This is a genomic window from Corynebacterium pygosceleis (assembly GCF_016595275.2).
GTDB classification, from domain to species: Bacteria; Actinomycetota; Actinomycetes; order Mycobacteriales; family Mycobacteriaceae; genus Corynebacterium; species Corynebacterium pygosceleis.
Genome location: NZ_JAENIQ020000004.1, coordinates 173,015 through 288,357 on the forward strand (window position 1 = coordinate 173,015; position 115,343 = coordinate 288,357).

Genomic DNA, 115,343 nt, shown 5'->3' on the forward strand with positions numbered 1-115,343 from the left:
CGTTCTCCTCGCCGGGGCCGTGGGCGGCGACGCGGAGCTGCGAACCGTTGTGCTGCTGGGAGGCCTTCGGGTTGTCCGCCAGCTCCTGCAGCGGGAGGCTGCCGTAGGCGATGGTCTGTGAGGATCCTTCGCCGGTGCGCAGGCGCGTGGTCGCGGCGACGGAGTTCTGGCCGTCGTAGATGATCTCGGTGGAGTGCGCGTGGTCGGCGGTGACGACGACGAGCGTGTTGCCGTCCTTCTCCGCGAAATCGAGCGCGGCCTTCACGGTCTCATCGAGACGTTCCACCTCACCGATCATGCCGCAGGCGTCGGCGGCGTGGGAGCGTTTGTCGATGGAGGCCGACTCGACCTGGAGGAGGAACCCCTTGTCGGAGTCCGGGTCATCGAGGAGCTCGATGGCCTTGGTCGTCATGTCGACGAGTTCCGGCTGTCCCTCGGTGTCCTGTTTCTCGCATTCGAGGGGCCGTCCGGACCCACCGTCGGCGGTGGCCTTCGAGGGTGCGTAACGGGTCTTCATGTTGCCGTCGTCGAACAACCCGAGCAGCGGGGAGTCCTGGTCGGCGGCGGTGACGGAGTCGAGTTCCGCTGCCGTGCGGACGACGGTGAAACCGTTGTCGGCGGCGTTGTCCAGCACCGTTTTCCCGGCGGTCCAGGTTGTCGTGGTGGGCAGGAACGGTGATTTGCCCTCCCCCTCGTGGATGACCTCCTGGTTGAACGCCTCCAGTCCACCGCCGAGGGTGACGTCGGGGCGGGCGTCGATGATCTGTTCCGAGATGGAGCCGAGTCCACCGTTGTGCCGGTACTGGGCGGCGAAGGCCTCCCCCTGGCAGGCCTTCGAGTTCTCCTCCTCCTGCGGCCCGTAGCACTTCCGGTTGAAGGCGTGGGCGACGAGCGCCGCCGGGGTGGCGTCCTGGATCTCGGAGGTGCTGACGTTACCGGTGCGCATTCCGGCCTTCTTGGCCTTCTCCAGCAGATTCTCCACCGGTTTCTGTTCCAGGTCGACACCGACGGCACCGTTGTAGGTCTTGATTCCGGTCGTCCAGGACGTCGCGGATGCGGCGGAGTCGGTGACGTAGTTGAAGGAGCCGTCCCGGTCCACGGAATGGTGGGTGTAGGCACCGGTGGAGGTGAAGGCGTCGAGCCCCTCGAAACGGCCGGCGGCGCCCTTGAGGTAGTTGCGGGCGGCGGTGATCTCCTGTTGGCCCATGCCGTCACCGATGATGAGGATGACGTTTCTCGCCTGTGCGTCGGTCCGTTCCTGTCCGACGGTTCCGAACTGGGCGCATTCACCGGGTTTCAGTGCGCGGACCGTCCCGTCCTCGGCGACGGGGTTGCACTTCTCCGGGCCGTTGTACTGTCCACCGGGTCCGGTGACCGGGGCTTTATCAGCGGCGGGGAGGCGTTCCGTGTCCGCCCCGGCGCTGGCGGGGAGCGTGACGGCGAGAGCTGCGGTGAGGAATCCACCCATCACGGCACGTGTCGTGCGTTTCCGGGTGCGGCGTTCATTGGGGGTCATGTGTCAGGCTTTCCGTGTCGGAGATCGCGGAACTGAGGAAAGTTACGGACCTCTCGTCGTTTCAGGACTCCACCAGTCGACCACCCCGGGGTTAACCGACCGTAAAAGTCACGGGATCCAGCTCCCCAACATCACGTGAACAGCAGCAGAAGTGACACCCGGACATCTCCGGTCGGGGCGTTGATGAAAACGATACCCGCCAACGCGGGGTGGTGCCACCCTGCACAGAACGGACACCCCGCCGCGCTGCGGGAGCGAAACCTCCGCCACCACACCTGCACACGCTCACCGCATGAGGACACACCATCCCCCCGACAGAGAGAGGGCCCGCCCGGGTTCCCCCTGGACGGGCCCTCTCTCTGTCGACTCAGCGACCGCGGTTGGCGAGCTCGACCGCGTAGCGGGCGATGGCCAGTTCCTCGTTCGTCGGTATGACGAAGACCTTGACCGGGGAGTCGTCGGTGGAGATCTCGCGGGCGACGCCGCTGCGTTCGGCGTTGCGCTCCGAGTCGATCCGGATGCCGAAGTTCTCGAGGTTCGCCATCGCGTCCGCGCGGACGTTCGCCGCGTTCTCGCCGACACCGGCGGTGAACGTGATCGCGTCGACCCGCCCGAGGGCGATCATGTAGCTGCCGATGTAGCGGCGCAGCTGGTGGATGTAGACGTTGTAGGCGAGGAACGCGTCCTCGTTGTTGTCCTCGATGAGTTCCCCGAGCGCCCGGAAGTCGTTGACCCCGGAGATGCCCTTCACGCCGGAGTCGCGGTTGAGCAGGCGGTCGATCTCGTCGATGGACATGCCCGCCGAGCGGTGCAGGTGGAAGACGATGCCGGGGTCGATGTCACCGGACCGGGTACCCATGACGAGGCCCGCGAGCGGGGTCATGCCCATGGAGGTGTCGATCGCCCGGCCGCCACGGACGGCGGTGGCGGAGGCACCGTTACCCAGGTGCAGGGTGATCTGGTTGACCTCGGCGGCGGGCCTGCCGAGCAGCTCCGGGACGTGCCGGGAGACGTACTCGTGGCTGGTGCCGTGGAAACCGTAGCGGCGGATGCCGTGTTCCGCGGCGACGTCCTTGTTGATCGCGTAGAGCGCGGCGGCGGGCGGCATCGAGTGGTAGAAGCCGGTGTCGAAGACGGCGACGTGCGGGACGTCGGGGAGGATCCGACGGGCGACCTCGATGCCGTCGATGTTCGCGGGGTTGTGCAGTGGTGCGAGCGGAATCAGGTCGCGGATCATGCCGACGATCTCGTCGGTGATGATCTCCGGTGAGGAGAACAGGATGCCGCCGTGGACGACGCGGTGCCCGACGGCGGTGATGTCCACCTCGGCGGGGCCGCAGCCGTGTTCGTTCATCAGCTCGAAGGCCATGTCGAGTCCGACGTTGTGGTCCGGGATCGGCGCGGTGGTGGTGTGGGTCTCTCCCGCGTACTTCAGGGTGACCTTCCCCTGCGGTTCGCCGATCTGCTCGACCAGGCCGGAGGCGAAGGGCTCGTCGGTGGCGTGGCGCTCCGGATCGACCAGCTGAAACTTGATCGACGACGACCCCGAGTTGAGGACGAGTGCGAGGTCGGACATTACTTGGCTCCTGCCTGGATCGCGGTGATGGCGACGGTGTTGACGATGTCACGCACGGTGGCACCACGGGAAAGGTCGTTGACGGGCCTCTTCAGTCCCTGGAGCACGGGTCCGACGGCGAGGGCGTCGGCGGTGCGCTGGACGGCCTTGTAGGCGATGTTCCCGGCCTCGAGGTCGGGGAACACGAGGACGTTGGCCCGGCCCGCGACAGCGGATTCGGGCATCTTCTTCTCCGCGACGCCGGCGTCGATGGCGGCGTCGAACTGGAGCGGCCCGTCGACGGCGACGTCGGGGGCGAGTTCCCGGGCCGCGGCGACGGCCTGCGTCGCGCGGTCCACGTCCTCACCGCTGCCGGAGCTGCCGGTGGAGTAGGACAGGACGGCGACCTTCGGGTCGATGCCGAACTGCGCGGCGGTGCGGGCGGAGACGACGGCGATCTCGCCGAGCTCGGCGGCCGTCGGGTTGGGCATGACGGCACAGTCGCCGAAGGACCACAGCCTGCCCTGCAGCACCATGAGGAAGATGGAGGACACGAAGCTCACGTCCGGCGCGGTCTTGATGATCTGGAGGGAGGGCTTGATGGTGTGGGCCGTGGTGTGTGCGGCGCCGGAGACCATGCCGTCGGCGCGGCCGGTGTGGATCATCATGGTGCCGTAGTAGGAGATGTCGCGCATCGTCTCGCGCGCCTGCTCGAGGGTGACGCCCTTGCTCTTGCGCAGTTCGGCGAATTCTTCGGCGAAGACCTCGGCGTCCGGGTCGGTCAGATGGTTCACCAGGTGTGCGGCGGAGAGGTCGAGTCCGAGGTCCTCGGCGCGACGTCGGACGTCCTCCACGTCGCCGAGGATGGTCAGTTCACAGACGTCCTGTGCCAGCAGCTGGTGGGCGGCGGTGAGGATGCGGTCGTCCTCGCCTTCGGGCAGGACGATGTGGGTGCGCTTCCGGCGGGCCTGCCCGAGCAGCCAGTGCTCGAAGAGCGCGGGGCTCATCACGGGCTCGACGGCGGTCTCCCCCAGTTCGGAGACGGCGGTGTCCAGTGCGGAACCGTCGGTCGGGTCGGAGAGGGTGACGACACCCGCGCCGTGCGCCTCCGCCTCGGCCACGGCGAGGTCGGTCAGGGTGGAGTCCCCGCCGGTGACGATGAGCAGCGGTACGCCGAGTGCCGCCGCACAGCGGGCGTCGAAGGTGACACTGCCGGTGCCGACGAGTAGCGCGGCGCCCGATCCCAGCGGATCCGAACCGATGACGGCGGACACCGTCACCTCGCCGTCGATCAACGGACGGGCCTCGACGCCGAGGCGCTCCGCGAGGGCTGTGGTGTCGATCTCGGTGAGGTCACGGCCGGCGGTGGTGAGGAGCGCCGGGCGGGGGGTGGAGGTCACGTGGAGTCCTTTCTGTGTGTCGCGCGGGCGCATGCGGCCACAGCGTGACGCGTCATGCGGCCAACGCACCTGCACTGTGGCACAGGCTGGCCTCTGTCATTGTCTGTGATTCACCACATAGTTTAGCCACGGAAACCCGCCCGGACACCCGTTACCGTCCACCCGGGCACCACCGGAACAACGCCGCACGGGAAATTCCCCCGGAAACACCCCTGCACACAGCCCCGCAGGGATCACACGTGAGGTTCGGCACCTTCTTCCGTGTCGCCCCCCGCGTCCGGTGACGGAGGGGCGTGTTCCGGGTCCGGGAAGCCTCCGGGGAGGGCATGTGTGACCGGGACCACCACCGATGCCGGCGATGAAGGATATCCTGGCATGAATCCGCACCGACCACGTAGAGTAGTCAGAGCTGTCTATTCATCTGTCCTCGACAAATTCACCAAGGATGTCCACTGATATGTCTCGTCCCCTCCGGGTAGCCGTGATCGGAGCCGGTCCCGCCGGCATCTACGCCTCCGATCTGCTGATGAAGTCCGACACCGATGTCGCCATCGACCTCTACGAGCGCATGCCCGCGCCGTTCGGCCTGATCCGCTACGGAGTCGCCCCCGACCACCCGCGCATCAAGGGGATCGTGATGTCTCTGCACAAGGTGCTGGACAAGCCGGAGCTGCGGTTGCTCGGCAACGTCGACGTCGGCACCGACGTCACCGTCGAGGAGCTGAAGGAGTACTACGACGCGGTGGTCTTCTCCACCGGCGCGACGGGCGACCGGGACCTCGACATCCCCGGTTCCGATCTCCCCGAACACCACGGTGCCGGTGAGTTCGTCGGTTTCTACGACGGCAACCCGGATTTCTCCCGCGAGTGGGACCTGTCCGCGAAGTCCGTCGCCGTCGTCGGTGTCGGCAACGTCGCACTCGACATCGCGCGTGTCCTGGCGAAGACCGGTGACGAGCTCCACGTCACCGAGATCCCGGACAACGTCTACGAGTGCCTGAAGAACAATCAGGCCACCGAGGTCCACGTCTTCGGCCGGCGCGGGCCCGCGCAGGCGAAGTTCACGCCGCTGGAGCTGAAGGAGCTCGATCACTCGGACACCATCGAGGTCGTCGTCGACCCCGAGGACATCGACTACGACGAGGCGTCCATCGAGGCCCGCCGGAACTCGAAGACCACCGACCTCGTCTGCTCCGTCATCGAGCAGTACGCGATCCGTGACCCCAAGGGCGCGCCGCACAAACTGTTCATCCACTTCTTCGAGTCCCCGGTCGAGATCATCGGCGAGGACGGCCACGTCGTCGGGCTGCGGACGGAGCGCACCGAACTCGACGGAACCGGCAACGTCCGGGGAACCGGCACGTTCACCACCTGGGATGTCCAGGCGGTGTACCGCGCCGTCGGTTACCGTTCCGATCCTGTCGCCGACATCCCCTTCGACACCGTCCGCAACGTCATCCCGAACGACGGCGGACACGTCCTCGATCCGGAGACCGGTGCACCGATCGCCGGTTACTACGCCACCGGCTGGATCAAGCGTGGACCCGTGGGGCTGATCGGCAACACGAAGGGTGACGCGAAGGAGACGACCGAGATGCTGCTCGCCGACTGGGCGAACGGCACCCTGACGCCCGCCGCCAACCCGGACGAGGATGCGGTCCTCGGGTTCCTCGACGGCAAGGGCATCGAGTACACCACGTGGGAGGGCTGGCACCGCCTGGACGCCGCCGAGCGGAAGGCCGGCGAGGCCGAGGGCCGTGAACGCAAGAAGATCGTCGAGTGGGAGGAGATGGTCGCCCACGCCAGGGCGGAGCAGGACTGACCTCCCGGCACCACTCCCCCGCCCCCGTGTCCCGAGGCACGGCCGGGCGGGGGTTTCGTGGTTCCGGGACATCCCCGGAGACTGGGCCGGGTCATCCCGCCGACAGTATGCTCGAGGGATGAACACCTACTTCACCGTGTCCAACCTGAACCAGATGAGCGCCCTCGAGGTGCACCGCATCTACAAGCTGCGGGTGGATGTCTTCGTCAACGAGCAGCAGTGCCCCTACGCGGAGATCGACGACACCGACGCACTGCCGGACACGTTCCACATCCGGGCCAACGACCGTACCGGCGCCCTGGCCGGCTACGCCCGCATCTACCCGGACACCGGTGCCGGGTTCCGGGCGAAGTGCGGCGGCGGGGTCGACATCGACGATGACCGCCGGCTCTGGCAGTTCGGCCGGTTCTGCATCGCCCCCGCCGCGCGCGGCACCGGGCTCGGGGCCGCGATCATGAAGGACGCGCTGAAGCTCGCGCACGAGCAGAACCCGGACGCCGATGTGGCGATCACGGCGCAGACCCCGTTGCGGGGTTACTACGAGGGCTACGGTTTCACCGTCTGCGGCGACGAGTTCGACTGGGACGGGATGATGCACCTGCCGATGGTGCGCCCCGCCGGCTGAGCGCACCCGCCCGGTGTCTCCCGGGCGACCGGCTCAGTGCCGGTCGGACGTGGTGTGGACCTCGACGGCCGCGGCCGCTGCGGTGGCCCGCTCGCGGGCGGTGGCGGTGTCCTCGGCGGTGGCCAGGGCGACGCCCATCCGGCGGCGGGTGAACGCCTCCGGCTTGCCGAAGAGCCGGACGTCCGCCTCGGCCACCGCGAGCGCGGCCCCGAGGCCGCTGTAGCTCACGGCCGGGGCGTCGACGCCGCCGTAGATGACGGCGGAGGCGCCGGGTGAGGTGAGGGTGACGTCGATCGGCAGGCCGAGGATCGCGCGGGCGTGGAGATCGAACTCGGAGAACCGCTGGGACGCCATGGTGACCATGCCCGTGTCGTGGGGCCGGGGCGAGACCTCCGAGAAGTAGACGTCGTCGCCGAGGACGAAGAGCTCCACACCGAACACCCCGCGCCCGCCGAGGGCGTTGGTGATGCGCGCGGCGACGGACCGGGCGTTGTCCGCCGCTGCGGGGGTCAGCTGCATGGGCTGCCAGGATTCGACGTAGTCACCGTCCTGCTGGCGGTGGCCGATGGGTTCACAGAACCAGGTCGCGGGTTCCCCGGTGGCGGCGTCGATCGACCGGACGGTGAGCAGCGTGATCTCGTGGTCGAACTCGACGAACCCCTCGACGATGACGCGGTCGCCCGCGACCCGGGCCCCGGCGCGGGCGTGTTCCCAGGCGCGGTCGACCTCGTCGGCGGAACGGACCACGCTTTGTCCCTTCCCGGAGGAACTCATGACCGGCTTGACCACGCACGGGTAGCCCATCTCCCCGACCGCGTCGACGAATTCGTCGTAACGGGAGGCGAACGCGTAGGAGCTGGTGGGCAGGCCGAGTTCCTCGGCCGCCAGGCGGCGGATGCCCTCCCGGTTCATGGTGATCCGGGTCGCGCGGGCGGTGGGGACGACGGTGGCGGCACCGGCTTCCTCGATCTCGGTGAGGGCGTCGGTGGCCAGGGCCTCGATCTCGGGGACGATGAAGTGTGGACGGATCTCGTCGACGAGCGCGCGGACGGCCGCCGCATCGGTCATGTCCAGGGTGTGGTGGGTGTGGGCGACCTGTCCGGCGGGCGCACCGTCGTACCTGTCCGCCGCGTGCACCTCGACCCCGAGACGCTGGAAGGCGATCGTGACCTCCTTGCCCAGTTCACCCGCCCCGAGCAGGAGGACGCGGGTCGCCGACCCGGTCTGCGGTGTGCCGATCATCTCGGGGGTGTACATGTGCTGTGTCCTCACGTCGCTGCGGGTGTTTCTCGTGGTGCAGTATCGCACAGGGGTGAACGTCGTGGGGGCGTCACCGCACCCCGGGCCCGGCGCGCGGGGTACCCTGCGCGCCGGCGGTGCACCGGCGTGCGGCATCACCGGGCCGGAACCGCTACCATCGACCCATGGCCTACCATGCAGACTCGACCGATCTCGAGACCAAGGAAATTCTGACCTGGGAGGGCTTCGGTGCCGCCTCCAGGGAACTCGCCCAGATCGTGGTGGACAGCGACTTCGATCCGGAGATCATCATCGCCGTCGCCCGCGGCGGTCTTCTCCCCGCGGGAGCGCTGAGCTACGCGATGGGGGTGAAGCTCGCCGACACGATGAACGTCGAGTTCTACACCGACGTCCACGAGACCCTCCCCGATCCGGTCCTGCTGGAGCCCCTGCTGGACACCTCCGCGATCGCCGGCAGGAAGCTGCTCGTCGTCGACGATGTCGCCGATTCTGGGCGGACGCTGGCTCTCGTCCTCGAGATCCTGGAGAAGGCCGGCGCGGAGTGTCGTTCCGCCGTGCTGTACGGCAAGTCGCAGTCGGTGATCCGGCCCGATTTCGTGTGGAAGCACACCGACGAGTGGATCGTGTTCCCGTGGTCGGCCGAGCAGCCCGTGGTGCCCTCCACCGAACAGGATTAGGCGACCGGGGAGGGTGGCCCGCGCCGCCCGTCAGCCCACGGGTTGATTCCGGCGGGAGGCCTTGCGGCCCCGCTCCGGGGACACGCACACTGTGTCCATGACCCTTCCCACCGATTCAGCCCATCTCGATCCACTGAACCCGGACCCCACGTCGGTGGCGCTCGCCTGGCGCGGTGTCACCAAACGGTTCGGGGACAACCCGGCCGTCGCGGATCTGTCCCTCGACATCCCCCACGGGAGTTTCTACGGGATCGTCGGCCCCAACGGCGCCGGGAAGACCACGGCGATCACCATCGCCACGGGTCTGCTCCGCCCGGACACGGGCGCGACCTGGGTGTGCGGTGCCGATGTCTGGGGTGGCGGTGCCCTCGACGCGAAGCGGGCCTACGGTCTGCTCGCCGACGGCCTGCCGACGTTCGACCGGCTCAGCGGAGCCGAGTACCTCGAGTATCTCGGTCGGCTGCGGGGGATGGACCCGGCGACCGTCGCCGAGCGCGCCCACGGTCTGCTGGACGCCCTGGACCTGACCGCCGCCGGGGAGAAGCTCATCGTCGACTACTCGGCCGGCATGACGAAGAAGATCCTGCTCGCGGGCGCTCTGCTGCACCGGCCGCGGATCCTGATCCTGGATGAGCCCTTCGAGGCGGTCGACCCGGTCTCCGGCCGGGTGATCCGCTCGATTCTCGACGCCTTCGTGCGCGGCGGCGGCACCGTCGTGATGAGTTCCCACGTCATGGAGCTGGTCGAGGGACTCTGCGACCACGTCGCACTGATCGCCGACGGTCGCGTGGTCGCCTCCGGGACCGTCGATGACGTCCGGGGAACCGGATCGCTGGGGGACGCGTTCATCAATCTGGTCGGCGGCGGCGAACTCGACGAGGGATCCCTCGGTTGGCTCGGATCGGCCACCGGTCCGGAGAGGTCCGGCGCCGGGGATGACGGAGGTGACGACCGGTGACACGTACCCTGATCCAGCTCCACCGCACCCTGCGGAAACGGTCCCTGAAGGCGCAGCCGTCGCAGTGGTTCATGATCATCTTCATCTGGGTCTACGGCGTGATCGGCGCGCTGTCCCTCGGCGGCATGACCCTCAACGAGCAGCTGACCGGGAACCAGTCCGCGCTCTCCCTCTCACTCGGTGTGGGGGTGCTGGCGTACTGGGTTCTCGCGTTCATCTACCCGTCCAGTGAGAACCAGCTGACCCCCGGCTGGTTCGCCCCGCTGCCGGTGGCGGCCCGGGAACTGCTGCCGGGCTTCATTCTGGCGGCGTTCCTCCAGTCCCGCGGTTACCTCGCGGTGCTCAACTCGGTGATCACGTTCGGTTTCGGCACCGTCGGACTGGTTCTCACGGGCCACGCGTGGGTCGTCCCGTTCTGGTTGCTGGCCGTCGTCGCGGCTCTCGCGCTGAGCATCTGCGGCGCCGAGGCGTGGATCGTGTTCGGTGTGCTGTCCGGTGGGCGGTCCCGGCGGGAGAAACTGTCCATGGCCGGTGGCGTGGTGTTCATCCTCGTCATCATCGGGTTCAACATGGTGGTGAACTCGGCTATCGGCGTGGACACCGCGAGGGTCACCCGGATTCTCGGTTACACGCCCTTCGGCGGAGCGGGCGGTGCCGCCGGCAGTCTCGCCGACGGAGCCTGGGCGACCGCGGCCGTTCAGGCCGTCATCGGCGTCGTTCTGCTCCCGGTGCTCTGGGGGGCGTGGCACCGGGCACTGACCAGATCGTTCACCCAGGTGACGGAAACCGGTTCCGGGTCCCGGACCCGGCAGCGGGGTCGGCTGATGCTGCGTGGAGTTCCGGCGACGGTCGGCGGAGCCCTCTACTCCCGCGCGCTCCTGTACTGGGTGCGGGACTCACGGTTGCTCTACAGCCTGATCTCGCTGCCGTTGTTCTCGATGTTCTTCCTGGTTCTCGGCGAGACGAGCGAGGACAGCAGGATGGAGTGGCTCGGTGCGTACATGATGGCCGCGGCGGCGACCCAGTACGTCGCCAACGCCTACGGCTACGACGGACCGGCGAACTGGGTGCACATGGCCGCCGGTGTCCCGGCGCGGACGATGGTGCGGGCCCGGGCTGCGGTGGCCGCGACCGTCTCCGTGCCCACGGTGGTGCTCTACGACACCGCACTCGGGGTGATCAGCGGGTTCTCCCCCCTGTGGCTGCTGACGACGGTGGTGACGGTCGGTGCCGTCCCTGCGGCTCTCGGATTCGGGTCACTGCTCAGCGTGTTCAATCCGTTTCCGACGGCCCGCCCCGGAACGAATCCGATGAAGGACCGGTCCGGGTATTCCGGTGCCGCGTTCATCGCGGCGTTCGGTGGCCTGCTCGGTATCTGGCTGCCGCTGGTGCCGGGGATCATCATGATGGTGTCCGGTCGGGGTGAGGGCGTCGCGTCGCCGTTGTTCCTCGGCGGGATCGCCTGGATCGTGGTCGTCACCGTCGTCGTGTACGTGGTGGGCACCGGGGTCGCGACCCGGAAGTTGGACAGGTCGTGGCCGGAGATCTTCACGAAGGTCCGCAGCTACGCCTGAGACGGGGAGGGCCCCGATCCGTGTCGGATCGGGGCCCCTTTTTCCCTGATGTCGTGTGTGCGGTTAGACGTGTGCCGCGGTCGTGTCACGACCACCGCGTCCGAGGGCCGCGTCCAGGCTGTAGCGGCCTGCACCGGTCACGGCCAGGGCCACGCCGACGGCGGTGAGCATGAGGGTGTACTCGATGCCGCCGTCGGTGTTGAAGAAGCCGTTGGGCAGGTGCACGGAGATCATCGCTCCCGCCATCACGACCGCTGCGGCGATGGCGGCGATGCGGGTCGCGACGCCCAGTATCAGGGCCAGGCCCCCGAGGAGCTCGACGAGAATGGCGATCCACGCCATGATCTCGGGTGCGGGGAGGCTGGACATCGACGCGAATGCGGCGCCGGTCTGTCCGGGGCCCATGAGGAAGAGTTTCTGGAAACCGTGTGCGGTGAGGATGGCGCCGAAGATGAGTCGGATGATCAGCAGGCCGAGGTCGATCGGGGTGCGGGTCATTGGTGCTCCTTGGTTGGGTGTTCCTCCCGAGGGGATCCCGGGATGGTCGATGTAGTCCATTCACATCTTGTTGACACAACAGCAAGGTGGCGGCTTCCATTCCCGCCCCCCTTCCCCGCCCCGCGACCACCGCCTTCCACACCCGCCGAAAAAAGCGTGTGAGCAGCCCCTACGCCGACACACCCCGCCGTGAATAAAACCCCGCACCAGGCAGGTACGGGGTTTTATTCACGGCGACCGGAGAATCAGGACTCCATCACGTCGTTGATCACGATGGTCTGGTCGCGGCCCGGGCCGACACCGACGTAGGAGATGCGGCAGCCGGACAGCTCCTCCAGGCGGTTGAGGTAGTCCTGCGCGCGCTGCGGCAGTTCCTCGAAGGTCCGGCAGCCGGTGATGTCCTCGTCCCACGCGGGCATCGTCTCGTAGATGGGCTCGGCGTGGTGGAAATCGGACTGGCTGGTGGGCATCTCGTCGAAACGCGTGCCGTCGACGTCGTAGGCGACGCAGATCGGGATCTCCCCGATACCCGTGAGCACGTCGAGCTTGGTCACGAACAGGTCGGTGAAGCCGTTGACCCGGCTGGCGTAGCGCGCGACGACGGAGTCGTACCAGCCGCAGCGGCGCTTCCGGCCGGTGTTCACGCCGACCTCACCACCGGTGGTCTGCAGGAACTCGCCCCACTTGTCGAACAGCTCCGTCGGGAACGGGCCCGCGCCGACGCGGGTGGTGTAGGCCTTGATGATGCCCAGGGACGAGGTGATGCGGGTCGGTCCGATACCGGAGCCGACACACGCACCACCGGAGGTCGGATTCGACGACGTCACGAAGGGATAGGTGCCGTGGTCGACGTCGAGCATCGTCGCCTGGCCGCCCTCCATCAGCACGTGCTTCCCCTCGTCCAGGGCACGGTTGAGCTCCAGTTCCGCCTCGATGACCATCGGGCGGAGACGGTCCGCGTAGGACAGGAAGTAGTCGACGATCTGTTCCGGATCGATGGCCTTGCGGTTGTACATCTTGACCAGGATCTGGTTCTTCACGTCCAACGCCGAGGTGACCTTCTGACGCAGGATCGACTCGTCGAAGATGTCCTGCACGCGGATGCCGACGCGGGAGACCTTGTCCGCGTAGGTCGGTCCGATGCCCCGCCCGGTGGTGCCGATCGCGCGCTTGCCCAGGAAACGCTCCTGCACCCGGTCGAGGACCTGGTGGTACGGCGCGACGACATGGGCGTTCGCGGAGATCCGCAGCCGGGAGGCGTTCGCGCCACGGGCCTCGAGACCGTCGATCTCGTCGAACAGCGCCTCCAGGTTGATCACCACACCGTTACCCAGCACGGGCACGGCGTTCTCGCTCAGGACACCGGCGGGAAGGAGCTTCAGCTCGTACTTCTCGCCACCGACGACGACGGTGTGCCCGGCGTTGTTCCCGCCGTTCGGCTTGACCACGTAATCGACCTGGCATCCGAGGATGTCGGTGGCCTTACCTTTACCCTCGTCGCCCCACTGGGCTCCGACTACAACAATTGCGGCCATGGTTTAACACGCCTCTTCCGATAGCTCGACAGCATCGCCGCGGCGAACGCGGCACAGACGTCTGCCCATTCTACCCTCCACGACCGCGCGCGTATCATCTCTGACCATGCGAGTACTCTTCCTGGCCTGTGGCGGCTCCGACGGTCTACCGGTGAACCGGTCCGTACTCGATGACATCCGGGGGCTCAACGAGATCGCGGCCCTCGACGTCCTGGAGCTCCCCGACGTTCCCGGACGCCGGGATCTGGCCCCCCTCGACGACGCCGCGCGCGCCGCACTCCCCGTCGACCCGACCCCGAGCCTGGACGAGATCGCGAAGCGCCCCGACGTCGATCATCTCGGCGCCCCGGAGCGTGCGCCCCAGGAACCGGAGGAGGCGCTGCGCGTGGTCGTCTGCGGGACCGACGCGGCCCTGTCCGCCGTACTGACCAGGTTGATGCGCTCGGACAGGATGTGGGTGGAGGTCGGGTACGTACCGGCGGATCCGGAGTCCCCGGCGGCGGCGAACTTCGGGTTGCCCACCGATCCGGTCGACGCCCTCGCCCTCGCCCTCGGCGGGCGGGTCCACCCGGCCCCGTTGATCCGGGATGATTCGGCGGTCGCGGTCGCGGGCAGCGCGACGGTGTCCTGTGCCGATCCCGCCACCGAGATGACCGGCGAGGTCATCGTCGACGACGACACCCTCCTCAACCACCGGGCGGGTGGGAGAGCACCCCGTACCGGTCTCTACGGTGCCCGTCTCGTCCCGATGCTGGACGCCCCGGGGATCGCCGCCGTCGTCGCCGACAGCCCACTCGAACCGGTCCCCGGCGGGATCATCGACCGCCTGCTCCGCAGGAGCCGGCCGACGGGCACCGTGGATCCGACGACCCTGCGCACGGGCCGGGCACTGCAGGCCGGCGGACCGAACCTGCGGATCACCGTCGACGGTGTCCCGCGCCCCCGCCCCGCGGAACGGGTGACGTTCTACCGGCACCTGCGGGACCTGCAGATCGTCCGGCAGCCCTGATCTGTTCGACCGATACTCAGGGGGACGGGTCCCCCTGCTTTTTCGCGCGGGCGATGACGGCGACGAGCACGACCGCCGTGCCGACCGACAGAACGGCGAATCCACCGGTGAGCCGCCAGCCGTTGACCAGCAGGTTGGTGATGAGGACGAGTACCAGTGCGGCGGTGGCCGCCCACACGGGACGTGACTGGAGGACGTTCCGGTCCATGATCGCTCCACTTGCCTCTCTCCCCGCGTACGGGGAACGGTGGGATATTTCTGACCACGACAATAATCCGGCCGTCCCCGGCCTTCGGGGGTTTCATTCCCGCCGCGGAACGGCGGGCGGCATCACCGACGGTGCCCCCCGGACGGTGAGCGTCCGGGTCCTGCCTGCGGGCCACACAGCCGGGCGGAGCTACAGTTCGGGCTCGACGTGCGGGTGTGAACTGGTCGGGGCCAGTGCCGCCTGGGCGGATTTCCGTGACATGCCGCAGATCTGGAGGAGATCGACGATGATCGACCGGGACTGCCCGAGGATCATCTGCGCGGACAGCACCTTCCGGTCGGCGACCTCCGGTCCCGTCATCGCCGCGAGCACACGGAGACGGCGGACGAGCTGGGGGATCCGCTCGGATGTGCCGACCCGCTCACCACGGTCGAAGAGGTCCCCGAGAGCGGTCATGATGTCGGCGAGTTCCTCGAGGACCGCGATCTGGCGGGCGCTGACGTCGTCCCCGTCCTCGGTGAGGACCAGTGCCCGGCGGGCTAGGACCCGGGTGTTGCGCATGGCGTTGTCCACCGGGTTGAGTATCCGCATCAGTGACTTCACCCGCCGCCGGTTCCGCCAGTGCAGCGGCGACACGGTGGCCGCCTCCTTCCCGCTTTTCGCGGCGGCGATCAGGTTGTTGATGTTCGCCTGGGTGCCGCGCGCCTCCTGCAACGCGGCGTTGATCCCCTTCGTGTTGCCGTCCGTCAGATCGACGGCTACCTCCCTGAGGACGTGTCCGGCGATGGTGAGGATGGTGGCGATCTCCTGGCGTCCCCCGCGCAGCGGGGAGTTCGGGATCAGCGCGATGACGATGATGCCGACTGTTCCGCCGATGAAGGCGTCGAGCATCCTGTCGAGGCCACCGGATGTCCCGGGAGGGAAGATCGTGGCGATGAGCACGACGCCGATCGCCGCCTGCGTGGAGACGAGGGGCGACTTGTCCACGAGCACGGCGACGGACAGTGCGAGGAGGACGATGAACGTCATCTGCCAGGTGCCGGTACCCAACCAGGTCACCAGGAGGTCGCCGATGCCGACACCGAGGGGGACACCGATGTTGAGTTCCACCGCGCGGCGCAGTCTCTCACCGCCGGTGAGGCCGATGACGATGATGGCGGCCATGGGGGCGAAGAACACCGATTCATGGCCGAAGAGGTTGACCGCCACCCACCAGGACAGGCCTGCGGCGATGCCGCCCTGGAGGATGGAGACCCAGCTGAGACGCAGTCGACGGATCCCGGGTCGCAGCAGATCCTTCACCGCTGTCGCCGGATCGGGGACGGAGGATATTCGCCTGGCCATCTGTTAAGGATAGTTTCTTTCACGTCTGCGGTCCCGCCCCGCGTGCGGACCGGGTGGGGTTCACCGGGGGATACACGGCGGGACCCGCCCCACCGGCCTCCGGGGTGGCGTGCGGAAGACCCCACCCGGACGGTCGTGCGGTCAGCCGGGTGGGGCCGGTGCGGGCGGGGCGGTGGTCCGCTCCCGCCCGGGGTGTCACTTGGAGACGGTGGTGCCCACGGAGTGCAGGTCCTGGCAGGTCTCGATGACGCGCTCGGACATGCCCTGCTCGGCCTTCTTCAGGTAGGAGCGGGGGTCGTAGACCTTCTTGTTGCCGACCTCGCCGTCGATCTTCAGCACGCCGTCGTAGTTGCTGAACATGTGGCTGACGATCGGGCGGGTGAACGCGTACTGCGTGTCCGTGTCGACGTTCATCTTGATGACGCCGTACCGCAGCGCCTCCTCGATCTTCTCCTTCTCGGAACCGGAGCCGCCGTGGAAGACGAAGTCGAACGGCATGGCGTTCTCGTCGAGGCCGAGCTTCTTCGCGGCGGTGCGCTGACCCTCCAGCAGCACCTCCGGGCGCAGCTTCACGTTGCCGGGCTTGTACACGCCGTGGACGTTGCCGAAGGTGGCGGCCAGCAGGTAACGGCCGTTCTCGCCGGTGCCGATGGCGTCGACGGTCTTGGCGAAGTCCTCGGGCGAGGTGTAGAGCTGGGCGCCGGCCTTGGCCTCGACACCGTCCTCTTCACCACCGACGACACCGATCTCCAGCTCCAGGATGATGCGGGCCTTGCGGGCCTTCTCCAGGAGTTCCTGGGCGATCTGGAGGTTCTCGTCGATCGGGATGGCGGAACCGTCCCACATGTGGGACTGGAACAGCGGTGCCTCGCCACGGTCGACGCGCTCCTGCGAGATGGCGATCAGCGGACGCACGTAGGTGTCCAGCTTCTCCTTCTGGCAGTGGTCGGTGTGCAGGGCGACGTTGATGCCGTAGTTCTTCGCGGCCTCGTGGGCGTAGGCGGCGAGCGCGACGGCGCCCTTGACCATGTTCTTGACGGCCAGGCCGGAACCGAACTCCGCACCACCGGTGGAGAACTGGATGATGCCGTCGGACTCCGCCTCGGCGAAGCCCTTCAGCGCTGCGTTGATGGTCTCCGAGGAGGTGCAGTTGATGGCCGGGAAGGCGAAGCCTTCCTTCTTGGCCTTGTCAAGCATCTCGGCGTAGACCTCGGGGGTTGCGATGGGCATGTGCTCTCCTTTACGTGATGCGACGTCCTGTGCGTCGATCGCACCGTGGGGCCACGACCGTTGTGTTCACGGTCCGCGACCGCTGGTGCGGTCGTCCTGCCCTCAATTATGCCCCCACCGGCGACTTCTCGCCGCCCCTTGGCGCCCGATTTTGTGAATACATGCCCGATTGTCTGTTTTTTCGCGCCTGGTCCGGACAAATTCGCAGGTGATGAGACCGGGTCCGGTCCGCCACCCGGAACGTGAGATCGACCACTGCCCGATCAGGCGACCGGTCGGGCACGTTGCGCCGTCGCCCGGACGGTCCCGTCAGCCGTTGTACGTGTACCCGGCCGCGGAGACCTTCGCCGCCGCCTCGATGAGCATCCACCCGGACAGCTGCACCGACAGGTCCCGTTCCGGGATCTCGGAGCTGCGGACCGCGCCGGCGATCGAACTGCCGACCACCCCGGCGTTCCGGGGCAGGTTCGCGTCCGTGGTCCAGTCCACGCCGAACACCGGGAGGCCGTCGATCTCCAGGCGGTGCCGCCACACGGATTCCGCCGAGGCGAGGACCAGTCGGGCCGCGATCTTCCGCGTCGCCCTGTTCAACGGGGTGTCCTCCGACAGCCGCACGGCGATCTCCGCCAGGTACCGCGCCAGAATGCCCTTGAACAGTCCCCCGTCACCGCCACCCGTCCTGGCGTCGATCACGCCGGCCGGTGTCGCCATGTCCTTCGCCACGGCGTGCACCAGTTCGCGCAGCCGGGTGATCCACAGCATGAGGTGCTCGGCCTTCTCCGCGTCATCGATGCAGGTGATCGGCTGGCCGGGTTCCAGGCCCGCACGGTCCCGCAGTTTCTCGGAGATCTCGAGGCACGCGCCGAGGGTGACGCCCTGACAGTAGGGGTGGATGTCGCGGACGATCTCCGGGCCGTGCATCCGCAGCCGGACCCCGTCCATCACCAGGCCCTGTTCGTTGATGAGGTTGTCGAAGATCCAGTCGGTGAGCTCGATCGCCCGCTCGAGCCGGTCGGTCCGGGCCATCATGATCGCGGCGGGGCCGTTGGTGGGCACGTTGTAGAACGTCTCGTTGCTGCGCCACGGGAGAACACCGGTGAGATTGTCCGCACCGGCGATGATGTTGTGCTCCAGCGGGGCGACCGCCTTCGGCGTGCGGAACTTCCGGACCTCGTTGACGCGGGCCCCGGCGAGAGCGAGCCAGGCCTTGTCGTCGTAGTAGCGGTTCGCGGTGAGCCCCCGGAGATTGCGGATCCGCATGCCGCGCAGGGTCCGCCTGATCCGCTGCTGCCGGGCGGGTGTCGGGCGGCGGGCGGCGGCGTCGACGAGGCAGTCCAGGTAGTGGGCCTGCCACCAGTAGTGCCACCGGAGGAAGATCTTGTCCCGGGTCGTCGGGGGCCACGCCACGACCGCCAGATTGGTGTGGGGAAGCAGCCAGAGTCGACTCGAGTGCCGCTCGTTGATGGCGGCTTCGGCGAGGTCAGCGCGGTGAGCCCATTTTTCTTGCACGTTATGGTCCATCTCTCATGGTGGCCGAGGTGTTACTTGTCCCACGTCAGGCACCGTCTCTGCAGCACAAATGGTATCACCAGGATTGGTCGAGGTTCGCGTGCTGCGTCACCCACCGGTGCATCGCGATACCCGCGGCGACCCCCGCGTTGATCGACCGCGTCGAACCGAACTGCGCGATCGAACAGGTCATCAGCGCCCCCGCACGCGCGGCCTCCGTGACACCCGGCCCCTCCTGCCCGAACAACAGCAGGCACCGTTCCGGCAGCCGGGCGGTCTCCAGGGGAACGGATCCGGGCGTGTTGTCGACGGCGACGACCGTGATGTCCCGGGCGAGCGCCCACGCCAGCAGCGTGCCAACGTCCGGGTGGTGCAGCAGATGCTGGTACCGGTCGGTGACCATCGCGCCACGCCTGTTCCACCGACGCCGACCGACGATGTGCACGGTGTCCACGGCGAAGGCGTTGGCGGTACGGACGACGGTGCCGATGTTGGCGTCGTTCTCGAAGTTCTCGATCGCGACGTGCAGCGGGTGCCTGCGGGTGTCGATATCCGCGACGATCGCCTCACGCGTCATGTACCGGTAGGCGTCGACGACGTTGCGCCGGTCGCCCTCCGCGAGCAGCGTCGGATCGAAACGGGCGTCCGTCGGGAGCGGCTCACCCGGATGCTCCTCACTCCACGGACCGACACCGACGCGCCCCGCGCCCCATTCCGTCGGGCCGGGCTTTTCTCCGTCGTGTTCTCCCCGGGTGTCGGTCACCTTCTCACTCAAGGCCGAGGTCCGACAGTCCCAGCAGGAACCGGTAGTCGAGTCCGGCGTCGGCGAGAACCCTGTCCGCACCGGTCGCACGGTCGACGACCGTCGCGACACCCACGACCTCCGCACCCGCCTCCCGCAGCGCCTCCACGGCGGTGAGCGGCGAGTTACCGGTGGTGGTGGTGTCCTCGACGACGAGGACCTTCTTCTCGACGATGTCCGGCCCCTCGATCCGGCGCTGCATACCGTGCTTCTTCGTCTCCTTGCGCACGACGAAGGCGTCGATCGCCCGCCCGTCGGCGTGCATGACGGCGGTGGCCACGGGGTCGGCGCCGAGAGTCAGACCACCGACCGAGACATAGTCCCAGTCCGCGGTGAGTTCCCGCAGGAGCCGGCCGATCAGTTCCGACGCCCGGTGGTGCAGCGTCGCCCGCCGGAGATCGACGTAGTAGTCGGCCTCCCGACCGGAGGACAACGTCACCCGGCCGTGCACCACGGCGAGTTCCTTGACCAGTTCAGCGAGTTCTCTACGGGCTTCAGCGGATGAAAGGGTCACAGTGGTTCAGGGCTCCTCGGTTGCAGTCGGGTCATCGGTCTCCGGGGCACTGGCGGCTGCCCCGGTATCGGTGTCGGAATCGGTGAAGATGCTCGGCCCGGTGCGGAATGTCCGTGGGACACGCACCCCACCGGGCCGGGGGTCGACGTCCCCGCCGTCGGCGATCGCATCGATCTCATCACCACCGACGGCACGCGGTTCCACGGTACCGCGCTGCTCGGACCGGAAACGGCTGGGCAGTTCCACAGGCTCGTCGGGACGCTGCACGAGCGGCCGCACGACAGGCTCCGACCCGTCCTCCGCGACGCCGCCGGAACGATCCGTCGACCGGTGCGGTGCGGGCAGGGGGCGTGAGGGGTCCAGACCCTCCACGTCCCGGAGCGGAGTGTCCCCGTCCCGCGGGGGGAGGGTGCACGCGGAATCGGCGAGCAGAGCCAACGGTTCGAGGGCGGCGTCCCAGTCCTCCGGGGAACTCCGCCTGACCAGTTGCGCGATGACCCACCTCGACTCCGTCCAGACGGCGGTGACCGCAGCCGGAAGCGCATCCAACGCGGCGGAGACCCGCTCATCGACGAAACGCCCGGCGACATCGGGCTCCGCGCAGAACACGGCGAAATCCCCCAACCGGAGAACAGAGTCCCGGTCCTCCGCCGAACGCGTCATCTGCACGACGACCGCGCTACCGGTGACCCGCCTGAACGCGAGAACCGTCTCCGGCCCCAGATCAGCGAGATGGAACTCGTGCCCGGACGTCATCCCACTGACGACATCCTTCGCGGTGACACCCGCGCCAGCGGGTCCCCCGTTCCATTCATCACCGAGAAACGCGTCCCCCCTGCTGTAGTCGTGCCCGTGCGCGGACGCCCACCGACGGCGCTGCCGCCGCACCGACCCCGGCAGATGGAACCCACCGTGACCGCCACCCACCGACACCCGGCTCCGCTCCCCCCGTGCCACGACTGGAGTCCCCACGGTGACGGGGTCCACCTCCACGGCATCGGGTTCCCCCATCCGTGCGTCCCTGTCCTCCGGACTCAGGACCTGCACATCACGCAACTGATCCTCGACCTCCACGTCGATCACGTCCACTCCGACGTCAGGGTCCCCATCCTCCCCGGGCCCGTCCGGCTCCCCGGAGGACTCCGCACGATCAGGACCCCGGTCCCCCTCCCACTGCGCGGCGACACCGTCAGACGCGCCACCGACGACCGGCCCAGGCACGGCCCCAGAGGTGGACGGAACTGCGTCACCGGCATCCGTGACATCAACGTCAGCGGAATCCGACCGGCGAGCCAGAGCGTCCCGACGATTCGCGACGAGAACCAGGGCAACAGCACCGGCGCCCGAGGCACCGGCGAACAGGAGAAGAGTTTCGCTTAACATTTGGCTCCGAGTCTAGCGCCCCGTGCACGGGGCAGGTGCACCCCCGACACACACCCCACACAAAGACCTGACCCGCCACACCTCCAACTAGAAGGCGGGCGGGCCAGAACCGGAAGAACCCTACCGGCTACTCATCCCTACGGCGTCGGACCGCGAACACCAGACCAAAACCAGCCAGCGCAAGCACCAGACCAACACCGACAGCAACCAGCACATTGGCACCAGTCACCGGCAACCGCTCAGGAACCCGATCCACAGACGGCACCTCACCATCAGCGACCGAACCATCCTCGCCACCATGACCCTTCACAGGACCATCCGACGGAACATCCGACCCGGGCTCCGGCACACCGGAAACAACCGGATCCTGCCCATCACCAACCGGACCACCACCCGGAACCGGAACCGGAATCGGAATGATCGCCCCACCACCGGTCGAACCGGTGACACCGGAATCATCCTTCTCCACCGTCACCTCAGCAGAATCAGTCGCAGAAACCGTCCGATCCTCCCGACCGGGATCCATATCATCAGGAATCGTCGCGACAACCGTCACCGGCCCACCGTAACGACCCGCATCCGCATCCGACCCGGTCACAACATGAGGCTGCGACCTACACGTCATCGACGCACCCGGAGCAAGCCTGACATCAGGACAATCAATCCCCGAAACGGATTCATCGGTAAGCGTCACACCACTCAACTCAACCCTGCCACCATTGGTCACCGTGTAACCGAAGACGACAGACTCACCAACCCGGTAGACCCTCTCACCATCAACAACATCCTTGGTCACGGCAATCGCCGCATCCCGCTTGAGCTCAACACTCACGGACGCTTCATTGCCCCGGACAACCCTGCCACCGACAACACCCTCCGCCGTCGCGGTGTTCACAAGCACACCACCACCGACGACATCGGAATCATTGACGGTGATCTCCGCCGTACAGACAAGGCTCTCACCGACCTGAAGAGACGAACCCTCCCCGGTCACACCACAATCCAGCTCCGTACCACGACCACGAAGCCAAGGATCACTGACCTTCACCCCGTCAACCGCCGTATTGCCCTCATTCCGAACAGAAACAGTGAAACTCACCGTCTCCCCGGAACCAACAGGACCAACCGGATCAGCAGTTTTAGTGACCACCAGACGCGGATCAGCAGCCGGAACCGACACCTGATCCTCCTCCGAAGTCACACCCGACCCCCTGGTCAAAGTAACCCCGTTGACTGTCGCGGCATTATCAACAGAACCCGCAGCAGCCTGATCCTGAGTCACGGTGTAGACACCGGAGGTGCACTCACGGGTAGCACCCGGCTCAAGCGGCGTGGAATTATCACAGACCACCTCAACCCCGGCCTTCCTGAGCTGCTCATCAACCACCTCGATATCACGCAACGACACCGCACCGGTATTGGTCACCACAAACCTGTAGGTGATCTCATCACCCACCCGGTACACCATCCCCGGCTCATATCCGACGACACTCTTGGCCACAGTCAACCCCGACCGGGAACTCACCGGAGCCGTCGCCGTCGCGGTCAACTCACCAATCTTGAAATCCCCGAACTCACCGGTGACCGTCGCGGTATTGACAACCTCGGTCTCCGCATCAACATCAGCCTGACTCACCACAGTCTCCGCGGTACAGACCACCTGCTCACCAACACCCAACGTCGCACCATCCGGCCCGACGACACCATCGACATCACAGCTCAGCTCACCTTCACCGAACATCGGATCACTCAACCGAACCTTCTCAACCGGAGTGGTCCCGTTATTGCGCACCCGAATCTCCCAGGTGATCATGTCCCCCGCTTCCACAGGACCCGTCGTCGACGCGCTCTTCGTGATCACCAGACCCGGCGAACCCGTAGCAACCTCAACACTGTCAGAGGCCTCCACCGACCGACCGTCACGTGTCTGCGCACGCACAGTAGCCGTATTAACCAGCACACCCCTGTCAGCGATCTCCTCATCGACCATGAAGGGATCCGCGGTGCACTCCAACACCGCACCCGGCGCCACATCAGTCCCGGAACACCGGACATTACGCAGCATCGGATCACTCACCTCAACATCAGTCAACGTGACCGCCCCGGTGTTACGGACATCAAACGAATACGACACCTCAGACCCCGGAGTGTACCGACGCTCAGGTTCGGCAACCTTCTTATCCAGAGCAACACCAGCCCGAACATCAAGCGCCGTCGTCACCTCATCCGACGCCTCAACCCGCAGACCGTGAACCTCACCACTGACAGTGACCTCATTGACCAACTGCCCACCATCAGCCAGATCCAGATCATCCTGACCAACCTGCACCGTGGCCGAACACGAGACAACCTCACCGGCATCAAGGCGAACACCCTCACCGGTCAACTGCCCACGATCACCACACTCGACACCAACCCCCCTGGCCTCAAGCATCGGATCAGACAACCTCACCCCATCCAGCGGAGCAGTACCACTGTTGGTGACCGTAAAGCCGTAGGAAACCTCACCATCAACCCCGACAGGCTCCGACGCATCAGCAGTCTTGACAACAGCAATGCCCGCCTTACGGACATCCACCGACACCTCACCACGCTTCGGCTCGAAAGCCTCCCCGTTCACGGGAGTCGCATGAGCAGTCGCAACATTCGAAACGACACCGACACCATCCTCCCCGACATCACCATCACCAACGGTATACGCCACAGTGCACGTCAGAGAATCACCCGGAGCAACAACACCATCACCGTCATTACACGAAATCTCCCCACCGGCATCACTGACCAACGGATCATCAACCCGCACATCCTTCAACGTGACATCACCAGTATTAGAGACCTTCAACTCATACGAAACAACCTCACCGGGAACATAGAAATCCTTCCCATCAACAACAGACTTCGTGAAATCAAACCCCGCAGACGTCACCAGCTCAACAACAACCGAATCACTCGGCCCCTGAACAACCTCACCGCCATACATCGCCGTAGCAGACGCCGTATTAGTCAACGACGTACCCGCAGCAACATCCGCCTCAGTAACCACATACTCACCGGTACACAGGAACCCCTGATTCGGCGACAAAACACCACCCTCATCAGAAAGAGGACTACCGTGATCCCCTTCCACAGGGCCACCATTCCCATCCAGTGCCTTACAGGACAGATCAAAATCCCCACCGTCCCAGTCATCAACCAGTTTAACGTCCGTCAGATCGGCGGTGCCGTCGTTAACGACAGCGACATAGAAAGAAACGGTCTCCCCCACACTGCGTTCGACACTCTTTTCATAATTGTCGGTGGCCTCATTGTGGATGGCCTTGTGAACAATCAGCGAAGGTTGCGGATCAACCAAACCGAAATCGATTTCACCGATCGTGATTGGATCCCCCTCCGGAATGACCAAATTCTCGACCGTGTTCTTACCCTGATTCGCGGGATCCGGACCGGACTGCGTCAGGTACATACCGTCAGGAACGTCGATCTTCACCGTGTAGGTACCCGGGGAAAGCTCACTGAACGCGTAGTTACCTTCAGCATCGGTCTCCTCAGTGAAGATAACGTCACCCGCACTGTTCACCAACGTCACGGTCGCGTTCCCGTAATCATCTTCATCGTAATCCCGGCGACCGGAAGCGTCTTTATCGAGATAAACATGCCCCTCGATAGTCGAGGTCTCGATCCTGGTTTGCACCGCGTCCGGAGACGGAACCACATCACGGAGCTGCCCCGTTTCGGTGGCTCGGCCTATGGACAGCCGGTTGACAACGACGTCGTCGTGAAGCGCACCCGGAACCGAAGCGGTCATCCTGACGGTGAAAAGATCACCGGGGTCAAAGTCGGCGGTCATCCGTACCGCGGTGACCTCCTCAAGTGAACTCGGGCAGTTCGGGTCACCGGAGGTGAGATCGGCGCACCACTTCGTCGAACCACCGGGAGCGTTCGTGGAATCGCCGGGGTCCCGATTGATCTCTGCGGGAGCGGTCTTTGTGTACTCTATCGCGACCTCGGGAGAATGCTCGACCTGCGACAACGTGACCTTGCCCGCCGTCTTGGTCTTCGGTTGCCCATCACCAGAGGGACTATCTCCGTCGTAGGGGAGAACATCGATCCAACGAACACCGGAAACCGGATTGTCCATGCTGTTGTGCAGACCAATCGTCCAGGACACTGAGTCGTCAACACCGATGACGGTGTCACTGACCTCCTTGGAGGCCGAGAGATTCTTCGTGTAGTTGATTGCCCGTGCATCAGTTACCACCCGCCTCCCGGAGCGGGGCTTACCTTCGACGGTTTCGCCCTGAAGATTCTGATACTGCCAGGTCATCTTGGTGACGGTCTTTACCTCATCAGCTTTCACGAGGTTGGACACACGCCCCCAGAGCACCAACCCACTCAATCTGGCATCCGACAACGGAAGAGTCTCGCCTGCGGGCAGGGACCATTCAACGACGGTCGGCTCATCGTCCGCACATCCTGGTTCACCTGTGTCGGCGCTCCGAATGATGTTGACGTTCCAGCGGGAATCATTCTCGTTGGTGAGACTGTCCGCCCATTTGCTGGTACGCCTCTTGACGGCGGACCCACGGATATCCAGACAAGCATCCAGCTTTGTGTTCACAATAGGAGAGACAGGGTGATCTTCGGGTAGACCGAACTCCTCCAGCTCAGGCACCACCTGATAGCGGAACTGCGAACCAGGAATGGAATTGTAGGTCCAGAAAGAAGTATTGTTGATCCCGGCGATAAACGGGTGCAGATACTTGAAAGAGTCAGAAGACGGTCCCTGGAATTCCTCACCTTCCCCGGGACTCACATATGCGTGATCCTCGAGAGGCGGGGACATGCCTCTGTCGTCGAAGTCGTTTCGTTTCTCCATCGCAGGCGACGGAGTGAACTGAATGTACGTACGGGCACCTGCCACGAAAGAAAGGGGTCGTTTTGCGACGAGTTTGATGGCGTTGATTGCGTCACGCCCACCGGGAACCTCGTCGGGATCGGTATACCAGTTGTCAGTAGAACCGGCCACACCACAACCACGATTTTCCGTCTGTTCAGAAGAATAGTAGGCCGTGAAATTCTCCGTAGAGGGAAGGACATCTTCTTCAATTCCGTCCGAGGGATTCTCGACATCCACTCGGTAATACCATGGGTACCTGTCGAAATCCAGTTTCTGCTCACTCGGATCCCAGGTGTCACATATCTCTACCTTCCGCTTCACGGGAAGAGAGGTAACCCGAATGACCGCAGGCACCTCTTGACCCAGGGTTGACACCCCAGCTCCATAGCCAGTCTGATAAAAGTCAAGGGCCGGAAAGACACCCTTAGAGAACAAATTACCGGACTCGAATTGCCTGACCTCCCTCTTCCCGCAGTTATTGTTCTTGAGGGTACCGTTATACTGACTACCACCGGGTCTCCAACCACCGATCTCAGAGGTGTCGAAGTCACAGGATTCACCACTGCCGATCTCGGTCCGCCCCTCGTTCACGAGGGTACCGTCCTCGGTGGTGAAATCAGGCAAATCTTTTTTCACACGATAGACGATAGATTCACCGAGATGATCGGCGGCCGTATCGGCCGGGTAGAAGACGTAAAAATCCTTATTGAGCGTTTGACTACTTCCGTTAATTCCCAGATTTAGAGGATCGCTATATTCCCTCGTCTCGAGAATGACATCTTCAATCGACACTCCGGTAGGATCTGTCGTCACGAAGCTTCCCTCGGGAGCCTCTACGATCTCCAGCGGAACCGTTTGAGGATCACGATAGGGACGAGGTATATGCAGCGAACCCTTCGACGTGTTACTCGAGTTTTCATCCCGGACACGGGCATGGTTAACGAGAGTGACCTTCTGCTTCAGATAATCCCTCCCCCCGACATGAGCGACACCTACATTCGGAGGATTTCCGGCGTAAGAATCTGTCACCGCCAGGTCGAGATCAGCCACGCCGACAACCTTGTAGCCATCCGCTACGGTCGGTACCACACCGGTGATATCCGGCCTACCATACTCCGTGGAATACTGTTCTTCCAGGTCACCCTCGACAATAAACACACGCGCTTCATCAAGAACATTTTTCTTATTGTCCGAAAGTACGGAAATATCCTGCTTGTAAATCAAATCAAGACCAGGCAACGGTGTGAAGGTGCAGGCGGGTATGTGTTTTCCGCCCACCTTGACAAGCTTCCGTTCAGCATTCGTCCACTGCCCCGGGCGCGCCTTACACAACTCGCCGAACCCCTGGGACAGCACACTGTCGGTCTCCCTGTCCCCCTGGGGTGCCCTAATTTCAGCACCGGGACCACCGTCATTAAACCTTCCGTTAACCCACGGTATTCCGAAGCTCCAGAAATCCAAAGCTACAGTGAACTTCTCTGGGTTGCTCGGTCTGGTTTTCACAGAAAGCTCGACATTGTACTTGACCCAGTCATTGGTGCAGACGATGTCATCTTCCGGAGTGTCATCTCCCCCCTCGAAAGGAACCGTCGCCTCCGAATTCAGCGAGCACCTGTCCGTGGTGTCATGGCCGGTACCGGTGGCTTCACGCTGAAGATTAGCCGCCACACCGTAATCGTCACCCACCGCACGCAGCGCCCTACCCACCCCGGGCAGCAGTCCGGCGCCCCCGTCATCTACGGAAGGTGCGGCAGCATCAGCACCCTCCCCGACAGAAGGTGCGGCAGCATCAGACCCCTCATCAACGGAAGGTGCGGGATCATCAGACCCCTCCGCATCATCAGCGACGTCCACGGCCTGATCATCGACAGGAGACACCTCAACTACCTCAGGCTCCGCCTTCCCGCTAGAGGGGGTATCGGCGATCGCCACACCACTCAGCAACACGGACATCGCGAGAAGAGCGACACAGATCACGGCCGTGACACGCATTCCCACCGGTCCAATCCGCCTCAAGAGCGGACCACTCCCCCCCAGTAAACCTGAATCCAAGATCAGATTTTTCATACTTTACCTACCTTATTCACACCTGTTAGAAGCCGGACGGTGCTGGATTTTACCAGTTCAGCTATTAGCGTTAGCTCAGCTTACCAGATGTGCCCCCAGCAACACTCCCGAGCGCTACCACGCGACGCCGAAGGTCCTCGACAACACCCCGCACCACGCGTCATGCAGACACATCGACGATGAGTGAAGGCCAGGTGAACAAGATGGCCCCAACCATACTCAAACACGGCCGACAAAGTGGCACCGGACAAGAAGCCCCAAAACACGCACGCCACCGTATTTACAACCCTGCCAAAACTATCACTTCTGCTACATAATGGCTGAAGGTTATTTAAGTGCGTGTAAGTTTATTTCCTGCGCAGACCAAGTACCTCGCACCTATCCCCATGAGTCACACGCGGTCATTACGCCCCGGGGCGGAGAAGCGCTTAAAAGACTTTTCTCCGGAAACGCCCCGCACCACCGGAACAACCTGACGACGAGATCACAAAGCATCCGCAGATACCTATCTCACGGACTTTCTGTTCCAGAAAAATACCGCCCAAAGACGCTTGAACACGGAACTGAGACATCCCCGCCCCGACATCATTCCCCATCGGTAGAGATGAGTCATCCTGGTGAGCTCCCCCCGCACAGAGGTTCAACGAACGTAACCGGATGAGCCGCCTCAGAGCTTCCATCCGCAACAACCCGAAAGTCCGGAAGCCTAGCCTGTCCCACCAACAGTTGCCCGGAACTGTCCCTCCCCATCCGAGGAAAGCATCAGCAAGTCCAAGGGGTATTACGGGTATAAGACACAGGCCACCACAATTCGATCCCACGTTTGTGGTTCGGTGCACCCCCGACACACACCCCACACAAAGACCTGACCCGCCACACCTCCAACTAGAAGGCGGGCGGGCCAGAACCGGAAGAACCCTACCGGCTACTCATCCCTACGGCGTCGGACCGCGAACACCAGACCAAAACCAGCCAGCGCAAGCACCAGACCAACACCGACAGCAACCAGCACATTGGCACCAGTCACCGGCAACCGCTCAGGAACCCGATCCACAGACGGCACCTCACCATCAGCGACCGAACCATCCTCGCCACCATGACCCTTCACAGGACCATCCGACGGAACATCCGACCCGGGCTCCGGCACACCGGAAACAACCGGATCCTGCCCATCACCAACCGGACCACCACCCGGAACCGGAACCGGAATCGGAATGATCGCCCCACCACCGGTCGAACCGGTGACACCGGAATCATCCTTCTCCACCGTCACCTCAGCAGAATCAGTCGCAGAAACCGTCCGATCCTCCCGACCGGGATCCATATCATCAGGAATCGTCGCGACAACCGTCACCGGCCCACCGTAACGACCCGCATCCGCATCCGACCCGGTCACAACATGAGGCTGCGACCTACACGTCATCGACGCACCCGGAGCAAGCCTGACATCAGGACAATCAATCCCCGAAACGGATTCATCGGTAAGCGTCACACCACTCAACTCAACCCTGCCACCATTGGTCACCGTGTAACCGAAGACGACAGACTCACCAACCCGGTAGACCCTCTCACCATCAACAACATCCTTGGTCACGGCAATCGCCGCATCCCGCTTGAGCTCAACACTCACGGACGCTTCATTGCCCCGGACAACCCTGCCACCGACAACACCCTCCGCCGTCGCGGTGTTCACAAGCACACCACCACCGACGACATCGGAATCATTGACGGTGATCTCCGCCGTACAGACAAGGCTCTCACCGACCTGAAGAGACGAACCCTCCCCGGTCACACCACAATCCAGCTCCGTACCACGACCACGAAGCCAAGGATCACTGACCTTCACCCCGTCAACCGCCGTATTGCCCTCATTCCGAACAGAAACAGTGAAACTCACCGTCTCCCCGGAACCAACAGGACCAACCGGATCAGCAGTTTTAGTGACCACCAGACGCGGATCAGCAGCCGGAACCGACACCTGATCCTCCTCCGAAGTCACACCCGACCCCCTGGTCAAAGTAACCCCGTTGACTGTCGCGGCATTATCAACAGAACCCGCAGCAGCCTGATCCTGAGTCACGGTGTAGACACCGGAGGTGCACTCACGGGTAGCACCCGGCTCAAGCGGCGTGGAATTATCACAGACCACCTCAACCCCGGCCTTCCTGAGCTGCTCATCAACCACCTCGATATCACGCAACGACACCGCACCGGTATTGGTCACCACAAACCTGTAGGTGATCTCATCACCCACCCGGTACACCATCCCCGGCTCATATCCGACGACACTCTTGGCCACAGTCAACCCCGACCGGGAACTCACCGGAGCCGTCGCCGTCGCGGTCAACTCACCAATCTTGAAATCCCCGAACTCACCGGTGACCGTCGCGGTATTGACAACCTCGGTCTCCGCATCAACATCAGCCTGACTCACCACAGTCTCCGCGGTACAGACCACCTGCTCACCAACACCCAACGTCGCACCATCCGGCCCGACGACACCATCGACATCACAGCTCAGCTCACCTTCACCGAACATCGGATCACTCAACCGAACCTTCTCAACCGGAGTGGTCCCGTTATTGCGCACCCGAATCTCCCAGGTGATCATGTCCCCCGCTTCCACAGGACCCGTCGTCGACGCGCTCTTCGTGATCACCAGACCCGGCGAACCCGTAGCAACCTCAACACTGTCAGAGGCCTCCACCGACCGACCGTCACGTGTCTGCGCACGCACAGTAGCCGTATTAACCAGCACACCCCTGTCAGCGATCTCCTCATCGACCATGAAGGGATCCGCGGTGCACTCCAACACCGCACCCGGCGCCACATCAGTCCCGGAACACCGGACATTACGCAGCATCGGATCACTCACCTCAACATCAGTCAACGTGACCGCCCCGGTGTTACGGACATCAAACGAATACGACACCTCAGACCCCGGAGTGTACCGACGCTCAGGTTCGGCAACCTTCTTATCCAGAGCAACACCAGCCCGAACATCAAGCGCCGTCGTCACCTCATCCGACGCCTCAACCCGCAGACCGTGAACCTCACCACTGACAGTGACCTCATTGACCAACTGCCCACCATCAGCCAGATCCAGATCATCCTGACCAACCTGCACCGTGGCCGAACACGAGACAACCTCACCGGCATCAAGGCGAACACCCTCACCGGTCAACTGCCCACGATCACCACACTCGACACCAACCCCCCTGGCCTCAAGCATCGGATCAGACAACCTCACCCCATCCAGCGGAGCAGTACCACTGTTGGTGACCGTAAAGCCGTAGGAAACCTCACCATCAACCCCGACAGGCTCCGACGCATCAGCAGTCTTGACAACAGCAATGCCCGCCTTACGGACATCCACCGACACCTCACCACGCTTCGGCTCGAAAGCCTCCCCGTTCACGGGAGTCGCATGAGCAGTCGCAACATTCGAAACGACACCGACACCATCCTCCCCGACATCACCATCACCAACGGTATACGCCACAGTGCACGTCAGAGAATCACCCGGAGCAACAACACCATCACCGTCATTACACGAAATCTCCCCACCGGCATCACTGACCAACGGATCATCAACCCGCACATCCTTCAACGTGACATCACCAGTATTAGAGACCTTCAACTCATACGAAACAACCTCACCGGGAACATAGAAATCCTTCCCATCAACAACAGACTTCGTGAAATCAAACCCCGCAGACGTCACCAGCTCAACAACAACCGAATCACTCGGCCCCTGAACAACCTCACCGCCATACATCGCCGTAGCAGACGCCGTATTAGTCAACGACGTACCCGCAGCAACATCCGCCTCAGTAACCACATACTCACCGGTACACAGGAACCCCTGATTCGGCGACAAAACACCACCCTCATCAGAAAGAGGACTACCGTGATCCCCCTCGCCAGCGGCCCCACCCGCAGCCATAACCTGGCAGGACAGATCAAAATCCCCACCGTCCCAGTCATCAACCAGTTTAACGTCCGTCAGATCGGCGGTGCCGTCATTAAAGACAGCGACATAGAAAGAAACGGTCTCCCCCACACTGCGTTCGACACTCTTTTCATAATTGTCGGTGGCCTCATTGTGGATCACCTTCTGAACAATCAGCGAAGGTTGCGGATCAACCAAACCGAAATCGATTTCACCGATCGTGATTGGATCCCCCTCCGGAATGACCAAATTCTCGACCGTGTTCTTACCCTGATTCGCGGGATCCGGACCGGACCGCTTCAGGTACATACCGTCAGGAACGTCGATCTTCACCGTGTAGGTACCCGGGGAAAGCTGACTGAACGCGTAGTTACCTTCGGAATCGGTTTGTTTGGTTAACACAACGTCACCCGCACTGTTCACCAACGTCACGGTCGCATTCTCGTAATCATCTTCATCGTAATCCTGGTAACCGGAACCGTCTTTATCGAGATAAACATGCCCCTCGATCGTGGCGGCCACAAGCCTGGTCCTGACAGGATCAGGCGCGGGAACAGGAGCCTTGAGTTGCCCCTCCTCCAGTGACTTGCCCACCGACGACCGATTCACAAGCTCGTCCCCGTTGGTTCCACCGACTACTGAGGCCGTCATCTTGAACGTCAGAAGCTCACCGGGGTCAAAATCGGCACTCATCCGTACCGCGGTGACCTCCTCAAGTGAACTCGGACAATTCGGATCACCGGAGGTGAGATCGGCGCACCACTTCGTCGAACCACCGGGAAGATTCGTCGGGTCGTCAGGATCGTTGACAATGTCGCGGGGAGTTCTTCTGGTGTACTCGACCGCGAGCTTGTCGGAAGCATTTATGTCGGAGAGAGAAACCCTCCCCGACGTGTCGGTTCCTCGGTCATCTCCATCGAAAGGCAGGACATCAATCCAACGCACCCCACGCACCGGCCCATCAAAGGTGTTGCGGAATCCAAGAGTCCAGGAAAATGACTCATCCAGATCAACAGACTCTTTATCGACCGTCTTCGACGCTGAAAGGCTCTTCACGTAATTTACCGGTTTCGTATAAATAGCCAGTCCATTCGACGAAACACCAGTACCGAAGTATCTTTCGAAATTCTCCTTTTCCACAAGGTCCCCCTGACCGTTGCGATAACTCCAGGAGAACTTGGCCCCCACATGAACCTCATCAGCCTTTACAAGTGGGGATACCTGGCCATTGACAGACAGGTAACCTACAGCAGCCTCGGAGAACGGGATAGGTTCTCGCAGTGACGCGGTCACAGTAATTGGTTCATCATCTGCACAGCCGACTTCCCCGATATCTTCACCTCTATCAATATTGATCTCCCAACGCTCATCGACCTCATTTTCGGGATAAATTCCACTCCCCCTAGCTTTCCGAGCTTTAACCACAGCTCCTGAAACGTCTAGACAGGCATCAAACTTCGCAAAGAAGGAAGTGGACATAAGGTAATCATCCGAAAACCCGTACTGCTGATAGTAGGGAATGAGAGACCAATTAAAGGACCTACCGGCCGTCAGGTTCGAGTTGGGATCACTGAAACCAGAACTGAACTCATTTTGCCCCACAATAAAAGGACTTACATAACGATAGGATGCGGATGCGGGACCCTGAAATTCGTCGGGGTTATCCAGGTTGATGTATGCATGATCATAGGCAGGCTCTGAAAAACCAAACTTGTTGACCCGCTCATCCATACCCTCGGCCGGGGTAAACATGAGTGCCAAGAGCCCACCCTTTACAAAAGTAACCGGGTTCTTTGACACAACCTTTACCGCACTGACAGCAAATTTGCCGCCAGGAACATTTTCCGGTTCATCCTCCCAACCCTCAGTGGAACCAGGAACTCCACAGCCGGTATCCGAATTATACTGAGAAGAATATAGGGTGGTGAAATTTCGTCCGTGTACAGCACGGTCTTCGGAAATGCCTTCCCCGTAGCCCGGGGTCTCGACAGAGACGTAGCTTCCACCATATTCATACAACAGACGTTGCTCGGCAGGATCCCATACGTCACAGATCTCAACATTGCGGTCACCCGGAACCGGCTCCACCCATATTGTTGCGTGTATCTGTCCCCCCTGAGTGATCCCGTCAATCCTCTGTTTTACACCGTCATCATCGATATACTCATAGCCGGCTACTCCAATTCCGGAGACTTGTTTTCTGAGCAAGTCTCCGGCCACGTATCGCTCAATTCTTGACACCCCACAGTTATTGTTCTTCGGAGCGTCGCCCTGTCCATTGTCCCCGGGATCATACCCGCCGATTGATGAGGTATCGAAGTCGCAGTCCTCACCACTACCAATCTCAGCATCCCCCCCATTTACCAGCGGACCACCAACAGTACTGATGGTCCCGAGCTCTTTTTTCACTCGGTAGGTGAACGAGCTGCCAAGATTCTCTTCTACCGAATCAGCTGGATAAAAGACGAAAAAGGGCAGGGGACCATCCGTTGCACCATTAAGCCGCAGGGGATATTCATGCCCAGTACGACCTTGAAAACTGATATCCTGAACAGTCTGTCCCGTCGGGTCCGAAGTCACGAAACTTCCTTCAGGGGCCCCCTCAATGGTAATCGGAATCTTCTGAGGTTCCCCCGCCGGACGCTCTATGTACAATGAGCCCTTATCATAGGAGCCGACGCCCCTTTTTTTCGCATAATATTGCAAACTATACGGCTTTCCGATGTAATCCTTGCCATCAATCCGCGCAATAGTTTTCTTTTGTTCGCCATGCTCTTCCACATAGAAATCTATATCGGCGACACCGACGACGTTATAACCTTGAGCGACCGTGGGCTCCACGCCGGAGATAACCGGCACGCGACTATCATTCGTCCCGTACTTGTCTTCAATATTCCCCCGTACGACGTATACACGGGCTTCACTCAAAGAAGTATTTTTTATATCTGCAAGAGCCGACAAACTCTGCTTGTAGGCGAGATCAAGTCCGGCATCTGGAGTGAAGGTACAGGCGGGGACATATTTTTCGCCGACCTTGACGATTTTCCGCACAGTCGACCACTGTCCAGCGCGTGACGTGCAGAAGTCAGAGAATCCTTTTGAAACAGCAACATCGGCATTAGGCTCGAGTCCGTACTGTGTAATTATTTCTCGGTTGGTATCCGTACTGGCATAGCGACCGTTCAGGAAAGGTATGTCGTAAGTCCAGAGATCCAGGACAACGGTAAAGTCCTCCGGTTCGACAGGCTTGGTTTTGACCGAAAGCTCAATATTGTATTTGACCCAGTCGCGGGTACAGACAACATCATCTTCCGCGGAGTCATCACCCCCCTGGAACGGAATGTCCGCCCCGGAATTGAGCACACATCCACTCGACCCGCCATGGCCGGTACCCGTAGCTGTACGATTAAAAACGGGTCGTATATAATACTGTTCGGAGCCCAAATCGTCAAGATCGTTAGCGTCTGCAACGAGAGACTGAGAGCGGTCATCACCCTCGCCGAGAGATGGGACCTCCGCACCCTCCAACACCGGGTCAGCGGTTTCGCCACCTTCGACCACCGGATCGGCGCTTTCTTCACCTTCGACCACCGGGTCGGCGGTTTCGCCACTTTCCGCGTCGGGGGACACTGACTCTTCAGTGAGTGTCGACTCCTCAGGGGAACCACTCTGACCGACAGCCTCGGGACTCAGAACCACTGAAACCATGGAAACGATGAGGAACGCCACGCAGATCAGCGCGCTCGCGCGAACAACCAACGGGATAAACCTGCTCGGCGCCTCCGTACGCCCTCCCCCCCAACCTGGTTTTATTGAAAGAGATTTCATTTATCTTCGCCTTTTCATGTAGAAGCACGCCCCGACCTCGGTCAAACCTTCTAAATCGGGTTAGATTTCGCGTTTAGAATATCAGGAGTCAAGGCTTCAGGATAGGTAGGAACTGAGATAGACCTCAGATACCCGTAGATTGAACGGTCTTCGGCGCGGATCCCTTGAGCGGGTTTCTTCGCGGAACATCAGGGATGTCAACCGCACCAGTGCAGTCAAACATGAGGATGGACAGTTGCATGGAGGCCACCGCTCCACACAATGGTGTTTTTCTCCGGCGTTGCCTGTGCCCACTGCCCACTCCCCAGGAGCCGACCTAACGTCAGCCTCCCCCACACCAGACACCCGCCCCGATGACGTACCGGAATGGCTTTACCCCACCCCGAAGCTCGTAGGTTGAAGGTTCCGATGACACAACGTCACACCGTTGAGGAGCTACCTGTCCGTGAGGCAGATGCACACGCAAACGACAGGACGAAGACTCCCCGATACCCCGGTTCAGAGTTTTTACCTTGCCTCGAAACGATCAATCCTCATCTTTGATCCCTGAGGCCGCGTCTGGCAGTGGTTCAGCGCCCACACCCCTTTTTTCAGCTCTTTCAACCTTACACACCGGCACCAGCCGACTTGTTCCGAGATCGAATCAAACTAAAAGAGATACTTGATGCACATCAATCATCGTCATCCGCCAATAACGGCCCCACCAACCGGATTTTCATGCATCCGGATGAACTGGACCGGACCGCTCGGACTGCACTGGACGAACGCTCCGTGGTTGACTGAAATACGATAGAGCGGCAGATCGGTTCGTCCGAGACCAGTATCAGTCACCACCGAGCATCCATGAAGACCTCGGCTCGCAAACCGGACCTCATCCCAGCGAACAGTCTGCTCACCGACAGAAGTAGCGACGACAGGTCCCATCACGATGAGGCCGACACCCCTCCAGATTCCTTCGACGCATTCAGGCATTTTGCCCATATCTCTGATCTGAACCACGTCTATCCGTCGGGCACAGCTTCCAAAAAACGTTTTCAGCAGATGAAAAGGAAACTTATAATTCTATTTCCCAGAAACATCCGCTATATCCGGAGATGCTTAACCAGATAGATCAGGAAACTAATTTCACGACAATATGTGAGCCGTATCTCGAAGGCTGGCACTCACAGTTTTTCGAACGACATGGGTGCGTGAGCACTCGCAACAATTGCTCACCATCAGAGATCTCTTCTCGATGTAACTGTGCCCTCCGTCGGCAACTCCGCGGTCCACCAAGATGAGAGTCAGACCCCAGTCGCCACCGGATTCGACGGAGTCGCACACCACTGCGACCAACCACCGATGTACACCGCCGCCCCCGGCATACCGGCATAATGCATCGCCGCGACAGCCAACGAGGAATGCAGACCGGAACCCGAATAGATGATCACCTTCGACGGATCATCCACACCCACCGACTCCAACTCCGCACGGATCTCCTCAGGCGTACGGAACGTGTTGTCCTCGTTCGTCAGACGACCGGCCGGCAGGTTCACCGCCCCCGGAATGTGCCCGGCCTTCAGATCCAGGCGCTCCTTACGGCCCTTGAACCGGTTCTCCTCCCGCACGTCGAGAAGCAGACCGTCGAAGTCCTTCACCTCATCGATCGTCGCCACCGGCAACTGACCGGGATTCACCTCAAGAGTGCACTTCTGCGGCAGATTCCCCGGACCACCGGCATGCCGGTGCCCCTCCCTGATCCACGCCGCGAGACCACCGTCGAGAATCTGAACATCCGGTACACCCGCCCACGTGAGAATCCACCACGCACGTGCCCCCATCAACCCACGACCACCGTCATAGACGACGACACGATGCTTGTCATTCAGACCCCACCGCTCGAACCACATCTGGAGAATCGCCGGATCCGGCAACGGATTCCGCCCCGCCTTACTCGACGGTGCGGACGTCAACGCACGCGCCGGGTCACAGAAAATCGAGTTCGGGATGTGCTTACCCCGGTAATACTGGAACCCGGCGTCCTCCGGGCCGGGTAACCACATCGACGCCAGCAGTGTCGTCTTCATTCCGGTTTTCATTCCATCAGCGAGTTCCGTGGGCGTGATAAGCAGGCTCATGCGCCCCAGGATAGTCAAGTTCCGACGTTGGGGGATGGGGCACGGAGGTGAAGACGGACCAGCGTACGAGCCGGAATAGTGAGGTACGGGGTACGACGGGTGGAGGGGCGGAACTCTCCCTGATCGTGGGCGCGGCGCTTAGACTGCGGGAGTCGCCGCCAGAGCGCTAGTCGTTCCCCTCCGGGGTCTCCTCCGGTTCCGGATCATCGACCAGTTCCATGCCGTGAGCCTCCGGATCGAAGCCCTCGGGGAACACCGTGGAAGGGCTGTAGGTGGCGTCCTGCCATTGAGTGTTTTCGTCGAAGGTACAGGGCATATACAACGATCCATCGTTATTCTTGTAGGAGAGCTCCGCCCCCCTCAGGTTCGCGCCCGTCAGCTCCGCCCCCTCCAGGTTCGCACGCCACAGATCCGCCCCCTCCAGGTTCGCGAGCTGCAGCATTGCCCCCTCCAAATGGGCAGACTCCAAATCAGCACCCCTCAGACGGGCCGTCCAAGTCTTCTCGCGAATCTGCTTTCCTTTTTTGTCCGTATCCCCCGACACAGGTCTGCCATCAACAGGCAGATCCGGGAGTCTGACTCCCTCAAAGTTCACCCCATCGAACGATCCCTTCTGGGCGGATTTCAACCCCTTCCGGCGAGCGGCGATGATCCCCTCCTGGAGATCTCGTTTCACATTTGTTCCAGCATTCTCACTCGATGAATCTCCAGGAGAGCCCTGGGTGCCCGAACGTAGTCTTTCATCGCCAGGTCGAAGAGCTCCTGTCTCCGGCGCAGACCTTCGGCTCTGAGCTGTTCCAAGCGCTGCTTCATGTCGTCGGGTTTCCTGGATGAAATCTCCGTGCATTCTCCTTCTATGAGGGCGTTCCAGTCGTCGATCTGGAACATCAACTCGGAGATTGCGGCTGCGCGCACGACTTCACTGTCCTTGGACAGATGATCAATGGAGGTCTGCAGCTTCTTCGACATGTCCATGCGCTGCTGAACGGAGAGTTGCCGACTCTCCCGCAGTGACTCGGATTCCAGTCGGTCGTTCTGTCGCCTGTCCTCCCGCTCCTACTGCTCGATGGAACGGCGTTGGGTGGCCCAGACAGAGAGAGCCACGCCTCCTGCGGCGAAGAAGCCCGCAGCCAGCTGCACCGTCTTTTCGAGGTCCGAGACCAGTATCGCCCGCAGTCCCGCGGCGAGAGCGAGGACCGCCAGAAGCACGAAGAGAAGTTCCGGGAACGACACCTTCTTCACCGGTGCAGTCGTACCCGGGTGTGTGTCTGCCGGTTCACGTGTTTCCTCGGGGATGCGTTCCGTGAACCAGACACTCAACCACACCAGGACCACCACCACGGCAAACCCGATGAGCATCCACTGCCGCCAAGACCCCTCGCTGAGCTTTACCCAGAGCTTGCCCCAGCCCTCCCCGACGAGAGCCAGCGGGAGAGTGATGAAGACGAGAATGGTGACGATCTGCTGCCTGTCCCCCAGTGTCCGCCACCTGGGGATACCTTCGGAAGGTTCGGTACCGCTGCGGTCGGCCGTTTTATGCGGCACCTTCGCGTCCGCTTCTTCACCGCGAACGTCGGGGTGCTCCAGCAGCCAGATCACCAGCCGGAACGGTAGCAGCACCACCCGGAACAACATGGCGACCATCCAGATGAGCCCCCCGGATCACCCTCGGGTGATCCTCAGGTATCCCGCGGAAACTCCAGAAGTCCTCGCGGGAGTCCACAGCCTTCCGTGCACCTACTCTCGCGGCGTTATTCGCCGCGTCTTTTTCTCCCATGAACTCTAGGGTAGATGTTCCGACATAAGAATCCTCCGGTCCTACATTTCCCCTCTGAAACGGCTTGAATCTCCGCGCAGACGCCCCCATGTGCGGCGTGCCAGTTCTCCTTCATATCCGTTGCACAACCGACCACGGCAAACTCCGTTAGCTGGTCGGATCACGCAGCGGGACAGAGGGACTGTCGGGGCACCGACCCCGGACACACCGATACCCGCCGTCCCCTGTGGGGCGGCGGGGCATCACGCATGACGCTGCGGTCAGCGGACCGGGGCGATGTCCAGCTTCTCGCCGTCCTCGGCGAGGGTGACCTGTACGGTGTCGCCGTCAACGATGGTGCCGGCGAGGAGTTCCTTCGCCAGCTGGTCGCCGATCGCCTGCTGGATCAGGCGGCGCAGCGGGCGGGCACCGTAGGCCGGGTCGTAGCCGCGTTCGGCGAGCCACGCCTTCGCCGGGTCGTCGACCTCGAGGACGAGGCGGCGGGCGGCGAGTCGTGCGGCGAGCTGCCGGACCTGGATCTCCACGATGTGGGTGAGCTGTTCCTCCGAGAGTCGGTTGAACGTGACCACGTCGTCGAGGCGGTTGATGAACTCGGGTTTGAAGGCGTGCTTCACCGCGTCCATCATCTGTTCCTTCGTGCCCCCCGCACCGAGGTTGGAGGTGAGGATCAGCAGCGTGTTGCGGAAGTCGACGGTGCGGCCCTGGCCGTCGGTCAGCCGGCCTTCGTCGAGGACCTGGAGCAGCACGTCGAACACGTCCGGGTGCGCCTTCTCCACCTCGTCGAACAGGACGACGGTGTAGGGGCGGCGGCGGACGGCTTCGGTGAGCTGGCCGCCGGCGTCGTAGCCGACGTATCCGGGGGGTGCGCCGACGAGCCTGGCGACGGAGTGCTTCTCGCCGTACTCGGACATGTCGATGCGGACCATGGCGCGTTCGTCGTCGAAGAGGAACTCGGCCAGCGATTTCGCCAGCTCCGTCTTGCCGACGCCGGTGGGGCCGAGGAAGAGGAAGGAGCCGGTGGGCCGGTTCGGGTCGGCGACCCCGGCGCGGGAGCGGCGCACGGCGTCGCTGACGGCTTCGACGGCTTCGGGCTGGCCGACGACGCGGTTCTCCAGGACACTCTCCATGGCGAGGAGTTTCTCGGTCTCGCCCTGCATCATCTTGCCTGCGGGGATGCCGGTCCAGGCGGACACGACTTCGGCGATGACGTCGGGGGTGACCTCCTCGGTGAGCAGCTGGTTCTCGCCGGGGTTGTCGACGCTCTTCTCCGCTTCGGCGACCTCCTTCTCCAGTTCGGGGATGCGGCCGTAGCGCAGTTCGGCGACGCGGCCGTAGTCGCCGTCGCGTTCGGCGATCTCGGATTCCTGGCGCAGGCGCTCCAGTTCCTCCTTCGCGCCGCGGACCTTGTCGATGGCGGACTTCTCGTTGGTCCAGCGGGCCTTCAGCTCGTTCAGTTTCTCGCGTTCGTCGGCGAGTTCCTGGCGGAGCTTGTCCAGCCGGTCCTTGGAGGCGGCGTCCTTCTCCTTGGACAGGGCCATCTCCTCGATCTCGAGTCGGCGGACGACGCGTTCGAGGGCGTCGATCTCCTGCGGGGAGGAGTCGATCTCCATGCGCAGGCGGGACGCGGCCTCGTCGACGAGGTCGATGGCCTTGTCGGGGAGGAAGCGGGAGGTGATGTACCGGTCGGACAGGGTCGCGGCGGCGACGAGGGCGGAGTCCTGGATGCGGACGCCGTGGTGCACCTCGTAGCGTTCCTTCAGGCCGCGCAGGATGCCGATGGCGTCCTCGACGGAGGGTTCGCCGACGTAGACCTGCTGGAAGCGGCGCTCGAGTGCGGCGTCCTTCTCCACGTACTTGCGGTACTCCTCGAGGGTGGTGGCACCCACGAGGCGCAGTTCACCCCGGGCGAGCATCGGTTTGATCATGTTGCCGGCGTCCATGGCGGAGTCGCCGGTGGCTCCGGCGCCGACGATGGTGTGCAGCTCGTCGATGAAGGTGATGATCTGGCCGTCGGAGTTCTTGATCTCGTCGAGCACCGCCTTGAGGCGTTCCTCGAACTCGCCCCGGTACTTCGCGCCGGCGACCATGGAGCCCAGGTCGAGGCTGATGAGGGTTTTGCCGCGCAGGGATTCGGGGACGTCACCGGCGACGACGCGGCGGGCCAGGCCCTCGACGATGGCGGTCTTGCCCACGCCGGGTTCGCCGATGAGCACCGGGTTGTTCTTGGTGCGGCGGGACAGGACCTGCACGACGCGGCGGATCTCGGAGTCGCGTCCGATGACGGGGTCGATCTTGCCTTCGCGGGCGAGTTTCGTCAGGTCGGTGGAGTACTTCTCCAGGGCCTGGAACTGGCCCTCGGGGTCTTCGGTGGTGACCTTGGTGGAGCCGCGCACGGTGGTGAACGCGCCCTTGATGGCGTCGTAGGTCGCGCCGTGCTTCTTCAGCAGGTCGGCGGCCTCGCCGGCACCGCGGGCGATTCCGGCGAGCAGTACCTCGGTGGAGACGTATTCGTCGCCGAGTTCCCCGGCGAGCTCCTGGGCGGCGGTGAGCGCGTTGAGGGCGTCCCGGTTGAAGTTGGGGTTCGCCAGGTTCGCGCCCTGCGCCTTGGGGTAGCCGGCGACGAGGTTCCTCGCCTCGGCGAGGACGGCGTCGGGGTCGGTGCCCGCGGCCTTGAGGACCGGGGCGGCGATGCCGTCGGCCTGGTCGAGGATGGCGACGAGCAGGTGGGCGGGCCGGATGTCCGGGTTGCCGTTGGCGGAGGCGGCCTGCAGGGCTGCCTGCATCGCCTCCTGGGTCTTGGTGGTGGGGGTGAAAGAACTCATGTTCTCCGTCTGTCCCTTCTTCTTCCGTGTCGTTTTGTCGTGAGCTGTTCTGTCGCCGGTCGCCCCTGTTCCTGTTACGGGGACCGGTCTTTTACTCCGTACAACGTCACACAGGTTGAGTCTGTTCCACTCAACCCAAACTTTTTTCGGCTCGCCACCTTTATAGTCGAAGACTCAACTTTGCGCCGGGGCGGTCATTGGCGGCCACCGGGACAGGGCACGGCACACACCCCTCATTGACCCGCACGTTGCCAGACGGTCACCGATCCCATATAGTAGGAATTACATTCCACATATTGAAACAGCGCCACGGCGCGATCAGCGTCGCACCCGTCGCAGTGACCCGGAGAAAGGACACACCGAACATGGCTGAAGCAACGCCCAAGACCCAGTGGACCGGAGAGGTCATCCCCGAAGCCTTCGAGGCGATCTCCGCCGACGGCGGCCTCATCGTCTGCGCCACCAAGGTCGGCTACATCCTGATGGCCACCGACGGTGAGGGCCTGGAGCGCAAGTTCGACGCCAAGCAGCGCAAGCGCAACAAACCCGCCGTCGTTCTGTGCGCGAACATCGACGAGCTGAAGGCCCTGGCACAGGTCAACGACGAGATCATCGCCTTCTACGAGCGCCACTGGGAGCAGGACATCCTGCTGGGCTGCATCCTGCCCTGGCGCGAGGACGCCATCGAGAAGATGCCCGACGAGACGGTGCGCGAGTTGGCCCGCGACGGTCGCGGCACCAGCTGCTTCGTCATCCGCTTCGGCCGTCCCGCCGAGCAGATCGCGGCGAAGAACTGGGAGCAGGGCAAGGTGACCTTCGCCTCCTCCGCCAACCCCTCCGGCATCGGCAACCGGGGCCAGGTCGCGTTCATCGGTGAGCGCATCGAGTCCAAGGCGGACTACATCGTCGCCGCCGATGACTACGTGGCGTCCATCCAGCCGGACAAGGACGAGGACTCCCGCCACGAGCAGGGCGTCATGGTGTCCCTGGTGGACAAGGACGGCAATCTCGTGCCCGAGCAGAAGGGTGAGCGTTCCGTGACACCGTGCCCGGTCCTGATCCGCAACGGCCTGGACGGCGACCGCATCATGAACAACCTGTCCGAGTTCTTCCTGAGCTGGGATTACCGCCAGGGCGAGTACTACTAGGCCATCCCCCACGTCTCCCCGTACCCCGGGTCCCCACCGAAAACGGGTGACCGGTACGGGGAACACGTGTTTTCTGGGGCAGAATGTCCCTTGTGCACCATGAGAACCTGAAGCCGGTGGCGATCCGGCTGCGCATCCACGCGGACAGCTTCCGCGAGCGGGTCAACGCGCGGTTTTTCCGGGAGCACCCCACCGACCGGCAGCTTTTTCCCGTCGACAGTCACGACGTCCACGCGGATCTGCCCACGGTTCTCGCCTGGACCCTGACACGCACCCCCGTCGACGGGGCGCTCCCGGACCAGGTCCGCACGATTCTCGCTCAGCTCGGGCGGGAGAACCGCCGTTTCCGGATGCCCACCGCACACTACGGGACGCTCGCCCGCGTATCCCGTGGGGAACTCGGGCGGATCATCTCGAATCTGCCGCCCGAACTGGTCACCGGTGCCGACACCGCCCTCGCCGAGTGCTTCGGGGTGATGGCGGAGGCGGCTGCCGTCGAGGACGCCGCCGGGGTCCCGGATTCCCGGACGGCGGAGGTCGTCGAGGTCGAACGACGTTGCGCCCGGGTTTCCGTCGTGCGGCTGCTGGCCGACACCCCCGTCCCCTATGCGGCGGGACAGTATCTGCCGGTCACGAGCGACACCACCACCCGCGGGCTGTGGCGGGACCTGTCCCCGGCCATTCCCGCCAATGACGTCGGCCAGGTGGAGTTCCACGTCTTCGCGGACCGGGACGACACCACGGGGCGTCTCCTCGCGACGCCCCAGCCAGGTGACCGTTGGCGGATCGGCGCACCCCTCGGCCGCATGTCGGTGGACGGGTCACGGGACATCCTGATGATCGCGCATTCCACCGGTCTCGCCCCTCTGCGGGCGATTCTCCTGGACATGGTGATGAGCGGGTCAGGTGGCCGTCGGACCCACCTGTTCTTCGGGGCGGACAGTCCGGGTGAACTGTACGACCTCCGGGGACTCTGGGAACTCGTCGCCGGTGTCCCCTGGTTGTCGGTCACCCCTGTGGTCGTGCGGGAGAGTGATCCCTGGTGGGTGCGCCCGACCGCGTTCTCGTCGGCGCCCCGCGGCCTGCACATGCAGCAGACGGGGACGCTCGCCGAGATCGTTCCCGGTTACGGCACCTGGGAGGACAGGGATGTGCTCATCGCGGGGCCCGACGCCGTCGTGGCGGACGTCGCGGCCGCACTGCGGGCGGCGGGAACACCGGCGGAGAACATCCGGCACAATCCGGCGTGAGGGTCAGAACCGCCGTCGCACGCCGAGCACCGGGATGGACCTGCGCGTCTCCTCCACCGTCGCCGCGTCGATGTCGGCGTGGATGATGTCCTCGCCGTAGCCTGCCTCGACGATGCACAGGCCGTCCGGGCCGATGACCGCCGAGTGTCCGATCCCGGTCGGCCCGTCGTTCTCCCCCGCGGAGTCCTCCCCGCCGGGCCTGGCCTGGCCTGCGGCGAGCACGTAACAGGTCGAGTCGAGCGCGCGGGCCCCGGTGAGCAACCGCCACTGCCGCAGTTTCCCCGGCCCGTCCGACCACGAGGTCGGCAGGACGATCACGTCCGCCCCCTCATTCTCCGCGAGAGCGGTGAACTGGTCGGGGAAACGGACGTCGTAGCAGATCGCGAGGCCCACCGTGAGGCCCCCGATCTCCACCGTGACCAGTTCCTCCCCCGGACAGACGGTGTCCGACTCGCGGAAACCGAAGGCGTCGTAGCAGTGGATCTTGTCGTACCCGAGGTGGTGTCCACCACCGGTCAGCAGCGCGGTGTTGTACACCCGGTTGACGGTCTTTCCGTCGACCTCGACGGTGTCGGCGGGTGTGAACATGCCGACGACCACCGTGACCCCGAGTTCCTCGGCGAGCTCACGCACCGCCGTGGCGAACGGGCCGTCGATCGGTTCCGCGACGGTGTCGAGGCGTCCCGTCCCGAATGCCCGCATCGTCGCCTCCGGGAAGACGACGAGTTCCGCGCCGTCCCCCGCCGCGGTGCGGATGTGCCGGAGGACGGCGTCGAGGTTGTCCGCGACCTCGGCGGTGGACTGCATCTGGACCAGGGCTACTCGCATGGAGTCCACGATAGGGGCTCCGGGTCACATCCGCCCGGATTTCCGCGCCGGTTCCCGGCCACCGCCGTGGAGTGACCGTGGAAAGGCAACGTTGTGCACAGGCACACGGACGCCGGGGACACGGGCCCGGCGGATTCGCCGATCCTGGGTGTCGGCAATCCCCGATCGGGCCCCGGATGAAAGGAATCCCTCCGTGAACCGGATCATGTTCTCCGGGGACGCGGTGCGTCCCCTCCTGTCCCGCGAGAGTCCCCGCACCGTCTTCCCGGAGCTTCCCCCGGGATCACGGACCGGGGCGACACTCTCCAGACTGGTGTTCTCCTGGTCCGCCCTGCTCGACCGGACGGACACCCAGATCGGTGACATCCGATCCGGTGTCCGGCATCTCGCGACCCGTCTCCGCGCCGCCGACGGGGACGTCGCCGGTGACCTCCGGGGCGACGACGGTGCGTGACACGGTGCTGACACTCCCGGATTCGATGACGCTCCACGCCGCCGGCACCGACCTGGGCCGGAGCGGACGAGCGGTCGCCCACGCCTGTGACACCGACCGACGTCAGTGGACGCTGTCCACGCACCTGGGTCTGCACGGTTCCGCCTTCTCCGCCGCGAGGAGAAGGGAGGAGGACACGGCCGTTCTCCGGAGGACCGCGGCCGAACTCATCACGGGCACCGCGTCAGTTCTTTTACGGGTGGCGGAGGCGCAGGCGACGCTGGAGGCCGAACTCGACCGGATCCTGCGGGAAGCTGTCGTGCTGGGGCTCTCCGTCCGTGACGGCAGGTTCGTCGCCCGGACGGAAGCGGGGTTCACGGTGGCGGACGTCCTCAATGACGCGGTGGACGCGATAAAACGGGAGGGGATCCTCCTCGACCGGCACTGCAGCAGACGCCTCGAGACATTCCTGTCCCCGGGACAGTTCAACGAGGACCGCAGGAGGTGCGTCGAGACGCTGAACGACCTGTACACCCCCTCTCCCCCGGGGATGCCTCTCCCGGCGACCGGGGATCTGTCCGCGGCGGAGCTACACCGGATCAACATGCGGGATACCTCACCGGAGTTGGCGGCGTTGACCGGGGAGTTTCCGGGGATGGTCGTCCTGGAGACCGGCGACCGCCATCTCGTCGCCGCTTTCGGCGACATCGACAGTGCCTCCTCGGTGACGACGATGGTGTCCGGTGTCACGTCGGCCACTCCCGGAGAGGTTCCGGGAGTGCTGGAGCGGGGCCGGGAACTGCAGCGGGAACTCGGTGGGGCGGTCATCGTGTGGAACGGGTACGAGGCACCGGAGACGCTGGTGGACGGCGCCGGGGGCATCCCGGCGGAACTCGGGGCCGTGGCGTTCCGGACGTTCATGCACTCGCTGTCCGAACGGTGCGGGCCCGGGGTCGTCCAGTCGGTGGTGGCCCACAGTTACGGGTCACTGCTCGTCGGGATGGCCGCCTCGGGGGAGAACGGTGGGCTCGACGCCGACAACATCATGTTCCTCGGCAGCCCGGGGACCGGTGCCGCCACCGTGGACGATCTCAGGCTGAGGTCCCCCGACGGCCGGATCGCCGCGTCCCGGGGCACCTGGGACCCGGTCGGCCTGCTGGTCTCGGAGCGGTGGGGATGGCACGGGCCGGATCCGGCGGATCCCGCCTTCGGGGCCGAGGTGGTGCCTTCCACCGGTGGTCACAGTGGCTACTTCACCGAGGAGAGTGTCCTCGGTGTACTGCGGGACATGCAGCACCGCTGAGGATATGCCCCGCGTCCGTACCGGGGTGCCGGCGTGACGGTGCCCCGTTCCCCGACACCGGGAAACGGGGCCATGGCGGGTCAGGTGCCACCCGGGAGCCGGTGACGACCGTTCACCGGGGTGGCGGCCACCTAGTAGCGGATGGCCATGCGCCCGTCGATCCTGCCCTTGCGCAGATCCTCGAAGACACTGTTGACGTCATCGACCTTGCACTCGGCGACGGTCGGCTTGATGAGGCCGCGTGCGTAGAAGTCCAGGGCCTCCTCCAGATCCTGTCGGGTACCGACGAGGGAGCCACGGATGGTGAGGGCCTTGAAGACGATGTCGAAGATACGGGCGGGGAACTCTCCCGGGGGCAGACCGTTGAACACGATGGTGCCGCCCTTGCGTGCCATGTTGATGGCCTGGCCGAACGCCGCCTCATGGACAGCGGTGACCAGCACGCCGTGGGCACCGGTGCCGGTGAACTCCATGACCGCCTCGGCCGGATCCTGTTCCCTGGCGTTGATGGTGAACTCGGCTCCGTGCTTCCTGGCCAGTTCGAGCTTCTCGTCGGCGATGTCGACGGCGATGACGCGCATACCCATCGCGACGGCGTACTGGACGGCGATGTGTCCGAGACCGCCGACACCCGAGATGACCACGTACTGGCCCGGTCGGGTCTCGGTCATCTTCAGTCCCTTGTAGACGGTGACACCGGCGCACAGGATCGGGGCGACCTCGAGCGGATCGGACCCGTCCGGGATGCGGGCGCAGTAGCGGGTGTCGACGAGCATGTACTCGCCGAAGGAACCGTCGACGGTGTAGCCGCCGTACTCGGCCTCGTTGCACAGGGTCTCCCAGCCGGTGCGGCACTGTTCACAGGTTCCGCAGGCGGACCAGAGCCAGACGTTGCCGACGATGTCGCCGAGTTCCACGTCGTGCTCACCGGGGCCCAGCTTCACCACCTCGCCGACACCCTCGTGTCCGGGCACGAAGGGCAGCGGCGGCTTGACCGGCCAGTCCCCTTCTGCGGCGTGCAGGTCGGTGTGGCAGATACCGGAGGCCTGGAGCTTGACCAGCGCCTGGTTGCGTCCCGGTTCCGGGAGATCGACCTCGCGGATCGTGACGTCGGGGCCGAACTCGTCGACGACGGCGGCGGTGAACTTCTCGGGTGTGGTGGTCATGGAAATCTCCTCCTTGGGGGATGAACTTGCGAAAAAGCCATTTGGCAATTATTTTCAATACTGGGGTGACATGCCTCCGTCCAGGTCGCCCGGCGCGAAAAGCACCGTACGAACCTGACCGGAGAATGTGGCTGGGACGCCGGGCGGTCACCGACCACCGGGCGTCACGGGATCAGAAGAGCCCGGTGGGACTGGTGCCGTAGGACACCAGCATGTTCTTGGTACGGGTGTAGTGCGACATCATCATGGCGTGGTTCTCCCGCCCGATACCGGACTCCTTGTATCCGCCGAACGCGGCGTGCGCCGGGTAGGAGTGGTAGTTGTTCACCCACACACGACCCGCCTGGATGGCGCGGCCCGCACGGTAGGCGGTGTTCGTGTCACGCGTCCAGACACCGGCACCGAGACCGTAGTTGGTGTCGTTGGCGATACGCATCGCGTCATCGAAGTCCGTGAAGGTCGTGACACCGAGGACCGGGCCGAAGATCTCCTCCCGGAAGCAGGACATGGAGTTGTCCCCCCGGAAGATCGTCGGCTGGATGTAGTAGCCGTCCAGACCGTCGATCTCGGCGACCCCGCCGCCGGTGAGCACCTCGGCACCCTCCTGCGGGCCGGACGAGAGATAACCGGTGATCTTCTGCATCTGCTCCTCGGACGCCTGCGCGCCGAGCATGGTGGAGGTGTCCAGCGGGTTCCCCATCCGGATCTTCTCCACCTTGGCGACGACGAGCTCCATGAGTTCGTCGACGATGGATTCCTGCACGAGGGCACGGGAGGGGCAGGTGCAGACCTCACCCTGGTTGAGCGCGAACATCGCCATTCCCTCGACGGCCTTGTCCAGGAACTCGTCCTTGCGGTCGAGGACGTCGGCGAAGAACACGTTCGGGGACTTGCCGCCGAGCTCCAGGGTGACCGGAATGATCTTGTCGGCGGCGGCCTTGTTGATGAGACGTCCGACCTCGGTGGACCCGGTGAACGCGATCTTGGCGATCCGGTCCGATCCGGACAGGGCCGCGCCCGCGTCGGTCCCGAGGCCGTTGACCACGTTGACGACACCGGCGGGGATCAGGTCACCGATGATCTCCATGAGATGCATGATCGAGATCGGCGTCTGCTCGGCGGGCTTGATGACGACGCAGTTGCCTGCGGCGAGTGCGGGTGCGAGCTTCCAGGTGGCCATCAGGATCGGGAAGTTCCAGGGGATGATCTGCCCGACGACACCGAGTGGCTCCTGGAAGTGGTAGGCGACGGTGTCCTCGTCGATCTCGGACAGTCGCCCCTCCGCGGTGCGGGTCACTCCGGCGAAGTAGCGGAAGTGATCGACGGCCAGCGGAAGATCGGCCGCGAGGGACTCCCGTACGGGCTTGCCGTTGTCCCAGGTCTCGATCACCGCGAGTTCCTCGAGGTGTTCCTCGATGCGGTCGGCGATCCGGTGCAGGATCAGTGCACGTTCGGCCGGCGGGGTGCTCCCCCAGCCCGGGGCCGCCGCGTGGGCCGCGTCGAGCGCCTTCTCGATGTCGGCCGCCTTGCCCGCGGCGAAACGGGTGTAGACCTCTCCCGTGACCGGGCTGACGTTGTCGAGGTACTCGCCGTCGGCCGGGGCCACCCACTCGCCACCGATGTAGTTGTCGTAGCGCTCCCTGACGGAGACGATGGAGCCTTCGGTTCCTGGATTGGCGTAGACAGTCATGGGGTTCCTCACTTGTTCGACTCATTCGGTGATGGCGGCCGGAGCGCCGGATCACGTACACCGGACACATTCCCCGGGGTCGCGGATCAGTGGTTCCGACCGTGTGGTGACCCCCACCCTAACCAGATCAAACTGTGTTGTACATCACTCAAAGCGGGAACAGGCAGAGTGAGCGACGCCACAACACCGTGACAGGCATCCGAACGGGACCGCGACGTGCCATTTCTTCACGATCTGCAAAATTTGCCAACGCAAGCCCTGTAAATACCCCGTCCGGGGGTGTTTTCGGCAATTCTCATCGACCTATCAGTATTCTCCGGTCGTTTTTCCACCCGTTTGAGCGAAAAATGTCCAACCCCCAAAACAAAAACGCCACCCGGACACATGGTCCGGGTGGCGCGGTGGCTCAACGGCTCAGGAGTGGCGCTTTCTCCGTTTGCGCCGTGGTTCCCAGATGACGACGGCGGTGGATTCCGGGACCTCGACGAGTTCGCCCCTGCTTCGACGGGGCATACTGCGTTCACGTTCGAGTGCGTCACTGAGCCGCTGATTGTCGGAGCGCAGCGCCTCGACCTCGCGGCGGAGACGTTCATTGGACTGGGTCAACCCGATGATCGCCTTGATCCCGGCGAGGTTCACACCCTCCTGCTGGCTCAGGCGCTGGATCTCCCGGAGGAGCGCGACATCGGAGCGGGAGTAGCGGCGTCCCCCTCCGCTGGTGCGCATCGGGGTGACGAGCCCCATGCGGTCGTAGGTACGGAGGGTCTGCGCGTGCATCCCCGCGAGTTCCGCGGCCACCGAGATGACGAAAACCTCTTCGTGTTCCGGGGAGGTGCCGTCACGGGAATGCGCCCGCTGTCGACTGTGCGGCATTGCTCCCTCACCTCCTCGTGTGGATGTTCGGCGTGGTGGGCGGATCGGCCCGCCCCTGGGTGGGAACCGTCTCCGTCGTCGCGGCCGGTTCCCGGTTGTCCTAGGCGGATCCGGCCCAGTCGGCACGGGGGTCGAATCCGGATTCCTTCTCCGCCTGCGCGTAGGCGCGAAGTGCACTGGTCGCTGCGGGACCGAGATCACCCGGGACGGTGACCTTCACCGTCACCATGAGATCACCCTTCGTTCCGTCCCGCTTCGGGATACCCCGCCCGCGCACCCGTAGGGTCCTCCCGTCGGGAGTCCCGGCGGGCACCTTCACCCGGACCGGTTCGTCGAGGGTGGGGACGGTGATGGTGTCACCGAGCGCGAGCTCGGCGAACGAGACGGGGATCTCGACCTCGAGTGTGCTGCCGGTCCGGGTGAACACCTTGTCCCCACGGACGTGGACGGTGACGAACAGGTCCCCGGAGGGGCGGCCGTTGGGGCCGGCCTCCCCCTGGCCCGCCAGCCGTACCCTCTGTCCGTCGATGACGCCGGCGGGGACGCGGACGGTGATGGAACGGGTGCGGTTGACGGTGCCCGTCCCGGAGCAGTCGGCGCAGGGGTCGGAGATGGTCTGGCCGTTGCCGCCGCAGTCCGTGCACGGGGCGGAGAACCCGAAGGCCCCCCGGTTCTCGTTGGTGAAGCCGGTGCCGTTGCAGCTGTCGCAGCGGCTGGTCTTGCCGGAGCGGGAACCGGAGCCGTGACACCGCGTGCACGGTGCCGGACCCTTGAGCTCTACGGGGATCGTCGCCCCTTGCGCCGCTTCCCGGAAATCAAGTGTGATGTCAGTTTCGACGTCGGCCCCCCGCGACGGTTGAGCTGCGTGGCGAGGACCGTGGCCGCGGTTGAAAAGGCCACCGAAGATATCACCCAGACCCCCTTCCGAAGTAAATCCTCCATCTCCTCCGAAGAGATCCGAGACGTCGAAGTCCGCCTGCGTCTGGCGAAACCCGCCCGGAAAGCCGGACCCCGCGTTTCCGCCGAAGCCGCGCAGTCCTCCGGACGCGAGCATGGCCTTCATCTCGTCGTATTCCCTGCGCTTCTTCTCGTCGCCGACGACGTCGTAGGCCTCGGCGATACGTTTGAAGCGGTCCTCGGCGTTCTTGTCACCGGGGTGGTTGTCGGGGTGGTTGTCCCGGGCGAGTTTGCGGTACGCCCGTTTGATGTCTCCGGCTGATGCGGACGAGGAGACACCCAGGTCCGCGTAGTAGTTCTTTTCAGCCCATTCACGCTCCGCCATTGGGCATCTCCTCCTTCCGCGTCATGCACGGGTTCAAGTGTGTGTCGGGGTTGTGTGCCGGGGACGTCCGTTCCCCTTTGAGTCGGGGGCCGGACACCGGGGCGGTGCCGTCGGCACCGCCCCGACCACGTCACTCCGTGGTGTCGTCGCCCTCGTCGGCACCGCTGTCCCCGGGAGCGGACTCCCGCGGGTCGGTGATGATGACCATCGCGGTGCGGAGCAGACGGTCGCCCATCGCGAATCCACGCCGCAGAACCGTTCCGATGACCTTGTCGTCGCCCTCGGAGAGGTCCTGGACGGCCTCGTGACGTTCCGCGTCGAAGTCGTCGCCCTCCGCACCGAACTCGGTGACGTCGAGCCGGGTGAGTACGGCGCGGAGTTTGTCGTTGACGGATTTCAGCGGTCCGGTGAGGTCACCGTGGCGTTCCGCGAGATCGAGGTCGTCGACGACGTCGAGCAGCTGGTTGACGACGGAGGCCTTCGCGGAGGCGATGACCGCCTGCCGGTCACGTTCGGTACGCCGCCGGTAGTTGGCGTACTCGGCGGTGACCCGCTGGAGATCCTCGGTCCGTTCGGCGAGTTCCGCCGAGAGGTCCGGGGTGTCGTCGGTGCCGGTGTTCTCCGCGTCAGCGGCCGCTTCTTCCGCGGCGACGGTGGCGAGTGCCTCGTCGAGTTCGGCGTCAGCGGTGGCTTCCGCGGCGGCGTCGGCGTCGGCGGCCGCCTTGGCGTCGGCCACGGCCGATTCCGCGCTCTCCGGTGATGTGGCCTCCGGGTCGGTTGCGGACGGATCGCCGGGGTTGTCCGGCATTGCCGCTGCGTCGTCCTGGCTCACTGGGTGGCCTCCTCGTTGTCGTCTTCTTCTCTGTCGATGATGGCCTGCTTCTCGTGTACCGCGCGTTCATGCACGGTATCGGCGGCCTCCCGGAGATCGGCGGCGACGGCGTCGCCCTCGAGAACCTCGTCCGGGTTCTTGTCCGTGCCGATCGGGTCGGTCATCTACTTCTTCTCCCCGTCGTTGTCGTCTTCGTCGACGACCTCCGCATCGACGACGTCGGAATCGACGTCACCGGCGTCCGCCTGGGTGGCTCCGGCCGCGGCCTCGGCCTCGTAGATGGCCTTGCCCATCTCCTGGGACTCGGTCGACAGCTTCTCGACGGCCGTCTTGATGGCGTCGATGTCCTCGCCCTTGAGCGCCTCCTCGACCTCCTTGGCGGCTGCCTCGACCTTCTCCTTGGTGTCCTCGCCGATCTTGTCGGAGGAGTCCTCCATGAACTTGCGGGTCTGGTAGACCATGGACTCCGCGGAGTTGCGGACCTCCTGCTCCTCGCGGCGCTTCTTGTCCTCCTCGGCGTGGGCCTCGGCGTCCTTGATCATCCGGTCGATCTCCTCCTGGGACAGGCCGGAGCCGTCCTGGATCTTGATCGTGTTCTCCTTGCCGGTGCCCTTGTCCTTGGCGGTCACGTGGACGATGCCGTTGGCGTCGATGTCGAAGGTGACCTCGATCTGCGGGACGCCGCGGGGGGCCGGGGCGATGCCTGCGAGCTGGAAGGAACCGAGCAGCTTGTTGTGCGCGGCGATCTGACGCTCACCCTGGTAGATCTGGATGCCCACCTCGGGCTGGTTGTCCTCGGCGGTGGTGAAGGTCATGGACTTCTTGGCGGGGATGGTGGTGTTGCGCTCGATGAGCGTGGTCATCACGCCACCCTTGGTCTCGATACCGAGGCTCAGCGGGGTGACGTCGAGGAGCAGCACGTCCTTGACCTCGCCGCGCAGGACACCGGCCTGCAGGGCGGCGCCGACGGCGACGACCTCGTCCGGGTTGACGCCCTTGTTGGGCTCGCGGCCACCGGTCAGTTCCTTGACCAGCTCGACGACGGCGGGCATACGGGTGGAGCCACCGACGAGGACGACGTGGTCGACGTCGTTGATGGAGATGTCGGCGTCCTTGATGACCTGGTTGAAGGGCTTCTTGGTGCGGTCGAGCAGGTCGGAGGTGATGCGCTGGAACTCGGTGCGGGACAGGGTCTCGTCGAGGAACAGCGGGTTCTTCTCGGAGTCGACCGTGATGTAGGGCAGGTTGATGGAGGCCTGCTGGGAGCTGGACAGCTCGATCTTGGCCTTCTCGGCGGCCTCACGCAGACGCTGGAGGGCCATCTTGTCCTTGGTCAGGTCGATGCCGTGGGCGGTCTTGAACTTCTCGACGAGCCAGTCGACGATGCGCTGGTCCCAGTCGTCACCACCGAGGTCGTTGTCGCCGGAGGTCGCCTGAACCTCGACGACGCCGTCGCCGATCTCGAGCAGGGAGACGTCGAAGGTGCCGCCACCGAGGTCGAAGACCAGGATGGTCTGCTCCTTGTCGCCCTTCTCCAGGCCGTAGGCGAGGGCCGCGGCGGTGGGCTCGTTGACGATGCGCAGGACGTTGAGACCGGCGATCTGGCCGGCTTCCTTGGTGGCCTGACGCTGTGCGTCCTCGAAGTAGGCGGGGACGGTGATGACGGCGTCGGTGACGTCCTCGCCCAGGTAGGCCTCCGCGTCGCGCTTCAGCTTCATCAGGATGCGGGCGGAGATCTCCTGCGGGGTGTAGCTCTTGTCGTCGATGTCGACGCTCCAGTCCTCGCCGATGTGGCGCTTGACGGAGCGGATGGTGCGGTCGACGTTGGTCACGGCCTGGTTCTTGGCCGACTGTCCGACGAGGACCTCACCGTTCTTGGCGAAAGCCACGACGGACGGGGTGGTGCGGGAACCCTCGGCGTTGGCGATGACGGTGGGGTCGCCACCCTCAAGCACGGAAACAACCGAGTTCGTGGTTCCGAGGTCGATACCTACTGCGCGTCCCATGTGATGGTTCTCCTTTTGTGTCTGTGTCGTCTATCGGTGGTTGACTGACCCCGACTCAACTTCCGGAGACGATGTTAACAGTCCCCTTGAGCGCGATCCACTCAACCTCTTCACCCACCACAACGACCCCGGCGTCAAAGTTGTTCCCGCCGGACTCAACTTTTTTACAGTGATGCCCGTCACATCTAATAGACCGGATAATGACGGAGCCCCGGCGGGGAGATCCAAAGGACCTTCACCCACCGGGGCTCCACATCACGATCCGCCGGGTACGCGGCTAACTGGAACCGAAGTTGAAACCACTCGAGCCGCTCGACAGCGAGCCGAGCCCACCTCCGGTCACCGCACCACACTCACGCCCGCGGGCAACCAACGCATCGGTGTAGGCGGTGTAGATCTTCTGCATGGCGGGGTCCAGCTGATTCAGTTCCACACCCACATTCACGAGAGCCTTCTCGCGGAGCTGCGATGCAGAAACGGGTGCGGTTCCCGCAATGTCCTTGACCTGCTGCGTTACCGCGTCACACGGCATCAACCTCATCTGGGCAGTGGTCCACAGGACCAATTCCGCGTCGAACTGGTCCGCCTGTGCGGGAGCGGCGAATCCCGCCCCTGCGAGAGCGACGGTGGCAAGCGAAACAAGAAATTTCTTCACGCTGGATCTCCTTCTCCATGGGGTCTGATCGCACCCGGTCACGCCGGTCACCACCAGGCATTTTTTCTGACGCGCCCCATAATAAGGAACGGGAAACATCCCGACCATCGGGCGAACCGAAGTGGGGTCACCCGATTAGAACATCGGCAACCACGCGGCCAACGGAGCCCCCTCGGGATACCCCATCACTCCCGAGACCACCGCACACCGCAGTATTCCCAGGTCAGGCATTTACCCGATTCGGGTGAGGGGTTAGTATGAAAACAGACTAATCCGCGGAGACGACAGTGGGATAGGGCCCCCATACCCCTCACTCACCTCAGGGTTCCCGCGATTTCTCCGCTGGACACATCCCGACCCACGGGGAAGGCGGTGCGTGACACATGATCTCCTTCACCCCGTCCGTGCTGCCACCCGGGAGGGGCGCAGACACCACCGCCCAAACATGCGGTGGACGTCGCCGTCCCGTCGGTGACCGCCCACCGGTCTGATCACCCCACCTGCCCGATCACCCACTTCGAGCTCCCCGATGAACCGCCATCGGCGGTCCATGCCCCGTTCTCCACCACTAAACCGGCTTCCCGAGTCACCCACCGGCCTGCCGCACAGATCGACGCCGGTCGACACCGGGACGCCGGTGACCGTTCATGAAAGCGAGTACACCCACTCATGTCCCTTCCCCACGCACCCGCCAACACCGGTGACGTCGAAAAGGTCAGTTCCGCAGCCATCGAGCGCGCCGAGACCTGGCTGAACGCCACCGGCTCCGACGAATCACGGAAGGAGGCGAAGTCCACCGAGCAGCTCGCCGCCCTGGTGCACGACACGGACGGCATCGACTTCACCATGGGCTTCGTCGACCGCGTCGCACGCCCGGAGGACAACCACGTCTCCGCCCGGGAACTCGCCAACCTGGCGAGTCCGCTCAAGGGGCGCGGTACGGTCCCGGACTTCGTCGGGCCGGTCGACCGTGGCCTGGTCACCGCCGGGTCGATCGTCGCCCCCTGGCTGCCGGGCGTCGTCATGCCGATCGCGCGGAAACGGCTGCGCCAGATGGTCGGCCACCTCGTCCTCGACGCGGAGGGATCGGCCCTGAACAAACTGCTCGACCGGTCCCGCGAACAGGGATTCCGCCTGAACCTCAACCTCCTCGGCGAGGCCGTCCTCGGCGACCGAGAGGCGGAGTCCCGCCTCAACCGGACCCTCGACCTGCTGGACAATCCCCGCGTCGACTACGTCTCCATCAAGGCGTCCTCGGTGTGTGCGCAGCTCAACCCGTGGGACATCGAGAGCAACACCGAACGGCTGAAGGAGACACTGCGGCCCCTGTACCGCAGGGCACTGTCCCGGGATCCGCACCCCTTCATCAACCTGGACATGGAGGAGTACAAGGACCTGCGCCTGACGATCCGCCTGTTCACCGAACTGCTGTCCGAGGAGGAGTTCCTGCCGCTGGAGGCGGGCATCGTCCTCCAGGCCTATCTGCCCGACACCCTCGGGGCGCTGCGGGAACTGGCGGAGTTCGCCGCACGCCGCCGCGCCGCGGGCGGGGCGAAGATAAAGATCCGCCTGGTCAAGGGTGCGAATCTCTCGATGGAACGCGTCGAGGCCGAGATCCACGACTGGAAGCAGGCACCGTACCTGACCAAGGCCGAGGTCGACGCCAACTACATCCGTCTCCTGGACTGGATCCTGCAGCCCGAGCACGCGGACAACGTACGGATCGGCGTGGCGTCGCACAATCTCTACGCCGTCGCCCTCGCCCACGAACTCGCCGTGGAACGCGGTGTGGAACGGCAGCTCGACGTGGAGATGCTCCAGGGCATGGCCCCGTCCCAGGCCCGCGCCGTGCGGGACGTGGTCGGGGACCTGATCCTCTACACCCCGGTCGTCCACGACGAGGACTTCGATGTCGCGGTGAGCTACCTGGTCCGCCGTCTCGAGGAGAACGGCGCGAAGCAGAACTTCCTCTACGCCCTGTTCGCCCCGGAGATCACCGGCGATGACGGGCTCACCCCGATGCAGAGCCAGCGCCAACGGTTCCGTTCCTCGGTGGCGGACCGGTGGTCCACCGCGGCCGGCCCCCGGCGCACCCAGGACCGAGCCGCAGAGGAGGCGGAGAACGCCGGCACCTCCTCCGGCTCGGTGCCCGGCCACTTCATCGGCGAACCGGACACCGACCCGTCACTGCCCGCGAACCGCGAGTGGGCGATTGAGGCACTGAACCGTGATCCGGGCGAGGTGGAGTCGGAGCGGGTCACCTCCGTCGACACCATCGACGCAGCGGTCGACCGTGCGGTGTCCGCCGGTGCGGCCTGGGGCTCGAGAACCGGCGCCGAGCGCGCGGAGCTGCTGGACCGGGCCGCCGAGGCCCTGGCAAACGCCCGAGGTGAGCTGATCACCGTGATGACGCACGAGGCCGGCAAGACCGTCGGCGAGGCCGACCCCGAGGTGTCCGAGGCCATCGACTTCGCCCGCTACTACGCGGAGTCGGCACGGGCCCTGGACCGGGTGCGCGGTGTCCGTTTCGAACCGTACCGGGTCGTGGTGGTCACTCCCCCGTGGAACTTCCCCGTCGCCATCCCGATGGGAGGTGTCTTCGCGGCGCTCGCCGCGGGCGCCGCGGTCATCATCAAACCCGCACCCCAGGTGGTGCGCTGCACGGAGGTCGCCGTCGCCGCGCTGCGCAGGGCCGGTATCGGTGAGGACCTCCTGCAGCTGGTCAACGCCGACGAGGACGAGGCCGGCAAGCGCCTGGTGAGCCACCCGGACGTCGACTCCGTCATCCTCACCGGTGCATCGGAGACCGCGAAACTGTTCCGCAGCTGGAAGCCCCGCATGGTCATCAACGCGGAGACCAGCGGCAAGAACGCCATCATCGTCACCCCGTCCGCCGATCCGGATCTCGCGGTCGCGGACGTCTACCGCAGTGCGTTCGGGCACGCCGGGCAGAAGTGTTCGGCGGCGTCACTGGTGATCCTGGTCGGATCGGTGGGGAAGTCGAGGCGGTTCCTCAATCAGCTCGTCGACGCCGTGGAATCCCTCCACGTCGGCTACGGCACCGACATCTCCACCACCATGAACAACCTCATCGAACCTCCCGGCGAGAAACTCGAACGCGGTCTGACGCAGCTCGACGACGGCGAACGGTGGCTGGTCAAACCGCGGCAGCTGGACGACAGCGGCCGCCTGTGGTTGCCGGGCCTCCGCGACGGCGTCGAACCGGGGTCCTGGTTCCACACCCACGAGTGCTTCGGCCCCGTCCTCGGCATCATGCGGGCGGAATCCCTCGAGGAGGCCGTCGAGTGGCAGAACTCCACCGGCTTCGCACTGACCGGTGGGCTGCACTCCCTGGACACCGACGAGATCGCCTACTGGCGTGAACACGTCGAGGTGGGCAACGCCTACATCAACCGCGGCATCACCGGAGCCATCGTCGAACGGCAGTCGTTCGGCGGGTGGAAGAATTCCTCCCTCGGGTCCGGGGCGAAGGCCGGCGGCCCGAACTACATCGGCCAGCAGGGAACCTGGTCCGAGGGGGACCTCAACGAACTGCACGCCGGGTCGGTCGCCACACCGGTCGCCCAGATGCTGCGCGAGTTCAAGGCGCAGCTCGGCCCGACGCTGACCCCCGCGGACAACCACTGGCTGCGTCGTGCCGCCGAGGCGGACGCCTACGCGTGGCAGACGGAGTTCGGGGTCGAGCACGACCGCACCGCACTCCTCTCCGAGTCCAACGTCTTCCGCTACCGGCCACTGCTCCAGCCGCTGCGCGTGCGCATCGGTAACGGCACCCCGGTGCGGGACCTGCTCCGGATGAAGCTCGCGAGCCGGATCACCGGGACGGACATCGACGTCTCCGCGACGGCCGCGACGGCCGCGGAACTCGGTGCCCTCGGTGCCGGGATCCGGGCGGTGTCCGACGGGGACTTCGCCACGGAGATCGCGTCCGCACGATCCGTCCGCGTCCGCGCCCTGGGCGAGGTGCCCGAGAACCTCTACCGGGCGGCAGCCGAATCCGGTTCGGTGATCCTCGACCAGCCCGTGCTGGCCGACGGCCGCCGGGAGCTGCTTCCGTTCCTCCTCGAGCAGGCGATCTCCACCACCGAGCACCGCTTCGGGTACATCAGGGGTCTGTCCAACTGACGGGTCTCCGGAGGGAGGGGATCCGCCACCGCCGGCGGCGACGGATCCCCTCCTCACACCCGTGGTCGGCGACTACCCGCGGAACGGTGTCTCTGGCATAGTTGGCAAACATTATGAGTGAACATCACAGTCCCCGGGATCCGGGGCATTCCGACGACTCCGTATCCCGCGTCGAATCAACCGGCGACGATTCGAAGTCCCCCGGGTTCCCCGGGGACGCCCTCTTCAACGCCATCAGCCGGGACACCGATCATTCCGCCACCGTCACCGGGGAACTCCCCGCCGATTCCACGGACGACCCCGACCAGCTCGACAGGGCGATCATCATAGGCCGTGACGGCCGCTGGATCGCCGGTTGGGCGCTACGGTTCATCATCGTCGCACTCGCGAGCTGCATCGCCTGGCTGGGACTCGGCGTCATCTGGACCGGCGTCCTGCCCATTCTGCTCGCGATCCTGGTGTGCACGGTCCTGTGGCCGCCGGTGCGGTGGCTGAAGGAACACGGTGTCCCGGGCGGTATCTCATCCCTCCTTGTTCTCGTCGGATCCCTCTGCGCCATCGGCGGAGTCTTCGCGGCGATGGCACCGCGGGTGACGGAACAGGCGAAACTCCTGTTCAAACAGAGCGTCACTGGGCTGGAGAAGCTCCAGGTCCGACTCGGGGAGCCCCCGTTCAACATCAACACCGAGCAGATCGACGGTGTCCTCGACGACATCTCCGAGAAGCTCCAGGGCGGTGCCTCCGGCCTGCTGTCCGGCGGCGTGGCGAACAAGCTGGCGTCCGGTGTCTTCGCCGGCGTGTCCACCGCGACCTCCGTGGTCGTCACCATGGCACTGATGCTCGTGCTGACGTTCTTCTTCCTGAAGGACGGGCACACGTTCCTGCCGTGGGTACGGCGCAACGTCGGAACCTCCGCCGGATGGCACCTCACCGAGGTACTCACCCGAACATGGAACACACTGTCCGGGTTCATCCGTGCACAGGCGCTCGTGTCACTCATCGACGCGATCTTCATCGGCATCGGACTGGTGATCCTGGGGGTTCCGCTGGCCCTCGTTCTCGCGGTGATCACCTTCTTCGGCGGATTCATCCCGATCATCGGCGCGATCTCAGCCGGTGCGATCGCCGTCCTCGTCGCCCTGGTGTCCAACGGGTTCACCACCGCGATATTCGTCCTGATCCTCATCATCGCGGTCCAGCAGATCGAGGGCAACATCCTCTCCCCGCTGCTGCAGAGCAAGGCAATGAACCTGCACCCCGTCATCGTGCTGCTGTCCATCACCGTCGGCGGTGGACTATTCGGCATCATCGGGGCGTTCCTCGCGGTTCCCGCTGCGGCGACGATCGCGGTGTGGCTGCGCTACCACTCGGAGATCGTGAGCCTGCGCTCCGGTGAACGCACGATCGACGAGATCGAGACCGAGACGGCGGCCGGTTCGAAGGCGCTGATCAACATGCGCCCCGCCATCCGGTCGCTCCGCCGACGCCTCAGCCGTGGGGGCGCCACCGCGAACGACTAGACTCCGCGCCACTACGGAAAAGTGCCCCGCACCGGTGACCGGTGCGGGGCACTTTTCCGTGCGTCGGGTCAGCGCCGGGCGACAGGCACCGGGACCTCCTGCACCAGCGCGCCCGCATCCAGCAGGGTGTGCAGGGCCTCGTTCAACTGGCGGGAACCCTCCGCCACGGCGTCCGCCCACGTGCCGACCGACTCCTCGTTCGCACCGTCACTGATCTGCTTGAGCAGGGTCACCGGGATGCCGTACCGGTACCCGATCCGGGCGAAGCAGTAGCCCTCCATCTCCACCAGCTCCGCACGCTCGGCGAGCCGGGTCCGGATGACGGTGTCGGCGATGAAACTGTCTCCCGTCGCGAGTCTGGCGGTGGGCAGCAGTCCCGACGTGTGCAGGGTCAGCGCATTGACCTCAGGTTTGCCGTCGATCTCCTCCAGCAGTTCGGAGGAGAAGTCGTGCTTGTACACCTCCCGGACCTCGTACACGCCGTTCGGGCCGTCGATGAGCCCGCCGCAGGTCCCGAGGTTGATGATCGCGCTGGGCACCCGACCGTCGAGACGCGCCTCGGTCAGCACCTCGGTCAGGCCGATCGCCGCACGAAGGACACCGACCCCGGTGACGAGGACGGGGAGATCGGTGTCGATCGCCTGCGTCTCACTGTCGGTGGCGAAGACGAGGAGGGGACGGCCGTTGGAGATTGTTCCGCGAAGTTCCATGCCCACACTCTAAAGCACCCCGGGACAACGGCACGGTGCGGCTAGAATCGACCGGTGTGCCGTGGACCCGCGGCACGGGAAGGACAGGCATGTACCCGGTCAAGAGTATCGCCGTCGTCGGTGCGGGCCCCGTCGGCATCCAGACGGCCGAGCTGCTCGTCGGGTGCGGCTGCAACATCTACGTCGACCTGTTCGAACAGGTCCCGGCCCCGTTCGGACTCATCCGCTACGGACTGGCCGAACACGCCCCGGGGGACACCCTCACCGAGAAACCCGACGCACCGGCGTCACCCCGACTGAAGCTCTTCGGGAACGTGTGTGTCGGCGGGGACGTCACCGTCGCCGAGCTCCGCCGCCACTACTGCGCCGTGGTCGTCTCCCCCACCGTGGCCTCCGGCGCGGGCTTCCCCGCCACGCGGGAGGCGGGACGCCTCACACCCGGTGTCTACACCACCGGCACGGAGGACCCGCTGGACGCGGCGCGGGTCGTCACCACACGGATCGCCACCGACGCCTGGGTGGGGACGCTGGGTACGCCGCTGCTCGCGGACGCGGGCCGGATCCGCGATCTGCTCGACGCACGGGGCGTTGCCTGCACCTCGTGGGAGGGCTGGTGGCTGCCGGAGAAGACGATCGCGGGCCCGCCCACCGCAGCGGCACTCGCGTCCGCGGCGACACTGGCCGGCTCCATCGACTGGGACGGCATCGCCCGCCTCGCCCGGGGCGTGCCGATCTGCGAGTGACCGGTCCCGTGCGGGACCGCGGAATCCCGTGCGTTCCCCGGGCCGTGACGTGACCGCCGCTCTCCGGGCCCGCACATGCCGCGGACGGAGACAACCGCGCCGACCCCGTCACACCAGAGGTGGAGTCACCTCGTCACCGGGCCCGCACCTGCGGGTTCCCGGTGACCGCCCCGCCACCCGGTGCAGGATGCGTGCGACGTGTCGGGGCGTGGACCCCGCCTGACGCTCCACCGCTCGTGCGTCCGTGTCCGACAGCCCGACTGCGAATCTCCACCACGGACGTGTAAACACTTCCTTGACGCCTTCCGTATGTAAAGATAACCTTTACACATGTCGGAACCACTGAACACCACCACACTGGCGACAAGCCTCACCCAGGTCGCCTCCCTGCTCGCCACGGAGCTCCGGGAGATCGACACCCCCGGCACCGAAAGCCTCCCGAGAAACACCCCGCCCCGGGACGTCACCCACTGCCTGGCCACGGCGCACACCATGCAGCTGCTGTCCACCGAGGCGCTGGCGACACTGGTCCACGCGGCACGGGAACGGGGCACCACGTGGCAGAGCATCGGAAACGCCCTCGGCATCAGCCGGCAGGCGGCGTTCCAGAGGTTCGGCAACCCCATCGACCCACGGACAGGAGACCCCATGAACAAACCCACCCCGACCCAACGGCAGGAGGCGGTCACCCGCGCCGTGACCTTCCTCGACGTCCTCACGGCCCACGACTGGGAGGGCGCGGCGCGCCTGCTCGGCCCGAAACTCGGCGACGAACTCGACGCGGAATCCCTGGCGGACGCCTGGGCCCAGGTCGTGGCACTCGGCGGCGAACTCGAGACCCGCCACCCGGCGCAGACGGTGAGCCTCGCCGACGAGGTCCTCGTCGTCGAACAGCTCCTCGACTTCGAGGCGGCCGATCTCGTGGGACGGATCAGCTACAACCGGGAGGGTGAGATGGTCGGACTCTGGTTCCTCCCCGCCGATCAGGCGCTCTGCGAGGATCAGTCCCGCTGATGTAACCGCTGTTCGTCACCGCAGGCTGTGCGTGAAGGAGGTCAGCTGCCACCCGTTGAATCCGGATGGTGGGTGACCTCCTCCACGTCGCCGCGTCCGAAACCCCGACCCGGGACACCGGCGTGGACTCAGCCGGCCGTCCCGGCCCCCACGCATCCCCGCTCCACGGACTCGGGGACCTCCGGGACGGCCTCATCGACGACCTGGACCCGGGCCCGTTTCCGCATCCGGCGCACACCGCGACAGGTCAGGCCCACGCCGAGGACCAGCAGTGTCGCTTCGACGGCGGGGAGCACCCACGTCGCGGTGTCGAGGGCACCGACCACCCGGGGTGCGTTGACGAGCATGAGCGTGGTTCCGACCGCCCCGCCGAGCAGACCGGGTTGCATGCGGCTGACCAGCCACGCCGCGAACGGCGCGGCGATCACACCGCCGACGAGCAGTGCGGCGACGGCGGGCAGGTGGGCGAGCAGCTCCTCCCGCATGCCGATCGCGAACCCGGTGGTCGCGGCGGCGGTCACCAGGAACTCGGAGGTGTTCACGGTTCCGACGACCCGGCGCGGTTCGGCGTGCCGGAGGCTCATCAGGGTCGACGCGGTGACCGGCCCCCAACCGCCACCGCCGGAGGCGTCAATGAATCCGCCGGTCAGACCCAGGAGTCCGAGGACCCGTCCCCGGCGACGGGTGTCCGCGGCGACCGCGTGGTGCGGGGCGCCGCGGGAGAAGCGCAGCAGGAGGTGCAGTCCGATGGCGGTGAGGATCCCCGCCGTGACGGAGGCCGCGGCAGCGGTGGAGAGGTTCGACAGGACGTAGGCCCCGAGGAATGCGCCGACCGCGCCCGGGACGCCGAGGCGCAGTGCGAGCCGCCAGTCGACGTTGCCGAAGCGCCAGTGGCTGATCCCGGAGGCCAGGGTCGTCCCGAGTTCCGCGGTGTGCACCACGGCGGACGCCTGCGCGGGTCCGAGGCCGGCGGCGAGGATGAGCATGGTCGTCGACGTCGCGCCGAAGCCCATGCCGAGTGCGCCGTCGACGAGCTGCGCGATGGCGCCGGCCAGGGCGATGAGGATCAGGGTACGCATGCCGGTGTCCGGTCGCTGGTCAGGGCGTCGGAGTAGCGGGTGGCGACGATTCGGGCGAGGTCGCGGCCGAGCGGTGCGCTGACCGAGATGTCCGGGCCCCCGGGGCGGGTGGCGGGCAGTCGGTCGGTGATGCGGTCGAGCAGCAGCCCGTGGGTGACGAACAGCGGGAGGACGTGCAGGGAACCGGCGGCGCGGGCGCGGTCGAGGACCGCCCCGGGGCCGTCGCCCGGCCCGGTGGCCGCGATGACGTCGATGCGGCGACCGGTCCGCTCGGCGAGCTCCGCCCCGAGTCGCGCCAGGTCCGCGGTGGCCCGCGCACTGGATGTTCCCACCGGGTGGAGGACGGCGTCGCGGTGGTCCGGGCGGTCGACGGTGAGGCGCTCCGCGAGAACGTCGACGAGATCCGGGCCGGTACCGAGCCCGTCCGCGAGGGCGATCCGCATCCCGGAGACCTCCGTGGCCGCGCGCACCGCCTCGGGGACGTCGGTCGTGGCGTGGAACGCGCGGGTGAACAGCAGCGGCACGACGACGGCCTCCCGGATGCCTTCGACGGCGAGCCGGAGTGCGACGTCCGGGAGGGTGGGCGTCGACAGGTCCAGGTGCGCCGGGTGCGCGGGCAGGTCCAGAAGGTCACCGGCGGCCGCGGTCAGCTCGGCGATACCGGCGTCGGCGTGGGGGTGCCGGGATCCGTGGGACAGGGTGATCAGTGCGGGACGCGGGTCAGTCACGGCCACCACCGCCGCCGGTGCCGTCGACCAGGCCGGCGGCGAGGGTGTCGCCGGAGGCGGGGTCGATGAGCAGGAGGGAGCCGACGGCACCGCGGGCGGTGAAACCGTCGACGGGCAGGGCCTCGGCGACCTGGATCTCGGCGCGCACGATGTCGTTGAGGGCGAGTTCGTCCGGGGCGTCCCGCACCACGTCGTCCACCGGGGCGTCGATGTCGATGCCCGCGGTGATCCGGGTGACCCGGCCCCGGACCAGTGACGTGCCGTAGCGCAGCTTGAGCAGCTGGCCCGGGCGGACGGCTTTCTCGGCCAGGCCGACGAGCGTGGCGGTGAACTCGCGGACGTCGTCGGGCCGGTCGGCTCCGGCGATGAGGTCACCGCGGGTGAGGTCGATGTCGTCGGCCAGGCGCAGCACGACGGAGTCGCCGGGCAGCGCGAGCTCCGCCTCCGCGTCCGGGGTGTCGATGCCGGTGACCGTCGTGGTGCGCCCCGACCCGAGATGCACGGTATCGCCGGGCCGGATCCGTCCGGCGGTCACCCGGCCCGCGTAGCCGCGGTAGTCGGTGGCGTGATCACGGATGACGGTCTGCACGGGGAACCGGAAACCCAGCTCGCCGACCTCGGGGCCGGCGGGGACGGTCTCCAGGATCTCGAGGACGGTGGGGCCGGTGTACCAGTCGGTGTTGGTGCCGCGCTCGACGACGTTGTCCCCCAGCAGCGCGGAGGTGGGAACCACGTGGGTGGTGGTCACACCGAGGCGGTCGGCGAGCGCCGTGAACTCGGCCTCGATGGCGCGGTGCACGGACTCGTCGAAGCCGACGAGGTCGATCTTGTTCACCGCGAGGACCACCGTGTCCACGCCGAGCAGGGCTGCGGCGGTGAGGTGGCGGCGGGTCTGGGTGACGATGCCGTTGCGGGCGTCGACGAGCAGCACGACGACGCGGGAGGTGGACACACCCGTGACGGTGTTGCGGGTGTACTGCACGTGGCCCGGGGTGTCGGCGAGGATGAAGGTGCGCTTCGCGGTGGCGAAGTAGCGGTAGGCGACGTCGATGGTGATGCCCTGCTCGCGTTCGGCGCGCAGGCCGTCGACCAGCAGGGAGAGGTCGACGTGTTCCAGGCCCTTGGCCCGGGAGGTCGCCTCGACGGCGGCGAGCTGGTCGGCGAGCACCGATTTCGTGTCGTGGAGGAGGCGACCGACGAAGGTCGATTTACCGTCGTCGACGCTGCCCGCGGTGCACAGCCGGAGGGTCTGGCGGTCGTGCAGCGCCTCGGTCGGGGCGGGGGCGGTGAGGGTGCTGGTCATCAGAAGTAGCCTTCCTTCTTGCGGTCCTCCATGGCGGATTCGCTCAGGCGGTCATCGGCGCGGGTGGCGCCACGTTCGGTGAGGGTGGATGCGGCGATCTCGGCGATCACGGCGTCGACGGTGTCGGCGTCGGAGTCGACCGCACCGGTGCAGGACATGTCGCCGACGGTGCGGAACCGCACGCGGCGGGTCTCCAGGGTCTCGCCACTGCGGGGGCCGCCCCACTCGCCGGCGGTCAGCCACATGCCGTCGCGGTTGAACACCTCGCGGTCGTGGGCGAAGTAGATCGGGGGGAGTTCGATGTTCCGGGCGCCGATGTACTCCCAGATGTCGGCCTCGGTGAAGTTGGAGATGGGGAACACGCGGATGTTCTCGCCTGGCAGGTGGCCGCCGTTGTAGAGGTTCCACAGTTCGGGCCGCTGGCGGCGGGGGTCCCAGCCGCCGAAGCTGTCGCGGACGGAGAAGATGCGTTCCTTGGCACGCGCCCGTTCCTCGTCGCGGCGGGCGCCGCCGAGCACGGCGTCGTAGCCCTGTTCGGCGATGGTCTCCACGAGTGGGACGGTCTGGAGGGGGTTGCGGGTGCCGTCGGGGCGTTCGCTGAGTTCACCCCGGTCGATCCAGTCCTGCACCTTAGCGACGCGCAGGCGCGCTCCGGTGCGTTCGACGAGGCGGTCGCGGAACTCGAGGACCTCGGGGAAGTTGTGGCCGGTGTCGACGTGCAGCAGTTCGAAGGGCACGGGAGCGGGCGCGAAGGCACGGCGGGCCAGTTCGTGGACGACGACGGAGTCCTTGCCCCCGGAGAACAGCAGGGCAACCTTGTCGAACTGTCCGGCGACCTCGCGGAGGATCTGGATGGCCTCGTTCTCCAGGTCCCTCAGGTGCGGGGACAGCGGCGAGTCGGTGCCCCGGTCGGTGCGGGCGTCGGGCGTGGTGTCGGTGAGGGTTGTGGTCATGTGTGGAGTCCGCATTCTGTCTTGTTCTGTCCGGCCCAGCGGCCGGCCCGGGGGTCTTCGCCTTCGGCGACGGGCAGGGTGCAGGTGGCGCATCCGATGGACGGGTAGCCACGGGTGGTCAGGGGGTGCCGGATGAGGTCGTGCTCGACGATGTACCGTTCGGTCTCCTCGAGTGACCAGGTCACCAGGGGCGAGATCTTGAGCCGGCCGGTTTTGTCGAGGGTGACGGCCGGGGTGTCGGCGCGCAGCGGGGAGTCGGCGCGGCGCAGCCCGGTGACCCATCCGACGTAGCCGCTCATCGCGGCGGCGAGTGGCTCGACCTTGCGCATTCGGCAGCAGGCCGTGGGGTTGCGGCGGTAGAGCGCGGGCCCGTAGGTGGCGTCCTGCTCGGCACGGGTGAGGATCGGGGTCGCGGTGACCAGCGGGAGCTCGTACCGGCGGCGGACCTGGTCGGCGACGTCGAGGGTCTCGTCGAAGTGGTAGCCGGTGTCGAGGAACAGCAGGTCGGCGTCGGGCAGGTGCCGGGAGGCCAGCTCGGCGAGGACGGTGTTCTCCATGGACATGGCGACGGCGACGGGGCCGTCGACGTGCTCGGCGACGGTCGCGAGGATCGTCTCCGCGTCGGCGTCGTACAGGGCGTCGGCGTGCGTGTCGACGAAGGCGGCGAGTTCGGCCCGGGTCCCGGGGTCGAGCGGTGCGGTGGTCGCCGCCCCGGCCTGTGAGACCTCGGGGTCGCGGTGGGCGCGGGGGCGGGCGAAACGGCTGAGATCGGTCATCGTTCCCGCACCCCCGGTGTGTGTCCGTGGTGCTCGAGGGACGCGGCGAGCGCCTCCGCGGTGGAGGGCGCGGGCGCGGGCCGGTTCGCGGGATCATTGCGGCCGTGGAACATCACGGAGAACACCCGCCGGCATTCCTGGCAGGCCCACGCGAAGTCGGTCTCCTCGTCGGGGAAGAGGTCGGTTCCGCCGCAGTACGCGCAGTACTGCGGGAAGCCGCGGTTGGGGTTGGGCGTGTCGACGCGGTAGCTCACTGCAGGTCCCCCTCGTCGGCGCGCAGGACCCATTCGCGGAACTGCTCGCCCCCGGTGCGCTGCTCGCGGTAGCGCTCGACGAGCCGGACGACGTAGTCGCCGAGTTCCGCGGAGGTGACCTTGTGTCCGCGCAGCTTGCGGCCGAAGTCGGGGTTGAACCCGAGGGCACCGCCGAGGTGCACCTGGAAGCCCTCGACCTTGTTGCCCTCGTCGTCGTTGACGAGCTGGCCCTTGAGTCCGATGTCCGCGACCTGGGAGCGGGCGCAGGAGTTGGGGCAGCCGTTGAGGCTGATCTTCAGCGGGACGTCCATGTCGACGAGCCGGTCCTCCAGTTCGTCGACGAGCTGGATCGCCCGGGCCTTGGTGGTCACGAGTGCGAGCTTGCAGAACTCGAGTCCGGTGCAGGAGATCACGCCGCGGCGGAACTCGCTCGGCTCCGGGTACAGACCGGTGGCGTGGAGCGCCTCCTTGAGCGGTTCGACCTGCTGCTCCTCCACGTCGAGGAACAGCAGCTCCTTGTCCACCGTCGTGCGGATCCGGGTGACGCCGTGTGCCTCGGCGGCGTCGGCGATGGCGATGAGCTGGTCGCCGGAGGCGTGGCCGACGGTGGGCTTGACGCCGACGTAGAAGCGGCCGTCCTTCTGCGGGTGGACCCCCAGGTGGTCGCGGTTGCCGGGGTTGACCGGGGCGGCGGGGCCGTCGAGGAGCGGGCGGCCGAGGTACTCGTCCTCGAGGACCTGTCGGAACTTCTCCACTCCCCACTTCGCCACGAGGAACTTCAGCCGCGCACGGTTGCGCAGGCGACGGTAGCCGTAGTCGCGGAACACCCTGACCACACCGGCCCAGACCTCGGGCACGTCGTCGAGGGGCACCCACACGCCGAGCCGCTGGGCGAGCATCGGGTTGGTCGACAGCCCGCCGCCGACGTACACGTCGAAGCCGGGGCCGTGTTCGGGGTGGTTCACGCCGATGAAGGAGAGGTCCTGGATCTCGTGGGTGACGTCCTGGCGGGGCGAGCCGGAGATCGCGGACTTGAACTTCCGCGGCAGGTTGTGGAGTTCCTCGCGGTGCAGCCAGTCCGAGGTGATGGCCTCGATGGCGGGGGTCGCGTCGATGATCTCGTCGGCGGCGATTCCCGCGACCGGGGATCCGAGGATCACCCGAGGCACATCGCCGCAGCCGCAGAGGGTGGACAGGCCGACGGCGTCGAGTTTCTCCCAGATCGCGGGGACGTCCTCGATGCGGATCCAGTGGAGCTGGATGTTCTGCCGGTCGGTGAAGTCACCGGTGCCGCGGGCGTAGTCGCGGGAGATCTCGCCGACGGTCCGCAGCTGGGTGGTGCTGACGACGCCGCCGTCGAAACGCACCCGCATCATGAAGAATTTGTCCTGCAGCTCGGCGTTGGTGGCGTTGCCGGTGTGCTCGCCGCCGAGGTCCTGGCGGCGCTGCGTGTACAGGCCGACCCACTTGAACCTGGGCGCGAGGTCCTCTTCGGCGATGGAGTCGAAGCCCTGCTTAGAGTAGATGTCGATGATCCGCTGTTTGCAGGACATCCCCGGGTCCTCGGCCTTGATCCGCTCGTCGTCGTTGAGCGGATCGGTGCCGTCGATCTTCCACTGGCCGTCCGGCCTGCGCTGGCGGGCGGGCCGGTCCTTGACGGTGGTCGGTGCCATGGGATGCTCCTTGGAAAGCCCGGTTCCGGTGGTGCCGGGGCCGGGGCCACGATGGGGGTGCTGTTGGTGCGGCCAAGTCTGACACAGCAAACGCTTGCATGACCATAAAACCGGCGTTTTTTATGTACCGACTGGTCTATTTTTGCATTTTTTACCACTTTGACCTGCCGAATTAGAAATTCCATCCAAATGAATGAAATAGACCAATCGGTACAATCACAAGCCTGCTCCAGCTTTCCACGTCAGGACACGCATCCACCGCGGTAGCCCCGCGGCGTCCCCACCGCCCTGCCGGTCCCCGCCCCACCGGCACACCTCGCCCCCGTGGAGACACCACCACTGGTGTCGCAGACATACAGCCGACTATCTTCGGAAGTGTCCTCACCGCGTCCCCACCACAGGAGACCACATGTCCAGGAAACTCCTCGCCGGCGCCCTTCTCCCCGCACTGCTGCTCGGCACGGCGACCCCCGCCAACGCCGGGGAAACATCGACCGCGGGTTCCTCCCTCGGCCAACTGTCCTCGGCCATCACCCCGCGACACCCCTCCGGGATGCCCGCCGAAGCGATCGTCAGGTTCGGCGTGGTGACCCGGGAGGAGCTCGACCGGTGCCGCGAGGAGAACGCCGGCGATCCGGATGTCCCGGTGGGCACCAGTGCGATCGACTGGATGGAGGCGCCCTGCCCCGCCACCCCGATCACCCCGGATGAACTCGCCGACGCCCGCACCGCCGCCGGCATCCACTCCGTCGTCACCGCACCGCTCCGCCTCGTACTCGGCTTCCTCAACCTGGTTTTCTCACTGTTCAACGGTGCGGGAAGCTCCGAGTAGCCCCACATCCGACCACCCCCCGCCACACATTCCACATCCCGGAGCGGGTGGCGGGACACACGTTATTTTCAGACCCTTCAAACCGGCCCCGGACGTTCGCTGAACAGAGCTGTTCACCGCCCGGCGACAGGTCCCCCAGACGCGGCGCGCGGACTCCGTTGGGGGATGACCACGGCACCGCTTAGAGTGGGAACCACCATGCCCGCACGCAGCCAGCCCGCTCGTGACAGGCACTGAACACCCATTCTTTTGCCCACGCCAAGGACCTCTCCCGCGATGACGCTCGCCGCAGCCCCAGCCATGACCAGCACGACTGCCGTGCTGGGAGTCATCGGTTTCCTGCTGTCACTTCCCGCATGGTTCTACTTCCTCCGCGGCGCGAGCCGGCTCTTCCGTCTCGTCCGCGCGGGACAACCCCTGCCCGGACGCACCGACCGCCCCGCACGGCGCGTCGGCACGTTGTTCAGGGAAGTCGTCCTCCACAGCGAACTGGCCAGGAAACCCGCCGTCGCGGCGGCGCACTGGCTGGTCATGGTCGGTTTCCTCATCGGCTTCTTCCTCTGGTTCGAGGCCTACATCCAGACCTTCCGGCCGCGCGGCGGCTGGCCCATCGTCAGCGAATGGGGCATCTACCACCTCGCCGATGAACTGCTCGGCATCGGCACCGTCGCCGGCATCTGTTTCCTGATCGGCGCCCGTCTGCACGCCGGCGCCCGCGAACGCATGTCCCGGTTCTACGGGTCCAACGCCCGCGCCGCGCACTTCGTCGAGGGTGTCGTTCTCATCGAGGGGCTCGGGATGCTCGCCGTGAAGTCGGCGAAGATCGCCACCTACGACGACATCCACCCGCACCTGTGGTCCGATTTCCTGACCATGCACATCGCGCAGCTCCTCCCCGCGAGTGCCGTGATGGTCAGTGTGTTCGCCCTGATCAAACTACTGTCCGGGACGATCTGGCTCTTCGTCGTCGGGCGGCAGCTGTCCTGGGGCGTGGCCTGGCACCGCATCACCGCCTTCTTCACCATCTTCCTCCAGCGCAACGCGGACGGTGCGCCGGCACTCGGTGCGCTGGCACCGATGGTCTCGCGCGGAGAGACCGTCACCCTCGACAGCGTCGACGAGCTCGACCCCGACACCGACCCCGTCGGGACGGGCACCCTCCGGGACGCGTCCTGGAAGATGCTTCTCGACGCCACCACCTGCACCGACTGCGGCCGATGCCAGGAGCAGTGCCCCGCCTGGAACACCGCGAAGCCACTGTCCCCGAAGTTGCTGATGACCGACATCCGCGACGCGATGGTGACCAACTCCCCCTATCTCCTCGACCCGTCCCTGCTCGAGGCCGACACCTCCCACGACGGTGTGGACGTGCTCAAGCTCGTCGGCGAGGGCCGGACCATCGAGCCGGACGTGCTGTGGAGCTGCACCAACTGCGGTGCCTGCGTCGAGCAGTGCCCGGTGGACATCGAGCACATCGACCACATCGCCAACATGCGCCGGTTCGCGGTCCTCGCCGAATCGGAGTTCCCCTCCGAACTCGCGGGCCTGTTCAAGAACCTCGAGGCCAAGGGCAACCCGTGGGGCCGGAACTCCGCCGACCGTGCCACCTGGATCGACGCCGCACGCCGCGACGGCATCGAGGTACCCGTCTTCGGCGAGGACGTCACCGACTTCAACGACACCGAGTACCTCTTCTGGGTCGGTTGCGCGGGCGCCTACGACGATGAGGCCGTGAAGACGACCCGCGCGGTCGTCGAGCTCCTCCACACCGCGGGCGTGAAGTTCGCGGTGCTCTCCAAGGGGGAGACCTGCACCGGCGATCCGGCCCGGCGCGCCGGCAACGAGTTCCTGTTCCAGATGCTCGCCCAGGAGAACATCAGCACCCTCAACACCGTGTTCGAGGGCGTGCCGAAGGGGCAGCGCACCATCATCACCACCTGCGCCCACTGCTTCAACACCCTGCGCAACGAGTACCCGGACTTCGACGGCCACTACGATGTGGTCCACCACACCCAGATCCTGAACAAGCTGGTCCGCGAGAAGCTCCTGACCCCGGTGCCCCGCCGCCCCGAGGACCGTCGGCCGATCACGTACCACGACCCCTGTTTCCTCGGCCGCCACAACAAGGTCTTCGACCCGCCGCGCGAGCTGCTCGGCGCCACCGGTCACGATCTGCGGGAGATGGACCGCAACCGGAACGAGGCCTTCTGCTGCGGTGCGGGTGGTGCCCGCATGTTCATGGACGAGACCATCGGCACCCGCATCAACGAGAACCGAACCAGCGAGGCACTCGCCACCGGCGCCGAGGAGATCGCCGTCGGCTGCCCCTTCTGCACCGTCATGCTCACCGGCGGGGTGAAGGCCCTCTCCGACAAGCCCGCCGCAGATCAGCCCAAGGTCCGGGATGTCGCGCAGATGCTCCGCGACTCGGTCCTCGTCGACGGCAAACTGCCGGAGCCCCGTGAGCGGGCGTTCCTCGCACCACCCCGCCGGGGCACGACAGACCTGGGCCTGACCTCCGTGAAACCGCGGAAGGAGGGCACCTGCGGCGGTGCCTCCACAGGACGCGGTGCCCGTTCTGAATCCACCGCGCCCACGAAACCGGCCCAGCCGACCGCACCTGCTTCCGCGCCGAAGGCACCGGGGACACCCCCGGCCCCGGTGGTACCCGGGGTGGCGGCCCCCACCGCGCCGAAGGCACCCACGGAACCACAAGCACCCGGCGGAACCACGGCACCGGCCGCTCCGAAGGCACCGGGTGGTGCCACGCCGACGGCACCGCAGAGCAGTGTGCCCACCGCACCTGGCGCACCCGGCACTCCCCCGGCCCCGGCCGCACCCGGGGCCACGGCACCGGCCGCCCCGAAGGCACCGGGTGCACCGAAGGCACCGGGTGCACCGAAGATCCCCGGAGTCCCCACCACGCCCACGGCCCCGGCGGTACCCGGTCCGACTGCTCCGACCGCACCGAAAGCCCCCGGTGCCGCCGTTCCAGCGGTACCGGGGTCGACCCCACCCAAGGCACCAGGAGCCCCCGGCGTACCCGCCGCACCGCGCCCCGCAGGCTCCGGAGCGCCAACCGCACCTGCCGCACCCGAGGCACCCGCGGCACCGAAACCCGCCGTTCCACCGGCGCCGGGCGGTGCCAAACCCACCTCACCAGGTGTCCCCACAGCGCCGAAGGCGCCGGGTGCACCGAAACCGGCCGTCCCTCCGACACCCGGTCGAAACACCCCGGGTGCTCCGGTAGCGCCGAAGGCGCCGGGAAGTACGACCGTCCCCGCGGCACCGGGAACACCCGCTCCACCGGCATCGGCCCCCACCGTTCCCGCAGCGCCGAAGGCCCCCGGAGCGCCTGCCGTTCCAGGTGCGTCCGCCATTCCGCGTCCCCCCGCACCGAAGGCTCCCGGAGCACCCAAACCAACTGTTCCCCCGGCACCCGGTCGAAACACCCCGGGCGCCCCGGCAGCGCCGAAGGCCCCCGGAAGAACGACCGTTCCCACGGCACCGGGTGTTCCGGGTGCTCCGAAAGCGCCGGGGGCACACTCGCCCGGTTCCGTCCCCGGGGTCCCGGATGCCGCACGGGAGGACGTCTCCACCGGCGACCCTGATGACTGAGTGGGGACAACGGGCCAGCAGCCCCCGTGAACGTCACGGGCGGCGGAACAGTTCAGGTGCTGTTAACGTCGGGGGTATCTCACCGTCCGTCGACCGCTTCCCTGCGGCCTCCCGAAGGATCGCCCGTGACATCATCGTCCGTTTCCCTCCGCGTCGGGGTTCTGATCGCCGCCGTGTCCGTACTGTGTTCCCTGGCCGGTTGTGCCACCGCCTCCGATTCACCGACACGTACCACTGAGACGGAGGTCGTGGAGTCGTCGGCGGGGGCCACCGCTCAGGCGACGGACAGCAGGCAGATCAGCATCGTCCACGCCCTCGGCACGACAAAACTCGATGCTCCGGCGAAGACCGTCGTCGCCCTCGACGATCCGTGGGCGGATGCCGTCCTGATGCTGCACGGGACGTTGCTCGGGTACGCCGACACCCACGCGCAGGGTACGGGCCTGGGAGATTACCTGGGGAATCTCCCCGAGCGTTTCGGGGCCGACGCGGCAATCGTCGGTACACCGCGGGAACCGGACTTCGACGCCATCGCGGCGCTCCGGCCCGACCTGATCGTCGGGGCGAAGGAGACCAGTGGTGAGCATTACGCCCGACTGTCCGCGATCGCACCGACGGTGATGTCGGAGGGCGCCCCCGCCACGTGGAAGAGCGGCTACCTGGCCCTCGGCAAGGCACTGGGAGCGGAGACAGCTGCCGCCGGGGCGATCGCGGAATACGAACAGCAGGCACGTCGTGTCGGCGACGCGATCAGGGCCGGAGCCGATGATCCCACGATCTCGGTGGTCCGGTTCCAGACCGGACCGACGAGGATCTACGCTGCGGGTTCCTTCCCCGGTACGGTGCTCGCCGATGCCGGGCTGGCCAGACCTAAGTCACAGCGCAGCGACCAGAATTTCATCAAGGTCACCCCCGACCGGGTCGGTGAGGTTGATGCGGACCGGATCTTCATCACCATGAGTCCCCTTGGCGGGGAACGGTCGATGGAGAGCTTCCGTTCCACGGCGGACTGGCGGGCGCTCGACCGTCGGACGGTGCCCGCCGACGACGGCGTGTGGATCACGTCCGAGTCACTTCCCGGTGCGTACGCGATTCTCGGTGCTCTGGCCCGGGCCTTCAATGTCGACGGGCCGGTGGTTCCCGATGGGCTCGCGGGTGCGGTGAAAGGAACACCGGCCGGTGAGAATATCCAGGTCGACGGCGGGCAACTCCCCCGTTCACACCCCTGAACCAGGCACCGCGAAGCTGTCACACACGGAAAAACGCCGGGGCTGTTTTCCCGAAGCTCCCCGCTTTCACCGTCGTAGATGGCACGATGGGGACCATGACTGATGCGACCCCCACTTCCAGTGACCCGACCAACGGCAACGGACGACGGCTGATTCGGCATGCCCGTCGCCTGGACAATGTCGCGTACGAGATCCGTGGGCCGATCAGTGCCGAGGCGGAGCGTCTCGAACGTCAGGGCACCGAGATCCTGAAACTGAACACCGGCAATCCGGAGATCTTCGGTTTCCGGGCGCCGGAGGCTGCGGTGAGAAGCATCATCGACAACATCGGCACCGCACAGGGCTACTCCACCGCCAAGGGGGTACCCGAGGTGCGGGAGTCGATCGTGCGGCGTTACGCGGAGGTCCCGGGTTTCCCGGAGTTCGATGTGGAGGACGTGTTCCTCGGAAACGGTGTCTCGGAGCTGATCCTCATGGTGACCGCCGGGCTGCTGAGTCCGGGTGACGAGGTGCTCGTACCGATGCCCGACTACCCGTTGTGGACCGCAGCCACCAGCCTGGCGGGCGGAACGGCGGTGCACTACCGCTGCGACGAGGACGCCGACTGGAACCCGGACCTCGAGGATCTCCGTTCGAAGGTGTCCGACAGGACGCGGGCGATCGTCGTCGTCAACCCGAACAACCCCACCGGCGCGGTGTACTCCCGGGAGATTCTGGAGGGGATCGTCCGGGTCGCCCGCGAAAACGACCTGCTGCTGTTGTCCGACGAGATCTACGACCGGATCCTCTACGATGACGCCGAGCACATCAGTGTGGCGACCCTCGCCCCGGATCTTCTCACCATCACGTTCAACGGCCTGTCCAAGGCGTACCTCGCGGCCGGATACCGCGCGGGGTGGATGGTGCTCACCGGACCGAAGGACCACGCCACCGAGTACATCCAGGGGCTCGAACTTCTCGCCGGTACCCGACTGTGCTCGAACGTTCCGGCGCAGTACGCGATTCCCGCGGCACTGGAGACCCACCAGGACATCTTCGATCTCACCGCGCACCGGGGTCGTCTCCTCGAACAACGGGACATCGCCTACGAGGGAATCAACTCGATCGACGGCCTGAGCACCGTGAAGCCGATGGGTGCGCTCTACAACTTCGCCCGCATCGACCGGAACGTCCACGACATCCACGACGACGCGAAACTGATGCTCGACCTGCTGCGGCAGGAGCACATCCTGCTGGTCCAGGGAACCGGCTTCAACTGGGACGCCCCCGACCATTTCCGGGTGGTCACGCTCCCCCCGAAGGATCAGTTGTCGGAGGCCATCGAGCGGCTCGGGAACTTCCTCGCCCACTACCGCCAGTAGCCGGTTCCGGCTCCCCTCGGCCCGCGCAACGGTGTCCCGGTCCCCGGGTTCCGACGCAGTGCGCGGGCCGTTTTCTCTATTATTGAGACCATGTGTCCGGTCGCCCGGCCGGCATCGGCGGTAGTCCCGCCGGATAATCGTGCACAATCGATGACGAGATGAGGACCAGCGTGCGGAAAAGCTCCGGTTACGACAGTTCCACCCTGACACCACGGGGAATGTTCGCCACCCTGACGACCCTGACGGTCGCGGGTCTGATCGCCGCCAGTGCCTACATGTACATCGGCGACGAGGAAGCCGGCGCGACCACGTCCGGTCGCCCGGCGGCCGACCGGGAGGCCGGCACGGACCAGTCCGCTGAGCCGACGTCCCGGGAATCCTCCCCGTCCACCACCGCAGGTTCCTCCGACGGATCAACGGAGGAGTCGACGTCCACGTCCGCCTCCTCGACGTCATCGACGTCCACCGGTTCGAGCAGCTCCAGCAGTTCGACATCCACCCCGGAGTCCGGTTCATCGGAGAGTTCGACATCCCCGACCTCATCATCCGGGACCACGACCACAACAGAGTCCGAGTCGTCGGAATCCGGTTCCCCGTCCTCGACCTCATCCCCGGAGTCCTCCACGTCCGGGACCTCGAAGAGTTCCTCGACATCATCGACGTCCTCATCCCGCAAGGATTCCGGTGACGGGAGTTCCAGCGAGAAAACCGGCACCGAAAAGAGCAGCCGGAGCAGTGCCAGTTCCTCCGGGACGACGTCATCGACGACCAGCACGACAACCGAACCCACCGAGAAGCCCGCGCCCTCCGCGCTCACCGACAAGGCCTTCGCCGCCACCATCGACCCCGCGGACCGTCGCACCGCCGATTCCGACGGCACGACCGTCTACTATCCGGTGGACCCGGCCGGGGACGTCTTCACCGATGACGGCGAGGCTCTGACGCCCGACGACGAGGACTGGTTGACAGCCGCACCGAAGGTCGAATGGCAGCGTCTCAAGGAGAACAGGGACAGTGACACCGTGTGGGACTTCCCGTTCAGTGCGTCCGACGGCCCGTGGATCGTCACCGACGGCGTCGCCCACGGCTTCAGCCGGACCCCGCAGGGTGCCGCCCTCGCCGCATGGCACATCTTCCAGGGGGTGAACCGTGGCGGAGTCGACGCCGCCCGGAGCGCACGCACCTTCCTCGCACCGGGCGCGAACCCGCAGCGCCTCGACACAGCCATCGCGGATCCCTCGATCATCCCGGAGACACCCGACCACTCCGCACCCATCCCGCTCGGGTACACGGTCGACTCCTTCGACGGGAACGTCGCCACGATCACCTTCGCCACCGCCCGTGACGGTGACGTCGTCTCCGTCGTGACGATGATGGTCGAATGGATCGACGGGGACTGGCACCAGAGCGACCAGTTCATCCGGAACCTCGACCTGACGAACATCGACAAGATCGAAGACTGGGCCCGCTGGTAGAACCACATGCCCGCCCGCCACCCCGATCCCCGGTCAGTGGCGGGCATTTTACTGTTGCACTGACCGACGACACTCTCCCTACACCCCGAGGAGCGCACGATGGGGCGGCATTCCCGATCCGACAGTCACGACGACCCCACCGGGCACATCGCCGGTCATCTCGCCGCACACGGCATCGGTCCCGACGGGAACCCCCTGCCGAAGAGGAAAGGCGAGAAGAAACCCTTCACCGTCGCCCAGTGGATTCTGACCGTCTTCCTCATCCTGACCTTCGCGGGTACCGCCGCCGGGCTCGCCGTCCTCTGGCCCTCGACGGAGAAACCGAACGTCGCCCCCTCCTTCGAGAACATCTCCTCCCTCTCCAAGGACAAGGTGGACGGCACCGTCTCCCTCCTCACCGACGGCTCCTGCAACTCCCCCTCGGTGGGCAGGGTCTTCGACTCATCCCCGGTCATCCCCCTGGAACAGTCCGACAGGGTCTGCGAACAGGCGATCATCGACATCACCTCCGGGGTCAACGAGGGCAGACGCACGATGCTGATGCTCTCCGGACAACCCGGTGACCCCGAGCTCGCGGAAGGCGAGAAGATCCTCCTCTACGAGGAAACCACCTCGGAGGGGTCAGCGGGATACACGTTCGCCGACTACCAGCGCGGATCCACGCTGCTGATCTGGGGACTGGTCACCGCCCTCGGTGTGGTTCTGCTCGGGTCATGGCTCGGGGCACGCTCCCTCGTCGGCCTCGCGGTGACCCTCGCCGGGGTCGGGTTCTTCCTGCTGCCGGCACTGCTCCGGGGCGGTCCCCCGCTGGCACTCGCCGTCGTCTGCGGCTCCGCCGTCCTGTTCGCCGCGCTCTACCTGGTGCACGGGGTGAACTGGAAGACATCCTCGGCCCTCGGTGGCACCCTCATCGCCCTCGGAATCGCGACCGTTCTCGCCCAGTTCGCGATCAGGGGTACGCAACTGCGTGGTCTCGGATCGGAGGACAACCTGATGATCCAGCTCTACCTCCCCGACGTGTCAGTCACGGGCCTCATGTTGTGCGGCTTCATCATCGGTTCCCTCGGTGTCCTCAACGACGTGACGATCTCCCAGGCGTCGACGGTCAACGAGCTCGCCGCGATCGACCCCCACGCCTCCCCGTGGCGCCTGTTCAAGGGCGCCATCAGGGTCGGCCGTGACCACATCGCGTCGATCATGTACACACTGGTGCTCTCCTACACCGGCGCCGCACTCCCCCTGCTCCTGCTGCTCACCGTCGCGGACCGGCCCTTCGGTGAACTGCTGACCGGCGACATCATGGCGACGGAGCTGCTGCGCTCCGCGGTCGGCGCCCTCGCTCTGACGATGTCCGTTCCTATCACCACGGCGATCGCGGCGTTCACCTGCTCGGGGCGGGGTCACGTCCACGGTCACTGAATCACCGTGACCCCAGCCCCCGGAACCGATCGTTTCCCACACCCCGGGGACCGTGACCGGGAAGTTGGTGTCAGAACCGACGACCCATCCCCCGGTAGTCCCAGCCCGCACCGATCCACGCTTCCACGGGAAGACAGTTGCGCCCGTCGATGATGAACGGCCTGTCGACGACGTCTCGCGCGGCCACCGGGTCGAGATCGATGAAGTCCCGCCATTCGGTGGCCAGCACCACCACCTCCGCGCCACGGAGCGCATCGAGTGGTGTCGGCGCGTAACCGAGTTCGGGGAGAATCCGGCTAGCCGGTCCCATCGCCTCAGGATCGTGGACGGTCACCTGTGCGCCACTGCGGGACAGGGACCCCGCGATGGCGAGCGCCGGGGAATCCCGGATGTCGTCACTGTCGGGTTTGAACGCCACACCGAGAACGGAGACCCTGCGCCCGGTGACGTCACCGTCGAAGGAGTCGGTGACGGTGTCGATGACGGACCGTCGCTGCCGGAGATTGATCTCGTCGACATGACCGAGGAGGCCCGGAATACCGGTGGCGCCGAGCTGTTCGGCGCGGGACGCGAAGGCCCGGATGTCCTTCGGCAGACAACCGCCGCCGAAGCCGAGCCCGGCACCGAGGAACCGCCTGCCGATGCGGGTGTCGTGGCCGAGGGCGTCGGCGAGTTGGGTGACATCGGCACCGGATCGTTCACAGACCTCCGCGATGGCGTTGATGAAGGAGATCTTCGTGGCGAGAAACGCGTTCGCGGCGCCTTTCACCAGTTCGGCGGTCTCGAGATCGGTGACGAGGAACGGGGTGCCGTCGTCGGCGAGGGTGCGCGCGTAGATGTCCCGGACCGTCGATTCAGCCGTGCTGCCGGGGGCGACGCCGAGAACGATCCGGTCGGGGTGGAGGGTGTCCCGAACGGCGTGACCCTCCCGGAGGAATTCGGGGTTCCAGGCGATGTCGACGGTGGTGTCCGGCCCGGTCAACTGGTTGAGCATACGGCGCAGATCGGCGGCGGTCCCCACGGGGACGGTCGACTTTCCGATGATGAGGTGCCGACCGTGGAGGTGCCGGGCGAGTGCCGTGACGGCACCGTGGACCTGGCTGAGGTCCGCGGAGCGGCCCTCAGAGTGCTGGGGGGTTCCGACGGTGAGAAAGTGGGTGTCGGCGAAATCGGCGGCTGCGGCGATGTCGGTGGTGAAGGAGAGTCTGCCGGTGGCGAGACTCCGGGTGAGTGCGTCGGCGAGTCCCGGTTCATGGAAGGGGACGCGGCCCTCGTTGAGCGCCGCGATGCGTTCGGCGCTGATGTCGACGCCGAGCACCTCATGTCCGAGTTCGGCCATGCAGATGGCGTGGGTGGCTCCGAGGTAGCCGGTTCCGGTGACGGTCAGTTTCATGTGATCCGTTCTACCCTTTAGGGGTTAGAGGGAGATGAACATGACCTGAACGACGTATCCCGGGGCCCGGACGGTGTCCGGGCCCCGGGATACGGTGCGGAAAGAGAGGGTCAGTCCTGCGGCATGCTCTTGCGGTAGCAGTAGATCGTGTACAGGGCCATCAGGCAGATGATGACGGTGACCGCCACGACGACGATGACGCTCATGGTGGGAGTCCACCAGGCTGCTTCTGTGGTCGGCATGTTGCTCCTCCTCTCCTGGGTAGATCCTTCCCGGCCCGGCGGGGTGGGAGTGTCGGGTTGCGGGTTCAGCGGCGGTGTCCGTCCACGTCCGTTCACGGGGGACCGTGGACACCTCACCGGCGGGGAGGAATACCCCGCTGGACACCCACTATTGTAGCGGCAGGCGACAGTCGGGTGTGAACCGCACGCGTCAGGAGTTCTCGGCGACGAAATCCCGGGCGATGGTGGCGGGATCGGCTTTCTCTGGTCCGATGTTGCGGATGTTCATCTCCAGCAGGGCGTCGGTGGTGAGGTCCGCGTTGATCCTGGTGAGCGCCTCGCGTGCCTCACCGGAGACGGCCTTGCCCTGCATCAGCGGGAGAACGTGCTGGGGAAGGATGAGGTTCTCCGGGTCCTCCAGCGTGACCAGGTCGATCTCCTCACCGTCCGTGTTGAAGGTCGGGGAGGTGGTGTAGACGTTGGCGACGTTGGCCTTGTCCGTCGTCAGGGCCGCGATGGTGAGGGGGCCACCGGAGTCGGAGATCGGCACGATACTCAGTTTATCCGCCCTGACACCGTAGAGTTCCTCGAGACCGCCGGGACCGTAGGGGCGGTCCTTGAGCTCCGGGTTGGAGGCGATCCGGATGTCGTCGAGATTGTTCAGGTCGGCGAGGGTCACCAGTTTCGCCTGATCGGCGAGTTCCCGGGTCACCCGGTACGAGTCCTTCGATTCCCCGGGGGCGGCCTTGCCGGTGGCGAGGCCCGCAGGCAGTGCCTTGTTCAGGCCGTTGAGCACCTGCTCCTCGGTCGCACCGACGGGAAGTTCCTGGTCTTCGGCGGCCATGAAGTACTGGGCGAGGTTGCCGGAGTACTCGGGGACGATGTCGACGGAACCTTCCTGGAGCGCCTGGAGGTAGACGTCACGGGAACCGATCCCGGACCTGACCTCGACCTCGAAACCGGCGTTGCGCAGTGTCTCGGCCCAGATCTGGCCGATGATCTCGCTCTCGGGGAAGTTCGCTGTCCCGATGACGATGCTGTCGGTCGCGTGCTTCGGCTTCGCCTCCTCGCCGGCCTTCCCCTCATCCAACGGGTCGGAGCCCCCGGAGCAGGCCGCGAGGGGGAGAACCAGGGCGAGACCCGCGAGGGCGGCGATACCTGTGCGGCGGAGGAGGGGGTGCTTCGGGTCTGTCATGAGGTGACGCCTTTCGGTCGTAGTCGGTGTTGTACACGGGCGAGTGTCACGTCGGCCGCGAGTGCGAGCACGGACACCAGGACGGCTCCCACGAGCATCTGCTCGTAGTCACGGAGTGCGAGACCGTCGAGGAGATAGCGGCCGAGACCACCGAGCCCGATGTACGCGGAGATCGTGGCGGTGGCCAGCACCTGGAGTACGCACGATCGTACCCCGCCCACGATGGTGGGGGCCGCCAACGGAAGCTCGACCCGGGTGATGATCTGCCGTTCGTTGTGCCCCATCGCCCGGGCGGCGTCGACGATGGGCCGGGACACGGTGGACACCCCGGACACCGTCGCCGCGAGCACCGGTGGCACGGCGAGGATGAGCAGCACGATCGTGGACGGCACGACGGGCAACCGGATCCCGAAGCTGATCTCCAGGGTCAGCCACGTCAGCAGCCCGAGGGAAGGCATGGCCCGCAACGCGCCGGTCGCCGCGATCACCCCGGACGCCCCTTTCCCGGTGTGCCCCAGCCAGAGACCGAGCGGAAGGGCGATGAGAACGGCGATACCGACGGCGAGAGCGGAGTACCAGAGATGCTCCCCCAGGCGCGCGGCGATGCCGGCCGACCCGGACCAGTTCGAGGGATCGGCGATGAATGAAACGGCCCCGGTGAAGTAGTTCATCGTCGTCTCACCTCTTCGCCCAGGGCATCAGGATCCGACCGGCGAGCACCAGGACCGCGTCGAAGATCAGGGCGAGAATCACCGTTCCGCCGACACCCGCCATGATCTCGGTGGGGAAGGAGCGGGCGAAACCATTGGTGAACAGGGTGCCGAGGGACTGCACACCGGTGAGCGCACCGACACTGACCAGGGAGATGGTGGAGGCGCTGACGACCCGGAGACCGGCGAGGATGATCGGGCCGGCCAGCGGGAGCTCGACGGTGATGATCTGCCGCCATGCCGGATACCCCATGGCGACGGCCGCCTGCTTCTGCGGCTCGGGCACCGAGTCGAAGGCGTCGGCGGTGGTGCGGATCTGGAGTGCGAGACCGTAGAGCGTCATCGCGACGATGACGTTCAGCGGGGAGAGCACCGAGGTGCCGATGACGAGGGGGAGAACGACGAACAGCGCGAGCGACGGGATGGCGTAGAGCAGTCCCGATGCGGTGACGAGCAGTTCCCGGGAGATCCGGTTGCGACTGGCCACCCATCCCAGGGGCAACGCGATGACGAGTGACGCGACGATCGCGGGCCAGCTGAGGTTCGCGTGGGCCAGGGCCAGCCCACCGATCCGGTCGGTGTTCGCCGTGATCCACCCCCAGTTCACCGGACGACCCCCTTGACCCGCCCGTGCCGGTCGACGGCGACGGTCATTCCGTCGCGTTCCCGGAGGGTGAGTTCCCGGTCCTGGGTGCCGACGAAGCTGGCGACGAAGTCACTGGCGGGGGCGGTGACGAAATCTTCGGCGGTTCCGGCCTGCGCGATCTGCGCCCCCATCTCCAGCAGGACGATGGTGTCCCCGAGGAGGAACGCCTCGTCGATGTCGTGGGTGACCAGGACGATGGTCTTGGAGATCTTCTCCTGCAGGTCGAGGATCTGCTCCTGCAGATCACGCCGGACGACGGGGTCGATGGCACCGAAGGGTTCGTCCATGAGGAGGATGTTCGGGTCGTCCGCCAGGGCGCGGGCGACCCCGACACGCTGAGCCTGACCTCCGGAGAGCTCACCCGGGTAACGCTTCGCGAGGGATCCGTCGAGCCCCAGCAGTTCGAGCAGTTCATGGGCACGTTCGCGGGCACGCTTCCGGGGTACCCCGTTGAGACGTGGAACGGTGGCGATGTTGTCCGCCACGGTGCGGTGCGGGAGCAGTCCCGAGTTCTGCATCACGTAGCCGATGGAGCGGCGCAGTTTGACGGGGTCGACCCCGGCGAGATCCTCGCCGTCGATGAGCACCCTGCCCTCCGTCGGCTCGACCATGCGGTTGATCATGCGGAGGAGGGTGGTCTTCCCGGAGCCCGAGCTGCCGACCAGCACGGTCGTGGACCGGGCGGGGATGTCGAGGGTGAAGTCCCTGACGGCGGGGGCGGTTGCGCCGGGAAAGGTCTTGACGACGTGATCGAACTGGATCATTGGAAGTTGAGGTACGCCTTTGATGGGGTTGGTCCGCGTTGACCCTGGTATTTCGACCCCAGTTCAGAGGCACCGTAGGGAACTTCCGCGGGGGACGACATACCGAACAACGCCAACTGGCCCACTTTCATTCCGGGCCAGAGGATGATCGGCAGATTCGCCACGTTCGACAGTTCCAGGGTGATGTGGCCGGAGAAACCGGGGTCGATGAAACCGGCGGTGGAATGGGTGAGCAGCCCGAGCCGGCCGAGGGAGGACTTGCCCTCGAGACGTCCCGCGAGATCGGCGGGGAGGGTGAACTTCTCGAGGGTGGCCCCGAGGATGAACTCGCCCGGGTGGAGGACGAAGGGATCATCCTCCCCGACCTCGACGAGGCTCGTCAGTTCATCCTGCCGCAGCTTCGGGTCGATGTGGGTGTAGCGCGAGTTGTTGAACACGCGGAAGAAACGGTCCATCCGGACATCGATGCTCGACGGTTGCACGAGGTGCGGGTCGAACGGATCGATGACGAGATCACCGGAGTTGATGCGGGTACGGATGTCACGGTCGGAGAGCAGCACGTCACCGAGTCTACGTCAACGACCCCAGCGACCCGCCCGCACACCGGTGTCGGATCCGGCGAACGGTCCCCGCTGAACTGCACGGACCTCTTAAGTGGAAGTTCAACCTCCGGTTGTACTACTGTAGCGTCAGTTCCATTTCAACCACCTATTCCTGCCTCACCGGGAGCGCCCATGTCCTCCACAAGAACCGACCCGACACCCGACCGGAACGATGCCTCCACCGGGAAGGCCGTGACGTCGTCACACACGGTCGAACAGCACAACCTCCACGAGGGCGGCGAACCCCACCCGGCGGTCATCGCCCGGGGCATCTCGGTCCGGGGCGGGGAGGGGCCCGTCTACGGTCCGCTCGACGTGACCGTCCCGGGCGGGGGCCTCACGGTGCTCTCCGGCCGTGGTGGTGGCGGGCGCACCGCTCTCGCGCTGACGATCTCCGGTCGGATGAAGCCCCGCACCGGCACCCTCGAGGTACTCGGGGAGACGAAACCGTCGGTGATCCGCAAACGCGTCGCCATCGCCGGGGTCGACGACATCGACCTCCTCGACCGTGACGTCCGTATCCACGTGATCCTGACCGAGCACCGGGCGTGGTCCGCACCGTGGATCATGTGGGCACCGAGGGCCGACCGGGACTACTACGAATCGGTCTGCCGCCCCGTGTTCGGCGAGCGCGATCTCCCTCCCCTCGACGCCTACGTATCCCAGATCTCCGGTCTCGACCGGCTGCTCATCCGCATCGCCCTCGCCCTGCGTCCCGCCAACGGCGAGGAGATCGGCATGCTCGTCATGGACGACCTCGAGCAGGTCCACGAGTTCGACGACCGGCTGATCCTCGTGACCGTGCTGAGCCGGATCGCGGAGGACATCCCCGTCGTGGTCAACGCCGTCAACCGGCTCCCCGACGATTTCCTGCCGGACCACACACTGATCGAACTGTTCACGGATGCGTCGCATCTCCAACCCAGTCACGCCGGTTCCGACCTGGACCGCATCCACCGCATCGCCAAGGAGGCGGAACTATGATCGCCGGACTCACACTCGGTACGGAACTGCGCCGTTTCCTCCGTTCCAAACTCGGACGCATCGCCATGGTCGTCCTCATGCTCATGCCGCTGATGTACTCGGCGCTGTATCTGTGGGCGTTCTGGAACCCCTTCGGTCACGTCGACAAGATGCCCGTCGCCTTCGTCAACAGTGACCTCGGCACCGAGGTCGACGGCGAGGAGATCAACGCCGGCGACCAGATCGTCGATCAGCTGAAGAACGAGGACCGGGTCCACTTCGACTTCGTCTCCGAACAGGAGGCCGAGGACGGCGTCCGGGACGGCACCTACTACTTCTCCGTCCAGCTCACCCCGGACTTCTCCGAGGCCGTGGCCTCCCCCACGACCGGCGACGCCCGCAAGGCCGTCATCCAGACGACCTACAACGACTCCAACGGCTACCTCTCGACCCTCATCGGCGAGAACGTCATCCGTACCATGCTGCCGGTCATCTCCGACCGAATCGGCGAGGAGGCAGTGGACAAGGTCCTCATCGGAATCCAGTCCGCGGGCGCCGGCCTGGAGAAGGCCGCCGACGGCGCGTCCCGGCTTCACGAGGGCGCCCTGAAGCTCAGTGACGGAGCGGTCCAGCTGAACGAGGGTGCGGTGAAACTCGACGGCGGGCTGGACTCCGCCCTCGCCGCGACAAACAAACTCAACACCGGCGCGGCGAAGGTCGACGCGAACGTCGTCAAACTCGGTGAGGGCGCGGACAGACTCGCCGCAGGAACCCAACAGCTCAACGACCAGGTCGAGGGTGCCGCAGCCAAGCTCAGTTCCCTCACCGGGGGTGTGAACCAGCTCGGCGGCGGCGTCGATCAACTCGCCGACGGCGCGGTCCGCATCGACAACGGCATCCAGCAGCTCAACGCGACACTGTCCCAGGTCACCGACCTCCAGACCACCACGTCGGCGAACATCCGGCAGCTCGCCGACCAGCTCCGCCCCATCCCCAACCCCGATGTGCAGAACGTGGTCCGGCAACTCGACCAGGTGGCCTTCGACGTCGACCACAACGCACTCGGCCAGAACGCCCCGGCGACCGCACAGCTCAACGAGCTCGCGGCCGGCACGAGCCAACTCGCCTACCAGCTCTCCGACGCACAGGCCCCGTTCCGGTCCGGGTTCGACCGGCTGGCGGAGGGCACGGCCGCACTCCCCGGCAAACTCGGGGAACTCCAGAACGGTGTCGCCCAGCTCAATGACGGCATGCAACGCCTCGACTCCGGTCTGAGCCTCCTCCATGAGGAGGGCACGACACGACTGGTCACCGGAACCGGCGAACTCCGGAACGGCCTCCAGAAACTCGACGACGGAGCCGGCCGACTCGTCGACGGCACCACGAAACTCATCGACGGAGGCAACCGGCTCAGTGACGGATCCGGGGAACTCGCGACGAAACTGACCGACGGCTCCGAGGCGGTACCGAAGTGGAACACCGAACAACGCAAGGGGGTCGCCAGCGTCCTCGGCGGACCCGTGCGCCTCACCACGACCAATGACGCCGGAACGCACACATTCGGCGCCGGGCTCGCCCCGTTCTTCTTCTCCCTGGCGATGTTCATCGGTGGCCTCATCATCTTCATGATCCTGCGCCCGCTCCAGAACCGGGCCGTCGCCAGCGGTGTCGCACCACTGCGCGCGGCGCTCGACGGGTTCCTGCCCGCGGCACTCATCGCGACCGGCCAGGCGACCGCCATCTTCCTGGTGACCCGGTACGGTGTCGGCCTGGAACCGGTGTACCCCATCGGACTTCTGGCCTTCTGTGTCCTCGTGTCACTGATGTTCACCGCGATGAATCAGCTCCTCAACGCGGCACTCGGCCCGGGCCCCGGCAAGGTCGCGGCGATGGCGATGCTCATGCTCCAGTTGCTCGCCTCGGGTGGTCTGTACCCGGTGGAGACCGAGCCCGCCCTGTTCCAGTGGCTGCACCCGATCAACCCGATGACCTACTCGGTCAACGGCTTCCGTCAGCTGATGTACGGCCACGTCGACCACCGGTTGCCCCAGGCCGTCGTCGCGGTCGCCCTGGTCTTCCTCCTCAGCATGGTCCTGACCGCCCTGGTCGCGCGTCGGGACAGGAGCTGGACGATGAAACGCCTGCACCCGCCGATCAAGATCTGACCCGGGGTGGCCATGTTCACGACCCGTTCAGGCCGTGTTATCATGGTCCGGTGGTTGCGCGAGAGCGTGGCACCACTGCCGATGTAGTTCAATGGTAGAACTCCTGCTTCCCAAGCAGGTGGCGCGGGTTCGATTCCCGTCATCGGCTCCATGTGAACACACGTTCCGACACAGGGTCCGGCCAGGCCGGATCTCGGATCGAAGCGGGTGTTTTCTTGTCGGACCGGGTTTCCGGCAGGCGGATGGGTGGTTTACCGGTGCGGTCGGGCGTGACCGACGGCACCGGAACAGGCGGTGTACGCGGATTCGATGCCGTTTGCGGCCCTCACCGGGAAAGCGTCAGACGGATCGGCCATGAGAGGCTGGCGCCCACGCACCCGGTCCCGAGTGCGCACTTCCGGCCCCGCCCGTCCCCGCACCACGCCATCGCGGCGCAGATCTCGAGGTCCGGACCCCGGAGCGGGCGAGACCAGCTCCGTACCACGCTGGGCGGCTATCGAACAGCCCGGTCGGACGAGGGGCTCGCCCACCCGTCCCGCACGGCCGCGAACGGCGCCGTGACGGACGCGGGGAGGGTGATGCCGCCGGGAGGTCTGTCGTAATGATCCACGCGACGGTGGTCGCGCGCCCGGGAGCCGCGAAGCGCCGGGAACCCGGACTACTTCCAGGTGAAGGTCTTGCGGGTGATGAGGTAGAAGACGAGCGTGACGCCCACCAGATAGAGGCATCCCAGTACAGCATCCCGCCAGGTTCCGACGTCCAGGACGGGCTTGAAGAGCGCCACGCGGAGATGGTGGATCGGCGTGTACGGGGCGAGCGTGGCCACCCAGTCGGGCAGGACCTCGAGCGGCATGACCGCTCCGCCGACGAACCCGAGGGGGATGATGATGAGGTTCGAGAGCATGGAAACGGCGGCGATCGAGGGGAAGATGATCGCCAGCAGCACCCCGATGAAGTAGAAGAGGAGATATCCGAGGAAAAGCGGGACGAGGCCGACCGGGGCGAGGACCTCCGGTTTCATCCCGACCCACGGTGTGAGGGCCAGGAGGAACACGACGACCACCTGGGCGATCATGAGCAGCGCTCCGACGAACGCCTGGGAGGTGAGGATCATGCCCGTGGAGATCGGGAAGGCTCTGAGCACCTGGAACATGCCGTTCTCCCGCCAGGTGGCCAGGTGGAGGGCCCCTGCGAATATGCCGACGTAGGCAACCCCGAAGGCGATGACGTTCGTCGCGATCTGGCTGACGTAGTCCGTGGACGGGTCCGGTGCGGCGTCGCCGAAGGCCCGGACGAGAACGACGAGAAGGACCGTGGGAATGAGGAAGGTCGTGGCGAGCGTCGTGCCGTCACGCAGGTCCGATTTCAGAAGGATCCGGTTGAGCGAACGTATCGACGTCATTGTTCGATGTTCCTTCCCGTGAGCTTGAAAAAAACATCCTCGAGCCGGCCCTGGCTGATCTGGGCTCCCGCGCAGTCGACGCCGGCCCCGCTCAGCGTGACGAGGGCGCGCGCCGCGTCTTCGGTGTGCACCAGGATGCCGTCGTCGGACAGTTCGACGCGGTCGAAAATGCCCTGAATCGTCGCCGTCTGGGGCACGGCCGCCGGCAGCAGGACGGTCGCCCCGAGCTCGGCGGCGGAAATGAGGGAGCGGGGAGATCCTGTCGCGATGATCGTTCCACTGTCCATGATCGACACGACGTCACACAGCCGCTCCGCCTCCTCGAGGTAGTGGGTCGTGTAGAGCACCGTCAGTTCGTCGGTGAAGTCCGTGTCCCTCAACAGGTCGACGAGGGATTTGCGGGCGGCCGGGTCGAGGCCGGCCGTCGGCTCGTCGAGGAACAGAACCTCGGGACGGTGGACGAGAGCCGAGGCGACCGCGAGCCGCTGGCGTTCGCCGCCCGACAGGTTCTCGCACTTCGTGTCGGCCACTTTCCCCAGGTTGAGAGCATCAATGACCGTGCTGACGTAGGTTCGGTCGGACCCGAAAATATCGGCGACGGCCCGAAGGTGCTCGATCAGCGACATGCGGACGAAGAAGGCGGGACGCTGGTGCTGGATTCCGACACGTCGGAGCAGGTTCGCGTTTCGCGGCCACGGGTCCGTACCGAGAAGGCGCACGGAACCTCCAGTCTTCTGAATGAATCCGAGAAGAGTTTTGAACAGCGTCGTTTTTCCCGCGCCGTTGGAGCCGAGGATTCCGTGGAAGGATCCCGATGCCACCTCGAGTTCGAGGTCGTTCAGGATCGTTGTGTGCCCGACCGTGACGTTGAGCCCCGTTGTCGATGCGGCGATGGTCATTGATGTTCCGTTCTTCGCGTGTAGGCGGGTAGAGGTCAACCTACCTGCTTTGCCGCTGAGCGTCAGATTCCACGGCAACACGGGGATGAAATTATTACAGATAAAACGACTACCCGACCACCGTTCTCGATCGGTTTCCCCGCTAAATTGAGCGGCTGCAGGTCAAGGGCGGACAGGGAAAGTCGACACGGCGGCGAAGATCACCCCGGAGTAGTTGAAAATGACCTTTGACCTTGAATTTCTCAGCGTTGAAGACAGGCAGCCCCTCGGGTGGGAGCACTCAACTGAGCCATACCGCCACGAGCACACCCCTGCACTTTCCGCAGGTTCATGTCACCGGAACATGAACCTGATGCCCGAGTCATTGCAGCCGCCACGCAACGAGCAGGAACAGAAGCAAACCTGGACAGCCATGGGCCGCGAGTCGAAGACTCGGGTAGTGAGCCGCCGGGACAGCTTCCGGAAACACCCGATCGCCCTGAATATCACCCCGAATGAGGTGACGTGCAGATCCTCCACCCCGACGGGTGTTTCGACGGGCCTGACCCCCGGAGGCCACTACACCTCACGGAACCGACATCCCGGGAGCCGCAATCCCCGGCCCGGAATGTTGTCGCGCCTCCGGCCTGCGGGCGGTCGGAATCAGGGTGTCCGTCAAAATGTGCAGTCCCCTCCCAGGACACGGGAGCCGGACACCGGACGCCACCAGCACCCCCATGCGGGAAACATCCCAGACCTGGCAGATGTCTCCTCTTGGGTTCGCTTTCGGCATCACAGCAAAAATCAACAGCTAATCAGAATTGCAGCCGGCTCCTGTGCGTCACGTGTGATACTCGAATCTATGTCAAGTCACCCACGAAGCCGCCCCGCCGTACCGGGCATGGAATGCGGGGGCCCGATGCTGCGTACGGCCCCACGGGGAGAACGTCAAAAGTACGGGGCGAGCGTCACATTTGCGTGGCGCCGTTTGGCCCACGCAGCGAACCAGCGCGTTCATGTCGGTCGTGTCCGTGAACATGCCCACCGGAACAGCGACACCGGACAGTGGCGAACGGTGTCCGACCAAATATCGGCGGATACTTTTTCTTTCAATACATCAGACAATGAAACAACATTCGATAGGGTGAGATGGAATACATCCAGGCAGTGCAAGAACGGTCCAAGCGTCATTCCCCGACCTCGAATTGCCCGGCAACGTAGGTGTGGAAAAATACCGCGGAGGCACAGCGGTTTCCCCACCGTATCCAACACATTGAACCATCGGAAACAGGGCCCTCCACCCTGTTTACCCCCACCTGAGGGCGGGTTAAACCTGGCGAAAATCCCCATCTACTTTCTTTTTCATCAATTCAAGAGCATAATGTTGTCGAATTACGACTAGAGCCCCATAATCCATGCATCATGTGTGATACTCAGATCATGTCAAGTCAACCGAGGAGCCGCCCTGCCGCACTGGGTGTGGAGATCGCCGCCAGATTGCGTGAAGCACTCGCCCGGCGCCAGGTGACCCAGGCCGAACTCGGCAGCAGGGTCAGTATCTCCACCAGCCAGATCAGCCTCTACCTGCGCGGCAAACGGTCAATGTCCCTGGACGAGTTCAACAACATCTGTATGGCCCTCGGGCTCTCCGCCGATGAGATCTTCAGTCAGGCTTTCCTGCTCACCAGCGATCAGCGGGAAACTGCGGGGATGGCCCCGGGTAGCACTCAGCCGCACCGGATGATCGGCGAGGGATCGTAGACCGTCGTCTGACTCTGCCGGTCGATCTCTGAACCGTTGAGGTCCCTGATGATCCGGGTATCCGAGGTGGTGAACCCGGGAGCACCCGATGAGGGGACGCAGTTGTCGTCGGTGAGGGTGATCCTGGTGGGGCGGGTCTCCGCCCAGCGCCCACCTGGCACCGATTCGACGTTCACCGTCTTGACCCCGGTCATCGTCACCGTGACGGAGTTGTCCCCGGTGGATGCGTTGATCATGACCGGGTAGGGGGAATTGTTCCGGAACTGAAGATCGATCAGCCCCTCGAACACCGTCGCCTCCCGTCCCGCCGGGTACCGCGATATGTAGTAGCTGTGGGGCGTGTGCGCGACATCATCGAAACCGGCGAAGTAGGCGGCGTTGTAGAGCGTCGTCGCGAACTGGCTGATCCCGCCGCCGACGGCGGTGTCGGCGTGACCGTTCAGGATGATCCCCGACTCCACGAAACCCTGTGCGGTACCCCTGGGGCCCGTGTACCCGTTCAGGGAGAACACCTGACCGGGAGCCACGACAGCGCCGTCGACCATCTGGGCGACCCGGTGGATGTTCACGCCCGAGGCGTAGGAGAAGCCTGTCGTGGTGAACTCACTGACCGTCTCATCGAATGTGGCCTTCTCGGCGTCGGCGGTGGTGAAACTCGCGGGCTCATCCGTGTAGCGGGCGTCGAACTCCTTCGGCTCCCGGCCGGTGATCCGTTCCCGGAGACCGTCCATCAGTGCCTCCCGGTCCAGGGTCCGCCCGTCGGAGTGCGGTGTCACCGTCCTACCGCCACCGGTGAACGAGATACGTGCGTTCTTGACCGGCACCTCCGTGCCCGCGAGGTTCTCCAGCAGGATGTCTCGGGCCAGGTCGACATCGACGTCGGTACGGAGGGCGTCCCCGTCACGCCTGAACTGGACGACCTCACCCATCCGCTCCACGGGGATCACCCCGTCGACACCGTCGATGCCGTGGGCGACCACGGGGCCGGACACCGCGGCGGCGGCGGGCCCCCCGGCGACGGTGGACACCTCCTTCTCCCCGATCACCGGCTCGGTCACCGTCACAGTGGCGTGAACACCGTCCGGGTTCAGCCAGTCCGTGGTGATCCGCTCCCGCAACAGTTCCGGGTCGACGTCCTGACCGGAGACCGGTTCGGTGACGCGCACCTCACCGGCCTCGAGGGACACCCCACCTTCCGTCGGCGGGATCATCAGTTCCGCCGTGAGCCGTTCGATCTCGGCGTCGAGGGCCGCATCATCGACATCACTGACGATGCCCACCTCACGCTCCCCGAACAATCCCCGGAACCGCTCGACGGGGTCGAGAGGCTGTTCACCGGCAGCCGCAACCGTCGCCGCCCAGTTGGGGCGCAGCCCGGCGTGCACCGGATCCAGGACGGAATCCGCGGCACCGGCGGTCACCGTCACGGGTGACGCCAGTGACGCGTCGAGCTCACCGGACAACCGGGCTCCGGCGTCCTCCGGGGCCATTCCCCCGATGTCCACCCCGGCGACGGTGACCCCCCGGGGGACCTTTCCCTTGCTCAGGAGGTAGTCGGCACCGTAGACGGCGCAGAAGAGGACCAGGGCGCCGGCGAGGACACCGAGGACGATGACCCACGGCCGGCGGCGACCGGATGACGGATCTGCTGCGGGGACTGTGGAGGGCGAATCAGCGGAATGCACACCGCACACACTATCCACCGACCGGCTGTGCTGCGAGCCCTGAGCACACCATCAACCCCTGCGTTACCGGAACGTTATGGGTGTGCGACGGGCCGGCCGCACGGTTCACCCGGGGAGTGGGCCGAGATTCTGGAGCTGAACCCGGAGCGCGGAGGCCTCCAGCTGCTCCACCGGGAACTCCCCCTCCGTGACCGCACGGTCGACGGTGTCGACGGCCGCGACGAGATCATCGGTGGATATCCACAGGGCGACGTCGGCACCCGCCCGGAGTGAGGCGAGTACGGCCTGCGGGGCGTCCAACCTGGTGCTCACGGCCTTCATGCCAGACAGATCATCGGTGTAGATCACCCCGTCGAACGGTCGCCCACCCGGATAGTCGCCACGACGCAGCAGGTCGTAGACGGCGGGGTTGAGGGTGGCGGGAAGCCCCTCCTCCCCCAGACCGGGAACGATCATGTGTCCGACCATCACCGCTCCCGGGGCGGATTCCAGTGCGGGGCCGTACGGTTTGAGGTCCAGTTCCCTCAGCTGCCCGAGGTCCGGGGTCAGCACCTGGTCGTAGTGACTGTCCCCGGTGGCACGACCGTGACCCGGGAAATGCTTGAACACGGGCGTGATCCCCGCGTCCCTGAGTCCGGCCGCGAACGCCGAGGCGTAGAGCGCCGCGCGCTCGGGATCGGGGGAGAAACTCCGGTCCCCGATCGCTGCGGTGGCGGGCTCACCGGTGGTGTCCAGGACCGGCGCGAAATCGACCGTGACACCGGTCCCGGCGAGCTTCGTCCCCAGTTCCGAGGCGAGTGCACGGACCTGTTCCGGGGTCATGGTCTCCGCCATGGTGCGGGGAGCGGGAAGGTGGCCGAAGATGTCGGGTTGCCGCACGACCCGACCCCCTTCGGCATCGATGGTGACGGCGAAGGGGCGCCCGACCGCTTCCCGGAGCACGGCGATGTTGCGGTGCGTTCCGGTGAGCAGCGACGGGTCGGTCCAGGAACCGATGAAGATTCCACCGGCCCCCTGCCGGAGCGCGAACAGGGCGTCATCGTAGTCACGGACCCCGACGGTCATCAGGGAGGCGACGAGACCACGCTGCGTGTCGGGCAGGTTCGCCCGCGCCGCCGCCACGGGGTCGGCGATCGGGTCCGGTTCCGGGAGGGGCGGCGGCGGTGGAACCATCGGCGGCAGTGGTGGGCCGTGGAACTCCCCGGTCTCCACGTGATACCGGGGGTCCGGTGACGGGGTGGGCTCCGGAGCGGGTGCGCAGGCGGAGAGACCGAGTACGACCGCCCCCACCACCAGCGCCGTCCGACCACGCGCACGGCGCACGGACAAGGCCTCACACAGCATCCGCCTGCCCCTCCTCCACAGATTCTCCGTCCCTCGGTGTGCACACAGTGTGCCGGAGTCCGCCCCGTGACGCGAACCTCACCCCGATCGACAACCGTACCCACCCGACTAGGATTGTGGGCCACGGGCCGCGGTGGCCCCCACCCGGACCCATGTACCGACAGCTGACCCGAGGAGCACCAACCATGCCGGAGCCCGACCCGACCACCATGCTCATCGCCTACGACGGATCCGACGAGGCGCGACGGGCACTGAACTACGCTGCGGAGCTGCTCTCGCCCCGGCACGTGCAGATCATCACCGCATGGGAGCCGATGCAACGGCAGGCGGCCCGTGCGGCGGGTGCCCCGGGGGTGTCCGTCGTGGACTGGAGTGCGGACGACGACGCCGCGGACCCCGCCCACGATGAGGCGCTGGCGGTCTGTCGTGAGGGCGCGAAGATCGCCGAGTCCCTCGGTCTGATCGCCCACGCACATCTCGTCGAGTCGACCGGCGCGATCTGGTCGGCGATCGTGGACGCCGCCGAGCAGCTCCGCCCGGACGTCATCGTCACGGGCACCCGGGGGAACACCGGTTTCCGTTCCCTCCTCCAGTCCTCCACCGCGGACAACGTTCTGCATCACGCGGGGCTTCCGGTGTTCATCGTTCCTCCGTTGGAGGAGGAAACGGAGTAACTGGTAGTCTCTGCTTTTGTCTCCGACACGACCCGCCCGACCACGAGAGAGATCACGGCAGCAACCCCCATGGCATTTGAATCAGACTCCGACACGCGACGCACCCTCGGCCCGGCGCTGGCCAGCGTCGTCGTCGGCGTGATCCTCGGTGGCGCCGCCGTCATCGGCGTGGCGAAGCTCTCCGGTCAGGATCAGATCCCGCAGGATCAGGTCATCAGCAGCGATGAGGCTCTCCTCGGCGGCGCGGAGTACGGCACCCGCGAGTAACGCGTGCGTACCGACGCCCGCCCCCACCTCGCCGGTTGGCTGCTGCTGGGGGTTCTCTGCCTCCTCCAGTCCCCCGGGCGGACCGTCGCCGACACCAAACATGATCTCGCGGTGGACCCGGCGGGTTTCCTGACTCGGGCCACCGCAGCGTGGTCGGATGTCTTCCCGCTCGGTCAACTCCAGAATCAGGCGTACGGCTACCTCTTCCCCCAGGGCCTGTTCTCCCTGATCACGGATCCGCTCGCCGACTGGGTCGCGCAGCGACTCTGGTGGACGGTGGTTCTCGGGGTGGCGTACTCCGGGTTCCTCCGTCTCGTCCGCGCACTGGATGCGGGTTCCCCGGGGTTCCGGATACTCGCGGCCCTCCTCTACGCCCTGTCACCCCGGATTCTGACGACCCTGGGGGCGATCTCGTCCGAGTCCTGGCCGGTGGCCCTCGCACCGTGGATCCTCACGCCTCTGGTCGCCGGGCGGTTGACCGGACCACGGATCGCGGCGTCGGTCCTGGCGGTGGCATGCCTGGGGGCGGTCAACGCCACGGCGACACTCGCGGCGTGTGTCCCCGCCGGATTCGCTCTCGCCTGGGGCGTCCTGCACGGACGGCCCGGCGCGGTCCGGTCCGGGTTGCTCTGGCTCCTCGGCTGCGCCGCGGTGTCGGCGTGGTGGATCATCCCTCTGCTCGTGCTCGGCCGTCACGCACCCCCCTTCACGGATTTCATCGAGAACGCCTACGTGACCACCCGCTGGTTGAATCCGACCGAGATACTGCGGGGGACGACGAGCTGGGCCCCGTTCGTCGACACCGAACGGATCGCCGGGAATCTCCTGGTGACGTCCCCGGTGTTCATTCTGTTCACCTCCTGTGTCGCGGCGCTGGGCCTCGTGGGGCTCTGCCGGCCACTTCCGCGACGCGGCCTGTGGGTCGGGATGCTGCTCGCGGGGATGGTGATTCTCGCCGCGGCGCACGGCCCGTTCGGTACGGACATCCGGTCCTTCCTCGACGGGCCCGGCGCGGCGCTGCGCAACATCCACAAGTTCGATCCCGTGGTGCGGATCCCGCTGCTGGTCGGATTCGCGGCGCTCGGTCGTGGGCTGCCGTTGCCGTCGACGCGCGCGGAGGTGCTGGATCCGGGCCGTCGACACGCGGCCGCCGTCCTCGTCGCACTCGTCGCACTCGGGGCGTGCGCTCCGGCGCCCAGTGGCAGGTTGGCCCCCAGGGGCGGCTGGGACGAGGTGCCCACCCACTGGCGGGAGACCGCGGAATGGCTGAACGCCAACGGACGAGACACCCGCACCCTGATCCTGCCGTCGGCGTCCTTCGCCAGGCAGGACTGGGGGTGGACCCGCGACGAACCGCTGCAACCGCTGCTCGACGTCCCGTGGGTCGTGCGGGATGCGGTGCCCCTCGTCCCACCGGAGGCGATCCGCGGTCTCGACGGTGTCGATGCGGTCCTGAATTCCCCGGCCGTCGATCCCGCGGACGCGGTTCACGCCGTCCGCAGACTGGGGATCGGGGTGATCGTGGTCCGCGACGACCTTCCCGGCGCGCCCGCCGGTGATCTGGTGGAGCGGCTGCGGGACAGTGGCGTCACCGCACACGACTTCGGACCGGTCACCGTCTTCGAGGTCGATCCCGACCTGCACATGACCACGACGACGGATGCCCCCGTCCGCGTCGCCGGCGGCGGCGAGTCGCTCGCACTTCTCGATGCCCTCACCGGGCCCGCCGCACGCACCCTCGTCGACGGTGACGCGGAGATCGTCACCGACACCCCGCAACTGGTCGCCCGCAACTACGGCACGGTCCGGGACGCGGTCTCCGCTCCGCTGGCGGACCGGTCCGAGGGGGCGGACGTGCGTAACCCGGTGGCGGACTACCCCTCGGCAGGACCGTTGACCCGCGTCACCGGGCGGGGCGGTACCGTGCGGGCCTCGTCGTCGGCGTCGGACGCCACGAGCTTCGGCGGAGCGGAGCCGGGGGCGTCGGTCACGGCCGCCGTCGACGGTGACCCGACCACCGCCTGGTACCCCACCCCGGGCAGACAGGCGGGCGAGTGGATCGAGATCACCACCGACCATCCTGTGTCCGACCCCGTACTGCGGATCACCGCCACGGGCGACGATCTGGACGTGACCGTCATCGCCGGCGATGCCGGTATCGATGTCCATCTGGTGGCCGACGAAGCCACACGCATCCGCGTGCCCGGTGGCCCGACCGACACCGTCCGGGTGACCCTCGGCGGGTCACGGAACCGGGCGGGCATCGCCCGGGTCGGACTCGACGGTGCTCCGGTCCACCGGACGGTCACGGTGCCCGACACCTCCCCGGGCGTGCGGCAGTTCCTCCTCCAGCGGATCACCACCGGCGAGGATCTCCTCGACCGCACGTTCACCGTGCCCCGGGACATGACCGTGCGGCTCGACGCCCCCGACTGCCGGGCCCCGCGCCCGGTCGACGAGGATCCCAACCACGGGATCACGCTGGCCGATCAGGCACGGGAACGGAGCATCCGGATCGACGACGGGTCTGTGTCGTGCGGAACGGTACAACTCGCGGCCGGGGAGCATCACCTGCGCACCAGGCAGGAGTGGGCGCTCCTCACGGAGGAGGGGTTCACGGGCGAGGTCGAACCGGTGCCGGTGGGACGTACCCTCGCACCGGCGGACACCGACCGGCTGCTCATCACCGGGCGCGCCGCTCTCGACGGGCTCACCGCCACAGTCGGCGGCACCGCGGTGGACGCGGATGTGGTCGACGCCGCGACACTGGCCCTCCATGTCCCGGCCGGGGTCGGTGGTGACGTGGAGCTGCACTTCGCCGGTGACACCCCCTACCGGGCGGGCCTCATCGGCGGCGGTGTGGCGTGGCTCTGCGCCGTGGTTCTGTGCGTGCTCGCGGTACTCCGCGGCCGTGGGGGCCCCGTACCGGACGGTGACGCGGACGTGCAACGGACTAGCGTGCCACTCGTGCTCGGGGGCGCGGTCGCCCTGTGGTTGGTCGGTGGTTGGGCCGGGCTCACCCTCGGGACGGTGACATGGGCGGTGGTGCGGTACACCCCGATTCCCGCTTCCGTTCTCGCCGGTGGCGGGATGGCACTGGCCGGGATGTGGCTCGCCCACGCCCCCTGGCCGCAGGGCGGCTACGCGGGTGACGTCCCCTTCGTCGGGATCGCCGCCCTGGTCTCGGTGGCGGCCGTGGTGTCGGCGGGGAACTCTCGACCGAGATAGTGCCGACACCTGCCCGGACAGCGCCGACATCCGCACACACAAGCGCCCCCGGGCAGGCGCTTTATCGGCGCGTCCCCGGGGGCTTACAGCGCCAGTACCAGCTCAGATCCCCGGCCCGATAAGTAGTTGATGATTGCCCCGGTGCGCATACGTCTGGTTCAACGGACGGACCTCCCGTGGCTGTCCTCCCGGTCGCCGTACCTTTCCGCCGGGTCATCGATCTGGCGGGTTCCTCCACGAGCACGTACAGGGCGGCGGACACCGGGACGGTCACCGCGAGGGTCAGCACCGCGATCAGGGCGGTGTGCCCGGTGAAGGGAGAAATGCCCGTGAGCGGGAACATCAGCTCGAGCACCGGCAGGTGCACCAGGAAGATCGAGTAGGACCACCGGCCGAGGGCCTGGAACAGCGGCGTGGTCAGCAGTCCCTCCCGGGGTGCCAGTGCGTACGGCAGCACCACCGCCGCGGTGAACACGGTGCCCGCCAGCACGCGGAGCACGAACTCACCCGGCCGCGGGTGGACGAGCCCGACGGGTCCGTACCAGGGTTGTGCGGCGATCCACAGCGTGACGGCGGCGAGCGCCCACCACACCGGGCGCCGACCCAGCGCCCGGAGCGCCTTTCCGGGAACCCGTCCCTCCACCTCCGCGGCGATCATGCCGACGACGAACCAGCAGGTGAACGCCGGCGGGAGGATCTGGAGGTTGGCCACGCCCGGCGCGGGGGATGCGGCGACGAACGGCAGCCAGGCCCAGCCGAGGCTCAGCACCGCGACGAAAACCATCCCCGGAATCCGCGCCCGCGCGGGCAACAGGCCCGCGACCACCGCCAACAGTGGCAGCGTGGCATAGAACGCGACCTCGACGCACAGGGACCACAGGTGTGTCAGCCCCGGAGCGAGACCACCCGGGACGTAGATCTGGGTCATCGTGAGATTGGCGAGCTGTTGGGCCCCGGAGGCACGGTAGGCGTTCGGCAGGAGAAGGAGCACCCCGGCGACCACCACCAGGTAGGCGGGAAAGATACGCCTCACACGACTGGCCAGGTAGCGGGGCCACGAGACGTCCCGGCCGGCGCGGGGGCCGTGGCGGCGCCACAGCAGGAACGCCGACAGCGTGAAGAAGACGGGGACGAAGAAGTCGAACCTCCCCAGGATCCCGCCGATGAAGCTCGTGGGCGTCAGCCCGGTCTGGAAGGCCACGTGGGTGAGCAGGACCCCGATGGAAGCCACGGCGCGCAACCCCTCGAGGGAGGCGTTGAACCGTGTAGTTTCCGGGTACGATCCTTCTGTGCCCATGGCGCGGCCGCCTTTCCGCCCGCGACACCCGGGCACGTGTTCTTGCACAGATCCTAGTTGGAAGGGGGTCGCAATGACCTCGCGGGTCTCCGGTTTCATTGCCCTCACTCTCGGCGTGGCATTCGTCGCTGTCGCTGTCGCCCTGCCGTCTTTCCTGGTTCCCCGTCTGAAGGTCATCCCGCTGGATGCGGGCGGTAAGACGGTCACCCGGGAGGTCGAGGCGACCCTGTTGGATTCACGTGCCTTCGGGGCCCGTGAGGTCCTGCCGGAGCATGCGGGGGATCCCGTGTGCGGGGGCGACGAGCCTCCGGTGTCCTGCTTCATCGGTCACCACACCCCCGTCTACGGAAACCGGAGCATCAGTGTCGTCGAACCGGCCGACCGCGATGTCGTGACGTTGCGGGCCGGGAACGTCCTCATGCGGACGGATCGCCCGGAGCCGGACAACGTGATCTCCGCGACGGTGGACACGATCACCCTGAATCGGCGGACCGCGTTCCCGGTGACGGATCCGGTGTCGAGTTTCCATGCGACGTCGCCCCGTCTGGGTCTGGACGACATGCGCAACGGCTTCACCCGGGAGGGGGTGCAGTACCAGTTCCCCTTCGATTCGGAGGCCCGCTCCTACCCGTACTTCGACACCACCGCCCAGGCGACGCAACCCGTCGATTTCGTCGATGAGGAGGTCCGCCCGGGGCATGAGGATGTCGAGGTGATGCGCTACAACCAGCAGATCGAGCCGGTGAACATGTTCACCGCGATCAGTGGGGTGTTCAACCTGGACGGTGAGATCAGTGAGCACGAGAAGGCGTCGTTGAACGCACTGCGGATGACCACCCCCGCCCGGAACTGGTACACCCCTGCGGAGCTCGAGGAACGGGGGCTCGATCCGGAGGAGCGGGTGACGATGACCCGCTACTACTCCAACGACCGCACACTGTGGGTGGAGCCCGCGACGGGCGTGATCGTGCACGGCCGGGAGTACCTGAACTACTTCTTCGCCCGTGACGACGCTGAGGCGCGGGCTGTGGCGCAGGCGCGTTTCGATGATCCGGATGCGGCGGTCAATCCGAACCGTACGGCACTCGCGATGACCGCCGAGTGGAGCGACGACACACAGGAGCGCCAGTGGGAGAAGGCCCTCGACGGGCGGTCGAAGCTGAAGCTCCTGGGTACGGCTGGTTGGGTTCTCGGCGCCGCGGGCGCACTCCTGATGCTGCTGGGCGTCTGGCTGCTGCGTCGTCGTCCGACCTCCCGGCCGTAGACTCTGAGGGGTGACTCGCCGCATCGTCCTGACCGCGTGGTCGGTGTTCTGCGTCGGTGTCCTGCTGTGGCCGTTGGCCGCTGCGGGGGCGTTGATCCAGCGGGACATGGTGGTCCTGCCGCACCCGGCACTGAGTCTGTCGGCACTGGGCTTCGGGGATCTTCCGGCCCGGGGGGCACCGCAGGACGGGGTCCTGGCGTTGGCGGGACTGTTCGTCGACGCCACGCTCGTCGCCCGTCTCCTTCTTCTCTGCGGGGCACTGGTCGGGGCCGCGGGGGCGGCCGCGTTGGCCCGTCACGTCACCGGCGGTTCACGGGTCGTTCCGCAGCTCGCGGCTGTGACCGTGACGGTGGTCAATCCGTTCGTGGTGGAGCGGCTGATACAGGGGCACTGGTCGTTGGTTGTCGCGGCGTGGCTGCTCCCGACGGTCGCGTGGGCGGGGCTGGCTGGAAACCGGACGCTGCTCCTGGTGGGGGTCTGGGCGACGTCCCTCACCCCGACGGGCGCTGTTCTGGGGATCGTGGTGGCGGCGGTGTGTTCGACGGGGCGACGTGCCCAGCTGTGGTCCGCCGGTGCCGTCGGTACCGTGGTGTCGCTTCCGTGGCTGGTGCCCGCACTGCTGGGTGGGGCGGGCACCGGTGCGGGTGGTGCCACGGCGTTCGCTCCCCGGGCGGAGCATCTCGTCGGCACCGTCGGTGCGCTGATGGGGTTGGGCGGGATCTGGAACGGTGCGGCGGTGCCCGCCTCCCGGGAGGCGGGGTTCGCGGTGTCCGGTGTCCTGCTCGCTGCGGTGCTGGCGTCGGCGGTGGGCCGTTGCCCGCGTCCGCTGCTGGTCCTCGCGGTGTCCGGTGTCGGTGTCGCGGTGGCCTGGTGGCTCATGCCCGGGACGGCTGGCTGGCTGTTGTCCCGCGTGCCGGGGGCTGGTCTGCTGCGGGACGCGCAGAAGTACGTGGCCCTGGCCGTGCCCGCGTACTGCGCCCTGGCTGCGCTGGTCGCGGACCGGAGGGGACTCCTGGCGGGGCTGGTCGTCGTTCTCGCGGTACTCCAGGTCCCGGATGCCCCTCACGCGGTGGGTGTTCTCCGCCCGGTACCGGTGAATCCGGCGTGGTCGGAGCTGGCGGAGGTCGCCGACGGCCGGGACGTCCTGGTCACTGACACGGGGACGATCACGATGCACCGGGGCCGGACGGTCCTCGATCCCCGTGCCAAGGCCGTCGCGCTGGTGGAACCGGGTGGTCTGCGGGTGGACGGTGAAATCACCGACCGGCCGAACCCCCGCTGGGTCCGTTCCGTGGAGGCGTGGCGTGGCGAGGATCTCGCCGCTGTCCGTTCGTCGGGGATCGGTGTCGTCGTCGATGACGGGAGAATCCACGATCTCGGAGGCGGTGGGCCACGCCGTGGTTGGCGCTGGTGGCTGGGGCTCGGGTTGACGGTCCTGTGGCTGTCGGTTCCGCTCACCCCCGCGGTGCCGCGACGAATTCCAGGAGTTCGGCGAACTGCTCGCCGGTGAGCGTCCAGGAGAACGCGGTGGCCCGCTTCTCTGCGGCCGTTCCGAGGCGGATGCGTCGGGTGGGGGTGTCGATGAGGTCGGCCGTCGCACGGATCAGCGCCGCTTTGTCGTCGACGAGTGTTCCGGTCACTCCGTCGATGACGGAATCGTTGAGTCCCGCCGAGCTGCGGTACCCGACGGTGGGTACGCCGTGTTGGGCGGCCTCGATGACGGCGAGCCCCCACCCCTCCTTCCGGGACGGCATCAGGTGCAGGACCGAGCGGGCGAGAAGGGCGTGCTTGTGTTCCTCGCTCACCTGCCCGTGCAGCACCACCCGGTCCGCGACGCCGAGAGAGACGGCGTAGTCCCTGAGCCGCTGTTCCCACCATCCCGAGCCGATGACGTCCAGGACGACGTCATGTGTCGGGGCGAGTGCCGCTACGACGTCCATGGCGTGTTCGATCTGTTTGTGCGGTACGAGACGGGACAGGGTCACGAGGTGTGTCGTCCCGGTGTCGGGGTAGCGGGCGAAGTCCACCGGTGCGGGGTCGATGCCGTTCCGGATGATCCGGATGGAGTCGGCGTCGACCCCGAGTTCCACGAGTTCACCGGCGGACGGCTCCGACACGGTGACATAGGGACTGGAGCGGTACACGCCGGGAGCGATCCGGCGTTCCAGGAACCAGCCGACGCGGCTGAGCAGTGGGCCGGCAACCGGCCACTGTTCCCGGTGACAGTGGTGGGTGAGCAGAACCGTGGGCCGGTCGCTGAACAGACGGGCGAAGAACGGGATCCCGTTCTGGGTGTCCACGATGACGTCGATCCCCCGCAGCGGCCCCATGCCGAGACGCCCGGCGAGGAGAGCCGCCCAGGCGCGCGGATAGACGGTGAATTTACCTCCCGCGCGGCTGAAGCGGAGGCCGTCACGGACCTGCCTGCGGGGGGCGGCGTCGTGCGCCGCGGTACGGTAGATGACCTCGTGACCGTGCTGGACGAGATACTCTCCGACGCGCTCCAGGTAGCGTTCACTGCCGCCGCCCTGGGGGTGGGTGGTGTCGCGCCAGCACAGAAACAGGATCTTCATGACCCCGCCAGTCTAGTCACCCGGCACCGATACACTGTCACCGTGCGATTTCCCCCTCCCTCCCGGCTCCCCCGCACCCGCAGGCTGGCGACGTTCCGCCGTTCGACGGGGTTGCTGGGTGACTTCCGTTTCGAGCAGAGCGATCCCGCGGTGTTCTACGGGCACCTCGCGGAGGACACCGCCCTTCTGCTCGAATCCCTCCACGGGGACTGCACCGGCACCGGCCTGAACGGGAGGACGGTACTGGATGTCGGTGGCGGTCCGGGCTATTTCTCGCGGGCGTTCGCGGCACGGGGTTGCGGGTACGTCACCGTGGAGCCGGACGCCGGTGAGATGGCGGCCGCGGGCATAGCGGTCGAGGCGTCCGTCCGTGGTTCGGGTACGGCGCTTCCCTTCCGGGACGGTGTCTTCGACGTGACGTACTCATCGAATGTCGCGGAACATGTCGCGGACCCGTGGGCGATGGGGGACGAGATGCTGCGGGTCACCAGGCCGGGAGGACTGGTGGTCATGAGCTACACGGTCTGGCTGGGTCCTTTCGGCGGCCACGAGACGGGCCTCGTGCCGCACTACATCGGCGGAGACTACGCCCGGGACCGGTACACCCGCAGACACGGCCACCCACCGAAGAACGTGTTCGGGGAGTCGCTGTTCGACGTCTCCTGCCGTGACGGGTTGAGGTGGGCCGGGCGCTCCGGCGCCGAGGTGTGCGCCGTGTTCCCCCGCTATCACCCGTGGTGGGCGTGGTGGCTGGTCCACGTCCCCCTCGTCCGGGAGTTCACGGTCAGCAATCTGGTGGTCGTTCTCCGGAGGACATGAGGAAACCCCGGCCGCGGTTCTCACGCGGCCGGGGTTTCCCGTCGGTACACGATGCTAGGCGTTCCCCGCCTTGGCGATGCGTTCCTTGAGGGCCTCGAACTGTTCGAAGACCTCCTTCGGCACGGCCGGGCCGAGCTTCTCGAGCCAGGCGGAGTTGTCGTCCATGTCGCGGGCCCACTGCTCCGGCGGAGCGGTCAGTGCCTCATCGACATCGGCGCGCGGGGTGTCGAGGCCGGTGAGATCGAGGTCCTCGGCGCGGGCGGTGTGGCCGGCGACGGTCTCGTCCGCTTCGACCCGACCCTCGATCCGGTCGACGATCCACTTGAGCACGCGGCTGTTCTCACCGAATCCGGGCCACAGGAAGCGACCGTCGTCGCCGCGGCGGAACCAGTTGACCAGGAACACCGGCGGCATCCTGTCTCCGCCCTTCTCACCCATGTCGACCCAGTGCTGCAGGTACTCGCCGGCGTTGTAGCCGATGAACGGGAGCATGGCCATGGGGTCGTGGCGCAGGGCACCGACCTTCGCCTCGGAGGAGGCGGCGGTCTGACCGGAGGACAGCAGGGCGCCGATCATGGTGGCGTGGTTCCAGTCGAAGGCCTGGGTGACCAACGGGACGGTGTCGGGGCGGCGACCACCGAACAGGATCGCGGACACCGGGACGCCACGCCAGTCGTCGAACTCCTCGGCCGCGACCGGGCACTGGGAGATCGGGACGCAGTAGCGGGAGTTCGGGTGGCTGGACGGCTCTTCGGAGTCCGGGGTCCAGTCGTTGCCCTTCCAGTCGATGGCGTGATCGGGCTTGTTCTCCAACCCCTCCCACCAGACGTCACCGTCATCGGTGAGGGCGACGTTGGTGAACAGCGAGTTGCCGGGCTCCATCGTCTTCATGGCGTTCGGGTTCGAGTCGTAGTTCGTGCCGGGTGCGACACCGAAGAAACCGTTCTCCGGGTTGACGGCGTAGAGACGTCCGTCCTCGCCGAACTTCAGCCAGGCGATGTCGTCGCCGACGACCTCCGCGGTCCAGCCGTCGATGGTGGGGTCCAGCATCGCGAGGTTGGTCTTGCCGCAGGCGGAGGGGAACGCCGCGCAGATGTAGTAGGACTTGCCCTCCGGCGAGGTGAGCTTCAGGATGAGCATGTGCTCGGCCATCCAGCCCTCGTCGCGGGCCATGACCGACGCGATACGCAGGGCGTAGCACTTCTTGGCCAGGATGGCGTTTCCGCCGTAGCCGGAACCGTAGGACCAGATCTCCCGGGTGTCCGGGAACTGGGTGATGTACTTGTTGTCGTTGCAGGGCCAGGCGACGTCCTCCTCGCCGGGCTCCAGCGGCGCGCCGACGGAGTGCAGGGCGTGCACGAACTCGCCGTTCTCGCCGATCTTGTCGAGCGCCTCGGTGCCCATGCGCGTCATGATGCGCATGGACATGACGACGTAGGCGGAGTCCGTCAGCTGCACACCCAGCTTCGGGTCCGGATCACTGATCGGCCCCATGCAGAAGGGGACGACGTACATCGTGCGGCCCTTCATGGACCCCCGGAAGCACTCGGTCATCTCGGCCTTCATCTCGGCCGGGTCCATCCAGTTGTTGGTGGGGCCGGCACCGGACTCATCCTCCGAGCAGATGAACGTACGGGACTCGACGCGGGCGACGTCGGCGGGGTTCGAACGCGCCAGGTAGCTGTTCGGACGCTTCTCCTCATTCAGCTTGATGAGGGTGCCGGCCTCGACGAGCTCAGCTCCGAGCCGATCCCATTCTTCCTGGGAACCGTCAGCGAAAACGACCCGCTCCGGCTGGAACAGCTCCACCGCCTCGGAGATCCAGCGGATCAGTTCCCTGTTCTTGGTGGGCAGTGCACCCTCGAGGCGCGGGATTGTTGACTCGGTCATCTTTACTCCTGACATCTTCTGTCGTTCGGCAGAGTTCTCAATAACCAGCGTAGCCCGGTGAATGACACCCCCGCAGCCACTCAGGTTGAGACACTGACCACATTTGTCATGACCAGTTGGATACCCCCGAATTTGGCCAAGTCACACGGCAGCGCACGCCCGTTTTGAACACCATCGACCACCCCGGTACGGGGGTGCCCCGGTTTCCCTCCGGACCCTGCGGGCTCCGACCGGGTCACCGCACGTGTCCGGACCCGGGCACCGGACGGGCCCGTGTATTGAAGTTTGTCCGGCACAGCAGGCAAACTGTGTGGGATGTCTAGCACCGATAATTCCCCTAATCCGGACGATCTGGGAGAGCTTCCCTCCGGTCGTCGCCCCCAGTCCGTCTTCGACGACGGACTCGACTACCCGCGCCTGGGTAACGTCACGTTCCGGCGCGGCACCCTGACGGACAACCAGCAGCGTCTGTGGAACGAGCACTGGCCGCGTCTCGGCAGGGTTCTCGCCGACGGGACGATCGACACCGACGACTGGTTCGGCCGCAGCGCACCGACGATCCTCGAGATCGGTTCGGGCACGGGAACGTCCACTGCGGCGATGGCGGTCGAGGAACCCGACACCAATGTCATCGCCGTGGAACTCTACAAGCCGGGCCTGGCGAAACTGCTGGGTGCGGCCGTGCGCGGCGGGATCGACAACATCCGCATGATCCGGGGCGACGGTATCGAGGTCCTGAACCGGATGATCGCACCGGATTCCCTGTCCGGTGTGCGCATCTTCTTCCCGGACCCGTGGCCGAAGGCACGGCACCACAAGCGCCGGATCATCCAGTCGGGTCCGTTGCACCTGATCGCGAGCCGGTTGAAGCCCGGCGGGGTCCTGCACGTCGCCACGGATCACGCGGACTACGCGGAATGGATCTCGGAGCTCGTCGACGTCGAACCACAGCTGGAGTACCGGGGATGGCCGTGGCCGGAGTGCCCGCAGCTGGTGGACCGTCAGGTCATCACCAAGTTCGAGGGCAAGGGACTGGACCGTGACCATGACATCACCGAATTCCTCTGGCAGCGTCCACTGTGACGTCCACCTCTCCCCGACTTCTGTCCGGCACGACACCCAGCGAAAGATCCACCCATGAATAACACCCATCACGATCACACGCACAACTACAGTGCCCACACGGACGCGACGGCGGAACCCGGCCCCGCGACACTCCTGCTGGTCTGGGACGCCCCGAACCTGGACATGGGGCTCGGAGCGATCCTCGGTGGTCGGCCCACGGCCGTCTACCGCCCGCGTTTCGACGCCATCGGCCGCTGGCTCCTCGGGCGGGCCGACGTCCGCTCCGAGGAGCTCGGGTTCCACCTCGAGCCCGAGGCGACGGTGTTCACCAACGTCGCCCCCGGTGGTTCCGATGTCGTCCGCCCCTGGGTCGAGGCCCTCCGGAACGTCGGTTTCGCCGTCTTCGCGAAGCCGAAGACCGACGATGATTCCGATGTCGACCCGGACATGCTCGACCACATCCGTCGCCGTCACCGTGAGGGCATCCTCCACGGGGTCGTCGTCGCCAGCGCCGACGGACAGAACTTCCGCGAGACCCTCGAGGAACTGGCCGACGAGATGCCCGTCACCGTCATCGGTTTCCACGAGCACGCGTCGTGGGCGGTGAGCTCGGAGACCATCGAGTTCATCGATCTCGAGGAGATCCCCGGTGTGTTCCGCGAACCGCTGCCGCGCATCTCCCTCGACTCCCTCCCGGAGGGTGGCGCATGGCTCCAGCCGTTCCGCCCGCTGTCGGCGCTCCTGTCCAGCCGTCCCTGATCCGACCGTTCCATCCCGCAAGACCGACGCCGACGACAAGGAGCCGACACCACCGTGTTCACAACCTGGGGACGACTCGCCTACCGGTACCGCCGAGTGGTGCCGCTGGTGGTACTCACAGCGATCTGTGCGCTCTACGTCCTGTTCGGCCTACGGCTCGACGACCGGATGAGCCAGGAGGGCTGGGACGATCCCGGTTCCTCCTCGTCCCGGGCGGCCGCCATCGAGCTCGAGACCTTCGGCCGCGACAACAACGGGGACGTCATTCTCCTCGTCGACGCCCCCGAGGGGACGACGGTCGATGATCCGACGGTGTTCCCCCTGCTCTCCGGGCACCTGGAACAGCTGCGGGGGAACCACCCCGACGAGATCAGCCACATCACCGGCTACTTCGACACGACGAGGAACCGGCAGCTGGTTACCGATGACCACCGCACCGCCTTCGCCGCGATCGGGTTGAAGGGCGACGGCGAGCAGACGCTGAAGGACTTCCGCGCCATCGAGGACGATCTCATCCCGGACGGCCTGCCCGACGGGTTCCGGGTGTCCGTCGCCGGATCCACCGCAGTCGCCGACGCCCTCGATGAGGGCATGGCGGGCGATGTCTCCCGCGCCGAGGTCTACGCGCTGCCGGCGGTCGCGATCCTGCTCCTGCTCGTCTTCGGATCGGTCATCGCGGCCACCATGCCACTGATCGTCGGTGTGCTCTCCATCCTGGGTTCGCTCGGCATCCTCTCGATTCTCGCCGGATTCACCCAGGTCAATGTTTTCGCCCAGTCCGTGGTCACCCTCCTGGGCCTGGGGCTGGCCATCGACTACGGCCTGTTCATGGTGTCCCGGTTCCGCGAGGAACTGGACCGTGGATCCGACATCCCCGACGCGGTGGCGACCACGACCGCGACAGCCGGTAAAACCGTCGTGTTCTCCGCGGGCATGGTCGCCGTCGCGCTCTCCGGTCTGCTGATCTTCCCGCAGGCGTTCCTCAAATCCGTCGCCTACGGTGCGATCAGCGCCGTGGGGCTCGCGGCGCTGCTGTCGATCACCGTTCTCCCCAGTGTCTTCGGTCTCCTCGGACGCCGCGTCGACAGGTTCGCGATCCGCAGGACCTCCCACGCCGGCGAGGACGTCACCCTCAGCTTCTGGGGCCGTGTGCCCGCCTGGGCGATGCGCCACTCGAAGATGGTCACCCTGGTCATCGTCGCCGGTCTCCTGCTGCTCACCCTGCCGTTGGCGGGAGTGAGGTTCGGCGGCATCAACGAGACCTACCTGCCCCCCGCCAACGAGGTCCGGCAGGCCCAGTCCGAGTTCGACTCGACGTTCCCGGAGTTCCGCACCGAACCCATCAAACTCGTCGTCACCGGCGCCACCAACGACCAACTGGTCCAGGTCTATCAGCAGGCCAACGCGGTACCCGGGCTGACCGGCCGCTTCAGCCCCAGTTCACCGACCAAGGACGGGACGACCGTCCTCACCGCCGGAATCACCGACCGGTCACTGAATGAATCCGTCGTCGACAGCCTCCGTGGGATCGAGGCCCCCGAGGGCGTCGACGTCTACATCGGCGGCACCCCGGCACTCGAGGTCGAGTCCATCGAGGCGCTGTTCGGGAAACTCCCGTGGATGGCGCTCTACGTGGTCATCGCCACGTTCATCCTCATGGCCCTGACCTTCGGCTCACTGATCCTTCCCGCCAAAGCGGTCATCATGACCATTCTCGGCATGGGTGCGACCCTCGGTATCCTCACCGCGATGTTCGTCGACGGCATCGGCGCATCGTTCCTCGGGTACTCGGCCGGACCGCTGATGAGCCCCGTGCTCGTGCTCATCATGGCGATCATCTACGGACTGTCCACGGACTACGAGGTGTTCCTCGTGTCCCGGATGGTGGAGGCCCGGGAGCGGGGCGCGACCACGGACCAGGCGATCCGCTACGGCACCGCCCACACGGGTTCGATCATCACCGCCGCCGCCGTCATCATGATCGTCGTCTGCGGGGCCTTCGGTTTCTCCGAGATCGTGATGATGAAGTACATCGCCTTCGGCATGATCGCCGCCCTCGTCCTCGACGCCACGATCATCCGGATGCTCCTCGTCCCCGCAGTGATGCACCTTCTGCGGGAGGACAACTGGTGGGCCCCCGGATTCATCAGGAAGGCATCGGCCCACCTGGGCCACGGTTCCGAGGTCCCCACCGCTGTCCCCGCACCCGGCGAGATACCCGTCGGACACGCCGTCGTCATCGATGACGGCGAAGCGGCCCGCCACGGTCGGACCATCCGTGACGACAGTGCCCTGATCCCGTTCTCCGAACTCCGCGCCCGCCTGGAGGCCGACGACAGTGACCGGCCCCGGCTAGGACGGGGAACCGAGGGATGATCGAGAGGTTCAGGCGGTTCCGCCGACATCCCTGGGTCCGGTGGGGAGCCCCGTTCCTCTTCCTCGCACTGGCCGTCTTCTTCCTCCGGGACCGCGCCGACTTCTTCATCCGGGGACTCGCCGCCGTCCGCCGCACCGACCCGGCCGGTGTCGGCGCGGTACTCCTCGCCTCCCTCGCCTCGCTCTACGCGATGGCCACCGTCCTCCGGCTGCTCCTGCGCGCCGGAGGGGTGAAGGTCCGGCGCCGTGACGCGAACGCACTGACCTTCGCCTCCAACTCCTGGTCCTCCTCTTTTCCCGGCGGTCAGGCCTTCTCCACCGTGCTCCAGTACCAGACCATGCGCTCCTGGGGGGCCGGGGTCATGGTCTGTTCCTGGCAGATCGTCCTCTCCGGTGCGCTGTCGACGATGTGGCTCGTCGCCCTCGGGGTCTCCGCCATCGTCGTCCTCGGCGCCGACCTGTCCCTCCTGTCACTCCTCGGCACGTTCGGGATCATGTCCCTGCTGGCCTGGGCGGTCTACTGGGCATCCGACAACCCGCGGTACGTCGCCCGGTGGGTACGCCGGTGGTGGCCACGCTTCAACCGGCTCCGCCGCAGGGACCGTAACGAGGGGCTGGACGACATCCTCGATCACGTCCACCAGCTCCACGACGTACGCCTGACCGTCCCCCGTTTCGCCGTCGTCGCCCTCTGGTCCCTGCTCAACTGGTGCTTCGACATCGTCGCCCTCTGGGCCAGTGTCTGGGCCGTCACCGGAGTGTTCCCCGCGATCTACGCGGATGCGGACCACACCACCATCGCCGGAGTGACACTCGCGTACGTGACGGCCAAGATCGCCGGAACGGTCCAGGCGACCCCCGGTGGTCTGGGCCCCGTGGAGGCCGCGATGACCGCCACGCTCGTGGCCGTCGGCATGACCGGTGTGAATGCGTTCGGTGCGGTCTTCGTCTACCGCATGATCTCCTTCCTCACGGTCACCGCCATCGGTTGGCTCGTCTACCTCGTGTACTTCACCCGCCGCGGTGTCAACAAGAAGTCCCTCGCCGCGGCATCCGCGGTCACCGCACCCGAGGACCGCAACCGGCTCCGCTGATCCGGTCACCGGAAGACGCCGAACGGCACTGTGCCCCACCGATCTTCGGTGGGGCACAGTGCCGTTCCGTTGGGGTTCGGGCGGTTTCTCCACGTGTCTCCACGTGTCGTCACCGCCCCGGGTCCGGGTTCACCGCGTCGGACGTCCTGAGCCGTCGTCCGCGGTGACCGGGCCGCTCACCGCCGGTTTACTCCGGGGTGTAGAGCCGGATGTTGTCGACCGTGGCGGAACCCTCGTAGTAGTTCAGGTGGGGGATACCGATGACGAAGTTGTCCGGGTACGCGGAGTCGGAGGGCCACATCTCCTTCGAGAACGAACCGTGTTCACCCTCGAAGATCAGGGTGTCGTTGAAGCGTCCGTCGTACTCGTCCGGGGTCTGGTTGTAGTGCCAGATCGCGTGGCCGTCCTCACTGATGAAGGGCCGCTCGTAACGGTAGGTCTGGTGACCGACGTTCTTGAAGTTACCGCTCATCTCCTGCACATAGCCGGTGGCGGTGCGCTCGATGGCGAACGTGTAGGTCTCCTCAGGCATGAGTTCGGGCTGGAGTTCGACGGCGGACACGATGGTCGCGTCCTTGTCCGCGCCGTCACGGACACCGCACTCGGTGGGCATGATGAACTGGTTGTAGGCGAAGGCCTTGTCCCGCCATGCGCTTCCGTCGAAGAAGATCTCGTTGACGCCGTTTCCGTTGGATTCGGTGTAGGGGAAGATCTCCTTGGTGGCGGGGTTGCAGGCCTTGTAGACGCGGGCCCAGCCGCCGTTCACGGAGTAGATGTCCATGCCGACCTTGCGGTGGCTGTGGATGAAGATGTTGTTGTGCGGAGCGGGCTTCGCGTAGTCCATGATGGACAGCAGGTAGTAGCCGTTCTCCGCGGTGACGTTGCCCCAGGGCTTCGCGCAACCGTCGACCTTGTCGGCGCCCTCCTGGCTGTAGTCACCCTTGCGTGCCCAGGGGAAGTTGGTCTTGCAGTCCCCGGGGGTGTAGCCGTTGGTCTTACCGTCGTAGTCCCAGCCGTCGTTCTCCCCGCCGGGTCGCTTACCACCGAAGTCGAGGGTCTTGAGCTCGTACTCGACGCGGTACTGGCTGGGCAGCGGGTCGGTCGCGGTGAAGATCAGACCGCCGTCCCAC

General features: G+C 65.9%; 86 protein-coding genes, 1 tRNA gene and 1 pseudogene (2 of these 88 running past the window's edge). 35 read left to right on the forward strand and 53 right to left on the reverse strand.

What is annotated here, in order from left to right; genetic code table 11:
* The 3 genes from phoA to pta all read right to left on the reverse strand — a co-directional run.
* Positions 1-1,516: the start of an alkaline phosphatase gene (gene phoA / locus JIM94_RS09450; RefSeq protein WP_234039615.1), read on the reverse strand. It extends 1,763 nt beyond the left edge of the window; the window shows 1,516 of its 3,279 coding nt (coding positions 1-1,516); its start codon is at positions 1,514-1,516; its stop codon lies off the left edge, out of view.
* 367 nt (positions 1,517-1,883) lie between these two features.
* On the reverse strand, positions 1,884-3,092 hold the full coding sequence (locus JIM94_RS09455) for an acetate kinase (RefSeq protein WP_200253636.1): 1,209 nt from the start codon (positions 3,090-3,092) through the stop codon (positions 1,884-1,886).
* Entirely contained in the window at positions 3,092-4,504 is a 1,413-nt protein-coding gene (gene pta, locus JIM94_RS09460; protein ID WP_200253638.1) for a phosphate acetyltransferase, read from the reverse strand. The genes JIM94_RS09455 and pta overlap by 1 nt, the downstream gene beginning before the upstream one ends.
* Before the next feature lie 424 nt (positions 4,505-4,928).
* Between pta and JIM94_RS09465 the strand changes: the two genes are divergently transcribed.
* Both JIM94_RS09465 and JIM94_RS09470 read left to right on the forward strand, forming a co-directional pair.
* Positions 4,929-6,293, forward strand: coding sequence for an FAD-dependent oxidoreductase (locus JIM94_RS09465; protein WP_200253640.1), 1,365 nt, complete (start codon positions 4,929-4,931; stop codon positions 6,291-6,293).
* Positions 6,294-6,411: 118 nt separating this feature from the next.
* Positions 6,412-6,918: a GNAT family N-acetyltransferase gene (locus JIM94_RS09470; RefSeq protein ID WP_200253646.1), complete on the forward strand. Its 507-nt coding sequence runs from the start codon at positions 6,412-6,414 to the stop codon at positions 6,916-6,918.
* A 33-nt stretch (positions 6,919-6,951) separates the two neighbouring features.
* Here JIM94_RS09470 and purT read toward each other — a convergent pair whose 3' ends face one another.
* The gene (gene purT, locus JIM94_RS09475; RefSeq protein WP_200253647.1) at positions 6,952-8,175 is read right to left on the reverse strand and encodes a formate-dependent phosphoribosylglycinamide formyltransferase; all 1,224 of its coding nucleotides are present in this window, start codon (positions 8,173-8,175) and stop codon (positions 6,952-6,954) included.
* Between the two features lie 167 nt (positions 8,176-8,342).
* Here purT and JIM94_RS09480 point away from each other — a divergent pair, with 167 nt between their 5' ends.
* The 3 genes from JIM94_RS09480 to JIM94_RS09490 all read left to right on the forward strand — a co-directional run bounded on the left by JIM94_RS09480 (position 8,343) and on the right by JIM94_RS09490 (position 11,387).
* Positions 8,343-8,855: a phosphoribosyltransferase gene (locus JIM94_RS09480; RefSeq protein ID WP_200253648.1), complete on the forward strand. Its 513-nt coding sequence runs from the start codon at positions 8,343-8,345 to the stop codon at positions 8,853-8,855.
* A 97-nt stretch (positions 8,856-8,952) separates the two neighbouring features.
* Positions 8,953-9,813 (forward strand): ABC transporter ATP-binding protein, encoded by an 861-nt coding sequence (locus JIM94_RS09485; protein ID WP_200253649.1) that lies wholly within the window; start codon positions 8,953-8,955, stop codon positions 9,811-9,813.
* The gene (locus JIM94_RS09490) at positions 9,810-11,387 is read left to right on the forward strand and encodes a hypothetical protein (protein WP_200253650.1); all 1,578 of its coding nucleotides are present in this window, start codon (positions 9,810-9,812) and stop codon (positions 11,385-11,387) included. Before JIM94_RS09485 ends, JIM94_RS09490 begins: the two co-directional genes overlap by 4 nt.
* A gap of 63 nt (positions 11,388-11,450) precedes the next feature.
* On the opposite strand, the gene JIM94_RS09495 is transcribed toward JIM94_RS09490, so the two are convergent.
* Both JIM94_RS09495 and JIM94_RS09500 read right to left on the reverse strand, forming a co-directional pair.
* Positions 11,451-11,885 (reverse strand): DoxX family protein, encoded by a 435-nt coding sequence (locus tag JIM94_RS09495; RefSeq protein WP_200253651.1) that lies wholly within the window; start codon positions 11,883-11,885, stop codon positions 11,451-11,453.
* Between the two features lie 245 nt (positions 11,886-12,130).
* Positions 12,131-13,420 carry an adenylosuccinate synthase gene (locus tag JIM94_RS09500; RefSeq protein ID WP_200253652.1) on the reverse strand — a complete coding sequence of 430 codons (1,290 nt, stop codon included), beginning with the start codon at positions 13,418-13,420 and terminating at the stop codon, positions 12,131-12,133.
* Positions 13,421-13,526: 106 nt separating this feature from the next.
* Here JIM94_RS09500 and JIM94_RS09505 point away from each other — a divergent pair, with 106 nt between their 5' ends.
* Positions 13,527-14,429 carry a hypothetical protein gene (locus JIM94_RS09505; RefSeq protein ID WP_200253653.1) on the forward strand — a complete coding sequence of 301 codons (903 nt, stop codon included), beginning with the start codon at positions 13,527-13,529 and terminating at the stop codon, positions 14,427-14,429.
* 16 nt (positions 14,430-14,445) lie between these two features.
* On the opposite strand, the gene JIM94_RS09510 is transcribed toward JIM94_RS09505, so the two are convergent.
* From JIM94_RS09510 to clpB, 14 genes are all read right to left on the reverse strand, one after another.
* Complete coding sequence (locus JIM94_RS09510; RefSeq protein WP_200253654.1) at positions 14,446-14,637, reverse strand: hypothetical protein; 192 nt, start codon at positions 14,635-14,637, stop codon at positions 14,446-14,448.
* Positions 14,638-14,826: 189 nt separating this feature from the next.
* Positions 14,827-15,981: an FUSC family protein gene (locus JIM94_RS09515; RefSeq protein ID WP_200253655.1), complete on the reverse strand. Its 1,155-nt coding sequence runs from the start codon at positions 15,979-15,981 to the stop codon at positions 14,827-14,829.
* Between the two features lie 195 nt (positions 15,982-16,176).
* Positions 16,177-17,211, reverse strand: a complete 1,035-nt coding sequence (fbaA, locus tag JIM94_RS09520; protein WP_200253656.1) for a class II fructose-bisphosphate aldolase — start codon at positions 17,209-17,211, stop codon at positions 16,177-16,179.
* A 309-nt stretch (positions 17,212-17,520) separates the two neighbouring features.
* Positions 17,521-18,720 (reverse strand): glycoside hydrolase family 76 protein, encoded by a 1,200-nt coding sequence (locus tag JIM94_RS09525; RefSeq protein WP_200253657.1) that lies wholly within the window; start codon positions 18,718-18,720, stop codon positions 17,521-17,523.
* Between the two features lie 76 nt (positions 18,721-18,796).
* Positions 18,797-19,495, reverse strand: coding sequence for a TrmH family RNA methyltransferase (locus JIM94_RS09530; protein ID WP_234039623.1), 699 nt, complete (start codon positions 19,493-19,495; stop codon positions 18,797-18,799).
* Positions 19,488-20,036: an orotate phosphoribosyltransferase gene (gene pyrE / locus JIM94_RS09535; RefSeq protein ID WP_200253658.1), complete on the reverse strand. Its 549-nt coding sequence runs from the start codon at positions 20,034-20,036 to the stop codon at positions 19,488-19,490. The genes JIM94_RS09530 and pyrE overlap by 8 nt, the downstream gene beginning before the upstream one ends.
* 6 nt (positions 20,037-20,042) lie before the next feature.
* A complete protein-coding gene (locus JIM94_RS09540) occupies positions 20,043-21,419 on the reverse strand; it encodes a type III secretion system chaperone family protein (protein WP_200253660.1) in 1,377 nt (458 codons plus the stop codon).
* Positions 21,420-21,546: 127 nt separating this feature from the next.
* A complete protein-coding gene (locus JIM94_RS09545; protein ID WP_248703010.1) occupies positions 21,547-28,383 on the reverse strand; it encodes a DUF7507 domain-containing protein in 6,837 nt (2,278 codons plus the stop codon).
* Positions 28,384-29,308: 925 nt separating this feature from the next.
* Positions 29,309-36,163, reverse strand: a complete 6,855-nt coding sequence (locus JIM94_RS09550; RefSeq protein WP_248703011.1) for a DUF7507 domain-containing protein — start codon at positions 36,161-36,163, stop codon at positions 29,309-29,311.
* Positions 36,164-37,446: 1,283 nt separating this feature from the next.
* Positions 37,447-38,280, reverse strand: coding sequence for a sulfurtransferase (locus JIM94_RS09555; protein ID WP_200254548.1), 834 nt, complete (start codon positions 38,278-38,280; stop codon positions 37,447-37,449).
* A 166-nt stretch (positions 38,281-38,446) separates the two neighbouring features.
* The gene (locus JIM94_RS11425; RefSeq protein ID WP_336296543.1) at positions 38,447-38,956 is read right to left on the reverse strand and encodes a pentapeptide repeat-containing protein; all 510 of its coding nucleotides are present in this window, start codon (positions 38,954-38,956) and stop codon (positions 38,447-38,449) included.
* The gene (locus tag JIM94_RS09565) at positions 38,953-39,255 is read right to left on the reverse strand and encodes a hypothetical protein (protein WP_248168469.1); all 303 of its coding nucleotides are present in this window, start codon (positions 39,253-39,255) and stop codon (positions 38,953-38,955) included. The genes JIM94_RS11425 and JIM94_RS09565 overlap by 4 nt, the downstream gene beginning before the upstream one ends.
* Before the next feature lie 81 nt (positions 39,256-39,336).
* The gene (locus tag JIM94_RS09570) at positions 39,337-39,879 is read right to left on the reverse strand and encodes a hypothetical protein (RefSeq protein ID WP_200254552.1); all 543 of its coding nucleotides are present in this window, start codon (positions 39,877-39,879) and stop codon (positions 39,337-39,339) included.
* A 438-nt stretch (positions 39,880-40,317) separates the two neighbouring features.
* Positions 40,318-42,879 carry an ATP-dependent chaperone ClpB gene (gene clpB / locus JIM94_RS09575; RefSeq protein ID WP_200254554.1) on the reverse strand — a complete coding sequence of 854 codons (2,562 nt, stop codon included), beginning with the start codon at positions 42,877-42,879 and terminating at the stop codon, positions 40,318-40,320.
* Positions 42,880-43,244: 365 nt separating this feature from the next.
* On the opposite strand from clpB, the gene JIM94_RS09580 reads away from it, so the two are divergent.
* Positions 43,245-44,027 carry an L-threonylcarbamoyladenylate synthase gene (locus JIM94_RS09580; RefSeq protein ID WP_200254556.1) on the forward strand — a complete coding sequence of 261 codons (783 nt, stop codon included), beginning with the start codon at positions 43,245-43,247 and terminating at the stop codon, positions 44,025-44,027.
* A gap of 92 nt (positions 44,028-44,119) precedes the next feature.
* Entirely contained in the window at positions 44,120-45,277 is a 1,158-nt protein-coding gene (locus JIM94_RS09585) for an FAD-binding oxidoreductase (protein ID WP_200254559.1), read from the forward strand.
* A gap of 3 nt (positions 45,278-45,280) precedes the next feature.
* Here the strand turns inward: JIM94_RS09585 and JIM94_RS09590 are convergent, their stop codons facing one another.
* Positions 45,281-46,105, reverse strand: a complete 825-nt coding sequence (locus JIM94_RS09590) for a carbon-nitrogen hydrolase family protein (protein WP_200254561.1) — start codon at positions 46,103-46,105, stop codon at positions 45,281-45,283.
* Between the two features lie 193 nt (positions 46,106-46,298).
* Here JIM94_RS09590 and JIM94_RS09595 point away from each other — a divergent pair, with 193 nt between their 5' ends.
* Both JIM94_RS09595 and JIM94_RS09600 read left to right on the forward strand, forming a co-directional pair.
* Positions 46,299-46,559, forward strand: coding sequence for a hypothetical protein (locus JIM94_RS09595; protein ID WP_200254563.1), 261 nt, complete (start codon positions 46,299-46,301; stop codon positions 46,557-46,559).
* 25 nt (positions 46,560-46,584) lie between these two features.
* On the forward strand, positions 46,585-47,841 hold the full coding sequence (locus JIM94_RS09600; protein WP_200254565.1) for an alpha/beta hydrolase: 1,257 nt from the start codon (positions 46,585-46,587) through the stop codon (positions 47,839-47,841).
* Between the two features lie 131 nt (positions 47,842-47,972).
* On the opposite strand, the gene adhP is transcribed toward JIM94_RS09600, so the two are convergent.
* The 8 genes from adhP to JIM94_RS09640 form a co-directional block, all read right to left on the reverse strand.
* Positions 47,973-49,007, reverse strand: a complete 1,035-nt coding sequence (gene adhP / locus JIM94_RS09605) for an alcohol dehydrogenase AdhP (protein WP_200254567.1) — start codon at positions 49,005-49,007, stop codon at positions 47,973-47,975.
* Positions 49,008-49,179: 172 nt separating this feature from the next.
* Entirely contained in the window at positions 49,180-50,697 is a 1,518-nt protein-coding gene (gene exaC, locus JIM94_RS09610; protein ID WP_200254570.1) for an acetaldehyde dehydrogenase ExaC, read from the reverse strand.
* 414 nt (positions 50,698-51,111) lie between these two features.
* The gene (locus JIM94_RS09615) at positions 51,112-51,570 is read right to left on the reverse strand and encodes a heat shock protein transcriptional repressor HspR (RefSeq protein ID WP_200254572.1); all 459 of its coding nucleotides are present in this window, start codon (positions 51,568-51,570) and stop codon (positions 51,112-51,114) included.
* Positions 51,571-51,670: 100 nt separating this feature from the next.
* Positions 51,671-52,852, reverse strand: coding sequence for a molecular chaperone DnaJ (gene dnaJ / locus JIM94_RS09620; protein ID WP_200254574.1), 1,182 nt, complete (start codon positions 52,850-52,852; stop codon positions 51,671-51,673).
* A 130-nt stretch (positions 52,853-52,982) separates the two neighbouring features.
* Positions 52,983-53,660 carry a nucleotide exchange factor GrpE gene (grpE, locus tag JIM94_RS09625; RefSeq protein ID WP_200254709.1) on the reverse strand — a complete coding sequence of 226 codons (678 nt, stop codon included), beginning with the start codon at positions 53,658-53,660 and terminating at the stop codon, positions 52,983-52,985.
* Between the two features lie 20 nt (positions 53,661-53,680).
* The gene (locus JIM94_RS09630; protein WP_200254577.1) at positions 53,681-53,848 is read right to left on the reverse strand and encodes a hypothetical protein; all 168 of its coding nucleotides are present in this window, start codon (positions 53,846-53,848) and stop codon (positions 53,681-53,683) included.
* Entirely contained in the window at positions 53,849-55,690 is a 1,842-nt protein-coding gene (gene dnaK, locus JIM94_RS09635) for a molecular chaperone DnaK (protein WP_200254579.1), read from the reverse strand. It lies immediately after the preceding gene.
* A gap of 277 nt (positions 55,691-55,967) precedes the next feature.
* A complete protein-coding gene (locus JIM94_RS09640; protein WP_200254581.1) occupies positions 55,968-56,345 on the reverse strand; it encodes a hypothetical protein in 378 nt (125 codons plus the stop codon).
* A gap of 669 nt (positions 56,346-57,014) precedes the next feature.
* On the opposite strand from JIM94_RS09640, the gene JIM94_RS09645 reads away from it, so the two are divergent.
* Together JIM94_RS09645 and JIM94_RS09650 are read left to right on the forward strand one after the other, a co-directional pair.
* Positions 57,015-60,491, forward strand: a complete 3,477-nt coding sequence (locus JIM94_RS09645) for a proline dehydrogenase family protein (RefSeq protein ID WP_200254583.1) — start codon at positions 57,015-57,017, stop codon at positions 60,489-60,491.
* Positions 60,492-60,604: 113 nt separating this feature from the next.
* Positions 60,605-62,011, forward strand: coding sequence for an AI-2E family transporter (locus JIM94_RS09650; RefSeq protein WP_200254585.1), 1,407 nt, complete (start codon positions 60,605-60,607; stop codon positions 62,009-62,011).
* A gap of 68 nt (positions 62,012-62,079) precedes the next feature.
* Here the strand turns inward: JIM94_RS09650 and JIM94_RS09655 are convergent, their stop codons facing one another.
* Positions 62,080-62,721: a nucleosidase gene (locus JIM94_RS09655; RefSeq protein ID WP_200254587.1), complete on the reverse strand. Its 642-nt coding sequence runs from the start codon at positions 62,719-62,721 to the stop codon at positions 62,080-62,082.
* A gap of 89 nt (positions 62,722-62,810) precedes the next feature.
* On the opposite strand from JIM94_RS09655, the gene JIM94_RS09660 reads away from it, so the two are divergent.
* The 3 genes and pseudogenes from JIM94_RS09660 (at position 62,811) to JIM94_RS09670 (ending at position 64,478) form a co-directional block, all read left to right on the forward strand.
* Entirely contained in the window at positions 62,811-63,464 is a 654-nt protein-coding gene (locus tag JIM94_RS09660; protein ID WP_200254589.1) for a ferredoxin--NADP reductase domain-containing protein, read from the forward strand.
* Positions 63,465-63,989: 525 nt separating this feature from the next.
* Positions 63,990-64,082: pseudogene (locus JIM94_RS09665) on the forward strand (DUF3887 domain-containing protein); the annotation flags it as partial.
* 30 nt (positions 64,083-64,112) lie between these two features.
* Positions 64,113-64,478 carry a DUF3887 domain-containing protein gene (locus JIM94_RS09670; RefSeq protein WP_234039951.1) on the forward strand — a complete coding sequence of 122 codons (366 nt, stop codon included), beginning with the start codon at positions 64,113-64,115 and terminating at the stop codon, positions 64,476-64,478.
* A gap of 128 nt (positions 64,479-64,606) precedes the next feature.
* Here JIM94_RS09670 and JIM94_RS09675 read toward each other — a convergent pair whose 3' ends face one another.
* Genes JIM94_RS09675 through JIM94_RS09705 form a run of 7 tightly spaced genes read right to left on the reverse strand, consistent with a single transcriptional unit; the run spans position 64,607 to position 71,244 of the window.
* The gene (locus JIM94_RS09675) at positions 64,607-65,557 is read right to left on the reverse strand and encodes a sulfite exporter TauE/SafE family protein (protein WP_200254593.1); all 951 of its coding nucleotides are present in this window, start codon (positions 65,555-65,557) and stop codon (positions 64,607-64,609) included.
* A complete protein-coding gene (locus tag JIM94_RS09680; protein ID WP_200254595.1) occupies positions 65,545-66,285 on the reverse strand; it encodes a CbiX/SirB N-terminal domain-containing protein in 741 nt (246 codons plus the stop codon). The genes JIM94_RS09675 and JIM94_RS09680 overlap by 13 nt, the downstream gene beginning before the upstream one ends.
* A complete protein-coding gene (locus tag JIM94_RS09685) occupies positions 66,278-67,588 on the reverse strand; it encodes a sulfate adenylyltransferase subunit 1 (protein ID WP_200254597.1) in 1,311 nt (436 codons plus the stop codon). Before JIM94_RS09685 ends, JIM94_RS09680 begins: the two co-directional genes overlap by 8 nt.
* Positions 67,588-68,541 carry a sulfate adenylyltransferase subunit CysD gene (gene cysD, locus JIM94_RS09690; RefSeq protein WP_234039939.1) on the reverse strand — a complete coding sequence of 318 codons (954 nt, stop codon included), beginning with the start codon at positions 68,539-68,541 and terminating at the stop codon, positions 67,588-67,590. Before cysD ends, JIM94_RS09685 begins: the two co-directional genes overlap by 1 nt.
* Positions 68,538-69,317 carry a phosphoadenylyl-sulfate reductase gene (locus JIM94_RS09695; protein ID WP_200254601.1) on the reverse strand — a complete coding sequence of 260 codons (780 nt, stop codon included), beginning with the start codon at positions 69,315-69,317 and terminating at the stop codon, positions 68,538-68,540. The genes cysD and JIM94_RS09695 overlap by 4 nt, the downstream gene beginning before the upstream one ends.
* On the reverse strand, positions 69,314-69,571 hold the full coding sequence (locus tag JIM94_RS09700) for a hypothetical protein (RefSeq protein WP_200254603.1): 258 nt from the start codon (positions 69,569-69,571) through the stop codon (positions 69,314-69,316). The genes JIM94_RS09695 and JIM94_RS09700 overlap by 4 nt, the downstream gene beginning before the upstream one ends.
* Entirely contained in the window at positions 69,568-71,244 is a 1,677-nt protein-coding gene (locus tag JIM94_RS09705) for a nitrite/sulfite reductase (RefSeq protein WP_200254605.1), read from the reverse strand. Before JIM94_RS09705 ends, JIM94_RS09700 begins: the two co-directional genes overlap by 4 nt.
* Before the next feature lie 409 nt (positions 71,245-71,653).
* Here JIM94_RS09705 and JIM94_RS09710 point away from each other — a divergent pair, with 409 nt between their 5' ends.
* From JIM94_RS09710 to JIM94_RS09725, 4 genes are all read left to right on the forward strand, one after another.
* Positions 71,654-72,076, forward strand: a complete 423-nt coding sequence (locus JIM94_RS09710; protein WP_200254607.1) for a hypothetical protein — start codon at positions 71,654-71,656, stop codon at positions 72,074-72,076.
* 276 nt (positions 72,077-72,352) lie between these two features.
* The gene (locus JIM94_RS09715; protein WP_200254609.1) at positions 72,353-75,694 is read left to right on the forward strand and encodes a (Fe-S)-binding protein; all 3,342 of its coding nucleotides are present in this window, start codon (positions 72,353-72,355) and stop codon (positions 75,692-75,694) included.
* Positions 75,695-75,819: 125 nt separating this feature from the next.
* Positions 75,820-76,923, forward strand: coding sequence for an ABC transporter substrate-binding protein (locus tag JIM94_RS09720; RefSeq protein WP_200254610.1), 1,104 nt, complete (start codon positions 75,820-75,822; stop codon positions 76,921-76,923).
* A 95-nt stretch (positions 76,924-77,018) separates the two neighbouring features.
* A complete protein-coding gene (locus JIM94_RS09725; protein ID WP_200254612.1) occupies positions 77,019-78,284 on the forward strand; it encodes a pyridoxal phosphate-dependent aminotransferase in 1,266 nt (421 codons plus the stop codon).
* Between the two features lie 271 nt (positions 78,285-78,555).
* Here the strand turns inward: JIM94_RS09725 and JIM94_RS09730 are convergent, their stop codons facing one another.
* Complete coding sequence (locus JIM94_RS09730) at positions 78,556-79,164, reverse strand: hypothetical protein (RefSeq protein ID WP_200254614.1); 609 nt, start codon at positions 79,162-79,164, stop codon at positions 78,556-78,558.
* Between the two features lie 16 nt (positions 79,165-79,180).
* Here JIM94_RS09730 and JIM94_RS09735 point away from each other — a divergent pair, with 16 nt between their 5' ends.
* Positions 79,181-79,759 carry a DUF8175 domain-containg protein gene (locus JIM94_RS09735; RefSeq protein WP_200254721.1) on the forward strand — a complete coding sequence of 193 codons (579 nt, stop codon included), beginning with the start codon at positions 79,181-79,183 and terminating at the stop codon, positions 79,757-79,759.
* A gap of 99 nt (positions 79,760-79,858) precedes the next feature.
* On the forward strand, positions 79,859-81,178 hold the full coding sequence (locus JIM94_RS09740) for a YibE/F family protein (protein ID WP_200254616.1): 1,320 nt from the start codon (positions 79,859-79,861) through the stop codon (positions 81,176-81,178).
* Between the two features lie 70 nt (positions 81,179-81,248).
* Here the strand turns inward: JIM94_RS09740 and JIM94_RS09745 are convergent, their stop codons facing one another.
* The 7 genes from JIM94_RS09745 to dcd form a co-directional block, all read right to left on the reverse strand.
* On the reverse strand, positions 81,249-82,571 hold the full coding sequence (locus JIM94_RS09745; protein ID WP_200254618.1) for a UDP-glucose dehydrogenase family protein: 1,323 nt from the start codon (positions 82,569-82,571) through the stop codon (positions 81,249-81,251).
* Positions 82,572-82,681: 110 nt separating this feature from the next.
* Positions 82,682-82,813, reverse strand: coding sequence for a hypothetical protein (locus JIM94_RS11350; RefSeq protein WP_267173054.1), 132 nt, complete (start codon positions 82,811-82,813; stop codon positions 82,682-82,684).
* A gap of 190 nt (positions 82,814-83,003) precedes the next feature.
* On the reverse strand, positions 83,004-83,987 hold the full coding sequence (locus JIM94_RS09750; RefSeq protein ID WP_200254620.1) for an ABC transporter substrate-binding protein: 984 nt from the start codon (positions 83,985-83,987) through the stop codon (positions 83,004-83,006).
* Positions 83,984-84,658: an ABC transporter permease gene (locus JIM94_RS09755; RefSeq protein ID WP_200254622.1), complete on the reverse strand. Its 675-nt coding sequence runs from the start codon at positions 84,656-84,658 to the stop codon at positions 83,984-83,986. Before JIM94_RS09755 ends, JIM94_RS09750 begins: the two co-directional genes overlap by 4 nt.
* A gap of 7 nt (positions 84,659-84,665) precedes the next feature.
* A complete protein-coding gene (locus JIM94_RS09760) occupies positions 84,666-85,304 on the reverse strand; it encodes an ABC transporter permease (protein ID WP_200254625.1) in 639 nt (212 codons plus the stop codon).
* Entirely contained in the window at positions 85,301-86,107 is an 807-nt protein-coding gene (locus JIM94_RS09765) for an ABC transporter ATP-binding protein (RefSeq protein ID WP_200254627.1), read from the reverse strand. Before JIM94_RS09765 ends, JIM94_RS09760 begins: the two co-directional genes overlap by 4 nt.
* On the reverse strand, positions 86,104-86,667 hold the full coding sequence (dcd, locus tag JIM94_RS09770; protein ID WP_200254629.1) for a dCTP deaminase: 564 nt from the start codon (positions 86,665-86,667) through the stop codon (positions 86,104-86,106). Before dcd ends, JIM94_RS09765 begins: the two co-directional genes overlap by 4 nt.
* Positions 86,668-86,841: 174 nt before the next feature.
* Here dcd and JIM94_RS09775 point away from each other — a divergent pair, with 174 nt between their 5' ends.
* From JIM94_RS09775 to JIM94_RS09785, 3 genes are all read left to right on the forward strand, one after another.
* Positions 86,842-87,693, forward strand: a complete 852-nt coding sequence (locus JIM94_RS09775) for a hypothetical protein (protein ID WP_234039941.1) — start codon at positions 86,842-86,844, stop codon at positions 87,691-87,693.
* The gene (locus tag JIM94_RS09780) at positions 87,690-89,837 is read left to right on the forward strand and encodes a YhgE/Pip domain-containing protein (RefSeq protein ID WP_200254631.1); all 2,148 of its coding nucleotides are present in this window, start codon (positions 87,690-87,692) and stop codon (positions 89,835-89,837) included. Before JIM94_RS09775 ends, JIM94_RS09780 begins: the two co-directional genes overlap by 4 nt.
* 77 nt (positions 89,838-89,914) lie before the next feature.
* A tRNA-Gly gene (locus tag JIM94_RS09785) sits at positions 89,915-89,988 on the forward strand.
* Between the two features lie 507 nt (positions 89,989-90,495).
* On the opposite strand, the gene JIM94_RS09790 is transcribed toward JIM94_RS09785, so the two are convergent.
* Both JIM94_RS09790 and JIM94_RS09795 read right to left on the reverse strand, forming a co-directional pair.
* On the reverse strand, positions 90,496-91,239 hold the full coding sequence (locus tag JIM94_RS09790) for an ABC transporter permease (RefSeq protein WP_200254633.1): 744 nt from the start codon (positions 91,237-91,239) through the stop codon (positions 90,496-90,498).
* A complete protein-coding gene (locus JIM94_RS09795; RefSeq protein WP_200254635.1) occupies positions 91,236-92,138 on the reverse strand; it encodes an ABC transporter ATP-binding protein in 903 nt (300 codons plus the stop codon). The genes JIM94_RS09790 and JIM94_RS09795 overlap by 4 nt, the downstream gene beginning before the upstream one ends.
* Before the next feature lie 1,419 nt (positions 92,139-93,557).
* Between JIM94_RS09795 and JIM94_RS09800 the strand changes: the two genes are divergently transcribed.
* Complete coding sequence (locus JIM94_RS09800; protein WP_200254637.1) at positions 93,558-93,878, forward strand: helix-turn-helix transcriptional regulator; 321 nt, start codon at positions 93,558-93,560, stop codon at positions 93,876-93,878.
* On the opposite strand, the gene JIM94_RS09805 is transcribed toward JIM94_RS09800, so the two are convergent.
* On the reverse strand, positions 93,845-95,491 hold the full coding sequence (locus JIM94_RS09805; RefSeq protein ID WP_200254713.1) for a VanW family protein: 1,647 nt from the start codon (positions 95,489-95,491) through the stop codon (positions 93,845-93,847). The two genes, JIM94_RS09800 and JIM94_RS09805, sit on opposite strands and share 34 nt — an antisense overlap.
* 177 nt (positions 95,492-95,668) lie before the next feature.
* The gene (locus JIM94_RS09810; RefSeq protein WP_200254639.1) at positions 95,669-96,907 is read right to left on the reverse strand and encodes a glycoside hydrolase family 3 N-terminal domain-containing protein; all 1,239 of its coding nucleotides are present in this window, start codon (positions 96,905-96,907) and stop codon (positions 95,669-95,671) included.
* Positions 96,908-97,092: 185 nt separating this feature from the next.
* On the opposite strand from JIM94_RS09810, the gene JIM94_RS09815 reads away from it, so the two are divergent.
* The 3 genes from JIM94_RS09815 to JIM94_RS09825 all read left to right on the forward strand — a co-directional run bounded on the left by JIM94_RS09815 (position 97,093) and on the right by JIM94_RS09825 (position 101,076).
* On the forward strand, positions 97,093-97,581 hold the full coding sequence (locus JIM94_RS09815) for a universal stress protein (protein ID WP_200254641.1): 489 nt from the start codon (positions 97,093-97,095) through the stop codon (positions 97,579-97,581).
* Positions 97,582-97,650: 69 nt separating this feature from the next.
* On the forward strand, positions 97,651-97,848 hold the full coding sequence (locus tag JIM94_RS09820) for a DUF2613 domain-containing protein (protein WP_200254643.1): 198 nt from the start codon (positions 97,651-97,653) through the stop codon (positions 97,846-97,848).
* A gap of 3 nt (positions 97,849-97,851) precedes the next feature.
* On the forward strand, positions 97,852-101,076 hold the full coding sequence (locus JIM94_RS09825; RefSeq protein WP_200254645.1) for an alpha-(1->3)-arabinofuranosyltransferase domain-containing protein: 3,225 nt from the start codon (positions 97,852-97,854) through the stop codon (positions 101,074-101,076).
* A 61-nt stretch (positions 101,077-101,137) separates the two neighbouring features.
* Here the strand turns inward: JIM94_RS09825 and JIM94_RS09830 are convergent, their stop codons facing one another.
* On the reverse strand, positions 101,138-102,373 hold the full coding sequence (locus JIM94_RS09830; protein WP_200254647.1) for an acyltransferase family protein: 1,236 nt from the start codon (positions 102,371-102,373) through the stop codon (positions 101,138-101,140).
* A gap of 73 nt (positions 102,374-102,446) precedes the next feature.
* Here JIM94_RS09830 and pgfA point away from each other — a divergent pair, with 73 nt between their 5' ends.
* Complete coding sequence (gene pgfA, locus JIM94_RS09835; protein ID WP_200254649.1) at positions 102,447-103,637, forward strand: cell envelope lipid trafficking protein PgfA; 1,191 nt, start codon at positions 102,447-102,449, stop codon at positions 103,635-103,637.
* Positions 103,638-103,647: 10 nt separating this feature from the next.
* Entirely contained in the window at positions 103,648-105,147 is a 1,500-nt protein-coding gene (locus tag JIM94_RS09840; protein WP_200254651.1) for an MmpA family trehalose lipid delivery protein, read from the forward strand.
* On the opposite strand, the gene JIM94_RS09845 is transcribed toward JIM94_RS09840, so the two are convergent.
* Positions 105,092-106,210, reverse strand: a complete 1,119-nt coding sequence (locus JIM94_RS09845; protein WP_200254653.1) for a glycosyltransferase family 4 protein — start codon at positions 106,208-106,210, stop codon at positions 105,092-105,094. The genes JIM94_RS09840 and JIM94_RS09845 overlap by 56 nt on opposite strands.
* A 42-nt stretch (positions 106,211-106,252) precedes the next feature.
* Here JIM94_RS09845 and JIM94_RS09850 point away from each other — a divergent pair, with 42 nt between their 5' ends.
* Entirely contained in the window at positions 106,253-107,029 is a 777-nt protein-coding gene (locus JIM94_RS09850) for a class I SAM-dependent methyltransferase (RefSeq protein ID WP_248168442.1), read from the forward strand.
* A 54-nt stretch (positions 107,030-107,083) separates the two neighbouring features.
* Here the strand turns inward: JIM94_RS09850 and JIM94_RS09855 are convergent, their stop codons facing one another.
* Entirely contained in the window at positions 107,084-108,919 is a 1,836-nt protein-coding gene (locus JIM94_RS09855) for a phosphoenolpyruvate carboxykinase (GTP) (protein ID WP_200254655.1), read from the reverse strand.
* Between the two features lie 315 nt (positions 108,920-109,234).
* On the opposite strand from JIM94_RS09855, the gene trmB reads away from it, so the two are divergent.
* Genes trmB through JIM94_RS09875 form a run of 4 tightly spaced genes read left to right on the forward strand, consistent with a single transcriptional unit; the run spans position 109,235 to position 114,213 of the window.
* The gene (trmB, locus tag JIM94_RS09860; protein ID WP_200254657.1) at positions 109,235-110,002 is read left to right on the forward strand and encodes a tRNA (guanosine(46)-N7)-methyltransferase TrmB; all 768 of its coding nucleotides are present in this window, start codon (positions 109,235-109,237) and stop codon (positions 110,000-110,002) included.
* 54 nt (positions 110,003-110,056) lie between these two features.
* A complete protein-coding gene (locus JIM94_RS09865) occupies positions 110,057-110,743 on the forward strand; it encodes an NYN domain-containing protein (RefSeq protein ID WP_200254659.1) in 687 nt (228 codons plus the stop codon).
* Between the two features lie 54 nt (positions 110,744-110,797).
* Entirely contained in the window at positions 110,798-113,119 is a 2,322-nt protein-coding gene (locus tag JIM94_RS09870) for an MMPL family transporter (protein ID WP_200254661.1), read from the forward strand.
* Positions 113,116-114,213 (forward strand): lysylphosphatidylglycerol synthase transmembrane domain-containing protein, encoded by a 1,098-nt coding sequence (locus JIM94_RS09875; protein ID WP_200254663.1) that lies wholly within the window; start codon positions 113,116-113,118, stop codon positions 114,211-114,213. The genes JIM94_RS09870 and JIM94_RS09875 overlap by 4 nt, the downstream gene beginning before the upstream one ends.
* Positions 114,214-114,400: 187 nt before the next feature.
* On the opposite strand, the gene JIM94_RS09880 is transcribed toward JIM94_RS09875, so the two are convergent.
* Positions 114,401-115,343, reverse strand: the 3' portion of a protein-coding gene (locus tag JIM94_RS09880; protein ID WP_200254665.1) for a hypothetical protein. The gene runs 509 nt beyond the window's last position; only the last 943 of its 1,452 coding nucleotides appear in the window; its start codon lies off the right edge, out of view — the gene reads right to left on this strand; the stop codon is at positions 114,401-114,403.

Coding starts and splice junctions, on each gene's coding strand:
- JIM94_RS09455 (WP_200253636.1), bottom strand. CDS start 3,092: ATGTCCGACCTCGCACTCGTCCTCAACTCGGGGTCGTCGTCGATCAAG.
- pta (WP_200253638.1), bottom strand. CDS start 4,504: ATGCGCCCGCGCGACACACAGAAAGGACTCCACGTGACCTCCACCCCC.
- JIM94_RS09465 (WP_200253640.1), top strand. CDS start 4,929: ATGTCTCGTCCCCTCCGGGTAGCCGTGATCGGAGCCGGTCCCGCCGGC.
- JIM94_RS09470 (WP_200253646.1), top strand. CDS start 6,412: ATGAACACCTACTTCACCGTGTCCAACCTGAACCAGATGAGCGCCCTC.
- purT (WP_200253647.1), bottom strand. CDS start 8,175: ATGTACACCCCCGAGATGATCGGCACACCGCAGACCGGGTCGGCGACC.
- JIM94_RS09480 (WP_200253648.1), top strand. CDS start 8,343: ATGGCCTACCATGCAGACTCGACCGATCTCGAGACCAAGGAAATTCTG.
- JIM94_RS09485 (WP_200253649.1), top strand. CDS start 8,953: ATGACCCTTCCCACCGATTCAGCCCATCTCGATCCACTGAACCCGGAC.
- JIM94_RS09495 (WP_200253651.1), bottom strand. CDS start 11,885: ATGACCCGCACCCCGATCGACCTCGGCCTGCTGATCATCCGACTCATC.
- JIM94_RS09500 (WP_200253652.1), bottom strand. CDS start 13,420: ATGGCCGCAATTGTTGTAGTCGGAGCCCAGTGGGGCGACGAGGGTAAA.
- JIM94_RS09505 (WP_200253653.1), top strand. CDS start 13,527: ATGCGAGTACTCTTCCTGGCCTGTGGCGGCTCCGACGGTCTACCGGTG.
- JIM94_RS09510 (WP_200253654.1), bottom strand. CDS start 14,637: ATGGACCGGAACGTCCTCCAGTCACGTCCCGTGTGGGCGGCCACCGCC.
- JIM94_RS09515 (WP_200253655.1), bottom strand. CDS start 15,981: ATGGCCAGGCGAATATCCTCCGTCCCCGATCCGGCGACAGCGGTGAAG.
- fbaA (WP_200253656.1), bottom strand. CDS start 17,211: ATGCCCATCGCAACCCCCGAGGTCTACGCCGAGATGCTTGACAAGGCC.
- JIM94_RS09540 (WP_200253660.1), bottom strand. CDS start 21,419: ATGTTAAGCGAAACTCTTCTCCTGTTCGCCGGTGCCTCGGGCGCCGGT.
- JIM94_RS09545 (WP_248703010.1), bottom strand. CDS start 28,383: ATGAAAAATCTGATCTTGGATTCAGGTTTACTGGGGGGGAGTGGTCCG.
- JIM94_RS09550 (WP_248703011.1), bottom strand. CDS start 36,163: ATGAAATCTCTTTCAATAAAACCAGGTTGGGGGGGAGGGCGTACGGAG.
- JIM94_RS09555 (WP_200254548.1), bottom strand. CDS start 38,280: ATGAGCCTGCTTATCACGCCCACGGAACTCGCTGATGGAATGAAAACC.
- JIM94_RS09565 (WP_248168469.1), bottom strand. CDS start 39,255: ATGGACATGTCGAAGAAGCTGCAGACCTCCATTGATCATCTGTCCAAG.
- clpB (WP_200254554.1), bottom strand. CDS start 42,879: ATGAGTTCTTTCACCCCCACCACCAAGACCCAGGAGGCGATGCAGGCA.
- JIM94_RS09580 (WP_200254556.1), top strand. CDS start 43,245: ATGGCTGAAGCAACGCCCAAGACCCAGTGGACCGGAGAGGTCATCCCC.
- JIM94_RS09590 (WP_200254561.1), bottom strand. CDS start 46,105: ATGCGAGTAGCCCTGGTCCAGATGCAGTCCACCGCCGAGGTCGCGGAC.
- JIM94_RS09600 (WP_200254565.1), top strand. CDS start 46,585: ATGACGCTCCACGCCGCCGGCACCGACCTGGGCCGGAGCGGACGAGCG.
- adhP (WP_200254567.1), bottom strand. CDS start 49,007: ATGACCACCACACCCGAGAAGTTCACCGCCGCCGTCGTCGACGAGTTC.
- exaC (WP_200254570.1), bottom strand. CDS start 50,697: ATGACTGTCTACGCCAATCCAGGAACCGAAGGCTCCATCGTCTCCGTC.
- JIM94_RS09615 (WP_200254572.1), bottom strand. CDS start 51,570: ATGCCGCACAGTCGACAGCGGGCGCATTCCCGTGACGGCACCTCCCCG.
- dnaJ (WP_200254574.1), bottom strand. CDS start 52,852: ATGGCGGAGCGTGAATGGGCTGAAAAGAACTACTACGCGGACCTGGGT.
- grpE (WP_200254709.1), bottom strand. CDS start 53,660: ATGCCGGACAACCCCGGCGATCCGTCCGCAACCGACCCGGAGGCCACA.
- JIM94_RS09630 (WP_200254577.1), bottom strand. CDS start 53,848: ATGACCGACCCGATCGGCACGGACAAGAACCCGGACGAGGTTCTCGAG.
- dnaK (WP_200254579.1), bottom strand. CDS start 55,690: ATGGGACGCGCAGTAGGTATCGACCTCGGAACCACGAACTCGGTTGTT.
- JIM94_RS09645 (WP_200254583.1), top strand. CDS start 57,015: ATGTCCCTTCCCCACGCACCCGCCAACACCGGTGACGTCGAAAAGGTC.
- JIM94_RS09650 (WP_200254585.1), top strand. CDS start 60,605: ATGAGTGAACATCACAGTCCCCGGGATCCGGGGCATTCCGACGACTCC.
- JIM94_RS09655 (WP_200254587.1), bottom strand. CDS start 62,721: ATGGAACTTCGCGGAACAATCTCCAACGGCCGTCCCCTCCTCGTCTTC.
- JIM94_RS09660 (WP_200254589.1), top strand. CDS start 62,811: ATGTACCCGGTCAAGAGTATCGCCGTCGTCGGTGCGGGCCCCGTCGGC.
- JIM94_RS09670 (WP_234039951.1), top strand. CDS start 64,113: ATGAACAAACCCACCCCGACCCAACGGCAGGAGGCGGTCACCCGCGCC.
- JIM94_RS09675 (WP_200254593.1), bottom strand. CDS start 65,557: ATGCGTACCCTGATCCTCATCGCCCTGGCCGGCGCCATCGCGCAGCTC.
- JIM94_RS09685 (WP_200254597.1), bottom strand. CDS start 67,588: ATGACCAGCACCCTCACCGCCCCCGCCCCGACCGAGGCGCTGCACGAC.
- cysD (WP_234039939.1), bottom strand. CDS start 68,541: ATGACCACAACCCTCACCGACACCACGCCCGACGCCCGCACCGACCGG.
- JIM94_RS09695 (WP_200254601.1), bottom strand. CDS start 69,317: ATGACCGATCTCAGCCGTTTCGCCCGCCCCCGCGCCCACCGCGACCCC.
- JIM94_RS09705 (WP_200254605.1), bottom strand. CDS start 71,244: ATGGCACCGACCACCGTCAAGGACCGGCCCGCCCGCCAGCGCAGGCCG.
- JIM94_RS09710 (WP_200254607.1), top strand. CDS start 71,654: ATGTCCAGGAAACTCCTCGCCGGCGCCCTTCTCCCCGCACTGCTGCTC.
- JIM94_RS09715 (WP_200254609.1), top strand. CDS start 72,353: ATGACGCTCGCCGCAGCCCCAGCCATGACCAGCACGACTGCCGTGCTG.
- JIM94_RS09725 (WP_200254612.1), top strand. CDS start 77,019: ATGACTGATGCGACCCCCACTTCCAGTGACCCGACCAACGGCAACGGA.
- JIM94_RS09740 (WP_200254616.1), top strand. CDS start 79,859: ATGGGGCGGCATTCCCGATCCGACAGTCACGACGACCCCACCGGGCAC.
- JIM94_RS09745 (WP_200254618.1), bottom strand. CDS start 82,571: ATGAAACTGACCGTCACCGGAACCGGCTACCTCGGAGCCACCCACGCC.
- JIM94_RS11350 (WP_267173054.1), bottom strand. CDS start 82,813: ATGCCGACCACAGAAGCAGCCTGGTGGACTCCCACCATGAGCGTCATC.
- JIM94_RS09750 (WP_200254620.1), bottom strand. CDS start 83,987: ATGACAGACCCGAAGCACCCCCTCCTCCGCCGCACAGGTATCGCCGCC.
- JIM94_RS09755 (WP_200254622.1), bottom strand. CDS start 84,658: ATGAACTACTTCACCGGGGCCGTTTCATTCATCGCCGATCCCTCGAAC.
- JIM94_RS09765 (WP_200254627.1), bottom strand. CDS start 86,107: ATGATCCAGTTCGATCACGTCGTCAAGACCTTTCCCGGCGCAACCGCC.
- JIM94_RS09775 (WP_234039941.1), top strand. CDS start 86,842: ATGTCCTCCACAAGAACCGACCCGACACCCGACCGGAACGATGCCTCC.
- JIM94_RS09780 (WP_200254631.1), top strand. CDS start 87,690: ATGATCGCCGGACTCACACTCGGTACGGAACTGCGCCGTTTCCTCCGT.
- JIM94_RS09790 (WP_200254633.1), bottom strand. CDS start 91,239: ATGACGTCGATACGTTCGCTCAACCGGATCCTTCTGAAATCGGACCTG.
- JIM94_RS09795 (WP_200254635.1), bottom strand. CDS start 92,138: ATGACCATCGCCGCATCGACAACGGGGCTCAACGTCACGGTCGGGCAC.
- JIM94_RS09800 (WP_200254637.1), top strand. CDS start 93,558: ATGTCAAGTCAACCGAGGAGCCGCCCTGCCGCACTGGGTGTGGAGATC.
- JIM94_RS09810 (WP_200254639.1), bottom strand. CDS start 96,907: ATGCTGTGTGAGGCCTTGTCCGTGCGCCGTGCGCGTGGTCGGACGGCG.
- JIM94_RS09815 (WP_200254641.1), top strand. CDS start 97,093: ATGCCGGAGCCCGACCCGACCACCATGCTCATCGCCTACGACGGATCC.
- JIM94_RS09820 (WP_200254643.1), top strand. CDS start 97,651: ATGGCATTTGAATCAGACTCCGACACGCGACGCACCCTCGGCCCGGCG.
- JIM94_RS09830 (WP_200254647.1), bottom strand. CDS start 102,373: ATGGGCACAGAAGGATCGTACCCGGAAACTACACGGTTCAACGCCTCC.
- pgfA (WP_200254649.1), top strand. CDS start 102,447: ATGACCTCGCGGGTCTCCGGTTTCATTGCCCTCACTCTCGGCGTGGCA.
- JIM94_RS09845 (WP_200254653.1), bottom strand. CDS start 106,210: ATGAAGATCCTGTTTCTGTGCTGGCGCGACACCACCCACCCCCAGGGC.
- JIM94_RS09855 (WP_200254655.1), bottom strand. CDS start 108,919: ATGACCGAGTCAACAATCCCGCGCCTCGAGGGTGCACTGCCCACCAAG.
- trmB (WP_200254657.1), top strand. CDS start 109,235: ATGTCTAGCACCGATAATTCCCCTAATCCGGACGATCTGGGAGAGCTT.
- JIM94_RS09865 (WP_200254659.1), top strand. CDS start 110,057: ATGAATAACACCCATCACGATCACACGCACAACTACAGTGCCCACACG.
- JIM94_RS09875 (WP_200254663.1), top strand. CDS start 113,116: ATGATCGAGAGGTTCAGGCGGTTCCGCCGACATCCCTGGGTCCGGTGG.